Consider the following 115,343-nt stretch of genomic DNA (forward strand, 5'->3'; position numbering starts at 1 on the left):
GCAGCCCGTTTATCCTTCAACCGAAACACTGGCTAATAAAGGAATTTCAAACCGTACCATTAACAAACTAATGGAGCAGTTGTTTCTGGAAACTCAGGCTTTATTTACCGAAACTTTTCCAACTTATTTAATCGAAGAATTAAGACTTATTTCTAAAAGAGCCGCTTTATTCAATATTCATTTTCCGAAAAGCACTGATGCTTTGGCGAAAGCACAATACCGACTCAAATTTGAGGAATTGTTTTTTATACAACTTCAATTAATCACTAAAAACCTTATCCGAAAGCATAAAATAAAAGGACATCCTTTTACCATGGTAGGAACGTTTTTTAATGAATTTTATCAAAATCATTTGCCGTTTAGTCTCACAAATGCTCAAAAAAGAGTAATAAAAGAGATTCGTTCCGATATGGGAAGCAATGCCCAGATGAACCGATTGCTGCAGGGAGATGTAGGGTCCGGAAAAACAATTGTAGCTTTTATGAGCATGCTTTTGGCGATAGACAATGGTTTCCAGGCGTGCTTAATGGCTCCCACAGAAATCCTTGCCAATCAGCATTTTATTGGATTATCTGAATTAGCTAAAACACTAAATATCAATATAAAACTCTTAACAGGTTCAAGTAAAACTGCAGCTCGAAAAATAATTCACGAAGAACTGGAAAACGGAAGTTTGCAAATTTTAATTGGTACACATGCGCTACTGGAAGACAAGGTGAAATTTCAGAATCTGGGACTTGCTGTAATTGACGAACAGCATCGTTTTGGCGTAGAACAGCGTTCGAAATTGTGGAAGAAAAACGAAATTCCTCCGCACGTTTTGGTGATGACCGCTACCCCTATTCCGAGAACTTTGGCTATGAGTTTGTATGGGGACTTAGACATTTCTGTAATTGACGAATTGCCTCCCGGACGAAAACCGATTCAAACGGTTCATCGATACGACAGCAATCGTTTGAAAGTATGGAAATTTCTACGTGATGAAATCGCTCTGGGAAGACAGATATATATTGTTTATCCATTGATTCAGGAATCGGAAAAAATGGATTTTAAAGATCTAATGGACGGTTACGAGAGTATTTCCCGCGATTTTCCATTACCTCAATACGCTATTTCTATTCTGCACGGTAAAATGAAACCTGCTGATAAAGATGCTGAGATGAAACGTTTTTCCGAAGGTAAAACCAATATCATGGTAGCCACCACCGTAATTGAGGTTGGTGTTAACGTTCCCAATGCCAGTGTAATGATCATTGAAAGCGCAGAACGTTTTGGCTTGTCACAACTGCATCAACTGCGTGGACGTGTGGGTCGTGGAGCCGAACAGAGTTATTGTATTCTGATGACAAGTTTCAAATTAAGTTCCGACAGTAAAACGCGAATGGAAACCATGGTTCAGACCAACGATGGTTTTGAAATAGCCGAAGTAGATCTTAAATTGCGTGGCCCGGGTGATTTGATGGGAACGCAACAAAGCGGCGTTCTGAATCTTCAAATTGCCGATATTGTTCGCGACAGGGATATCCTGGGTCTGGCCCGTAATTATGCCATGAAAATCCTAAAAGAAGACGCACCGCTGCAAAAACCGGAACACGCCATACTAAAGGCTGTTTTTATCGAACTGACTAAGAAGAAAAACATTTGGAATTATATTAGTTAAGGTTCTAAGTTGCTAAGATTCTAAGGTACTGAGATTCTAAGATTAGGATTGCTACCCATATTATAAACAAGAACACTACGGTCACCCTGAACGAAGTCGAAGGCTTATGAAAACTAAATTAAATGCAAACCTATTGCTATCATCAAAAGCCAAGTTGAAGACTTTTAGAAACTAAATTAAATACAGAACTACTACGGTCACCCTGAGCGAAGTCGAAGGCTTATGAAAACTAAATTAGATGCAAACCTATTGTTATTATCAAAAGCCAAATCGAAGACTTATGCAAATGAATAAAAAAAATATACTTCATTGTGGTAAAGACCAAGCTTTCAACAACTGATGTTTTTGGTGATTTGAATTCGTTGGGGGACAAATTCTTCTAAGTTGAATGCTTATCTTTTACAATGAAGTATATATATATTCTAATGAAATTGCTATTTTTTAGGAGCTGCTTTCTTTTCAAACAGACCACTAAAAAGTCCTTTGCTTATTTTATTCTTGTCGTCTTTTCCTGTCGCAATCAAATGATCGATATACTCCATGTACGTTTTTTTTCGTTCTTCTAAAAAGCCAATCAAATAATCTTCGGCAGCACCCATTCCGCTTACCTCTTCAATATGCAGCAGTTTTTTATACAGAGGGTCAATAAACTTCGCAATGATTTCCTCAGGTACTGATTTTCGGGTTCCAAAATAACCAACAATTTCACCATCATCATCTGCAATAATTTTAAAATCGGTTACCACCCAATAGAATCGTCCCGTTTTAGACATATTTTTGATAATGACATGGATATTCTGACTTGATTTAATACTATCCCATAGAAATTTAAAAATTACTTTCGGCATATCCGGATGACGGACAATATTATGAGCGTGACCGATTAATTCATGCTCATCATATCCCGAAACATCAATAAATGCCTCATTTGCATATAAAATGGTTCCTTTTGTATCTGTTTTACTTAATAATACTTTTGTTTTGTTCCAGTCGACTTCTCTGTCGGATGGAGTCGGGCGGGTAATTCTGTTGTCCATAAATCCTGTATTTAAAATTAATAAGCAATACCATTTTTTATCTTAGGTCCGTATTTTAAAATCATTAAATCACTGATTTAAAATACACTACAATTTGTTATCTTAATTTCTACTATCAGTAGATTTCACATGAATATCGTTTACCAGATCATCAATTCTCTTGGCACTTTCACGCATCATCTCCAAATAGTTTAATAATTTATCATTGTCTGTATGCCCTTTCGAAACGTCAATAAGTTTAAGCACAGAGCTTACCGGTAATTTCAAATCCAGTGTCGTTCTGTGAATAAAATCATTATAATCTTTTGTAGCAGTTAGTGAGCTGTACTTTGCAGAAGCCAATTTCATGTTCTCTAATTCGTATTCGTCTGAAATTTTAGAAATGTGGTTTTGACTGTGTTCTTTAAAATAGTACGCCCAGTACCCGTTCATAAAAAATACCACTGCCGCCAGAACGACGTGAACTACAAAGGTTTCTACATCAAAATTAACCTGCGAGAAATACAATTGTAATCCTTTTGGGTCGTTGAAAACCTGATTTTGCAAATACGCCAAAGCCCCATGATGCAAGACCACCAAAAGTGTCAAAGGAATCTGAAGCTTCCAGTTTTGATAGATAATTAAAATCGTGCTGGCAATAAAAACGGTAAAATGCATCTCAAATAAACCATGCATTTGATAAATATACTGTGCCATAAATATAGCTAAAACAATAGCTAGCACATACTGGTAAAAATTAGATTTCTTAAAGAAAAACTTTGCTGAATAGTACAACAGCAAATTTAAAACACCTACTCCTACTCCGATCTCAAACGTATCATATTTAAAAGCTAAAGCAATTCCAAACAGAAAATAAATCGCTAAAACATAATTGACAATGGTGTCCGATCGTTGGGTCATCGTAGACATGAAATTGTGCAAATAATCTTGTTCATTCAAACTGGCTCTTGTTTTCATAAATTAAAATGATTTTGGTTAAGAATTTGGTTTATTTATTGCATTTTGGTAACGAACATCCGTAAGCTCTCAGAGCTAAAGCATCAAAGGAAGGAGAATGATTCTGTTTCAATAAGGAATCAATTGCCATTTGAGCATAATTACTGTCGGCATTGGTACAATACCTGGTTTTATTGTAGTTCCCGCGATAGTATAAATTCTGAGAATCATCCAGAAGAACAGCTTGCGGGGTTGAGAAAACACCGCAATTTTTAGCTATTGCCTGATCGAAATAAACTGGAATTTTAGCATCAAATTTTTTCTGAATTTCGGCTATGGTGAAAGATCTCTCTTTGTTGAGCACCACAATTTTGAAATTAATCCGGTCGCCATACTTTTTAATGAGTTCCGAAACATGAGGAATGTTAAACCGGGAACAAGGGCAATCGGGATTAAAGAAATGGATAAAAATAGGTTTCCGATCTGCTAAACAGCATTTTAAATCAATCTTACTTCCTATAGCTATCGCTTTGTAATTTTGAGGAACCGGCGTAGGCAGACTGTATTTAAATTCATTCTGCCAGAAGAGAAATGAGATAGCAACAACCAACAATGCCATCCATAAACCAACGAGTAATTTTTTTAGCATAAACAAGTAAATTTGGGGTTGAAACTTAAAAAATGTCTAAACAGTTGTTAATTACACTGTTTATTTATTTAACTATTTTAACTTTAAATCAAATAAAAAACCTACACATTTTAACGCTTAACCCTCAGATACATTATTATTCCAAAAAAAAACAGATCATTTTGTTTAAGCCTATCAATGTTACGAATAAAATCGATAAAGTGCAAATAAAATCGGACAAAATACATCGAAAAATATCTTTGTCGGATTTTTTTGATTTGCAGAACCCGTAATTCTACCCTTTTTGTGGGTAAAACCACAGGAAAGAAGTTCTTAAAAGACCTAAACTTTAATTGATTTAACTCGTTGGGTCCAATTATTCTTTAATACAGAGAATCAATATTTTTGAATAAGACGTTTCACTTATTTTGAATACAGATGCAACTATGTTTTCTTTTTATATATGGACATAAGATCTATATTTCTATGTATTAATCGACTTTTATATTATTTAAAACCAACGGGTTGATTAATTATCTTGTTTTTTTTTAATTCTGTATTAAACCTTGGCACAGAAAAAGAGTCTAATCTTAGTTTTATGTAATGTTTGTACGTACAAATGTTAAATAAAAGCTAAGCTCTCCAGATTTCACAACAAAAAGTTAAATTTGTGTGCTTACTGAAAACATACACCAAAAAAATACATTTACCTCAAGTTTATGAAAGTAAAAAACTTAGTTTACGCCCTACTGATCATTGTATTAGGAGGTTTTATTGCCTACAGAGTCGTGTCGAATAAAAAGAAAAACGACGAATCGAAAAAGTTTGGAGACAAAGACACTCCTACTACGGTAACCGGAATAGTTGTTAAAACTGCAACCTTCGACAACAACCTGTCATTATCAGGTTCTATTGAAGCCAATGAACAAATTGAGATTCGAAGTGAAGTTTCCGGAATTGTGGAAGGCATTTATTTCAATGAAGGCAGTTTTGTAAACAAAGGACAGGTACTTTTTAAAGTAAATGACATCGAACTAAAAGCGCAACTCAGACAAGCCGTGACCCGTGAAGGTCTGGCTGCCGAAAATGAGAGAAGAGCAAAATTATTGCTTCAGAAGGAAGCCATCAGTCAGGAAGAATTTGACGTTGCAAAAGCCGATCATGCCTCTGCACAGGCACAAAGTCAGCTAATCAGAGCTCAAATCGCCAAAACTTCAGTTAAAGCTCCGTTCTCAGGTAAAGTTGGTTTGCGTTCTATTTCGCCGGGAACCTACATCACTCCTACCGTTCTGGTTGCAAAACTGGTAAATACCGGTAAACTAAAAATTACATTTTCGATACCTGAAAAATATGCGGCACAAGTAAAATCCGGATCTGTTATTGATTTTAGCGTTTCAGGTTCCGATAAAGTTTATACAGCAAAAATATACGCCATCGAGCCGGAAGTCGAAGTAGCTACACGTACACTGCAAATTCGTGCTATTGCGGATAACGTGGATGGAAAGCTTTTCCCTGGAACTTTCGCTGATGTGAAACTACCTCTAAACATTGTAAAAGATGCCATTGTAGTCCCTTCAGAAGCTATAATTCCGGTACAAAGCGGTAAAAAAGTATACATTGCCAATATGGGTAAAGCCAAAGAGGTTATGGTTGACGCTACGACAAGAACAGACTCTTCTATTTTAATTCTGTCAGGATTAAAAGCCGGAGACACTCTGATTACCAGTGGCGTAATGTCGCTTAAAAATGAAGCGCCAATAAAAGTGAATGTAAAAAAATAGAAAATGTGAAATGTTAGTTGTTAGTTGTTCGTTGTAAAATGTATGACATCTAACGTGACAATTAATACGCTCCAATCTATTTTCTTTATTCTATACTCTTTTTTCTGCTTATTCAAAAAAAATCTAAAATCTAAACTCTAAAATCATAAATAACATTATGAGTTTATCAACAACCAGTATAAAAAGACCTGTTTTAACCATCGTACTGAATCTTTTAATTATTCTGTTCGGTTTCATTGGTTATACCTTTTTAGGTGTTAGGGAATTTCCTTCGATCGACCCTGCGCAGGTTTCTATCCGAACCAACTATACCGGAGCTAACTCCGACATTATAGAATCTCAGATTACAGAGCCTCTTGAAAAAGCGGTCAACGCAATCGATGGGATTCGAAACATAACTTCTTCCAGTAATCAGGGAAGCAGTAACATCACCATTGAATTTAATCTGGACAAAAATCTGGAAGAAGCAGCAAACGACGTCCGTGATAAAGTTTCTCAGGCCATCAGAAGTTTACCGCAGGATATTGATGCCCCGCCGGTAGTCTCCAAAGCAGATGCCGACAGTGATGCTATTATTTCGATGACGGTACAAAGTGACACCAGAAGTTCTTTGGAATTGAGTGATTATGCCGAAAATGTGATTTCACAACGTTTGGAAACTATTCCCGGAGTCAGTGGTGTTCAAATCTGGGGACAAAAACGTTACGCCATGCGTTTATGGATTGATCCAGTAAAACTTACCGCTTATAAATGTACCGTATCTGATGTTCGTAATGCTTTAAACTCCCAAAATGTTGAATTGCCTTCAGGAAAACTAACGGGAAACAATACCGAGTTAACTGTAAAAACGGTTGGTAACCTTTCAAAACCGGAAGAATTCAACAACATTATCATCCGTACTAATGGAGATAAAATTGTTCGTTTAAGTGATATTGGAGGAGCCGAATTAGGTCCTGAAAACATCGAAACAAAATTGAGTCAGTCCGGTTTACCTATGATTGGTCTTGCTATAGTACCAATGCCGGGAGCCAACTATCTGGACATTTCATCTGAATTTTACAAAAAGTACGAAGCCTTAAAAAAGGATCTTCCAAAAGATATCAAACTGAATATTGCACTGGACAATACGATCTTTGTTAAAAAATCAGTACTTGAAGTTGCCGAAACTTTAGGGATATCAATTATTTTGGTAATCATTATTATCTACTTGTTTTTTAGAGACTGGGCTATTGCGTTCAGACCATTAATTGATATTCCCGTTTCGTTGATTGCGACGTTTTTCATCATGTGGCTTTTCGGGTTTTCGATCAATGTATTGACTCTGCTTGCGATTGTTTTAGCCACCGGTCTGGTGGTCGACGACGGAATTGTAGTGACCGAGAATATCTTCAAGAAAGTAGAAGAAGGCATGTCGCCAATTGAAGCCGCGATTAAAGGATCTAATGAAATATTCTATGCCGTAATCTCAATTTCGGTAACCCTTGCGGCCGTATTTTTGCCGGTAATATTTTTAGAAGGATTTGTCGGCCGACTCTTTAGGGAATTTGGGGTCGTCATTGGAGCTGCCGTTTTAATCTCGGCTTTTGTATCGCTGACTTTAACACCAATGCTTAACGCTTATCTAATGAAAGGCGGAGAACAGAAAAAATCTAAATTCTACGTAAAAACCGAGCCTTTCTTTGAGAAACTTAACAGCGGTTATGCTGACTCTTTGAATCGTTTTATCGCTAAAAAATGGCTTAGTTTCCCTATTCTGATTGCTTGTTTTGGATTGATCTATTTGTTTTTCACCATACTCCCAAAAGAAACGGCGCCTTATGACGATCGTAGTTCTGTGACCATGCGTATGACTACGCCGGAAGGGTCATCTTACGAATACACCGATCGTTTTATGCAGGAAATCTCGAGATTGGTAGACGATTCTATTCCGGAGAAAAAAGTGAGTCTGGTTATCACTGCCCCGGGCTTTGGAGCTTCAGCCACTAACTCTGGTTTTATCCGACTTTCATTGGTTGAACCGGATCAGAGAAAAAGATCTCAGAAAGATATTGCAGATCAATTGACCAAAATGACCAAACGATATCCTGATGCTAAAACTTCTGTAATTCAACAGCCAACCATTGCCGTAAACCGTCGTGGAGGATTACCGATTCAGTACATCATTCAGGCTCCGAATTTTGAGAAACTAAGAGAAAAAATTCCGGTTTTTATGGAAGAAGTCGGCAAAAGTGACGTTTTCTCAGTTACCGATGTGAATTTAAAATTCAACAAACCTGAAATCAACGTAAGTATTGACCGTGAAAAAGCAGAAAGTTTAGGAATTTCGATCCTTGACATTGCACAAACGTTACAACTTTCTTTAAGCGGGCAGCGTTTTGGATATTTCATTAAAAACGGAAAACAATATCAGGTAATTGGTCAGTTTGATCAAAAAGACCGTTCGAAACCGCTGGATCTGACTTCGATGTTTGTGAAAAATAAAAGCGGAGAATTGATTCAGATGGACAACGTGGTTAAAATTGAAGAACAAAGTAATCCGCCTCAATTGTACCACAACAACCGTTATATGTCGGCAACAGTTTCTGCAGGTTTGGCACCGGGAAAAAGTATCAGCGACGGTATTCAGGAAATGGACAGAATCAAAGCAAAAGTACTTAACGATACTTTCACCACTGATTTAAGTGGAGAATCGAGAGACTTTGTTGAAAGTAGTTCAAATACTTCTTTCGCCTTTGGATTAGCCCTATTACTGATCTTTTTAATTCTTGCTGCACAGTTCGAGAGTTTTATCGATCCGCTTATCATCATCTTAACCGTACCAATGGCGGTTGCCGGAGCCTTATTTTCATTATGGCTTTTCAATCAGACCTGGAATATCTTTAGCCAAATTGGGACGGTAATGCTTATTGGATTGGTGACAAAAAACGGTATTTTGATTGTGGAATTTGCCAATCAGCTGCGCGAACAGGGTAAACCAAAACTGGAAGCTATCTTAGAAGCCTCAGAAGCACGTTTGCGTCCAATTTTAATGACAAGTTTGGCGATTGCTTTAGGAGCTTTGCCAATTGCAATGTCACTTGGTGCTGCCTCTACGAGTAGAATTGGTATGGGGGTTGTAATTGTTGGAGGAACCATCTTTTCGTTAGCCTTAACCCTATTTGTGATTCCTGCTATTTATTTAATGTGGTCTAAAGCAAGAAAACATTATCCTGAATTTGATCATATCGATGAATATGAAAGAAACACAAAATAATTGATATAAAATCTGAAATCCTATAGAAGCTGCGAATCTCTTCTGAAAAAGTGGAATCGCAGCTAACCCTTCATCACATGAAAGCTAAAATAATAGTAACAAGTCTCGTTTTATTGTTGTTCTGTACAACAAAAATCAGTGCGCAGGAAGTCTTAACCATTGAAGACGCCATGAAGATTGCCTTAGAGAATAATTTCGAAATTAAGATTGCTAAAAACAGCCTTAAAATAAGCGAAACCAATGTAACAGTTGGAAATGCCGGAATGTTGCCAAGGGCCACAGCTTCGGTAACCGACAATAACAGTGTTACCAACTCGTCACAAACACGTCAGGACGGAACTACAACCTCTTTAAGAAATGCTAAAAATAACAGTTTAGCCTACGGTGTTAGCTTGGGATGGACCGTTTTTGACGGAATGAAAATGTTTGCCAAACTGGATCAGCTTAAAGAATTGCAAAAACTGGGTGATTCTGAAATGAAAAGAGTGATATTGGTCAAAATTGGACAGGTCAACAGCGCTTACTTTGATTTGGTACAGCAACAGCAGCAACTGTCTGCATTAGATACTACAATTGTAATTTCGAAACAAAGATTAACGCTGGCACAAAACCGTTTCAGCATTGGAAAAGCATCAAAACTGGAAGTTTTAAACGCTCAGGTTGATTTAAATTCAGATCAGGTTGCTTTGCTGAGACAAAAAGAATCCTATGCTAATGCTAAAATCTTACTCAACCAATATTTGGCACGTGATCCTAAAATAAACTTCACCGTAACTAATGTAGTAGCTGTAGATAATAAACTCGTTTTAGTCGATTTAATAGAATTGGCTCACAAACAAAATCCGGCTTTAGAATCTCAGATTATCAACAAACGTATTGCCGAACTTCAGCTTAAACAAGTAAAAGCAGACCGTTATCCGGTAGTAAACCTGACTTCGGGGTACAACTTTAACGAAAGCCAGTCCAGTCTTGGATTTACAAGTCAGAACTCTTCTAAAGGTTTTAACTATGGTTTTAATGCCACTTTAAACGTTTTTGACGGGTTCAATCAACATCGAAATGAAAAGGTAGCAAAACTGCAGATCGAAAACTCACAAATTGCGATTGAGCAGCAAAACATGATCCTGGATACTCAGTTAAGCACCGCTTTTCAAACGTATTTAACCAATTTAGAATTGATTGGATTAGAAGAAGACAACGTAACGATTGCCAAACAAAATTTAGATATTACTTTAGATAAATTCAGAATTGGAACTATCACAACGCTGGATTTCAGAACAGCTCAATTAAACTATGTAAATGCTAAAGTACGCTACAGCAACTCACAGTTTCAGGCAAAATTATCTGAGATTGCTTTGAAAGAATTGGCCGGGAATATCAATTTTTAAAGTAAATTTGTTTCAAAACAAGTCCAAATGATCTCATACAACACCAAAGATTGGTTCACTTTTATTTTTCATTTTCACAAATCGGATACGGTTAGAAAACTGCTTCCGATCATGATTGCAATCGGAATTTACTCTTCAATTGTTGGATATTTGGAAGTCTCGTATTTTAAAATTGGTAAAAACGACTATATCCACAACATCCCGATCATGCACGGGATGTTGGGATTTGTAATCTCATTATTACTGGTTTTCAGAACCAATACAGCCTACGATCGTTGGTGGGAAGGCCGAAAACTTTGGGGAGGTCTTGTTAATAACAGTCGGAATCTGGCCATTAAACTTTCGGCTATGCTGAAAGAAGAAAATGATAAAAAATTCTTCAGAAAATTTATTCCTGCCTACGCTTCCGTATTGCACAAACACCTGCACGATTCTGACACCGGTAAACAACTTTTTGAAGATGTAGATTTAGAAATTGATCATCACAAACACAAACCAAATCAGGTTAAAAGGATAATTTTTCAAAAAATAAACGACCTGTACGAGGATAAAAAAATCAGCGGAGAACAGCTTATTATTTTAAACGAAGAGTTACAATCATTTACAGACATCTGTGGTGCCTGCGAGCGAATCAAAAACACCCCTATTCCCTACTCTTACAGTGCTTTTATCAAAAAATTTATCTTTTTTTATACGATGACACTTCCTTTTGGTTATTCAGTAAGCCTTGGGTATTATGTAGCTCCGGTGGTGGTTTTTATCTTTTATGTACTGGCAAGTTTAGAGCTTATTGCCGAAGAAATCGAAGACCCGTTTGGCGATGATGAAAATGATCTGCCAACAAAAAAGATCTCCGAAAACATTAAAAAACACATTGAAGAATTAATTTAAATAAACGATATAAGTATTTGATAATTAAAGCAATGATTTTTTTTAAAGACATTAAAACTTAAAAAAATAGTTTTTATCTACTGAAAGAACATATAAAAGAAATACAATTATCGCCCATATGCTATGCGATTTACTCCAAGGGAAACGCCTTATTTGAAGATGTAAAATTATGTTTCTATGTGTTGAAAAGAGACTTATATATTCTAAAATTTCTCTCTGAAAGAACAGCCCGAAAAAAGCAAATAAATTGTTTCTTACTACAATGTGCAATTCTTATATTTGTAACCTCATACAAGAATAAAAAAGCAAAATGAAAATATCTTACAATTGGTTAAAACAATTTATTAAAACGGACTGGCCGTCTGATCAAACTTCAGAGCTACTAACAGATTTAGGGCTTGAAGTAGAAGTTGTCGAAAAATACCAGTCGATCAAAGGCGGTTTACAAGGTGTTGTTGTGGGACATGTATTGACCTGCGAAAAACATCCTGATGCCGACAGATTAAAAGTTACCACTGTAAATATTGGTTTAGAAGCTCCTATTCAAATTGTTTGCGGAGCTGCTAACGTTGCTGCGGGACAAAAAGTACCTGTTGCTACAATTGGAACGGTTTTATACGATAAAGAAGGTGCTGAATTCACCATTAAAAAAGGAAAGATTCGTGGAATAGAAAGTCACGGAATGATTTGTGCCGAAGATGAATTAGGTCTGGGAACAAGTCATGACGGAATTATGGTTCTGGCCGAAGGATTAGTTCCGGGAACTCCTGCTGCGGAAGTTTTTAAAGTGGTGAATGACGAAGTTTTCGAAATTGGATTGACTCCAAATCGTGCAGATGCTATGAGTCACCTGGGTACTGCCCGTGATTTAAGAGCCGGAATGCTACAGCGTGGTGTAAACATCGAATTAATTACACCATCAGTGAGCAATTTCAGAGTAGACATGCGTACTTTAAAAATTGACGTTACGGTTGAAGAGCCTCTTTTGGCACCAAGATACTGCGGAGTAACTATTTCCGGAATTACAGTTAAAGAATCTCCAGCCTGGTTGCAAGATCGTCTTAAAGCAATCGGACTGACTCCTAAAAATAATATTGTCGATGTTACTAATTATGTTTTACACGAATTAGGACAGCCATTACACGCTTTTGACGCAGCGAAAATCAATGGAAAGGTAATTGTAAAAACACTTCCTGAGGGTACTAAATTTGTGACTTTAGATGATGTAGAAAGAACCTTACACAAAGAAGATTTGATGATTTGTGATGAAAAAGGACCACTTTGTATTGCTGGTGTTTTTGGAGGTAAAAAATCCGGAGTTTCAGAAGGAACTACGACTATATTCTTAGAAAGTGCTTATTTCGATGCTGTAAGCGTGCGTAAAACCGCTAAAAGACACGGATTGAATACGGATGCTTCTTTTAGATTTGAAAGAGGAATTGATCCAACCATTACAGAATATGCTTTAAAACGCGCGGCACTTTTAATTCAGGAAGTAGCCGGAGGTAAAATCACTTCTGATGTTATAGAGGTTTATCCTAAGAAAGTAGAAGATTTTTCTGTTTTGTTGAATTTCAGCCACGTTTCAAAAATTATCGGACAAGAGATTCCAAAAGATACCATCAAAAAAATTCTTGTTTCTTTAGATATAAAAGTAAACAGCGTTTCAGATTCAGGTTTAGGTTTAACAATCCCTGCTTACCGTGTAGACGTACAGCGTGAAATTGATGTGATCGAAGAAATTCTGAGAGTTTACGGATACAACAACATTAATTTTTCTAAAAAATTCAATGCAACCGTTGCTAATTCTCCAAGAACAGAAGACTATAAAGTTCAAAATGTAATTGCCTCTCAACTGAACTCGCAAGGGTTTCACGAAATGATGGCCAATTCATTAACCACTGCTGCATATGCAAAATTATCTACTGCTTTAAAAGAGGAGCACAATGTTACGATGCTGAATCCTTTAAGCAGTGATTTATCAACAATGCGTCAGTCTTTACTGTTTTCAGGTTTAGAAGCTATTTCGTATAATATCAACAGAAAGAATTCAGATTTAAAATTATTTGAATTTGGTAAAACGTATCATAAATATCTTAACGGATATGAGGAGCACAAACACCTTACGTTGTTAATTTCAGGAAACAGAAACAAAGAAAGCTGGACCAATCCTCAAAAAGCAACTGATTTCTTCTTATTAAAAGGATATGTAAGAGGCGTATTATCACGTTTAGGAATTGATAAAATTACCAATGCTCCGGTACAATCGGATGTTTTCGCAGAAGGAACGGCAATTTGCTACAATAGCGAGACTTTAGTAGAAATAGGAGTTGTTAAAAAATCAATATTGAAACATTTCGGAATCAAACAAGATGTTTACTTTGCTGATTTCAACTGGGATTTGATTCTAAAAATCATTACCGGAAAAATTAAATATACCGAAATTCCAAAATATCCTGAAGTTCGAAGAGATTTGGCTTTACTGATTGATAAAAGTACCACTTACGAAAGTATTTTTAACCTTGCGAGACAAACAGAGAAGTCACTTTTAAAAGACATTAACCTGTTTGATGTTTATGAAGGAAACAAACTTCCGGAAGGCAAAAAATCGTATGCTTTGAGTTTTACCATTCAGGACAATACTAAAACGCTTACAGATGCTCAAATTGACAAAATCATGTCGAAACTACAGCAGACTTTCGAAACTGAACTTGGAGCAACCTTGAGATAGTTTTAAAAAGAAATAAATTTCAAATGTTTAAATTCCAAATTCCAATTATTATGTTGGAATTTGGAATTTTATTTTTTGTTACATCTTAGTGAATCAATTGGCGAACGTACCTTATTACTAATACGTCAAAGCAGAGAAAATAGGATAGCGGCTAATTTTCTCTCTTCCGTTCAAAAAACTAAGCTCCATTAGAAAATTGCATTGTACGATCTCCCCTCCTAGTCGTTCTACCAATTCACAAACGGCTTTTGCGGTTCCTCCCGTCGCCAAAACATCATCGTGAATCAAAACCCTGTCTCCTTTCTTTATGGCGTCTGTGTGCATCTCTAAACTGTCTGTGCCATATTCGAGTTCGTACGAAGCCGAAATCGTGTCGTATGGCAGCTTATTTGGCTTTCTTACCGGAACAAAGCCTGCGTTTAATTCCTGAGCCAGTAATATCCCAAAGAAAAAGCCCCGACTTTCAGCTCCTACCACTTTATCGATTTTTTGCCCTTTTAGAGATTCCGCCAGAATAAAAACAGTTTCTTTTCTCGCAATTGGGTCATTTAGCAACGGAGTGATGTCTTTAAACAAAATTTCTTTTTTCGGAAATCCTTGAATATCACGTATATATTTTTTAATCTGCATTTTTTTTTATTTTTATATTATTTCATGCTTGCATATCTCACATTTATGCCTATCTTTGCACCCGCAATAAGCAATCAACAAAGCTACTGAAAAATAGCCAGATTGAAAAGCAAAATGGCCTCGTGGCGCAACTGAATAGCGCATCTGATTACGGCTCAGAAGGTTACTGGTTTGAATCCAGTCGAGGTCACTAATAAAGGCAAAGGATAAAAAAATCTTTTGTCTTTTTTTTTCTCTTTAATTCCTTATTGAAGAAATAGACATATGCTTATCTTTGCACCCGCAATAAGCAATCAACAAAGCTACTGAAAAATAGCCCAATTGAAAGAACAAAAAGGCCTCGTGGCGCAACTGAATAGCGCATCTGATTACGGCTCAGAAGGTTACTGGTTTGAATCCAGTCGAGGTCACAAAAATCCCATTTCTTACGAAATGGGATTTTTTTATGCTTTTTTTCTAATTCCTTAAACTAACAAATTAGAGCCTTTTCTTTATAATAAATCTTACAAATTAGTTTGTGTATCCAAAATACTGTTGTATTTTCGTTCATAACTGTATTTCGATATTCTTCTTCTTCCTACAAGAAATAAAGTGAACATAATGTATTTACAAAATGCTATAGCTATATCATTCTTTTAGTAATGACATTGGATAGCAAATAAATAAGCCCCCAATATAATAGAAGCACCCAATAATTAAGCGACACCTACTAAACATGCTATTAACCGATAACCATTTAACCATTGTAGTGGGGATAGACATCCATTTTACTACACTACCCCCTTTTAACCCTTTTCATCCTTATATAGGCATTGTCATCGATCCATTTGATTATATTCCGTTTTTAGGTGCCACGGTGCATGTAAATGGATTTAAACGTGGAAACTCAGACACCAGTGGTATCATAATACCTCTGATGCACATTCCTCTTTTTACACCGCCCTGGCTTATGACACCAATCATAGGCCATGAAAGCATGAACTTTTTTGCTTCTAAAACTGTATTCTCAGACGGTACCCGAATGAGCCCCAAAGGACATATGCTAATGACCTGTAATGATATTGGGATTCCGCTCTCGATGTCTTTAGGGAAAACCAAAATAGGCAAGAAAATGCTGCCGTTTGCCCCAACTCTTTTTGCCCCGACCTCCTTTTCATTGCCTATTCCTACCGGAAAACCCGTAATGGTTGGCGGCCCCTATCCTCCCGATTGGGGTGGGGTTCTTACAGGATTATTAGCTAGTATTGGCTTTAGTACTCTGATGAAAAAAGTTAGAGGTCTTGTCAAAAAGATTAACCTTAAGGGATCAAAAGGTCCTAATGGGCTTAAAGATGGACTCCGAAAATGTGTTAATGACCCCGTAAATGTGATCAATGGCGTGGTGATTTATGAAGGCAGTGATTTTGATTTGACCAGTCCGATTCCTCTAAATTGGAAACGCAGCTGGTATTCAGATTCCCAATATGTAGGATGGCTGGGTCATGGTGTACATTGCGTATATGACAGAGCCGTAGAATTATACCCCGAGGACGATGCCTTAGGACTTCGTATGGACGACGGAAGGCTTGTTGCTTTTCCTATCCTACTGCCTGAAGAAGGGTTTTACTTACGTGAAGAAAAAACTACCCTCAAAAGAACTCAGGATGGTTATCAGGCTTACGATCATCAAAGTAAGCTCTTTTATGAGTTTACTCTGTTTGATGGTAAAAAATACCAACTTACCAAAATTAGTAATGCTAACGAACTTAGTATTGTTTTCGAATTTACAGCAAACCGTCTGAAAAAAATCATCGATGCTGCAGGCAGAGAAATCAAAGTAAGCACTAAGGATGGATTTATTCAAAAGCTGGAGCTTGCCGGACCGGAAGAGGACGAACTTTTGGTAGCCTACGAGTACGATAAACAAGGTAACATAAGTGCTATTATTGATGCACTGCAAAAACCGACAGCCATTGAATATGAAAATCATTTAATGGTTAAAAAAACCGACCGTAACGGACAAGCTTTTTATTGGGAATATGACACCCAAAACCGCTGTATACATACCTGGGGTGATGGCGGCTGGCAGGAAGGCTGGATGGAATACCACCCCGAGGAAGGTTATAATCTGATAACAGACTCCAACCAGGCTGTAACCACCTATTATTACGAGTCAAGCCAGCTCATCACACAAGTAAAAGACCCAATGGGTAACAGTACCTTTTACGATTATACCGAATTTATGGAACTCTATCGCGAGATTGATCCGGAAGGACGCATTCTTGGCTTTAATTACAATGACAGAGGAAACAAAATCAGCACGGTTTACCCGGATGGGACAGAAGAAATCATGATTTACGATGAGGAGAATCGTCCATCAATTGCCATAGATCCTGAAGGGAATAAAACGGTCTATCTGTATAAAGAAGATAGAGAAGATCAGCTCAAAACGATTATTGCTCCCGATAAAACCACTACTCACTTTAGTTATCACGATAATGGACTATTGGCGACAGTGGCCAAAAACAACAACAAACTCGAACTGATTTATGACGATCAATACAATTTGATAGAATGGCGTGAGAACAACCAAAAACTAAAATCATGGGAGTATGACCATCGCGGACGCGTACAGGCGATCTACACCCCAATGCAAATGGCCGATTATTTTAGCTACGATGCATTGGACCGCGTAAGACAAATTGTAGAGAAAGACAGCAATGTCATACAGTTTACCTACAACAATTACGATGAAGTCATAGCGCTAAAAGACAATAAAAACAAGATTAAGTTTAGTTATACTCCACTGGGAAGCCTTGCTACACGCGAGCAAAATGGCGTGAAAGTTCGTTTTGATTACGACAAGATGGAACAGTTGCAAGCCATCAAAAACGAAGACAACGAAGTCTACTATTTTAGCCGCAACAAAGCCGGACAAATAATCAAAGAAACTGCTTTTGACGGTATGGTCAAAAAATACCAGCGTAATCTTGCAGGTGAAGTCACCAGAATAGACCATGGCAACGGCAGATTTACCGAATACGAACAAGATGCACTGGGACGCATCACCAGAGCCGACTATCACGACGGTACCTGGGAAACCTACAGCTACAACAAAAACGGACTTTTAACAGAGGCTGTAAATCAAAATGTAAGTGTCCTTCTGGAACGTGATGAAATGGGGCGTATCGTAAAAGAAACCCAGAAACAACAGCTCGATAACACCAAAAATGCCATTACCCTTACCTCTACTTACAATAAACTGGGACAGCGTATTGCTATAAATAGTTCATTGGGAGCAGAGATCAGTACGTATTACGACTCAAAAGGACAATTGGAACGCATCGAGGCTCAAAGCAACGAACTCAAAGAACAGCACCAGAAGTGGCAAACCACCCTGAAACGCGACGAACTGGGAAGAGAAATAGAACGCTTTACCACAGGTGGACTCCACATTAAAACCAGTTACAACAACAGCGGAAAACAAAAAGAACAGGAAGTATTTGCCAATGGCAAACGCAGCGGATCACGCTTTTACAACTGGGATACCAACCAGCAATTGCGCAGTGCTGTAAATCAAATGACTTCCAATATCGCCTACTTTGATTATGATGACTTTGGTAATTTGGCCAAAGCCGATTATAATGGTAAAGAACAGCTGTACAAAACCCCGGATGCAGTAGGAAATCTTTACAAAACTCCGGATCGCAGCGATCGTAAGTATGGTAAAGGTGGAAAATTATTGAAAGACGAAAAGTATCATTATAAATACGACGAACTGGGTAATCTGATACACAAAAGTACCAGAAACATCAACGAAGAACTAAAATTCGAAGAACCAACCAACTGGATCGATAAACTGGCAGGCAACAAAACCGAAGAAATCAGATTACAGCAAGAACATGAGCAATGGCAGGACGGAGATACCACCTATAACTGGCTGGCGAATGGTATGCTCGAGAGCATTACCAACCCTGATGGGAAGAAAGTACATTTTGAGTACGATGCCCTGGGTCGACGCACCGCAAAAATTGCAAACCAAATAATAAATCGCTATGTTTGGGATGGAAACGTTCTTATTCACGAATGGAAATACGATTTAAAAGATCGTCCTAAATTAGTTGCTACCGAGGATGACTTGGTTTACGACAAGCCAGAACCAATTAACAATTTAGTTACTTGGGTGTATGAAGGAGGTTCTTTTGTACCTAGTGCTAAGATTGTTGGAGAAGAAAAATTCTCCATTATCAATGACTATATTGGCAGGCCCGTACAAGCTTATACTAAAAAAGGTAAGTTAGTCTGGGAAACGGATTATGACATTTACGGAGATCTCCGTAATCTAAAAGGCGATCGAGATTTTGTCCCTTTTAGGCAGTTGGGGCAATACGAAGATGTAGAGACAGGACTTTATTATAATAGGTTTAGGTATTATAATCCTGAAACTGGAGGATATATTAGCCAAGATCCGATTGGATTACATGGAAACAACCCAAACTTTTATGCTTATGTAGAAGATAGTAATGCAACATTTGATTTTTTTGGGCTTGACGTAATTACAATTATAAGGCAGGATGTAAATATTGGCAGCGGAAATCATTATAGATTGATATATACTGATTCAAAAGGAGTGCAGCAAATGACACATTTGACTATGGGTCGAAATGATATCATCGAAATCAAAACTGGGGTGAGTAAAATATCTCTTGATGATATCGATGCAGCCGACAAAAAAACAATAGAAGTAACTCGTAATTTAAATGATGCAATATCGAAATCAGCACAAAAATTTAATGGTAAAAAATATAAACTCAATCAATTTGATTGTTTTAGATATATTGAATCAATCATAGGGAAAGCAAACCCTGACATTTCAATAAAAGGAAGTACTAATTTGGATAGATTTAAGAGTCTAGGATGTAAATAATGAAAGCATTTATAAAAAAAATAGAGAATGAATTTGATATTAAAATGATCAAATCTGATGAAGCAATTGATTTCGAAAATACTTATACAATTGACAAAGATGGTAACATAACAACTTTACGTTTACAAGAAATCCCAATTAATAGTCTCGATTTTTTATTACCAATATCTGATAATTTAGAAGACTTATTTTTACAAGATTGTGAAATCAATAATATTAAAAGTATAAGTGTTTTTAAACAGCTTAAAAAATTAGATTTAAGCATTAATCCCTTGTCAAATTTTGAAGGTATTGAAAATTTAATAAACCTACAGGAACTGAACTTATCAGCTACTGATGTGAATTCTGATTCAAAATTTGAAAACATCCAAGATCTTCAAAACTTATGCTCTTTAAGTTTAGATTATACTAAAGTAAAATCTATTCGGGGATTAGAGCACGCAGAAAATCTGAGGAAGTTAAATCTGAGAAACACAAAAATCAAAGGTTTTGAAGATATTGAAGAACTAGAAAATATTAACCACATAGATCTTTCTTCTTGTTTTGATTTAGATTTCAATAGATTAGCATTAGACAGAATGAAAAATTTAGAAAAATTAAATTTGAGTTCTTGTATTGTAAAGTCATTTGAGGGGTTAAAAAAAATGACTAATTTAAAACAGCTTTTGTTACATAATGCAAGCGAAATAGAAAAAATAAAGCATTTAGATTATTTGGAAAATTTAAGAGTCTTGGATTTAAGCGAAACTGAGATCTCAAAAATAGAAGGATTAGAAGGATTGATTAGCCTCACAATGTTGAATCTTGCTTCTAATAAAATATCAGAGATAGAGGGAATTAAAAATCTGAAAAATCTAGAATATATTGATTTACGCAATAATAAGTTTTCTGCTATCAAGGAAGATAATTTTATTGGAATTGAAAAAGAATGTGTTGTAGATATTGGTTTTAATGATGTTACAGACTACAATATAATAACAAGAAAAAATATAAAAATTGTTTATAATCATGAAGGTGCCGGGCTAGATTTAGAACCTCTGTCTTTTGCTTTTGGTGACATAGAAAATATTGAAAAATATTGCAGAGAACTCAAAAAAGAGTATTTAAATCGTATTAAAGAATTTGGTCTTTGCAGTTCTCTTAGCATAAGCGATTTCAACAAAAGAATGATCTAGTTCCCCGCTCTGCGAAGTCTACCACACAAGCGCTGCGCAAACGTCTCTGACTTTGCGCCAACTTGCAAACGTCTAATTTCTAGACAAAAAAGAATCAAAATAATGTTAAGAAATAAATATAAAAAGTCGGGAGACTTTTATGAACTTTAATAATTCAATAAGCATAAAAAAAGCGCAAAGTCAGAGACGTTTGCGCACCTTTTCAGTTGAGCACTTCGGAAAGCTGGGGTGCTTTGATGAATTGCATTATTGCAATTTTACACACATCCAGGTTGCTTTAATGATCTCTTTATCTCCTACATAAGCAATTCCGGACTGCTTAATTATCTTTTCACTTAAACGAATATTTTGTATTACAAATTTAATATCATCTGTAAACTTTGCAGTTGCAAAAAATTCAGCATCTTCAATACTGACAAGTCCAAAAATTCCATTTGTAATTCCTAAAAGTTTAACTCCTGCACCGCCACATTGCGCCATTGATTCTATCAATATTGTTCCAGGTATATACTCAGACATAGGAACACTTCCTTTTAACCAAAGATCTCTTTCGTCAAATGTCTTAATACCAACAATGGTTTCATTTGAAAATGACACTATTTTATCTACAAATAAAAAAGGATTCCTATGCGGAATTAAACTTTCAATTTCTTTTAACATGTTGCTTTTTTTTTAACGGTTTAATACTTTATTTTGTTTTTTCTTCACTAAGATATCGTAAAACATTTCATTAGCTCTACCACAAATTATGACACAATTTAGAACGTTTTTGATAAAGTAAAAGTATAGATTAACAAATTATTATGTAAAAAGCCCGACTATTGTAAACGGATAGCAGTAATAAAATAGGAATGCAAATCTATTTTAGGATTTAAGTGTAGGTAGGTAACCTTTTTTCAGTACGAGACAACATTGATCGCACAAGCGAGACGCTCACGCCAGCGAAGGGATTTTTCTACGCCCTATTCTTATTTTTAAAATTTGAATAAGGACTATTCCGCTACAGCATCAGGCTGATTCACATTCCTTGATTTTCTCAATGCCTCTTTCTTTCATTAGCGCTACGGCATCGAGCATTTTGATTAAATAAATATAGGGTATTGTGAGATCAGAGTACGGATCTTGCGCATTGGGAGACGTTGAAAGCTCCAGAATCAAACACAGAAACGATTCAAATTCTTCAGGTGTTTTTTCATCAAATGCTTTTTGAAATACGATAAAAGGATCCTCGTATTCTTCCTTTGTCAGCGAAGAAAGATGAAATACCGTTTCATTGTGCAAAGACGCCATAACTTGCCATTTTTTGCTTTTCTCCTGCAGGCAGTAACACAATTTGAGAAAATTGTTCATAGCCGTATAAAAAACAAAAGCATTCGAGGGATTGTTCGCTTCATAAACCTCACTCTTATAACTGTAAACTACCGCTTTGGTTAAATTTTGTTTGTAATAATCCAGATCTGCATAGGCAAAAAAAGCACCAATGGCTTTAATTGGATTTCCCGACACCTCCCCTGTCCAAGAGCTGGTTTCGAAAGATATTGTATTCTTGTTCATGCTAAAGTGATTTAAAATTCACCAACGAATTTCTGCTCTTTAAAAAGGATAATCTATTCGAATAGCGGATATTATACCTGAATAAAAATTGGTATAATATCTGACAAAACAGCTGTTTTATGCGATATTTTTTTATCTTTGAAATTCAAGGATTTTTAACCCAAATGGGATTATCTTTGAACTTTTAGAAAATTGATATTCGCTATGGAACAGAAAATACATCAGGGAAGAAACGTAAAACGTTTTAGAGAAATGCTTAACATCAAACAGGAAGCATTGGCTTATGATCTGGGTGAAGACTGGAACCAAAAGAAAATTTCGATGCTCGAGCAAAAAGATGTCATTGAAGACAAACTGCTGAAACAAATCTCAGCCGTATTAAAAATTCCGGTGGAAGCGTTTCAGAATTTTGATGAAGAGCAGGCGATAAATATTATTTCGAATACTTTTCATGATACACAAGGTTTGATAAACTACAGCCCAACTTTCAATAATGATCCAATTGACAAGATAATTCGACTTCATGAAGAAAAAATTGCGTTGTACGAGCGTATGTTGAAAGAGAAAGATCAGATGATGGCGAGGCTTGAGAAATTAAATAATAAATGATTATTTATAACGATATACTTCAAAAAAAGAGACTTTCGAGTCTCTTTTTTTGTTTTGAAAGTAATGCGGGTTAATTTATTCCTTTTCATCTTTAGTTATAATTGTATTGGAATAAAATTCTTTTTACTATTAGTATTTTTCAATTAACCAAATAGCTATACTTGCTCTACAATCGTTAAAATTTTGTTGTTTATAAAAATTATTAAACCAATTTCTGTCTATTTTCTCACCTCTATTTTTGGCATTTTTAGAATCAATTAACCAGTACTTCGGTATTGATTTAACCGCTTTATTTCCATTGAACTGGAATGATTGTGAATCTTTTTTATGAAGCCATTTTTTAAATGAATAGTTTTTATATAAAGGTTGACCATCTTGTGTATAAATACTTTGCAAAAAAGTATAAAATTCTATTCCTGTCATTTTATTATTTTTTTTAATTACCAATTTCCAAATTCTACTTGATTTTCATATACATCTAAAGTGCCTGAATATACTTCATTGCCATCTTCATATTTATCAAAAATATATAACAAATAATCCTTCTGGGGTCTTATTTCTTCTCTAAAATATGGATTATTAGTAAATTTTTGTGGTAGTTTTTTAGTTGCCCTAACAATACATCTTTTACCTAAGCAAACAACTTTTTGATTGATTTCGTATTTGTATTCCATAATTACCAGTTTTTAAATTCTATGTTTCTTGCTTAATTATTTTTTGATTTATCAATGCTAACGACCGTAAATAAAATAGTTTTTGGGTTAAATTAAGTACATTTTTCGGATTTGACAACCTCACTAATGTGAAAACGGCTTTTACCAAAATTCATTACAATAGCTTTTATAATCAATTATCTTTTAATCTCAAAACTTGGAAATTCAAAAAAAACATTTCCCAGCTTCGCAAAGGATACCACCTGCTCTGCAAAGTGTGCCTCACAAACCCTACCCCCGCTCTGCAAAGTATATCTCATAAGCGCTGCGCAAATGTCTCTGACTTTGCGCCAACTTGCAAACGTCTAGTTTAAAACACATAAACCGTAAAGTCTCAGACTTTAAAACTAAATTTATTAGATACAATTTCTAGAGAAGAAAAAATCAAAGCAATATTAAAAAATAACGGTAAAAAGTCGGGAAATATTTTTACCCTTTATATACAATCTTTTAAGCATGAAGAGATTACTAAGTCAACTTTTGATTTTACTTCATTCGGCAATTTATCAACTGGATTGTTAGGATCATTATAAAACCACACTGCACTATCATTCCAAGCTAACCCTGTAGTCTTCTTAAAATCAATCCCTAAATTTTCAAGAAGCGATAAATTTTCATCTTCGATTGTTTGGAGTTTTGCTCTTATACATTCAATCACCTTTGCTCTACGTTCTCCATAAATTAATCTGTTCATTTCCATCTCATTTATTTTAAGTTTTACATTTAGGACTAACTATCTCACTATAGAGACATCGTTTTTATAAAGATAATAATTCTGGTCAATTTATTAATCGTAATAAAAAAGTGTTCATAATGTTTTTTTTCGCTCCGCAAAGTATACCCACGCTCTGCAAAGTATACCTCACAGGCGCTGCGCAAATGTCTCTGACTTTGCTCCAACTTACAAATGTCTAGTTTAAAACACATGAACCGTAAAGTCTCAGGCTTTAAAACCAATTACCCCCCTGCTCTGCAAAGTGTGCCTCGCAAGCGCTGCGCAAATGTCTCTGACTTTGCGCCAACTTGTAAACGTCTAATTAAAAATGCATAAACCGTAAAGTCTCAGACTTTAAAACTAAATTTCTTAGATGTAATTTCTGAAAAAGAAAGAATCAAAAAAATATTAAGAAATAAACATAAAAAGTCGGGAGACTTTTACGAACTTTAATAATTCAATAAGCGTAAAAAAAAAAGCGCAAAGTCAGAGACATTTGCGCAGCTTTTCAGTTGAACACTTCGGAAAGCTGGGCCTTTTTTATATAAAAAATCAGTGAACTTTTGATAGAATTTTTTCCAATAACTTTTCTCAAAGGTCAATTCCCGTTTATCCAGTTTTGACGCGTCGCAGATACGGAGTTCAAATTTAGTTTCATTTGAAAACTGAATTAAATTCTGCAAAACATATTTGTAATTGTCTATAGAATCCGATTTTATTCTTTCACCATTCTTCTTGAGTCGCTTCCCGGTTTCCGTTTCTTTTATGAACTGCTTGAATAAGGGAATAATGGGGTTTGTTTTCTTCATCTTTTGTTTTTTACTGGAAATATAATTTTGGGCGAAAGTAGGGTAGAAAGAAGTATAAATGAAAAAACTACAACTTTTTTAGGGTTGTAGTTTTTCTTATTCGCTTTTGATAAAAAAAGAATAGTAAGAACTTAATTTTCGGATAATTTCCTTTTTTCCTCAACGCTCTTTATAACTCATCGTTGCGGGTGCGAAGTCAGAGACGTTCGCACAGCATACACGACAAATTTGCTCTTTAATTAACAACTCTTCGTAGAGCGGGTACTAACTGTCCGAAGGGTTCATATTTATTAGATCTTCCCTCCAAGACTCATCTCCCCTCTCTAACTTTCTATAAATTTCTGTATCAAAAATCATACTTGTTCCTAAAGTTTTAACGATTAAATTAAAATCATTATTGAACTTGTTAATTATTTCGAAATTCTCATAATTACCATTTATGATATGTAACAATTTTTGAAATATTATTTGTACGTACTGCTTTATATAGCTTTCTTCTTCTACAGAACTATATTCATAGTATAAATTAGAAGTATCTTTTCTTTGTGATCGCAGCGCTAAAATCTTGCTCCAATTTCATGCCTTCGCCTTCACAAGCCATTAAAGTTCCAAAAGGAGAATCGGTCTTAATTTGATTTTTTGCAGAAAGCTTTGTATACTTTACATTGAAGATATTACATCCGTTGTTACCGTTTATTGTTCCGGTTTCATCATTAATGGTAATAAATGCTTTCCCGTTAGTCATCTTTTTTCCGTTTAACTGGGTCAAGATCATTTTGGTATTATAAATTCCTTTTTCGGCATTTACAGGAGTTTTCGAAACAATGCTTTTCAGTTTGTACTGGTATGCAGAAGCATCGGCAGGAATAGGCTCTTGTCTTTTTGTTCTCGTTACCAAGATCTCATATCGATTTCCTTTTTCAAAATTAAAACCTTCAATATGATCGTAAAATAGCTGCCATTCTTTGTCTTTGTCATACTTTACCTGCAGACATTCCATAGGGCCAACACCCATACAGGACACTTTACTTTCTTTTACAAACATTTTTAAACTTTCCTGACCATATGTAATTGTTGATAATAATACCGCTACAAAAACATAAATACATTTAAATCTTTTCATTATTTTAATTTTTTAGAATACCGATTAAGCATTCAGATTATTCAATGATTTCCTTTCAAGCACGAACTGTGCCACTTTAAAATATAGAATGTTTTTAACATTTTTTTATCATCCCTCCTGCTCTGTGAAGTACCCAGCAAGCCATTGGATCATATTTTCGACTTTGCGTTCTCCATTCAATTTTGCGTCAGTATTGCTTTTACTAAGTTAAGAAAAAGAATTGAATACCAGAATCTCTTGCAAAACCGGTTTGATATAACTGGTATTTAGCTCTTCAACAGGATCTGATTTACTGAATACTTTTAACGATTTCTGGTCCTTAAACCGGGCTGCTTCTGCACGGGTAAATCCTTTTGCTATATCTGTCACGTTTTCTCCAAAAGAAATATCTATAAGTCCTGAAACCGCACTGTGCTTTTTCAGCATTTCACTTTTAAAGTTTTGTTCCTGCTCCAATGATGCCTCCGATTTGAATTTGAATAACACCACATTTACCGCTTTTGGATTGTTCGATTTACACTGGTTTTGCCCTGGCTCTGCGCAAATGGCCAGACCTAAAAATAAATACTTCATCTTTAATTCGCTTTTTCTGCCAAATCCCAGATGTAACCAAACGGGTCCTGAATTCTTGCTTTTAAATCTCCCCAAAACTGCATTTCCGGCTCAGCAATAATTTTAGCCTCTTTATCTTTTCTAATTTCGGCAACCAATGTTTTTACATCGTCTACATACAAGTAAAAAATAAAAGGAGGTACTTGTCCTGAAGTAATTGGAGCTACTGCCTGAAAATCCCAATGTTCTTTATTGAGTACAAAATTGTTTCCGCGATAGCGAATTCTTGCAAACAATAGTTCTCCATTGTTTTGATCTTCCAACTCAGAAATGGAAACCATTTCCATTACTCCGGTATAAAAATCTATTGCTCTGGCTACGTCCGGTACGCTTAGAGTGGCGGTTAACCAGTTTAATCCGGGATGTGGATGAGTACGATGTTCTACATTCTTAAACCAATTTAATTTATCTTTTTGCATGTCTTAATTATTTAGTACTGCAAAGATCGCAAGCAAAAAGATTGTATTTTTTGATGTAGGTCAAAATCGTCAGCGTTTGCGTATTCTACTTAAGGTTTCCTGTGTTACACGCAAAAAAGAAGCAATATGCCCCAGATTAATACGCTCTACTAAACTAGGCTGTTGTTCCATAAGTGATTGATAACGCTCTGTAGCGCTTTCGGTATGCAACGAAGTAATTCTATCCTCTAGAATAACACACAGTTCTTCGGCTATTTTTCTGCCGATACGATTTAACTCCGGGTACTGTTCGTATAAAATCTCTAAATCATCTACTGCAATGGCATATACTTCTGAATCTTCTAAAAATTGTATGTACTCTGGTGAAGGTTTATTGGCATACATAGGCATTATGGCCCCAAAAATTTGGTTTTCTTCTCCAAACCATACGTTTATTTCTTTTTCATTCCGATTAATATAAGCTCTGAAAACACCTTTCTTTACCACAAAATAACTTGTTAGTAGCTGTCCCTGCTTCAAAAAATGCTCGTTTTTTTTCTTTATAAATATTTTGGTTTTTTGCTCAATAGCCGTTTCGGCGATTGAACTCAGCGTTCCATATTTCTTAAATTGTTGAATTAATGGATTTATACTGTTCATAGCTGTTGGAAAATGCATGCATATAATTCTGAAATACATGCAACGCTTAATTTTAAGGTTTTATAAACTCAAATTTATCAAATTAAAATTTGCTATTGCTTGATCGTATGAAAAACATCCCGCTTTACAGACTGTTCCTCAAATGTCTCCTACTTTGTACCGCTCCAAAGTCAACTCATAACTTTAAATCGTAAGCGGCTACTTACTCCATAATCGTTCTCTCAAGACTACTTCTTCCTGCTGTAGTACCAGTAGTTTTATGGTATATTGCTCTTGTATCAGTACACTGTTTTTCTTCAGGATATCTTGGGCGGTTCTTTTAATAATAGGTAAAAGTTCTTTCTGCCAGGTATAGGTTTGTTGTTCTCTGGCGATTAAGGTGTCAGCAATTTTCATCGCATTTTCCGCCGATTGGTACTTTTTCCTGCATCTCTCGAGTTGGTTCAGGGCAAGCTGCTGTTTGTTTAGGTTGATGATGATCTCCTTTTCTAAATATTTAGTTATTTGTGCCTGCTCCTCCTTTATCGCTTCATCATCCGGGGCTTCATTATCCGGTTCCTTTAAAATAGTAAGCATCTCGCTCAATTTAAGCAGTGCGGTTGGTGGCAGACCTCGTCTTCCTGTCAGGAACAACGCCCATTGAACGCGCTTTACCTCCAGCAACATTGCCATTTCTTCCTGTGGTATTCCTAATAACGCTCCAATATTTTCCTCTTTTTCCATCACTCCTGCTTTTGGTTGTTCGATAATTTATTTGATGAACAAATTTAATTTATTTTTTAATTTGTTTCAAAAGCTGTAACAAATTTTTATTTTTTACTTTTTTGTTACAACTTTTGAAACAAAATATTTTTTTTATTCATTTTGTTACAGCAAAATAAAACCTCCTTCGCAGCCAAATATCATTTCTTATTTTGTAAACATTTAAATCGATAAAATAAAAAAACGGACCAAGATTACTCCTGTTCCGTTTTAATTCAATCTAGTTCAACAAAGATTGGTGATCTACATTGTCGAAATTAGCTTGCGATTTACTTCACCTATTCGCTATCGCTCGGGTTTCCCTTCGGCCGAAATGACAAACTGGAGAGCGTAAATTCTAGGCTATAGTATATTTCTTTTCTGTAACCGTATTGGTGGTTTCAGTGGTTACACTGTCTACAAATCGCCATTCGGCTTCAGAACCGGATGCTGTAAATTTAAGATAGGTGTATCCACGTTTGTACAAATTGGCATACTCTAAATCATCTATCAGAACTGTAAAGGCTTGTGCCAGTTCTATCGCTTTTGTAGGGTCTGAGGTAATTCCGAAATACGATTCTAATCCCGGCGATGAAACCGAACTGCATGCTATCTCGGTTCCTATTCGTTTCCCCTGCATATCTGTAAGTTTACCCATCCATGCATTGTGAGTATCTCCGGCCAAAACCACTACATTTTTACCCGAAAGCATCGCATACAACTGTTCTCTTTCGGCAAAATAGCCGTCCCAGGCATCCAGATTATAAGGTAAAGTTGTGGTAACTCTCGCAATTTCCTGAGCCGTTAAGGTAGGATCACCTTGTTTATGTCTCATTTTAATCACCACAAGTTGGGAGATTGTTGCCGTAAGCGCCTTCATAGTCGCCGGTGTTGCACTTCCTAATTTAGAGACTTCTCCTAAAATTTGGTTCAAAAGCATCAATAACTCTGCAGGAATCAGCATTTTGGTCATCAGGATTTGCTGGCCTAAAACTTTCCATTTAGCGGTATCTGCATTGATCTGCGATCCCAGCCATGCCATTTGTTCGCTTCCAATTAGTTTTCTGTTGGTACTTAACAGATCGGTTTTGAATTTTGTCTGGTCAAAATTTCCGCTATTATCGATATAATCACCATAACTCAGCTGCTTATCTCTCGCAATCACTCTGGTATCCATCATGTAAAGGGACAGAATAGTACCGAAATTGAAGCTTCTGTAAATTCTAAAATCTTTTCCTGTCTTAAGCGGAATGTACTCACTATAAGCCTGGAAAGCAGCCATTTTTCTCACCTGAAAATCTCCTTCGGAAGGCTGATGGTTCTCGGCACCGGATTTATAGGTATCGTTGGCAAATTCATGGTCGTCCCAAACGCATATAAATGGTTTTTTCTGATGCAGCAACTGAAGATTTTTATCTCCTCTATATTGTCTGTATCGTTCTCTGTAATCGCTAAGACTTGTAATCTCTCTGGTGGGTTTATGTTCTCTGCCCAGCGGGTTGGTAAAAGGATTTGTCCCGTACTGTCCCGGCGCGTATTCGTAAATATAATCTCCAAGATGCACCACTACATCGGCATCTGAAGACGCAATCGCTCCGTACACATTGAAAAGTCCGGCCGGAAAATTAGAACAGGAAACAACAGCCATTTTTACGTCATTTACACTGTCTGTTTTAGAGGGTAATGTGCGAGTTTCTCCCGTAACTGTAACTTGTTTGGTTTTGGCATTATAAAATCTATAATAATATTTTGTATTCGATGGAATATTCTGAACATCTACCGCTATTGTAAAATCATTTGTAGAAGATGCTGCTGCCTGCCCTTTTCTGGTTATTTCAGTAAACGAGGCATTCTTACTTATTTCCCAATTAATTTCGGCATCGGAGCCTGCTGAATATCTTGTCCAAATAATCACTCCGGTTTCAGTAGGGTCAAAACTGGCTACTCCTGTTTCAAACCCTTCGTTTTTCATTCCATCCGGAGCACCATCATGGTCTGGTTTATCATCGTTACTGCAGCTTTCAATCAATGGGGCGATGAAAACTCCTCCGGCAACCAATAAAGAATTTCTAAGAAACCTTCTTCTGCCTAAATCCTTGTTCTTTTCCATAAAAAAATTTTTATGTCAAAAAAACGATTTAATCTTAAGGCCAAAGTTATGGCATATTTAAAATTGTCTTACATTACTATTAAGAATTCATTTACTAAAATAAATTAAGAAGTAATATTGTATAGTTATTATTTAAGTAGCGAAGTCAAAGACATTTGCATAGCTTTCCAATTGAACTCTTCGGAGATTCGAAAACTCAATTTGCCGCGAATACTAGCAATTATCAACCACTTTTACTCATAAATTAATTTTTCTAAGTACTCGTCCATTTTACTTTTCCATTCTATATCTTGGTTTTCTTCCGAAATTTCAAACATTTTTAGAATCCCGTCGATCTCATTTTTTTTTCTTTTGAAATATTCAGTGGCAATTTCTATTTCGCTAAAGAATTCTGTGTGAACCATTAATCCATAAATTCCGAATGTAATAGCAAATGGAATATTTCCGGCGTTGGCTTCAATCGTTATTCTAGAACCATTTATATGTTCCTGATCATTTAAAATCTTACCTCCTTCAGAACCTTTCTTTCCAATTGAATTTCCGTTGTTGTATCTGACCCAATTTTCGGTTAATTCAATTTCGACATTTATAAATACTTCCGGTGTTGATTTTCTAAATATTCTTTTGATAAATTCTTTCACTTTAATTTTTTAAATATCTTTAAAAGTTACTTTTCCAAAATTTATTTTTTCCATCTCATACATAAAAGGCATATGCGAGCCGGCTGTCCATTCTCCATTTTTAAAAATAAAAGATAAATGTCTTCTCATAGAGTTTTCGGGAGCAAAAACTTGAAGATTATCCCCTTCACCAGGTTGATAATCGAAATCAAAACAGTTATTAGTATTAAGTACCATAAGCATTCTCTCGTTTGTCAAATCTTCGGTTAAAACTTCCTCCGGCCTGTACCCCATTCCGTCCATTGTCGTTTTACTGTAGCCCATGCATTTTTCTAACGTCCAGGTAAAGTCGACACGTCTTTTCTTTCTGTTTTTTCGGGAATTCTTGTGGTGAATAATGGTATCCATTCCATTTGGAACACAGGTACAAAGTTTAATTTCTTTTCCGTTTACGCACATATATTTTGAGACTAGAAATGGTTATTCAAATGCAATTATTTCCTTTAACAAATCAACAACAATCGGTACTCCCCATCGTTTTCTATTGGAGCTCTGTGAATACATGGTAATACTTGTTGTTTGGGATGGTCTACAGCCAGACGCCAAAGATGCCCTAAGCCTAAATTGATAGGTGCTGCATTGGGATGTAACTGATAATGCAAATCGAAATAATTTTCTTCTAGAAAACTTTCGAATTCTTCCGGCGGTCCATCGTACAGCTCTTGTAACTTTGCACGGATTTCCGGAATTAGAATTTTTTGTTCTGCCTGCGAATTAGAAACAATATCACTTGCTGCTCCGTGGTAGGTACATAAAAAAGTATCGGTCGTAATGGGCGAACGATCTACATGAAACGAATACACATCTGTAGAGATGAAATCAAATTCGTCATCACGTTCGTAACACTTTAGTAAATTAAGTGAGGGCGAAGCTCCAAAATCAGTTAATAATTGTAAATCGTTTAAGATAACTTCTCTGGCTATACTCCCCTTTTCGCTGAGTTCGAGTGCGATTAGATCTTCGGGATAAACTACTGTGATATTTTCTTCTAAAGATAATTTAGCTACAATTTCGTTAAAATCGCCGTCCAAATTTCTGTACCAGCACTGTGCGTTCCTTTCTCCTTTGAAATGAGTCTGTACCAGTTCAGAGAAAGTAGCGACTACTCCAATTTGATTGTTGTTCAAAAATGTGTTACTCATCTATTGCAAAATACTCTATTTAAACCCATAGAAACATAGTTTTGTTACCGCGCTAAGGCATTTCAATTGCACAAATAAACATAGCAAACCCTATGCTTTTTAACTAAGTGAAACGTCTTTCGAGAAGTCAGAGTCTATGTTTCTATGTGTTTAAAAATTATTATACTCAACGGATAATAGCAGACTAATCTGTAAAAGTTGCTTATTTTTTTGTTTTATAAACTTTGTAAAATATAAAAAGAATACCCAGCCAAATAGGAATTAATTCTACGGATAACTTCATATCGGTCATCCACATGATGGTTAAAATTCCCAACAAAAATACCAAACAGATATAATTACTTACCGGATAAAATATCGATGGAAACATCGTTTTAGTGCTTTCCTGCTCTTTTGTACGTCGAAATCTTAGATGTGTATACGAAATCATTCCCCAGTTGATAATTAAAGAAGACACCACTAAAGACATTAAAATGCTAAAAGCTTCTTCTGGAATTACTTTATTGATTAAAATACAGATCGCTGCAAAACAGGAAGAAATTAGTATCGCATTAATAGGCACTGATTTATTGTTTAACTTCTTTAAAAACTTAGGTGCATTACCCTGATCTGCTAAACCATATAACATACGTGAGTTACTGTATACACTACTATTGTATACTGATAAAGCTGCGGTTAAAACAATTAAATTAAGCACGTTGGCGATCAGGCGGGTAAAGTATATTTTAGTACCAAACAACTCAAACTCCATTCCGTTTAAATTTTGAAAAACCATTACAAACGGACTACTGTCTGTCGTTATTTGTCGCCAGGGAGACAAAGCAAATAAAATAACCAATGCTCCTACATAAAAGATAAGGATTCTATAGATCACCTGATTGGTTGCTTTTGGAATGTTTTTCTCCGGATTTTCTGCTTCAGCAGCGGTAATTCCAATTAGTTCTAAACCTCCAAAAGAGAACATAATCAGTGCCATTGCAGATAACAAGCCCTGAAAACTACCCGATGCCGTTTTTTCAAAGAACCCTTTTGGAAAAAAACCTCCATCGTTGTATAAATTATGAATGGTAGCTTGCTCTCCTCCTGTACCACTTATCAGCAGGTAAGTACCAAAAAGGATCATGGCAATAATGGCAACTACTTTTATGATTGAAAACCAAAATTCGGTTTCTCCGTACACTTTTACCGAAGCGAAATTTAAAGCATTTATAACGAGGAAGAAAAACAAACTGGATGCCCACAGCGGAATTTCGGGCCACCAAAACTGTACATAAACCCCAATGGCTGTAAGTTCGGCCATACTCACCAGAATGTATAAAATCCAATAGTTCCAACCAGATGCAAAACCCGCAAAAGAGCCACAATATTTATAAGCAAAGTGACTAAAGCTTCCTGAAACAGGCTCTTCGACAACCATTTCGCCCAATTGTCTCATAATAAAAAAGGCAATGATACCGGCAACTGCATAACCCAGAATAACAGATGGTCCTGCTAATACAGCTGCTGGGCCAATACCAAGAAAAAGACCGGTTCCTATTGATCCTCCTAAAGCAATTAATTGAATGTGACGGTTGGTCAGCCCACGTTTAAGCTGATTCTCTTCTACGACTTCCTGATTATTTTTCACAAATTAGATTTTTAAATGAGTTGACAGCGAAGATAAGTTAAAAAAGGAATCGTACAAAGTATGTTCTGCACTAAAACTTTTATGAGATCGACCTACGTTTGAGAGCTTTCTGAAAGCATGCCAATGACAACCCCGAATTCTAATTTTTAATGCAAAAATTAAAAAGAAAAACGGCATTGAATTTTGTTTCAATGCCGTTTTTAAAATTTATTTAAAAGAAATTCTCAGGTTATTTTCCAAAAATATATCGAATTGAAAATTGAGCCTGCCAAACATCAAATGCTGATGCATTTTTCTGGAATGTATCTTTAATTAAATATCGGTTTCCATCAGGATCTGTTTGCGTAGCCAGGGTATAAACCGGAACATTTCCTGCGGTTGTAGAAGAGTAAGCCAATACATTAGGATTAGTAGCTCTTTGTGTCACTCCCCAGTTTTTGTTGATCATGTTTGTAAAATTCAGAATGTCTGCTCTAAATTGGAAAGAGTTCTTTTTACCTGCGATTTTGATATAAACGTCTTGCGAAATAGACAAATCTAATCGGTGCAACATTGGCAGGATAGCAGCATTTCTTTCTGCATACTGACCTCTTCTAGTACGAAGATATTTGTCCTGATCAATGTAGGCATCAAATGCCGTTCTTTGTTCTGCCTCTGTATAAGTTCTGGTTGTTGTAACGCCATTTACAGTACTTGATACTGCCAAAGGAGCAAAACTAAGTTGAGATGCACTGTTTGGTACGTATAACAGATCGTTTCCGTTTACTCTGTCTCCATTCATATCACCACTATAAGCATAAGTAAATGGATTCGCTGTTTCTCCGATATACCCCAGATTGATGGAAGTAGCACCGCCCAAACCTTTTCCGTATTCAATTCTGTATCCCAGAACACCAACTAAACGGTGTGGTGTGTTATTATTGGATAAGGATACGTCTAAATCATTATTTCCGTTTACAGACCTGGCACTTGTCCATGATCCTGAAGCAATAGATCCCGGAGAAATTAAATCGGCAGCTTGAGAATGTGTGTAGGCGAAAGATCCCCAAAGTCCTTTCTGGTATGGGTACTCTAGTTTGAAGGTAGTAGAATAAAAATATCCTTTATCAGAATTGGTTAAAACAATCCCATTTGAAACATTATCATTTATTCTCGTTCCGTTATCATTTCTTGAATATCTTGGACGGTTATCTGCTCCTGTAAAAGTTCCGACTGGTGCGTCAAAATTTGCATTATAATAATTGATTGCATTGATATTTTTTTGGATTACTCCTTCAATCGTCCCTACAAATCCAAATGGAAGTTTTTGGTCGACTGCCATCGTAGTTTTCCATACTTGCGGATATTTGAACTTTTTATCTGTAAAGGCTAAATCAAAAGTGGAAGGAAGCGTTGGAGTTGACGGGGTAAAATATTGTGCAGGTCTTGGTGTAAAACCATAACCTCCAGTGGCTAAAGCTGCACCACTTGCATCGATAAAACCTGTAAGCACACCATTATTTCCAATTTGGTTTGACAAATATACGGCAGGAGCTCTTCCGGTAAATACTCCTGAACCTCCTCTTACTATGGTTGAAGCGTCTCCATTAAAATCTAAATTGAAACCTACTCTTGGTTCAAATAAATATTGTGCATCGGGCATTTCTCCTGTATTGAATTTTTCTCCGTTTGCAAAAGTCATCGCCGTTACTGTTGGATTCTCTAATGCAGTGTCGGCAAACCATACTCTGGACGCTCTAAGTCCTACTGACAATTTGAATCTCTCACTTAGTTTAATTTCGTCCTGAGCATATAAATCCAGTTTGTTTGTTTTCAGGACCTGTAAAGGTTCAACTGCACCCGGTAAAGCGGAGTATCTGTATTGAAAACGTGCAGGTGAAGTAGCCGTTGCGGTGGAAGGTGCTCCTCCATTTGCTGCTGATTGATCTGCTGCTGCGTAAAAATCTGCTAAAGAGTTGAATATATAAACACCATTTGATCCGGAAAAGAATAAATTGCTTGATTTGAAGTATTCAAAATTAGCTCCTAAAACAATTGAATGTTTACCAATAGTTTTGGTTAAGTTGTCTGTAAAATGCAGCGTTGAATAGCTAAGTTTGTTTCCTTGCGTAAATGGATCTAAACCTACAGATATATAATTTGCTGTACCCTTCTTGATATCAATTGTAGGGAACAATCCTCCTCCCTGAAGCCCTCTGTCTTCGATTTGTTTATCGTAACCAGCGATAAAATTGTTGTACCATGAATTGCCTAATTTACTGTTCAATTCCAATACAATAGATCTGGTATTGTCTAAGATTGTATAACCACTGTTCTTGAATGACATTGCTAAGGTACTTGTTCTTCTGTTTCCAAAACCTAATGAGTTAGAATTTGAAGTTAGCTCGTCTGACGATGAATCATGATGTACATAACGTGCCGTAAGCTTATGATTATCATTAATATTCCAGTCTATTCTCGCTAAGAATTTTTTAGATGTTTTGGTAGCATCATAGTTTTCCCACGGACCTGTTTCATAACCAAACTTATCTCTCATATAATTAGAAAGAGTCTGCATTTCCTGATAAGTCGGTTCTGATATCTGAGCCCCACCTTGTGGTGATCCTGTTGAAGTCCATGTTGTTGCCGGACTTGTATTTTCGATGGTTTCGAAGTTACCAAAGAAAAATAATTTGTCTTTAATAATGGGTGCTCCAATACGTGCTCCCCATATTTTTTCATCAAATTTTCCGGGTTTGATAGTCACATCTTTTCCGGGATGTGTTCCAATAAAACTGGATTTATTGCTTCTGAAAGAGTTATAAACCGATCCTTCGATTTCGTTTGTTCCACTTCTGGTTACAGCGTTAATTCCGGACCCAAGAAATCCCGACTGACGAATATCGTAAGGGGCAATATTAACCTGTAGCTGCTCTATAGCATCAAGTGAAATAGCTGTCGATCCTGTTCTTCCTCCCGCCTGAGATTCACTCCCAAGACCAAAACCATTATTAAATACAGATCCGTCAATAGTAAAATTATTCAATCTTGAATCCTGACCGCCAAAAGTACCATTAGCACCGGCGTTTGCATTGTATTTAGTGATAGAGTTTACAGAACGTGCTCCTAGTACGGGAACTGCTACAATTTCTCTGTTTGTAAATTGCTGTGACGCTCCTGTTTTTCCTTTGTTAAAATTTCCATTGGATTTTGTTGTCACTACGACTTCCTGTAAAGCGTTTGCTTCTTCGTCGATTTTAACGTTTACGGTTAGATTGTTTCCTAAACCAACATTAATATCTGTGATTTCAGTTGTTTTGTAACCTATGTAAGTTACCTTTAAAGTATATGGGCCTCCCGGTCTCAAACCCTGTGCTGCATATCCGCCATCAAACCCCGTTGTCGAATAGTATTTAGTTCCGGTAGGTTTGTGAATTATTTCCACAATAGCTCCCGGAAGGGGCTCTCCTTTGTTTGATCTAATCGTTCCAGACATTGCCGAACTTGTAACTTGAGCATGACCATAGGCCGATAGAAGAATAATCAAAATAAAAATAACTTTTCTCATTGTATTGTTCAATATTTAAGTTTTTAGGAGACAAAACTACAGCACCTAAAAGCAATAATATTAAAGTAATGTTAAATATACCGCGACTATGATTATTATACAGTTTCCCAGTTTTCTTCAAAGTAAAGAACTTGACGTTTATTCGTCCTAAGCTATGTTTAACGTGTTGAAAGGCATTTCTTTTATGCATAGGAATGCTGCCTTTTTAAGGTTAAAAAAGGCATTTCATAAATTACATTGCACACTGTGACGGATGTGGATGAAATATAAAATAATCTATTTCCCGATTACATTCTGCAATATCTCTCTTATTGTTTTTAAGGTCTCTGTAGAAGTTTCGCGAATAATTATTTTATTTTTCTTCTCTTTAATACGTTCCGTGAATAAATTATCCTCGGTATTAATATCAACTATTGTTCCTCCGTACTTCAAGGTAGTTTCTGCAATAGCCATCGGCAGATTTGTCGCTCCGGATGTTCCAACAATAAAGAGAATACCAGAATTCTTGGCAATTTTTAAGGAACTGTATTTTTTGTTTGTTTTTTCGTCGTAATACTCATCAAACCACAAAATATTGGGTCTCATCCAACTGCCGCATTGTTTGCATTTAAGCAATTCTATATCTTCTTTTGTCAAATCCTCGTCTATATCTTTTCCTTTGACTTCTATAGGCAATTTTTCTATTTCCTTACAGCCGTTCGAACATTTAATTTCTCTGGTTTTCCCATGTATTTCATAGATTCTTTCTGTACCGGCACGTCTGTGCAGGTTGTCTATATTTTGTGTTATCAAATGGAATCTGTCTTGCAGGAGGTTTTCAATTTTTACTATTTCATGGTGACTCTCATTGGTCTGAGCGTTTTCAAACATCTTTTTTCTAAACAGTGAATACTGCCAAACCTCTTCAGGATTTTCCTTGAAGTATTTAAAAGTTCCAAACTCTTCCGGTTTATGAAATTGAGTTCCTTTTACCCATATCCCGTCTGCTCCTCTATAAGTTGGTATTCCACTTTCGGCAGAAATTCCTGCACCTGTTAAAAATGTAAATCCATTTCTATTGCTTTTATGATAAACCTGACTTATGATTTCAGTAAGTTGTTCTTTCATTTTTTAATTCTTTCAATACTTATTTTATACTTATTTTACTTTCAAGTAATTATCAATTCTGTTGTCGCAATCTGTTTTTAAGTAAAACTAGCGAATTCCAAACACTTTAGAAAAAACTTAAAGTAACCGTTTTTAAATATTAGAAATCTATCAGAAAAGATTTTTTAACTTGTAAATTAAATTGACAAAATAAATTTTATCTTTCCTGTAAACTAAAACTTAAAATTAATTGAATACCATTAAGAGCAAACTGACTTTAATTCTTTTGTCTTTTGTCATTTTTTATTCTTGTAAGAAAGAGGATAAGAGTTCTGATAAAAGTAGTAACCTAAAGAATCTACAAACTGATATTAAGGACAATACTATTAAAGGAAGGAAAACCACAACTCTATTTTCCTTTAATACTACTGAGAATACGGAGATAGTAAAAATATCCGGGAGTGAAGTTAGCGAAGATGACAACTTTTTACTAGTTGGAGATAAAAACATACTGCTAGTTACAAAGTATAAAAAAAATAAGCCACAACAATTAATTCAAAGTGACACTTTATTAATAAGTGATTATAATCATGTTACTATAGACAGACAACTATTTTTAAGGAAAAAAATAAATAATGCAGATTATTTTCTATTTGCCTTAATGGAGTCTCCTTTGGGTAATGGAGATCATAGCTTATATTTGAGTTTTATAATGTTAAACTTAAATACTCTTAAGTATTATACCTTAAAATATGAAGGCGAACCTACTCTAAGATCTGATAATGCGGTTGATGGAAATTTTTTAGAAAATACAGAATTAGATCACAACACCGCGATCAAAAATGAACTATATCGCTTCGCAAATAAGAGTAAATGGATTTATAGTCCATCAGAAGAAGAAAAGGATATTAACTTTTATAAGAATTTTGAACAAAAATGGTACGAAGACAATTATACTGAAGATGGAAAATCATCTTATCCAGCTGTTGTGAAAAGTACTTATTATTCGGAGGATCTATTTCAATTTAACGGAAGAGGAAATGATGATGGAGCCATTGAAAATGCAGATTTTAAAATTGTTCCCTACTTTCGTCATAACCTCATTGGATATGATAAGAATAAAAGATTATACTTCCCAATTAAGGTCGAATCATGCGCTCACGGATGTGCTAAAACTATAGAATTTCTGTCTGAACATGAAATAGAAGTATCATACGAAATGAATGTACAACAGCCTGATACTATAGATCTGAATAAAATAATATTTACCAATAGGCCCTAGCTTTTTTTGAAGAAGTTACAAACCTATCCTAAATTTCCATTTCATTCCCCATTAACGGAACGGTACATTTAAAGTGGTACTGCTTCTGGATTTTAACACGCAATTCATCGGCAGGCAGGTTTTCACCGTGTACAAGAAAAACGCATTTCGGAGTGTTTTCGAGAGCAGAAAGCCAGTTTAACAGGTCTTTTTGATCTCCATGTGCGGAGAGCCCTTCAATCTGAAAGATTTTTGCTCTTACGGAATAATAGTTCCCATATATTTTGATTTCTTTGGCGCCTTCAAGCAATTTTCGTCCCCGGGTACCTTCTGCCTGATATCCCACAAAAATCACTGTAGTTTTTTCGAGACTTATATAATGTTCAAAATACGACAATACTCTTCCTCCTGTTGCCATACCACTAGCGGCGAGAACCACTTTAGGTTGAGGATTTTCTATAATCCGCATGGTTTCTTCGTACTTTGAAACTATCGTGAACATTTTAGACATTTCGTGGCAATCCTCGACGGAAAGTTTATGCCATTGCAGATTTTCTAAGAATACATGCAGTGCATTAGCCCCCATTGGAGTATCTAGTATATAGGGAACGTCCGGAATTCTTCCTTCTTTTTTGAGCTTCCACAATAAAAACATCACCGATTGTACCCGCTCGACAGCAAAACCGGGTATGATTACCGTCTCTTTTTTTGCTATGGCTGTATTTATAAGTGTTTCCAGTTCTTTCTTTACGTCCAACTCTGCATGTAGTTTGTTTCCGTAGGTACTTTCCAGAAAAATATAATCGGCCTTTACGGGTTTGGTTGGTGGAAACATCAATACATCATCATCACGTCCGATATCACCCGAAAATACTAACGTTTTACCTTCGGCATTTACTGTAATACTGCACGCTCCGATAATATGTCCCGCATTTTCAAAAACGGCAGTACTATCCTCTGCAATCTCTACTGTTGTATTTGGTGCTATTATTTTAAAAAACGGAGTAACAGCTTCTGCCTGTTCTACGGTATAAAGCGGTTCTGCCTGTTCATGTTTAGAGTATTCTTCTTTGTTGGCTCTTTCGGCTTCTTCTTCCTGAATTTTGGCACTGTCTAAAAGCACTAGTCTGGCTATAGCTTTGGTTGGCGCGGTACAGTATATTTTACCTTTAAAACCCTGTGCTACTAATCGAGGCAGCCAGCCGCAATGATCCAGATGACCGTGCGTAAGAAGCACAAAATCTATTGTGGAAGGTAAAACAGGTAACGGATCCCAGTTGAGTTCTCTCAATGCTTTTATACCCTGAAAAAGTCCGCAATCAATTAATATCCTGCTGTTTTCTGTTTCTATGAGTGTTTTTGAACCTGTAACGGTTCCTGCACCTCCTATAAATTTTACTTTCATCTTAGATAAGTTTACAGATTTGTGAAGCTTCGTGTACTATATTCTTGATTCGGTTTGGACTCAGCCCAATTTTTTTTAGTCCTTCCTGATCGTCAAGAAGGTCTTTTACCAGTATCTGATCGAGAAAAAGCAATTTTTCTTTTTCGACCATTGATAGTGTTGTCAGGCAGGTAATAGGATAAAGCGCTCCCCTATCAATTTTATTTTTAAGATTTTTATCTGGCGGATAATCCCAGCTTAAAAGAGAAATTCCGCTACAGTTGGCAAAATCCTGCGCGTCTTTGGTAAAACGATTGTTGGTTACTATGATACAGGATGTGAAAGTTTCATTATTAGAAAAAATAATATGTCGTTTTTCTCTTAAATCATTAAAACGAGAAAGAATATACATGGGGACTTTTACATCTGAAGCCCCATCTTTGCTTCCGTGAAACTTGCATTCTATCATCGTTATCGCATCGTCTTTCATGATAGCAACGTCTACTTCATGCGAGACGCATTTACCCTGTAGCGTTAGATTTATTTTGGATTTAAACCCTTCTGCGGCATATAATCTTGCAATGAATTTCTCAAAATAGAAACCCGCAGGACCGAGCATCTGCAAAGCCTGTCTGATATTGTAACGGGCAGCATATCCATTTGCGGTTTTCTTTAAAATTGCAAATGCCATCTTATAGATTTCTTTGGTGGTAATACCATCATACATCTGCTTTTCGATCTGAACCATAGATTCTGTTATAACATCGGGAGCTGCTCCTGATTTTTTAAGGGAAAGCTTCAGTTTTTCTTTGTCGAAAGGAACTTTGTATCCTGAGTGCTTCGTGATTTTCATAACAGGTAATGAGTTTTAAGAACTGTTTTATTTGACTACAAAAGAACAGTAAGCAGTTAGCTGTGATTCAATTCTAACTTTTTGTATTGGCTTCTACCGCCAGTTTCCGGGGCAGGAAACCTCTATTTTGAGCATTATTTATTCATAATTCTTACGAAATACAGCTCTTGAAGATTTGGTCTTTTTAAACTAAACAACCCTTATTACTCACGTTTTTTCTGTTTATAAAATTCAACAAAAATCCTATAAAAAGTTGATTTACTAAACGATATAAAAAGTTGTTATAGTAACAAATTTCGGGAAATATTTTTGATAATCGGCATTTTCGCTCTGATTTTTAAATCGTGAGCAAACGTCATAAAAATATTTTTTATCAACAATTATTTTTATCCAGTCTAAATTAAGTTACATTTGCAACGATTAACCGCCTTTTTGTTATATAGCTTATTTAGCTAACAGATATTTAATACAATGACTTCTTTTAATAGCCTTATTACATTCCTGCTAAAAAGGATTGTATCCGTTCTGTTTTTATTATTCTCTCTTTTTTCTAACCTTAGTTTTTCTCAAAACATTGCTAAAATTACTCTTCAGATTACCGTTTACGATGCTGAAAGTAAAATTCCTTTGAAAGGTGTATTACTTTCTGCAGAAGGAATTAGCAAATACGAAGCGCATTCAGACGATTTGGGTAGCATAATTTTAAACTCCATTCAAAGTGGCCGTTACATACTTAAACTTTCACATTTAGGCTACGAAACGATCGAGCAAAATCTCGAGTTTAAAACGGGACAAAGTCTTTCTTTCGGATTAGTTTCGTCAAGTGTACAGTTAAACGAAGTAGTCATAACGGCTGTAGAATCTCGTGGTATGACCAGTACCTCTGTTATTGATAAAAAAGCCATGCAGCATTTACAGCCTTCAAGTTTCACCGATTTGCTGGAGTTACTTCCTGGCGGACGCTCAAAAGATCCTGTATTTAATGCTTCGAATCATATTAAATTAAGAGAGGTTGGAACAGCTGATTCTAATTATGATGTTTCTTCACTTGGAACTTCTTTTGTAATTGACGGGATTCCAATAAATACCGATGCAAATCTACAGTATACCACTGGACCCAATATGTCTATCACACCGGGTTCAGGATATGCCAATACACGCCGCAATACAACTTCTAAAGGAGTAGATATGCGCTCTATTTCGACAGATCAGATTGAAAGAGTCGAAATTGTGAGGGGGATTCCTTCCGTTGAATATGGTGATTTAACGAGCGGACTTATTAAAATTCAGCGAAAAAAAGGGCGTACCAATTGGGAATCCCGTTTTAAGGCTGATGAGTTTAGCAAATTGTATTATTTAGGAAAAGGTTTTGAATCTGAAGAAAAAAGATTGATTCTGAATGTAGGAATTGATTATTTAAATGCAAAATCAGATCCGCGCAACAGTTTTGAAAACTACAAAAGAATTACATCCTCTATACGGGCACAAAAAATTTGGGAAAATGATTCGCATCAGCTTCAATGGGATTCGAGTTTAGATTATAGCGGTTCTATAGACAATGAAAGAGCAGATCCGGATGTGGGTTATACCAAAATTGACCGATATGCTTCAAGCTATAATCGGTTTTCATGGGCAAACTCTTTTGATTTAAAGTTTAAAATGGCACCGTTTTTAAAAGCAATTCATTCGTCGGCAGCAATAAATCAGCAATTCGATAAAATTGAGCAAACCAAATGGGTTCAGGTCTCAAGTGCAACAGCTATTCCTAATACTACCGAACAAGGTGAATCTGACGGAATTTTTCTAACGCCACAGTACATTTCTAATCTTACTGTGGATGGAAAGCCTTTTGATGCCTTTTTTAAAACAATGGGAGATTTCGAAATTCATTTATTTGGAATAACACACGCTTTAAAAGCGGGTTCGGAATGGACATACTCAAAAAATAACGGAAAAGGACAGGTTTACGATACTACTCATCCCCCATCTCCTGAAATGTCTACACGTCCCAGATCTTATAAAGACATTCCGGCGAGTACTGATCTTTCTTTTTTTGTCGAAGATGCTCTATCCATTCCAATTGGTAAACACCAATTAAATCTCACAGGAGGTCTTCGGGCGATGTCGTTGTTGAATGTGCCATCGGCTTATAGCATTTCGGGAAAATACTATTTTGACCCCCGAATTAATACGCAATGGGTGTTTCCATCTTTTAAAATGGGGAAACATTTCCTAAAAACAGAACTTACGGCCGGTTTCGGACAGTATACCAAATTTCCAACACTGGCTCAGCTTTACCCGGATTTTATCTATAATGATCTGGTACAATTGAACTATTATCATAATACACCGGAGTACCGAAGAATTAATTTAATGACTTATAAAACATCTGCTGTAAATTACAATCTAACACCGGCTATAAATAAAAAATGGGAGGTCCGAGCGGATTTCTCTTATGACAATAATCGTTTTTCGGTTACTTTTTTCAATGAACGTATGGATTCCGGATTTAGAAATAATTCTCAATATCAGGCGCTATCGTATAAAAAGTATGACAACAATTCTATTGATCCTTTAACCTTAACCTCACAACCAGATTTAGCCGATATACGTTTTGTTAGAGACACACTATTAACGTCATACAACATCACTAATAACGGAAGTAAGCTGCTCAAAAGCGGGGTTGAATTTCAATTTTCCTCCAAACGTTTTACAGCAATTAATACCCGATTTACTCTAAATGGAGCCTGGTTTAAGACCACTTATACCAATAGCAGTCCGGTTTATAAAAGAGGACAGAAAGATATTATCATTGATGGGAAGAGGCTTCCTTATTTAGGACTGTATCAGTTTGATGATGGTTCTGAAAAACAGCAGTTCAATACCAATTTGATTGTAGATACCTACGTTCCTCCTCTTGGCTTAGAATTCTCGGGATCGTTTCAGTTTTTATGGTTTAGAAGTGATCAGTCGCTTCCTATGAACGGAACACCAATTGCTTATATTGATCCTTCTGGAAAACAGCATCCTTATCTCGAAAAAGACCTATCAAATCCTATTCTGCAATGGCTTGATATTAAATACAATGATGCTCTTTTTCAAAAAAAATCAATCCCGATGTCGATGAATATGAATCTGAAAGTATCTAAAGATTTTTACAAAAGATTTAGAATTTCCATGTTCGTTAACCGACTCTTCAGTTACTATCAAAACTATGAAATTAATGGTCAGAAGATCGAGCGACGCGGTCTTACTTCACCTTATTTCGGGATGGAATTAAACTTGAATTTTTAACTTTTAATATTAAATAAATACCCAATTATGAAAATCAGATTACTACCCATTTATCTAACAATAGCCATAATGGCACTATTACCATCCTGTTCTAAAGATGATGATAACAGCAATAAAGAAACGGCTTTAACTTTAACGCTTGTAAATCCGGAAGATCTAAGCAGTGTTATCTTTTCTGATGTTTCCGTTTCTTTTAAAGAGCGTAATACCGGTAAAGTAACCCAAAGTAAAGCTTTAAATAACAATATCTCTGTCTCTTTAGATGAAGGTTCTTACGAAATATCTATTGACGGAAAAATCAACTATACAATAGACGGTAACATTATCGAAGCTTCGGTAAGCAGCTATAAAGAAGCGGTCGTGATTACTGGAGGAAGTGCCTCCGTTTCTTTAAATCTTTTCCTCAAAACAACACAATCTGATTTTGTGATTGAAGAGGTATTTTTTACAGGAACCAAAACACCACAGGGAAAACAATATTCAGGTGACAAATACTTTAAGATTCATAATAATACGGATAAAGTATTGTATGCAGATGGATTAATGATCGCACAATCGGAATTCATGACAACTGACAAACAAGACTATACCCCGAATATCATGGCGCAGTCGTTTGCGGTATCTGCTGTTGCAATTGTTCCCGGTAACGGAACTACTTATCCAATCGCTCCGGGTGAGTTTTTTGTTATTGCCGAAGATGCAATCGATCATAAAGAATACAATTCAGCTTCGTTGGATTTAAGAAAAGCTACTTTTGAATTCTATACGGAAGACGCTGATGATGTTGATAATCCTTCTGTTCCGAATATGGAAAGTTTATTCTCTTCTATGGTAATTCATAACAGAGGTTTTAAAAGTTTTGTTATCGCTCGTATGCCCATAAACAAAACAAAATATCTAACGGATTATACCTATAACTACGAATACAATCTGGTATTTGGCGGAGAAAGTTATCCAATGGGCGAAAACGTGTATTCGATTCCAAATTCATGGATTGTAGACGCTGTTAATTTAAGTGTTGAATCTGAATTTAAATGGATTGTTACTGCTCCATCGCTGGACAAAGGCTGGACTTATTGCGGAAAAGTAGATTCAGATGCAACACGTTATGGGAAAAGTGTTCGTCGTAAAACGCTGTCCACTACTTCAAACGGCAAAAAAATACTAAAAGACACTAATAATTCAACATTAGATTTTTCCCCTGAGGTTAAACCTTCTTTAATGAATTAATGAATTTAATCATGAGTTTTCGTTCCCTATTTCTATTTATTATTTTGAGTTGCAGTTTGCTGCAGGCACAGGACAGTACTTCTGTGCTCCTTCGCATTCATGAAGACTTGTCTCCCGAGAATACTTTTGCCCGAAGATTTTATACCAATCCTGCAAATCAGCATTATGCCCGCCGTTATTCTTTATCAGAATTGAGCGCGGGTTATAGCTCGGCAGCGCAGCAAACCAATATTCAACAGTTGGGAAATGGAATTCGTCAATTTCTTATTAAGGCACAATCGTATTATAAGATTAACTCTGAAAATACTGTTTTTGGAAACGCTCATTACAAGAATGGTAAACGTAAAAATGTGCGTTGGAACGAAAGCTCAGATTATCAAATAATCTACCCTTATGTAACGGCAGATTCTATAGGGGGTGATCTTTCGTATGAAGAGTACTCCTTTAGTGGCGGTTATGCTAAAGTTTTGAATAAAATAACTTTGGGTATAAGTGCTGATTACAGGGCATTAATGGAATATCGGGATATTGACCCAAGACCTAAAAATACGGTTTCAGATCTTAATGTTTCTACCGGTATTTCCTTAAACATTAGCGATCATTATGTATTAGGTTCGGCTTTAAATCTGCAAAAATATACACAATCTAATAATCTAAAATTCTTTAGCGAATTAGGGGCTCCCGCGGTTTATCATATGGTAGGGCTTGGCGTTTACAATAAATTACTGACCGGAAATAAACTAAGTTCGTATTATGACGGAAGAGGCTATGGCGCCAATGTGCAGTTTTTTTCAAAAGACCGAAATGGCTTTGGTTTACTACTGGGATACCATCAATTTGGTTATGAAAAAATCATGACCGAATTCCAAAACCTTGTCGCGTCTACAATTTTAGAGAATCAGTATGAAGGAGAGGTTTCTTATTTCAAAAAATTAAAAGAGAAGTTTTGGGGTGCAAAAATTGGACTTTTTTACACAGACCGAACTGGAAAAGAAAATATATTTGACAACCAAAGTACTACATCTTACATCAAAATAGCCAAGCATACCAAATACACCAATCAGGCTACATCTGTTGTGTTTTCAGGATTGTACTACGTTCCAAATCCTGAATTATCATGGTCGATTGCGCCGAGCTTTACCTTAAAAAATACTGCGGAAAAATATCTCGATCCTCTTCGGACTATTGACCTACAGCAAGGTATCGGCCGATTGGATTTTGCCATTTCAAAACTTTTATCTACATCCTTAATTAATGTTTCGGCTTCACTCGAACACAACTGGATTTTAAGTTCCGAAATGGAATTAAGCGATCGCAAAGCCAATTTAATTTTTAATATGCTCAATTATAACTTTACTTTTTTGTCCTCTCCATACACTAAAATAAATCTCGCTGCAAGATGGGATTACAAGTACCAACCTGATCTTAACTTTTTCGTTAAGACAAGTCTGGATTACTACAGTTTTCCTCAAAAACAAAACAACACTTTTTTTCAAATGTCAATAGGTTTGACATTTTAATTTAAATTATAACATCACTATCCGCTTATAATGAAGTCCCTTTTATTAAAAACCTCTTTTTCTATTTTTTTCATAGGCATAATTTATGTATTGTTAAGTTTCAGTGCTGCATTTGGTGAGAAACTTGCAAATTCAAATTGGCGTGAAATCTATAGTAAACCAACCAGTCAATGGCCAAAACCTACTATTGATGACGGTGTGCAATGGCAGGAATTCGAAGCTCTTGCGATCGATACGAGTTACTACAATACCATGGAAAATCCTAAAGTAATTTTAGGACAGCTGCTTTTTTTCGATCCCAAACTTTCGGGGTCTAATCAGGTATCCTGCAGCAGTTGCCATGATCCGGAACTGGCTTGGGGAGATGCGCGTGAAGTATCTTTAGGGAATGATCATTTGCAAGGAAAAAGAAATACGCCTTCGTTATATAACATCGGAGCTCGAAAATCATTCTTTTGGGACGGACGAGCTGCTACTTTAGAAGAGCAAGCTCAAGGGCCCATTACAGCGCATCATGAAATGAATATGGAACCTAAAAATCTGGCTAAAAAATTGAGAAAAATTAAAGGTTATCCTGTTTTATTCCAAAATGCATATGGAGATTCTGAGATTACTTATGAAAAAATCCTGCAGTCACTGGCCGTATTCCAAAAAACAATTTTAAGCAAACGAAGCCGTTTTGATGCCTTTATGGATGGCGATTACACGCAATTATCAGATCAGGAAATCTATGGTCTGCACCTTTTTCGAACCAAAGCAAGATGTATGAATTGTCACTCCGGAAAATACCTGACCGATGAGTCATTCCATAATATTGGGCTTACTTATTACAAAAGGGAATATGAAGATTTAGGACTTTATACGGTTACTAAAAAAGCAGATGATGTTGGAAAATTCCGAACTCCTTCTCTTCGTGATGTAATGTATACAGGCCCGTGGATGCACAATGGCTTATTTGATAATATCACCGGAATTGTGAATATGTATAACAGCGGCATGCACATGATTGATCCTAATGAAACCGAAAAAATAGCAGATCCACTATTTCCTAAAACGGATGTTTTAATGCAGCCGTTAAATCTAAATGATGACGAGATTGTGGCTTTGGTTTCCTTTATTAAAACGTTATCCGGAAGACAGTATAAGATGGAAAGACCACAAATACCAAGATAACTTTGGTCTTTAAATGAATAATACTTCAGAGAAAATTTCCTCTGAAGTATTATCTGTTATAATTGATTACGGACTCGTTTAAGCCGTTTGCTTTCTCCTTTTTAAATTAAGGTTTACTTTGCGTCAAACCATAGTTTTGTAGTCAGCAAATCTTTTCCCTGAGCAGATACAGCTGTCTGATAGCTGGCTCCATTCAGTGACTGCTCTGTTCCCGGATAAAAGAAACGTGAAGGAATCTGTCCGTTTAGAACCGTAGCCGGACCTGCTTTCAATACCGGGTAGTCCAATCTTCTCCATTCTGCAAAAGCATCAAGACCCTGCCCGAAAAATGCGATCCATTTTTGTGTACCAATCGATTTAGCATAATTCGCTGCATCATACTTTACCGCTGCCTGATTAAGATAATTTGAAATTGTAGTGGCATCAGTAATTCCAAACTGATTGAACGATGCTGTAATGGCATTTTTATACAACTGCTCTGCATCTCCGGCAATATAACCGCGAGCCACCGCTTCTGAAAGATTAAACAATACTTCGGAATAAGAAACAATTACGGCTGGTGATGACGAGGTTAAAAAATAAGCCCCCGGCTTTGATGTTTTAGCAAATCCCTGGCTGTTGGCATCACTGTTTGATAATCCGTTAGCACCTCCTACATATTTTCCAACGCTTGCATCTGTTGGCAACTGGGCATAAACCGGCAAACGCGGATCGGAGAATTCATTTAACTTATCCACCAATGTTTTCGAAATACGAAAATCATCACGGGTTTCAAACCAGGCCGAAGCAGGATTTTGCTGAGGCGAACTCGTGAAAGTAAACTTAAAAGTTTCATTGTTGTTGCTAATTACTCCCGCAGCATCAGTAGTTGCATCGATCGCCGCTTGTTTGGCTAAGGCAGGTTCTCTATCAGAAATTCTCAATGCGATACGCAAACGTAGTGAGTTTACCAATTTTTTCCATTTCGAGATATCGCCTTTATAAGCCAAATCTCCCGTTACGCTTCCACTGGTTGGATTTAGTAAAGACTGCGCTTGTTTTAAATCTTCCAATAAACCGGTATACACTTCTTTTTGCGTATTGTATGCCGGAGTTACTTTTAGGCCTGCTTCTTTATACGGAATGCTCCCGTAAGCATCTGTAAGCAATAAAAATGCCCATGAACGTAAGGTTAACGCAATTCCTTTGTAATTTGGATTTGCCTGCTGATCCGGAAATTTCAGAATCGTGTTTAAATCTGTAATCAAAGTGGCGTATCCCGTATTCCACAATGTAGTGAAAGAAGTGTTCGATACGTCATATCTGTCCGGTTCTGTATATTGAACTTTAGCCCAATGCTGTACAAATAGTAACGATGCATTAAAATTATTGTCGGCTCCCCAGTACAAATCGGCTCCCTGCTTTAACGTACCTGTCAATAGATAAGGCGCTAAAGGTGTTTCGGTTGCATTTGGATTTTTATTAATATCATCCAAAGTGTCACTACAAGAGGTAAGTGCTACCGCAAATAGTGTTATATAAGCTATTTTTTTTAGCATGATTTCGCGTTTTTAAAATTTAAGATTAACATTCAGACTGAAATTTCTGGTAGTTGGTAAAGACAAACTCTCCAATCCCTGAGCATTTCCAGTATTGAAAGCGGTTTCAGGATCAATGTTTGGCGCATCTTTGTAAATAAACAAAAGGTTTCGGCCTACAGCAGTAATACTTGCTCCTTCTAGTCCCAGTCTTCTGGCAAATTTCTTATTGAAATTGTATCCCAGTTTTATTTCTCTCAGTTTTACAAAAGTCGAACTGTAAATATAGGCTTCACTAATATTGTAAGATGCTTTATGAAACTCCTGCGCACTAATCACCTGAGTATTTGGGGTTCCATCGGCGTAAACTCCGTTAAATAGAACTCCATCATCATACACCGTTACTCCATTTGGTGCTCCACCACTCGTTACCAATGTTTTTGGATTGGCTGTACTGTTACCAGGGTAGTAGTAATTTAAACCTCCGTTTGCTGCATCACGACCAGCAAGTGTCTCTGCCAGTACTCCAGTATAAGTACCTGTTCTGTTGGTTCCCGAAAAAATATCTCCCCCCACACTGGCATCAATAAGGAATGAAAATTCAAGATTTTTATAACTCAAAGTGTTGGTTACACCTGCTAAAAAGTCCGGAGTATAATGTCCTAATACTCTTTTTTGAGGATCGGCTTTCGGTAATCCGTTAGCTCCAACTACTATATTTCCGTTTGCATCACGTTGATACGCTGTACCATAAAGTGCTCCATAAGCCTGTCCTACCGACGCCAGTACATCAACACCTCCTGATGTACCAATAGTATAGTTCTGGATTTGTTTGTCATAATCCAAAATCTTTACTTCACTAATGTTTTTTGAATAGTTAACTCCTACATTCCATTTAAAATTCTCGGTTTGAATCGGAGTTCCGTCTAACTGAACTTCAATACCACGATTGTTTATTTTACCCGCGTTGATTAATTGCGAATTATAACCACTTGAAGCCGTAGTTTTTATTTCTAAAATTTGGTCAAAACTGTTCGTATTGTAGTAAGCTACATCTAAGTGCAGTCTGTTTTTCCAGAACGAAGATTCTATACCCAATTCCGTAGAACGAGTGGTTTCCGGTTTCAGGTTCTCATTCAGTTTTTTCTTCGCTGAGGTTTGAATAGGGTTTCCGTCAAATGCAGTTTGAAAATCGTAAACCGTAGACAATTGATACGGATCTGCATCGTTTCCTACTTCAGACCAGCCTCCACGAAGTTTTAAGAAATCAAGTGTATTACTTTTCAGATTGAAAGCATCAGAAACTACAAAACTACCATTGAAGGAAGGGTAAAAATAAGAACGGTTGCTGCTTGGTAATGTAGACGACCAGTCATTACGGGCAGTTACGTTTAAATAAGCATAGTTTTTATATCCAAACTGTGCTGAAGCGTATGCACTGTATACTCGCAATCTTGATAATGAATTTGATGAAGTTAACGGATCTCTTGAATTCGTTAAGGTATACAAATCCGGTACGGCAAGACGTGGTGCTTTCTGATAATTATTAGCATCACTGTGGTTACGAATATTGAATCCGGCAAGAGCATCCACACTAAAGTCTTCGGTTAGTTTTTTGGTATACGTAAAAATCCCTTCTGTATTTCTTTCGTTTACCGTGTAAGCATCTTCTGCATAGGATCCAAAAGGAGTTCCGTTTGTACCGTATTTAATGGTGTACTTTCTGCGATCGTTATAATAATCAACTCCGGTACGGAATTTAAAATTAAGCCCGTCGATAATTTTGGCATCCAAATGAATATCTCCTATTATACGGTTGCGCTGTTGGCTAGTGGTGTTATAATACGCATTCCAATAGGGATTGCTGTAATAGCTGTTGTTCCAGTTTACCTCTCTGTTGTTCTGAAGCTGATCGATATCTACCTGGCGTCCGAACCAAAGGAACTGCAACATCACACCAGCGGCACGGTTACCTTGCGGACCACCAGGAAGTGCGGGTGCATCAGTCACAATATAGTTAGCCGTTACCCCTACTTTTATGTTTTTCGAAATTTGGTAATTTGTATTAACCGTAAAGTTTGTTTTATTTGTTTCACTGTTAGGTACTGTACCCAATTGTTTTTGATTGTTTATTCCTAAACGAAAATCTGATTTTTCATCCGATTTAGCTATGGATACGCTATTATCGTAGGTAATACCAGTGTTGAAAAAGTCTTTTACATTATTCGGATGTGCTACGAAAGGTACCGCAACACCATTAGAATAGAACTGTGGAATAAGACGACCGTCTAATTTAGGTCCCCAGCTTTCATCCACTCCATCATTGATTCCGCCACCTTTACCGTCTACATAACTGAACTTTCCGTTTGATCCTTGTCCGTATGAATTTTGAAATTTAGGTAAAGTAGCCACCTGAGAAATTGTGATTCCGGAATTAACGCTTATCCCCAACCCTTTTTGACTTTTTCCAGATTTTGTTGTGATAAGCACAACTCCATGTGCGGCACGTGATCCGTAAAGAGCGGCAGCATTAGGACCTTTTAATACACTTAGGGATTCAATATCCTGTGGATTTAAATCGGCAATAGCATTTTTAAAATCACGAGTGGTACCTCCGGTACTTCCTAGTTGTGAGTTGTCTACAGGAACTCCATCGACCACAAAAAGCGGCTGATTATTTCCGGAAATAGACGTTTCACCACGAATGATGATACGCGAAGATCCCATATCACCCTGCGAATTGGTAATACGAACACCGGCAAGTTTACCGCTAAGGCTGTTTAGAAAATTGGTTTCTTTTGTGTCTGACAATTCCTTGCCCTTAACTGCCTGTGTGGTATATCCCAGAGATTTTTTTTCTTTTGTAATACCAAGTGCCGTAACCACTACTTCTGACAATGCATTCTGTTCCTGAGTAAGAGTAACCACAACTGAATTTTCATTGGCTGTAACTTCCGCTTTTTTATAGCCCAAATAACTTACAATTAGGGTATAAGGAATTTTTTGCCCGGTTTGAAAGTAAAATTTACCGTCCATATCCGTTACAACCCCATGAGTAGTTCCTTTAATGTTTATCGAAGCTCCAATAACGGGCTCCTTTGTAACAGCATCGATTACAGTTCCTTCGAGTTTCGACTGGATTAAGGGTTTAACTTCCTGTGCTTTAATACCTGCGGAAATTAACAAAATACATAATCCTATATATCTGTTTAATTTTTTTTTCATTACTTTGTTTTAGTTTAATACATAAGGTGCCCCGAAGTCGGATTTTATCCGCTCGTGCTTTCCTTATAGAGATGTACAATTTCTTTAAGCTTCGCCATTTCTGTTCCCGCAGAAATGGTTCTTTTTTTTAACAGCTATGCATTCGTTTCTTCATTTTTTATTATTTTGGATTACTATTTTTTTAATGTATTTATGTAAGATTTCAATCTCAAAAAAGGACTTCATCTCACTGAAATTATCGCGTTAGATTAAAAATCACTTTATTGTCTGACTACTTTTAAGGGAAACTTATCTCCTATTAATTCTTACTAGTTAAAAACAGCAGTTACTATTCTTCTCTTTAATCTTCACTAATCTGATAAATTTATACTCTACCAATTTGATAGAACAAAAGTAAGTTAAAATAACGAAAGCCAAAATTTTAACTCTTTTTTTTATATAAAAAATGTTAAATAAATCAGCCTTTTAACGATAAACAACTTAAAATAAAACAGTTAACAAACAACCGTTCTTCCACTTCTGTGTAGGATTTTTTCTAAAGTGATTCTGTAAAGTGCATTCTATTTTATACTTTCTTAAAAAATTACTTCTAGTACTTTTACTTAATGTGCTTCAAAATAAGGATCAGTGAAGTAAAAGATGTAGTATATAAACGTTACATTTAATAAACCGGACAGTTTTTTAAAACCTGTCCGGTTTGATATAAAGAAATAAAAAAATGAGACCACCTTTTTGCTTAGGCGTCTCATTAGAAGTTATTAGCTGTTAGAAGTCAATTTATAGCTTTATTCGATTGGGTATAATCATCAAGAATTAATTATACCCAACAGATAAAGATTTTTTTTCTTGGCACGAGTAACAGAGCATCCATTGATGTCCGAACTTATCCGTAAGATTCCCGAACAAAGCTCCATAAAAAGTCCTTTCTAACGGATGGGTAGCCTGACCGTCTTTAGATAAGTCAGCATAAACCTTTCGTGTTTCTTCTTCACTGTCAAACGTGAGCATCATCGAGAAGGCATTTCCTTTTGTCAGGTTTTCGGGAGCCATATCCGATCCCATAATGGTAAGAGTATCGCTTTTAAGGGTGGCGTGCAAAATACATTTTTTCATTTTCTCCGGCAGCTCTTCCCCTATTGGTGAATCGGCTATGGTTTGCAGTTCGAGTTCACCGCCAAGACAAGCTTTGTAGAACAACATCGCGTCTCTGCAATTACCGTTAAATGTTAAATAAGAATTAAGCTGTGCCATTTTAATAGGGTTATTGTTGTGGGATTTTCGCCAGATCCATATACAGAACTTCCCAAAGGTGTCCGTCTAAATCTTCAAAACTGCGTTGCTGCATAAAACCATAGTCTTTCGGCTCTGCAGTTTCTTTACCTCCTGCTTTTAAGGCACTATTGATCATTTCATTCACTTCGTCTACACTTTCTACTGACAAGGAATTAATTACCGAAGCTTTCTCGAAAGCATTACCGATTTCTTTATTGATAAACTCACTGAATTTATTATGAGTCAACAACATCACATAAATTTCTTCGGTTAGAACCATACAGGCTGCTGTAGCATCTGTAAATTGAGGATTGTTTGTAAATCCGATTGCTGTGTAAAAAGACATTGCTTTTTGTAAATCTGCTACCGGCAGATTGATGAAAATTTTTGTCGCCATTTTGTGTGATTTTTTAATTGTTAATTGATAGTACAAAGATGGAGCAGAAATCACAGAATCCACCTACACAAAAACGACAACAAAAAGGGCATTTACGACAAACTATCTTTATCTTTGAAATTGCATTGAAATCAATTGTTGTATCGCTATGATCCCGGTAAAGTGTTGCATTCAACAGTCAACCAAGTAAAATCAAGGGCTCAGCAACAGTCAGTCAATTGTAAATCGTTTGCCTAATTTGATCTAACCTATAAAAAACCATGATAAAAAAAGTAAGCATTCTTGTTCCTGAAAGTTCGGTTCTGCAGGCAATTGCAGATCCGCAATACTTATTTTCGGCTGTAAATCAATTTATGACCGCCTCCGGTAAAAAATTATTGTTTGATGTACAATTAGTAGGTTTAGAGAAAGAAGTAAAACTTAATAACGGATTGTATTCCGTTAATACGTCTCAGCTCACAAAAGATATTACCGCCACTGATTTGATTGTAATTCCTGCCTTATTTGGAGACATGAAAGCTGCGATTGCTCAAAATCAAGGACTATTACCCTGGATCAGCGAACAATATCATAAGGGTGCCGAGATCGCATCATTATGTGTTGGAGCGTTTTTGTTAGCTTCCACTGGTTTGTTAAACGGCAAAAAATGCTCTACCCATTGGGGATTTCAAAATGAGTTTAGAGAAATGTTTCCCGAAGTAGAAGTCATAGACGGAAGCATTATTACGGAAGAACATCGTCTTTATTCCAGCGGTGGAGCACATTCGTACTGGAACTTATTGCTTCATCTGGTCGAAAAATATACCGACAGAGAGACGGCTATACTTGCCTCCAAATACTTTGCCATCGATATCGACAGAGACAGTCAGGCTTCTTTTGCAATGTTTCAAGGGCAAAAGAATCATAACGACGATGCCATTAAACAGGTTCAGAATTTTATTGAAGATAACATTCAGGAAAAAATCACCATTGATGAATTGGCCGAAATGGTATTGCTGGGAAGAAGAAGTTTTGAGAGACGATTTAAAACCGCAACCAACAATTCAGTTTTAGAATACATCAATCGGGTGAAAATTGAGTACGCCAAAAAAAGTTTCGAGACCAGCCGTAAAAATATCAATGAGGTAATGTATGATGTAGGTTATACCGATACAAAAGCATTTCGAACCATTTTTAAAAAAGTAACAGGATTAAATCCGTTGGAATATCGTAATAAGTATAATAAAATGGCGGTGAGCTGATTACTTCTACTTGTTGCCAATCACTTAGTTTAACACCTAGAAACATCGTTTTTTGCTCTAAAAAAAGATGTTTCACTTACTTTGAGGTTCGCAATAGTTATTTGCGAAAAATAGCTATGAGGAAAATCTTAAAATAGCCTCTAAAAAAGTAACGGTCGTAAATTAAAAAATCACTATTTTTAACCAACCATCAACCTTTTTCTATGACCGATAAATCACAACTTCGAAGTTCTATTTTCAGACACCTTGACGGTCTGGCTGTTGCTCCGGTTGCAATTGCGCTACAAAATCATAAAGTTTTAGAGTATATCCTAAATCAAAAGCAAGTACAACTATCGCAGTTAGCTACTACTTTTAAAGCAAATGAAGGTTATCTGAATGTTGGTTTGAGAATTCTGGCCTCTCAGGGCTTTTTAGAATATGAAGTAGATAATCGAACACAGGAAATAACCATCATCACAAACGAAAAAACAGAAATCGCTTTTTCGCTGTTTCATCTCTATCAGGATGTTGTTGATTTACTCCAATTCTCCGGGCAGTTTCATCCACGACTTTTTGACGACGTACCCTTTGAAAAACTCAATCTTATTTTTGAAAAATATAAAAAAGGATATGGAATATCACCTTCTGATGATCCTTTGAAAAGAAGTCTTCAGGAACAGGTTTTAAAACACGTCGAAGGGCATTTGATTGGTCCCACCATTGTACGTCTGGCCATGAAAGGAATGTTTCACAAATACTTTATGGAGACTTCTTTCCAACCCGAAGAATTTCATAAATCTCCGGAAAACTTTAAAAAAATACTGGACTTTTTTGTACATCTTGGATGGTTCTTAGAAAAAAATGGCAATTATCAGTTTACCGAAACCGGTTTGTTTTACGCTAAAAGAGCCAGTGCTTACGGTGTTACAGTTTCTTATTTGCCCACCTTTGCCAAAATCGAAGAATTGATTTTTGGTGATCCGTCCGTTTTAAGAATGATAGCCGATGGCGAAAATGAAATTCACGTAGATCGCGAAATGAATGTATGGGGAAGCGGTGGTGCTCACGATACTTATTTTAAAGTGGTGGACGAAATTATTGTCAGCCTGTTTAATTTACCAATCGAACAGCAACCTAAAGGAATACTTGATATGGGTTGCGGTAATGGTGCTTTTTTACAGCATATTTTCGAAGTTATCGACAGGCAGACTTTACGTGGAAAAATGCTCGACGACTACCCTTTGTTTTTAGTTGGTGCCGACTATAATCAGGCAGCCTTAAAAGTTACCAGAGCCAATCTAATTAAAGCCGACATTTGGGCAAAAGTAATTTGGGGAGATATCGGAAACCCTCAACTGCTTTCGGAGGATCTGAAAGAAAACTACAATATAGATCTTAAAGATCTACTTAATGTAAGGACTTTTTTAGATCACAATCGAATTTGGAAAGATCCCCAACACATTAACAAAGATAGAATCAGTACGTCTACCGGAGCATTTGCTTACAGAGGAAAAAGAATCAGTAACAATCTTGTCGAGGATAATCTTTTGGAACATTTACAAAAATGGTCGCCTTATGTGCGTAAATTTGGCTTACTGTTGATTGAATTGCATACCATCAATCCCAAACTTGCAGCCGCTAATATCGGAAAAACTCCCGCAACGGCTTATGATGCTACTCACGGTTTCTCGGACCAGTATATTGTGGAAATTGACGTTTTTAATAAAGTCGCTGCAGAAGCCGGATTATTTCCGGACCAATCGATTTTTAAACGATTCCCGGATGCCGATATCGCTACAGTAAGTATCAATTTATTGAAGGGGAATTAAAAACTAAAACTCAAAATTATTATTGTTTTTAACTTTTTGAGTATAATTCATTTTAACACATAGGAACTTAGATTCAACATCTGTAAAAAAGCATTTCACCTCATTTAAATACACCTAATATCAGGTGGAAGAAATGTATTTTCTTTTTTCTCTTTTAGATTAAAATCTATGTTTCTATGTGATAAATCATTTTTTATCGATTAAACGCAACCCGATATTTAATTTTTTTTTTAGTCGTTTAACATAATTACCCCCTCAGCCTTAGAATTCTTAGTTACACCAATAGTTGTAGTCTGAAAAATTACTGCTCTTTACCTTTATTCCTTCACCTAAAAGAGTCTCTTCAATAACAAAATATCTGTCTAATTGAAGTCCTTCAGATTATTGAACTCTTTGTACTTCTTAAAAATTAGATAAACTACTACAAAACAGGTATTTATACGTAATTTAAATCTGCTTAGTTATTGTAATTTTATTCTTATTAATCAGATTCAACTCTACCCTACAGCATCCTCTACAAGCCTTTTGCAATTTATTTTGTTCGAACATTATATTGAAAAAGTACTACTGTAATTCTCTCTTCACGCCTCAATTTTTACGATAATCCAATCCCTTTTTTTGAATTATTTCAAACTGACCTATCGATATGAATTACAAATCCATATACCAACAATTATCTATTTATTAACCCCTTAAACCACAAACAATGAACTTAAAAGAAAAACTTAACGAAATTGGCCAAAAGCCGGACATGATTTTAATTATTACTGATGAGCAGCGCGCTACTCAACATTTCCCACCGGGATGGGAGGAAGAAAATCTTCCCACACTGACTTTTCTAAAAAAGAATGGTTTTAGTTTCGACCGTGCATTTTGCAACACCTGCATGTGCTCCCCTAGCCGTTCGACCTTATTTACAGGCTTGTATCCTGCGAAACATGGCGTAAGTCAAACGCTAACCGAAGGTGGTCTATTGTCGCCTCAGGAGCCTACACTTAGCAATGCATTGCCTAATATTATGAATACTCTTTGGGCTGATGGATATGATGTGCAATACCGAGGAAAATGGCACATGAGTAAAGGTGTTGCTCCTAATGGAACTAAAACAAACTACGAAGATTTAACGGCTGCCGATATTTCACTCTTTGGGGCTATGGGCTGGATTTCTCCCGATGCCGGTGAAGATGTGAACCCGCTTAATTTTGGGGGTGGCTATGCCAATCACGACGCCAGATACACTGCCGAGGCTATCCAATATCTAAAAGAAGTGAGAGCACAAAGAGCTGCTGGAAATCATAAACCTTATTGTTTGATTCTTTCACTCGTAAATCCTCATGATGTACTGGCTTATCCCAATACAGCAGGTACATCAGGATACCATCCGGACAGCTGGCTGACCAGAGAAATAGGACTTCCTGCTACTGTAAACGAAAATTTACTGGAAAATAAAAAACCTATGGCTCAGGAACAAATCCTGATTAATATGGCTTTAACTCTTGGAGCGATCAATAGTACCGAAGATAAACTGAATTATATTAATTTTTATGGCTATTTGTTAAGTCTTGCCGACAAACAGTTTGGCTACCTGATTGACGAATTGTACAGAGAAGATGAACACGGCAAAAAACTAGCCGATTCAGCCTTAGTTACAATGACATCCGATCATGGAGAAATGGGACTCGCTCACGGCGGATTACGTCAGAAAACTTTTGTCGCTTACGAAGAAGCTTTAAGAGTTCCGCTTGTTATATCTAATCCGATATTATTTAAAGATCATCCTGTCAAACACTCTATGGCTTTAGCAACCTTAGCAGATATTTTTCCAACTTTTATTGATATGGCCAACGTATCTAATCCGCCAACGGGACTTGCTGGTACCAGTTTACTGCCAATAATGCAGGACAACACTCCTGTTCAGCACAGTATTTTGTTTACTTACGATGATGTCAAAGCAGGTTCTAACAGTACCTGGACGATCGTAAGAGCTGCGAATCGCATTCGATGTATCAGAACCGAAAAATGGAAATTTGACTACTATTTTGATGCCGCTACGGCCTACTTCAAACAGTATGAGCTGTATGATTTAGTTAATGATCCGTTGGAAATCACCAATCTTGCCTACGATCCGGCTTATAGTGAAATCAGACACGAATTAGAAGAACAACTGCATCAGCTGGAAGTAGAGAAACTTTGGGTAAATGCACCAAAAGATATTTATAGTACAACAACATTTAACTAAAAACAGCTGCAGGACACAGTTCCAAAAAAGTATAAAACAATAACCCGTTGGGTGAAATTGAACAAAATTTAATTTTTCCCAACGGGTTAAAACAACAATCAAAAAAGAAAAATTATGTCAGAAAATATAAATCTGGAAGTCAATACGGCAAAGTATACGGATTTCAATTATCCTAATGGCGGAGAAACCAGCATACAAGGCGTAAGAGGCGTAACAGGATCTGAAAATGTATACATTTCAGGCAGTTTAATAGGCCTTAATGATATCGTTCAGGGCTTAATCTATGAAGGGCCGCTTAATGGAAGCGGCAATCAGGGCAAATGGAACATTGTAAATTTTCCAAGTACACCAACAGCAACGGTTATCAATACCTCTTGTTACGGCCCTAATAACGGACATCAAGGCAAAGTACAAATAGTAGGCTCCTACAAAATATCTGCCTCTTCCGGTAAAGCTCCAAGCGGAAATCTTGGTTTTTATTACGAAGGTCCGGCGGATGGTTCAGGAACCTGGATTCAGGTGTCACCAAATGGCGGTAATACCAATAATGTATTTGTTCATAGTATAATGGGCGGAATCGCTGTTGGAAATTATGATGTAGAGAATGACAAGAATGGATATGCATTTCTGTATGATGTTGTCACTAAAGAATACATTGATTTTAAAGTTCCTGATTCCTTAACGACTACTTTGTACGGTATCTGGCACAATGGCGGTGATCATTACACTATGGCAGGCGGTTATTCAAGTGCTAAATTAGGGGAAATAAGTCAGGCTTTCCTGGTGGATTATAATTCCAAAACAAAGCAAACGAGTAATTTAAAATCGTTTAGTTATAAGAATGAAACGATTTTGTCTGTAGTTACACATTTTGAAGGTATCACTGCATCCAAAGACAATGGCTATCATATGCCGTCTGACTGGATTAGTGTTAACGGAAAAGATATGGGAGCTTCCTTTGTTGCTGTAAACCGAAATTCAGATGGCACATTTGGAGAAGCCAACTGGATAGATATTGATTTTCCGAATGCAGATAGTACAAGTGCTAATACTGCTTATCAAAATAGTATTTTAGGCGTTTATACGGTCAAAAATGATTCGGGTACCGTAACAGTCTCTTCGTATGTTGCAAAAGTTCATCCTTGAAAATAGAGCAATAATCATCTAAGTTGGAAATTTTAACGCAAAGCACGCTAAGAATTTTAGCTGTATTACGCTTAGAAAGGCAAAGTTCGCAAAGCTATACTTAGACAAAGCTTTGCGGACTTTATGTTTTTTATATAAAACCTACGCATAAAAAAAACTTAGCGTACTTTGCGTTTAAAAGCCAAAGTCTGCAAAGCTTTTCTTTTATAAAAAAAGAAATCGCCTCAAGATTTATATTGAGACGACTTCCTTCAATTTCATACACTCATTAAAGTAATAAGTGTTTCACTCGAAAAATATTAGTTTTTAATTATTTTTCTGGTAACTACTTTTCCATTTTCAGAGATAAACTGAACGATGTAAATTCCCGGAAGTTGTTTGGAGATGTTTACACTAAATTCTTTTTGTTTATTTGTTTTCTCTTCAAAAACAACCGTATTGAAAATGCTTGTTATTTTTAATGTTCCCTGCTCCTCACTATTTACGGCTATTTTAAATATACCGTTTGTCGGATTCGGATAGATAGCAACAGTACGAGATTCAGGAGCTTCAACAAGTGACGTGGCTCCGGCTTTAGTATTCGGTTTAGCTTTTACCAGTGCAAAACGCTCTCCTCCTTCAAGTTCTCCGCTTTTAGCATCTTCCTGAACAAGGTCTAAGGTAATTTGCTCTTCAACAGGAAAATCTTTTGCCACTTTGAAATCAAATGTGATTCCGAAAGTTTCATCGATATCAATAGGCAGGTTTGCTATAGATGCTTCTCTGGAAGTAATAAGGATTTTATTTTTATCTAAAATCTGTACTCCTTTTAAACTTCCATTGGCCTGTGCTCTTTCAAATAGTTTTGGATCCAGTGTAGCTTCAACTGTACCGCCCAAATCAAAGAAATTATTCTTCAACTGTTCGTTAAATCCTCTGTCTATAAATCTCACGTTGATATTTTTAGATCTGATTCCTCTGATGAATACTGCAGTTGGAGGAACAAAATCTGTCGTATTCAGGTTGTAAACACTTAAATTTTTCCAGGCAATATTGTTGTTGTTTTTGGTGTTTACACCTATACCCACATTAGTTTGTTCATTAAACATTGGATCTTCTGATGATTCTATTCTTGCCGCTAAACAAAAATGGTGTACATCGTAAGTGAAATCAGCAGGATTTGGCGGATACCAAGGAATCACTACTGTAGCATTTCCACCTGCAGCAATTGCCGGAATAGCTACTTCTCCGATATAATCACCATGCAATACAGTCCCTACATAAAAATTAACAAAGTTGGTAGGCCATGTTAATCCTGAAGAAGCTTTTGCAAAATACAATTTCACTTTTCCGGAAGCACTAGGAACTGTTCCTTTATTAGTTACTTTAACATACACTCCGTTTGGAGAGCTTAATTTAAACTCAGGATTTTCATGTGTAGTTCCTCCGTCAATGGTTTGTCTTACCCAGATATCATCACTGATCCACATAGGTCCAGAATCCGGATTAGGTTGTAATCCCACATCAAACGGTCTGTCTTTGATGTAAAGATCCGGTACGGTAATTCCGGTTACCACCGTTGAAAAATTCTGACTTCCGTTGACCAAACTTCCTTTATGGGTTACCGTGATAGTATAAGTTCCCGCTGCTCCAACAATTCTGATGCGCTCAAAAGGGTCTCTCGTATTGTCACCCAATCCGTTTGTTGTTGCAGTAAGCAATCGATATGGGAAATTAGTTCCTGCTCCATTAGTTACGCGAATGTCTAAATCGTTTATCAATTTTGCTGTACCAATATTTGGTGTACTTCCTGAATAAGCAACACCGGCAGGATCTGTCCATGAAATAGAAGCAATTAACGGATTAACTCCGTCTGAAGTTACCGACAATGTATAAGTACCACCATTCGCCAGTGTACTTTCCTGAACAATAGATGCTGTTCCGTTTTTTGTAATGGTTTCCGCAGCAAATTTTGCATTCAATAAACCCCATCCAAAAATTGCATCAGGTCCAACAGCTCCCGCATCGTCGGCTGTATGCAATGCTAATCCTTTTAGAGTAGCAGCACGCATAAAGTTTCCGGTCAGATTTTTATAATGCTGCTGTAGCAAAAGTAGTGTTCCGGTTACGTTTGGAGCTGCCATTGAAGTTCCGCTGGCATTACCATAACTGCTATTGGTTAATGGTGTTACCGGATTTGTAAGTGTGGCTGTCGAATAAACAGAGGCTCCATTTCCGGCAAGATCCGGTTTGATTCTCAAATCATCTGTAGGTCCTTGACTGCTGGATCCGCTAATGGTAACACTTGTTAAAGCTCCTGTTGAACTTATCACAGCGTCATTAGCATTAGCAATCACCAGATTGTTTTTAGAGGTCGAAAATCCTGTAAGTTTATCATAAGCAGTAAAACCTCCTAACGGACTTGTATTTGCAGTGTTATCTCCGCCATCATTTCCGGCTGATTTCACCTGCAGGTAGTAAGGAGCATTAAACATCAGATTGTCCCAGTCTCTGGCAGTAGTTTGATAAGCACCAAACTGCCACGGAGCGATCAGAACTGTTCCAGCAGAATTTCTTGTAGCCCATCCGTAAGAATGATTGGAGATCAACATTCCGTTTGCCGCTGCTGTAGTGGCTTCAGACAAATCGTTAGTCCATTCGTTCGTTCTGGCATTTCCCTGAAAGGCCATTCCTTTGGATGCCGCTACAGTACCTGCCGCAACAATAGTACCTGTTACGTGATTGGCGTGTTGACTGTTGTTACTTCCGGCAACAATAGTAGTAACCCCATCGTTAATTGACACTCTTCCGCCAAACTCATTGTGAGTAGGAAGTGTAGCGCCGCCATCCCAAACATAAGCCGTCATGTTTTGTCCGTTAAGGTTCAGTCCTAAACCACCACCGGAATTCAAGTAATTTGCCCGTGTGGATTTTGCGGCATTTACATTTTCAGTAGCAAAATAGATAGGCGTTTTGCCGTCGGCACTTACATCTACTAATTCGCTTGTGGTTCCATTTTTATTACTAAATGAAGTGCGCCAGCCATTAGTTTTCGCAAGATTACTGATTCTTTGTTTCTTCTGGTCCGCCTCGGTTTGGTATCTCTGACTCAGAGACTGAAGTTCAGATACGTTACTTCCGGACCTAATTTTTGCAATATCATTCTGGGTTTGTGCGTAAGTGGCTCCACAGACACACAGCAACATAATTTTGTATAAATTTTTCATATAATTTGATTTAAGGGGTGAATCATTCTTTATATCTCAAAAATCTTTACAACTAAAAAGGGGGACTTCTGGTTTCCATAATTTGAATGGTTTAAAGGTTAAATAATTGGTAGAATATTGTAAGATTTAACGTTGCAGTAAGCGTATTTACGAAAGTGCTATTTACCTACAAACTTACTATAGTTTGTAAGATTTTATTTCAAAGATAACAAAACTCGTTAAACTAAACCAAGCATAAAAGAGTATAAATACCTGATTTTAAATTCATTAATAAAAAACAACCTCTTAAATAGAAAGCTTTCTAAATCCAAGCACAATTGTAAGAATTACAGTTCTGAAGTATTGATTTCAGATCGTCTCTTTGCTCTTGCCCTTTCAGGGCAATATTCCTGCTTAACTTAGATCATAGTGCGTTGCACCATACTTGTGCTTTTGGGCTTTCAGCCTTTATTACCCACAAAAAAAACCTCCAGAATCAATTGATTCTGGAGGTTGAAAATTTATCTTACTATTCTAATTAAACAGAGCGAATAATTACAGGCTTTCCGGAATAGTATTTACTCTCTAAATAGCTATTAATATTATTCTTTGCCATTTGATCCCATAGCGAGTTCCCATTTTGAAGCTTAGCATTCGAAGCATAATTTCTAAATCCCTGCACCGCCACTTGTTCCAGACTGTCTTTCTCCGTCATAAAATAATCGGTTCCAAACAATATTTGATTGCCATAGGATTTATCCACCTCTCTAAAAAATACTTTATAAAGCTCACTGTTTTCTTTTAAGAGACATTCTGCTACATCATACGATATATCTGTATAAACATTCGGATGCTGAGTCATCAGGTTTTGTATCTGACTGAACCAGTTTTTTCTTAACACTCCATAAGGATTGATTTGATTACTATCTTTATTGTTTCCTTCGGAAGCTTGTATCTGATTGACACCACCAAAGTGCGCAAAGCATATCTTAAGATCTTTAATTGAATTCAACATAGACTCATACGAATGTGGCTCAAGAAAATAAGAGCAGCTACTTCTACAGCTTTTTCGGTCATTTCCATTAAAGAGATTTCCGAACAAACCTCCTTTCTCCTCAATAAATTTCGGTACTGCATTCGGTGCTCCATGTATATTTCCAGTATACGGGTCAATGGGATTTAGATTACGTTTAATATAATCTTTATCATAATTATAAATTCCACCCAAATAATAAGTGTGTGTCATTATTGGAACACCATTGTCGGCAGCCCATTCCATGGTCTTCCTAAGTTTTGCGTCAAAAGCATAATGTCCGGTACTTGGATACATTTTTAATCCCTGAAACGGATATACAGACGTTCCGCCCACTTCGATTTTAGTTTCGAAATAACGCTCTACCGTTTTCTGAATTTCGTCTCCGCTGCTTTTCCATCTTGGGTCAAGTCCGAAAAAAGGCAAAATATTCGTGGGGTATTTTCTTTTGATATCAATCACTTCTTCTATTTGTCCCTCGAAACCGCTAACGGATCTGCCAACACCTAAATACTCTAAGTTTTGACATAGGGTAATAAACTGAAATGTTTCGTTAGGGTATCGGGACATTAAATCCTCAAAAATATCGGTCTGATATTTACTTTTACCGATTTGAAGGAAGGTAGCATATCTTTTGGCCATTCCTTTATTACTGCTCGCCAACTGTCTGATCAGCCAGGCACCAAGGTTGGTATTCGTAAAATTATCAACTCCTTTTGCCAAAAATGGTGGCATATACAATTCCAGGAAGTTTTTTGGCGCATTATTCATGGTGAATATATGCGTATGAGCATTTTTGTAATTATTTTCCATAATCTATACTTCTTTAATTACTGTTTGCGCTGTAGTCGTTGCTTTTTTCAGAATATCAAACCAAAACGGAGCTCCTAAACTTGCCGCAAAGGCCGAGATAATAATCCCCAATATTTTAAGCAAAATACAAGAGAAGGTGAAACAATCTTTTTCTGAACTGCTTTTCACATCGGCACATTGCGCTTTTTTCCACCCAATAGGTAAATCTAAGTTGGTTTTTAAACTATCTATTTGTTTGGATAAACCCTTAATATCCTTTTTGGTTGAATTCAGGGCTGCCGTATCAGTTGCTGCACCTTGTCCCGGTGTACCATATTTTGCGCTGAGTACTTCTAATTGCATCTTGTTCTTCGTATAATAATCAATCATGGCGGTTCTTGCCGTTGGATTAGTATCATAATACTTGAACAAAACGATACTGTCAATATTAATGATACAGCTCACCAGAAGCCCGATAATAAACAAGCGTTTTCTGGAGAGTTTTTTATACCATACACTGGTTCGGTCACTAAACTGATCAAACCAAATGGTGACTTCTTTAATCAATTCTTCATAAAGGACCTTTTCTGCCACCTCATTTACCGAGCCGGAAGCTCTAATTTTGGCTTTGTTCATGGCGTTTTTCAGCATCAGAATCAAATCGCTTTGTCCTAAATAAGTAATAGCAAATTCAAAATTATTCAGCAGGTCATTGCTGTACTTCTTCTCATGATTTACCTCATCATCCTGAAGCAATATTTTAGCTGCCTGAGCATTAGCAACCGTATCCACCAGTACTTCCGCGAGAGTTTTGGAAGTAATTTCGGTTGGCGGCGCTTTTTCCGATTTCGTCAATAATCTGATATTGCTGTTGTTGTACATTAACAATCCCCAATTGATCTGATTGGAAAAATCAAATAGCTTTTCAATAATTTTACTTCTGAAAAACCGACCTCTTTCACTTTTTATCTGTACCGTTAGTTCAAGAATCATACTGCACAATAAGGCAAATAATGCCCAGCTTATGATCAGTGAAATAGCGACCTGAACAATAGTGGAGGAAAAAAAACTGATGTCCATTATCTCTGAATTTTAAGTTTTGCTTACTCTTTAAAGGATTTTTAGCATACTCCTTATTGGATGACCTTGGAAAGTAAAAATTCAGCTCTTAACTATGAAAATAGCTAAAAAACTTAGTCGCTTACAATCCATTTATTAGCCCGTAAACTCCCAACAAGTATAAGCAAAAAAGCACAATTATTAATAAGTAAATACACCTGTTTTAGTATGTCTGATGTCATAATTTAAAATCCGATATCTTTATTTTGTTCTTTAACGGAGCATGACTATAAAATGTAATATGTGAGATCTAAGATGCAAGATGTGAGATGTGAGATGCAGACCGCAAACTATAAACTATAAACTATAAACCATAAACTAAAGATAAAAACACGTATTTTTACTTTTAGCAGACCGCTCTAAATACCTTACTTTTGAAAGTATTGATTTATAAATGATAAAACCTACCGAAATGACAGACTTACTAACTGTTCTTGAAAAGTTATGGAAACGCACTTTACAGCCGGACGGTTCAACCGTTCAGACTGATGACGAAACCTGGAATGCAGAAATTAAGGCTTTGTTCCAATTGGGTATTGGTATGGAAGACACTTTACAGTATTTGTATTTTGAAAAACCTGATTTTGATACTTTTAAAATATGGATCAGTAACAGAAAACGAAATATTAATTATGAATCTGAAGGTATTACCACTGATGTTCTCTCACAGGAAGATCTGGAATTCTGGAATGAAAACGGTTATGTGGTTCTAAAAAATGCTATTTCGGAGAAAGATTGTGAAGATACACAACGTGCCATCTGGGATTTTCTGCAAATGGATCCTTTTAAAGAAGAAACCTGGTACGAAAGACACGAAGATCAAAAAGGCCTAATGCTTAATTTTTCAGATCATGAGACTTTAAACCGAAACCGATTTTCGACCAAAATTAAAAGAGCTTACGAACAGCTTTACAAAACTGACCAGCTTTACAAAACTATCGATAAAGTAAGTTTCAACCCGCCGGAAACCAGAGATTTTACCTTCTTGGGGAGTCCGCTTCATTGGGACATGAGTTTAAGACAGCCCATTCAGTTTGAAATACAGGGACTACTCTACCTCACCGATTGCGGACCTGAAGATGGTGCTTTTCATTGTGTTCCCGGATTTCATAACCAAATAGACGATTGGTTAAACAACCTTGATCCGAATGTCAATCCCAGAGAAGAAGCAATAAAAACATTGAAGTCGGAGCCGGTGCTCGGAAAAGCCGGCGATTTTATCATCTGGAACAGTGCATTACCTCATTGTGCCACACCTAATAAAGGTCAGAACCCACGAATGGTGCAGTATCTTACCTATTTACCAAACGATCACAATATTGCAGGAGAATGGATATAGACGTTTTCTCCTAATGGCAACCTCGCTAATCTCATTTCATTTCGAAATGAGATTTTTTTTAAACTCTATTGTCAACAGAACAGCTCAGCTGTCACAACATTCAAAATCCAAAACAGATAGTATTTAAAATTTTCAAAAGCTATTTTCAATTGTTTTAAGACGATTTTGTAAGAACCGGCACTAAAATAACCCAAAAAAGTGACTGTATTTTACGCTTTTTCAGCTCTTTCAATTTGTTAAATTTTTCTTAAATACAGAACTTAACTTACTTATTCGTTAAATATCTAAAAGACTAATAAACAATTAGCTAAAACCTTTTATCTGAAGTTTAAATTCACATTGATAATCTTTTACCTACTTAATTTCCATCCATTCTGTAAAAAAAATACTATTACTACATTATTAATTATTATTTTTACACAGTCTAAATAAGAATAGTGACACAATAATACTCTTATTCCTTTAGACAATGGATAACACACAGAATGAAAAACAAAAATACCAACACTCCTGTCCAAAAAACAATATTTACTTGTTTGCTTGTTTTGTATATAAGTTTTGTTCAGGCTCAAAACAGTTCCGCTTTTAGCGGTTTTGTCTATCATGCCGGAAATCCGCTTCCAAAGGTTCTCGTAACACTGGAGTCTTCAGGCAAGTCAGTACTATCAGATCGTACGGGATACTTTTCATTTAACGGTGTATCCAATGGAACCTACAACATCAGAATCACCACCATGGGATTTAAAGATTACATCCGACAGATTGTTTTGAATGGCTCCGCTATGAAGCCACTGCACATTAATATGGAGCCAGGTATTGATCTGAATGAAGTAAGCGTAAAAGGTCGTTCCAAAAAGAGTAATCCCGAAAGCCTTGTCAATGCTCAGTATAGTGCGATGCCCGTAACCATAATTGATCGTAAAACCATAGAACTAATGGGCAGCCGAAGACTTGATGAGGTCTTAAAAGAGCAGACGGGAATCGCAATTGTCAACAATATTAGTGGTGGAGCACGATCTGTAGGCGTTCAAATGCAGGGCTTTGGCAGCGAATATATTATGGTACTTATTGACGGTCAGCCTATGGTTGGACGCAACAATGGTAATTTCGATCTTTCGAGAATCAGTGTGTCTAATATAGAACGTATTGAGATCATAAAAGGAGCATCTTCCAGTCTTTACGGCAGTGAAGCGTTGGGCGGTACCATTAATATTATTACCCGACACGGCGTAATTGATCCGCAGCTACAAACTTCTGTAAGTTATGGTTCATTGAACATTCTGGATGCCACTGTAGAAGGTGAAACCCCATTCGCACAAAATAAAGGAACCGCCAATATAGCGGCAAATTATTATCGAACCGACGGTTTTAATACCAATTCAAAATACATTAAAGGCACCACTTCTCCACCCTACGACAATTATAGCTTACAGGGAAGATCACGCTATCAAATCGGTGCTGAGAGTTATTTAAATCTAAGCGGTCGTTACGGTCTGCGACGTTCTTTTATGCAAAAGGATTTTGGTCTTGGACACATTTCCGGAGATCATCAGGACGAGCAGGATCTTAACCTTTCACTTTCGTTCGATCACCGTTTCAATAGTAACTTAAGAAGCATTACGCGATACTACCTCACTCATTATACTGCCGATATGAGTGTGGCCTGGCAGCAAAGCAATAATGCTGTTAGTCAGGATGTTTTTAAACAGACACTTCATCGCGTAGAACAGCAATTCTCCTACAGCAATAACAATTCGTACCAGCTTGTGGGCGGCATTGGCGGAAGTCAGGAGAATATGAACGATAAATCGCTGAATGGTGTCAATTCTCTACAGACTTTTTTCTCTTATGTTCAGGGCGAATGGTCTCCTGTTCAGAAAGTAAAAGCTGTGGGCGGACTCCGTTACGATCACACTAATAATTTTGGAGGAAGACTCAATCCCAGTTTTGGATTACAATACTTCATTACGCCTAAACTGACTTTTAAAACAGGTATTGGAACAGGATTTAAAGCTCCTGATTTTAAAACCAATTATTTGGTGTTCTTTAATCCTAACGGAAATTACCTGGTTATTGGTAATGCGGTTCTCGCTCCTACACTACAGCAGTTAAAAGAGGACGGTCAGATTAGCGAAATCAGGCAATATGTGCTCAATCAAACTGCAGGAAATCTTCAGGCCGAAAAGAGTACTTCGTACAATGCAGGATTAGTTTTGGAACCTTCCAAAAAGTTTAAAATAGAAGGAAATCTTTTTTATCATAAAATAACCAATCAAATTAATAGCATTCAGGTCGCTACAGGAACCAATAATCAAATTATTTATACGTATCAAAACCTCCCTAAAGCTGTTAACAAAGGATTTGAAATTGCTTTAAAACTCAGTCCGATAAAGAATCTGGAAATAAGCGCCGGTTATCAATATTTAATTGCTAAAGATCTTAGTATCAAAGACAGTATCAGTGCAGGTAAATGGCCTTATAGCCAAAACATACATGATCCTGCAACCGGAAATTCGTATAAACCCCGTCCGTCTGATTACTGGGGTATTGAAAATCGTTCCCGCCACATGGCCAATACTTCTATTTTCTATCGCTATAATCCATGGAAACTTAATGCAAACATCAGGGTTAATTTTAGAGGCAAGTATCCTTTCGGAGATCGAAACGGCAATCAATTCATTGACCAATACGACATTTTTGTGAAGAATTATTGGCTTACTAATGCCAGTATAGAAAAACAACTGTTAAAAGACCATCTCAGTATTCGATTTACAGCTGATAATATTTTCAACTACACCGATCCGCTAATGCCCGGACAGCCCGGAAGAATATTGCTTGCCGGCATAAGCTATCGTTTTTTTAAAGATCAATAAAACTATAATTTACCTTAAATATTTCATCATGATAACAAATCATATATTCAAAAAATGGCCTTTAGTACTACTTATTATAGGTATGAATTTTATTTCCTGCAGCAGTACTGACGAAAATCCTACAGCCACTCTGACAGATGGTAAAAGCACCATAGTTTCAGATCTTGCCGGAGATACCGGAGCTGCTATGAGCAGTGACACAAAGGGCAAGGAAAAAAGAGGGTTTCATACTTTTCTTTTTCGCTTTAGCGATCAGAAACAAATCTGGCTGCATACAAAAGCAGATTCTTTACAATTCATGAAAACAAACGACTGGGACATTGCTTTTACAGGGCCTTACAATAGTGAAGTTTTTATAAACAATACAAAATACCAATACAATCCCGGTTATGGTGGTCCGGCAAAAAACACAGCGGTAGTGTTATTGAAAGAAGCTTATAAAAATGTCAATCAGGCGCCTTCAGATACTGATTTTAACAACAGTGAAGTTACTAAAATTGGATGGTCTTCCTCTGAAAGCTCTGCGGGTTGGTTTTATTACAGCTTAAGCAGTCATATCATGCAGGCTATTCCGGATCGTACTTATGTGCTGCGTCTGCCTAATGGAAAATATGCAAAGCTACAACTCATAAATGCTTACAAAGGCAATCCCCCTGCTGTAACTGATTTAAACTGGCCTGCTCCCTATTTTACTTTCAAATACTTTGTACAGCAGGACGGAAGTAAAAATTTAAGTACCAATTAATTGAATAACATGACAAAAATCAAAACCCTAACCCAAAAAATGCCCGGAATCCTACTGGTCGTTTTTCTTCTAACCGTTTTGTTTACGGCCTGCTCAGCAGACGAAAATAAGGCAACCGATCCGAAAACCGAAATTCCTTCAACAGGTTTATTCTATAAAGTAATACAGGTAAAAAACTATCAAGGGAGTACTTCTGATGCAAATCCTACTGCTCCTTCAGCAACACTTTACTACAGTCTTGAAGAAAACAAAGCTGTAGAGGGATCTTATAAAAAAACCCGAAAATGGGATCTGGCTTTTGGCGGGCTTTACGCGAGCTTTTTATCCGGAAACAATGGCAGCAACTCACAAAACAACGGTTCACTTGCGGGAGGTATAGGTGGAATCACGATTGTAGCCAAACCTTTTAATGAAGTTATTGATATTCCTGCAGACAGTCAGTTTAAAACCGGAATTGACCTTATTGGTACTGATGATGCAGGCTCATTTGGAAACGGAACAGGATGGTACTTGTATGATTTTGGAGGTGAAGTGGTATCGGATGGAAAGAATCCGCAGAAAGCACACGTGGCCTATGCACTTGGAGAATCACTTAAAATTGCAAACGGTACTGTAATTCCGGCCAGAACGATTATCCTGAAAACCGCTAACGGTAATTACGCAAAAATCAAAATGATATCTGTTTATAAAGATGTATACAGCCCTAAGGATTGGTTTAAAGACACTCCGCACATGTATTACACTTTTGAATATGTAATGGTACCGGCGGGAAGTACCAAATTTGAAATCCGATAACCAATTTAATTCACATGAATAGTAAAATTACCCCATTAAAAACAAACTTATTCGCTTCAGCTTTTACCCTACTTACTCTGTTAACGGGATGCAGCAGTGAGGAAGAAAGATGGACAGATGTAAAAGAAGCACCCATTACAGAAATAGTTACCGGTCTGGATGCTAAAAGAATTATATCTTTTCGTGTAACCAATCCTGGCACCACTCAGGCCATTCATAGTGCTGTAAACAATCTGAAGAAGACCATTACAGTTTACCTGCCTTCTTATTATGAGTATCAATATCTTGAAGCTGCCATATCATTACCGGCAAATACCACTATTTCTCCTGCCGCAAAAGAACTGATACCTGTTTTTAGCAAAACTCCGGTAACCTATACCACAAAAGCGGCAGATGGAACAACCGCGGTTTACACGGTGAACGTTGTTATACAACAGCCTAAATTAGTCGTAAATGAAGTATCAAGTCCAACTGAAACTTTCTCGATTAGTACCGATAGTCCGCTTACGGTAAAAGGGCAAAATTTCCTGCCGTCTTATGAGGTGACAAAAGTGTTTGTGGTAGATGCGCAAGGCAACAAGAAATGGCAGATGAAGCAATACAATGAAGGTCTTGATATTGGAAGTTTTTATGTCATGTATGTTTTTGCAGATGCAGCCAATACAACTATACCTCTTCAACCGGATACCGATTACTGGTTAATGATGGAAAGTTATAATCTGTCCACTACCATGAAATATCCGTTCAGGATCACCAATTAAATATAAGAAAATATAAAATGCCTGTTTACACTGCGAGGGTAATGAAAGAAGCCAATTAATCTATCAAATATAAATCATTATGAAAAAAATAATTCTATCAATTTTAGCAGTGGCTGCTATTTCATTTACATCTTGTAGTACTGACGAACAAAATGCCGAAACACAAGCGGTAGCAAAAGAACAATCGCAAGGATCAAATTTAACTAAGAAATCTGCTTTAGCTCTTTGTACAGTTACTTCTACCTCTGTTACGGTAAACAGAACTGCTGCACCATCTTCTACCTATACGAACTGGACTCCTGTTGCGGCTGCAATTGGAGGTGTTAACGTTCAATGGGAAGGTATTTACGGAGGTTCAATCCGTCCGGTAGGTAATGCCGGTAAATGGTATGTGGGTACTGTTAACTTAAATCAGACTTGTGATGACTGGGATAGCTGGAACTCTGCTATTGTAGTTAAAAACGCATCTGGTAACGTAGGTACTTCACCGGCAGATCCGTACAATGTTTTAGGATACAACGGAACTATATCCGGAGCAAATTATCGCTTAGGATACTACTCTTACAACATCCTTACACATGTTATGACTCCTGCAAAAGCTATTGTAATCTGGAGAACTAATTCTGGTACAAATTCACAATCAGTTACGAGTCCTGCATCAGCATTAGAAGCTTACCTGGTTAAGGTAACCAGCATTACTCCGGGATCTTCAAACAGTACTGTAAACTATAACTGGACTCAGGTAAAATAATTAACAACAGCGTAAAAAAGAACATGGGAGCACGAAATAGATAAAAGTAACTGCAGCAAATGCTGACCGGCGATCGACTGCAAAATACCCTATTCCCTAAATCATTCCCCCATGACCACAAACGGCTCTGTAAAATTACCGTAAGCATTGTAAAACAGGCATTTTAAAAAATAATAGCCCGCTTATTCAATAAGTAGCAAAACTAATAAATAAAATCAAGTAAAAATTACATAGACAACACAATCATGACTAAAAGAATACATAATCCTGTCTTTTTATATCAAATAGCCCTGCTTTTTATGGCATTGGCATGTGTTTCGTGCGAAACGGAGTATATCGACAAGGTAAATACTATTCCGGCCGATGTTATTAAAGTTCCGGGTTACACCCATATTGAATCTTTTACCATTAAGGATACTGAAAATAATGCGATTAGTGCAGCTCTGACTGAGGAAAATATAGTAATTACCTGGAGCAACCACATAACACTTCCTGAAACGGTTAAACCGGAAATCATTCTGGGTACCGAGGCTACTATCTCTCCGGCAACTGGTGCAGAGGTAGCTTTTAAAGACGGTACCGTTTATACCGTTACATCAAAAGCAGGTACTACAAAAAAATATACCCTAAAAATAGATTTCAGACAAAAAGAACCTCTAACATGGACTTCAACTCAGGAAGAGCCATTAGCCAAAGGTTTTATGGCAAAAATGACCAATCGTGGTACGAGCGATCCGGCGATCATCAATGATTTATGGATGAGTCTTAAAGATACCAGAGTTTACTTTGTATCTGCTGCCGATCAAAAAACAGAATACACAGCAGAAATCGTGTACTTAGGCAACGGCGAAACTGCGGCGCCTTTTCTAGAATATGGAGTGTATTACTTTCTTCCGGAAAATATGCCGTTGGGACTATATGATCTTCGTATTAAAAATGGAGCTTACACCCTTCAAAATGCCAGTGTAGAAAACAGATTTAAAATTGAGGTAACGGAACCTGACTATTTCAAAACAGAGAGATTTGGTTTTCCAACTACTAAACGTTTAGGAGAAACTCTTGAAGTGCGAGGCGGTTTATTAAATGAACTTACTGCAGTAGAAATTTACAATACCAGTAACACTGCTGTCACCTATCCTTTAGAAATTGTAAGTCTTTCTTCTTATAAAGCCATACTGAAAATTCCGGCCGGAGTTCCTGTTGGAGCATACAACAGAATGAGATTTAAAAGAGGTACCGCAACCTCAAATCTAAGTTATGCCGTAACTGTGCAATAGTTTTAAAGCTTTAATAATTGAAAATGCAAAAGCCTTTAGCTGCCCTGAGCGCTAAAGGCTTTTCTGACAATACTGTGATTTAGTTTTTTAAGACTGTCTCTTTAGATACAATGCGGCCGATTCGCTCATCGTAATTAAGGAAGCTCCCAAAATCACAATGTCTTTCAGAACCAGACGCCCTCTGCCTGACAAATAAGGAAAGCCATATTGCTCATCCGTTAAATGCGGCACCCAGCTTTCGGGTGTGGTTACTAAAAAAGATAATGTTCCTATAGTCAGTATAAAAACCAATATGCTTCCGATCAGACTTGCCAAAGGTGCCCATTGATGAATCGCTACCAGAACCCCTATTCCGATTAACAAAATTCCAAGACCATTGGCAAACCCATACGTATTATTGGAGATCTGCCATTCGTGGTTTTCGGTAACCAGCTCCCCTTCTTTATTGACAAATTCTTTGTACTCGGTGGGCTGATTGTAAAAGAAAGACATAAAGGGGCTGTTGGCTACAAAAGGTACGATTCCGTCTGCTTCGTAGGTAAAGAACTTAAGTCCGCCAATCCATAAAAAAACAATTACGATTCCGGCACGTACTGCTTTTTTTCCTAACTGATCTAAATTTGCAATTGTATTCAAAATGGTATTTTTCATTACTGTAATTTTTAAATTATTTATTTTTAAATAACACAGCAAAACTACCTTTCAAATGTTTGGCAAAGAATGGACGAAAAAGGATATTAACTAGACAAATCTGCCACAATTGAAATTCCGGTTGTTTTTCTAAAGGTTTGCGGAGAAATGTTTGTCCTTTTTTTAAAGACCCTGCTAAAATAGTATTCGTCCTGAAATTTCAAAGCAAAAGCAATTTCTTTTATGCTCATTCTAGTCAGGTGCAGGTATTTCTTAGCTTCAAGAATTTGTCGTTCCTGAATCATTTGCGTTGGAGTTTTATCGAAGCGTTTTCTGCATTGCTTGGTAAAATTATTAGAAGTCATCGCTAATAAGGACGCATAATCACTTGGTTTGTGAAGGGTCAGAAAATGTTCCTCCAAAAGTAGCCTAAACTGATCCATTTTTTCATCTTTTGGAAGTTCCTGCTTCTCGATGCTGTTCATTTTGATACTGCTCGATTTGGCTAAGAACAACTGAATATAAGCTCTCAATACAATCTCGGAAGGAGTTTCCTGCTTTAGTTCATCCGTAATCTGATCCATTAATTGTGCATATAATTGATGCTGGTCAACAGTTAATGGTATAGAAGGCTCTAAATATATATTATTAAAGAGTAAGCCATTACAAGCGACTTCATTCCTATGATATTCAATACAATAGAAGTCTCCATGAAATTGTAAAACACTATATTTAAGAGGTTTATTTTCTTTTATATAAATAGATTGTTGAGGTGTTGAGAACAAAAGAACCGGGCCTCTAAAATAAAAAGAGGCAAAATCAGCATGAAAAATTCCCTCGCCTTCACTAACGAATAAAACAGTATACTCGCTAAACTGAGCAGGTTTATTCAAAACAAAATGTTCTGATCGATCTGTTCCTAATAAAAATGTGCCCTGTTGGGAGAATACTTTATTCATTTCAATAATTTTAGTGCTTCTTTCTCTTTTTACAAAATTAAGAATGAATTCTGTTTTTATAACATCAAGCCTCTATAAAACCATCCTAAAAATGAATGGTGTCTTTCCGGAATGTTATCCTATCCTCAATTTTTAATATTTTCTTAAAATTTTAAGAATCCTTTATTTTGCAAATGCCTATATTTGGCCCATATCAAATAGAAGTTGTCTTTACAGATGACAAGCTACAATTCTTTACTGCATTCATGAAACCATTAAAGTTCATAGGTATTATTTTGCTGCTCTTACTCCCTTTTTTAAGTGGAGGAGAATCTGGTAAACATACTGCTGAACTTACGATTTGTCAGCTTCAGGAAAACTTCACCGCTTCAGAAGTACCTCAATTTTCGTCTTCCGCTTTGGTTAGTCCCAAAGATCTTGACATTCATTTCATTGTCAAAAAGAAGATCAAACACCGTGCTACAACTTCAGACAGCAGTACTTTAAAAACACCGTACTATACCAAATTAGTACCATTCAGAATTTTCAAAAATCGCTTAATTTATGGTATGGCAACTGTCTACCAGATTCAGCGTCATACCCATCTGCACCTGTACCAGTTATTCTAGGTCATAATCCGTTTCATTTTTATATTCCTCTTATGCAATGCACTTTCTGTGTTTTATTGTAAAGGGCAACTTTTGATATAAAAATATTCTATCCAAACGTTACTGCCCTCTAAAAGCAGTAGTCGTTACAATATCCCTTATTTAACATTTAAATTATTCACGACTCCCTGCAAATCAATGTTGGGGAGCACCTTCATTTATATACCCCTATTTAAAAATTCATTATGAACACTACAAAAAATCAATTCTTGTTAATTGTTTTATCTGTTTTATTTCTGAGCTCTTGTGGAGATAAAACCAAAAAAGAGACTTCGAAAATCAAAACACTGCCTGTCTACAAAGTCACCTTGCAGGACACCATCGTTTCTAACCGTTTTGTGGCTGATGTGCACGCCAAAAACAATGTAGAAATACATGTTCGCATTCCCGGATTACTGGATAAGGTTTATGTGAGCGAAGGACAAAAGGTACATAAAGGACAACTGCTCTTCAAAATCAGTGATGTCGAGCTGCAAATACAATTACTAAAAGCTCAGGCGGTATACAAAAGTACTATGGCAGACCTTAGAATTGCCACAGTCGAGCTTGAGCAGGCACAAACCCTGTTTAACAAGAAAGTAATTGCCGACAAAGAACTGGAACTTTCTAAAGCCAAATATGAAGCCGCTTCTGCCAAAGTTGCCCATGCAGTTGCCGAACGAAAAGCAATCAATCAGCAGATTAGTTTCACCACTATCAGAGCTCCATTTGACGGAACGATCGATCGTATCCCGTTCAAAGAAGGCAGTCTTGTAGAGAATGGTTCCCTACTAACAACGGTTTCTCAACTGGATGATATCTACGCTTATTTCTCGATCCCTGAAAACATCTATTTCCAAATGATGACCGACAAAAGCCTGAACAAACCCGGAGGCGACATTAAACTGGAATTACCAAATGGAGTCGTTTACAACCAAAAAGGCGAATTAAGAACTGCCGACGGTGAAATTGACCGACAAACAGGTTCTATTCAGTACAAAGCAAAATTTCATAATCCGCAAGGTTTTATCAAACACGGAACATCGGGAAAACTAATTATATCAGAACCTAAAAAGAATGTGATTTTAATTCCACAGAAAGCTGTTTTTTCGATTCAGGACAAACAGTTTGTATTTCTTGTCAACAAAGAAGGAATTGTAAAAATGACCAACATTAGTATTGGAAGTACGCTTGACGATGTGTTTATCCTCAACAAAGGATTAAAAAGCGATGACCTGATTGTACAAGAAGGAACTCAATCACTGCGGGACGGTGACAAAATTAACATCCAAAACGCAAGCTTATAGTTCCTTATTAATTAGTCTCAAAAAAATATAAAATGATAGAGTTATTTATCAAACGAAAAATACTATCGTTAATCATTTCGGTTATGATAGTACTCCTCGGTATACTGGCCTTGTTTCAGTTGCCTATAACACAATTTCCTGATATTGTTCCGCCATCTGTAACGGTAACGGCTAAATATACAGGAGCCAATGCCGAAGTTTCGGCCAATGCCGTCGCACTGCCCTTGGAACGCGCTATTAATGGTGTTCCCGGTATGACCTATATGTCAACGGTCACTTCAAACGACGGTCTGACGCTGATACAAGTCTTTTTTGAAGTCGGAACCGATCCGGATCTCGCAGCCGTAAACGTTCAAAACCGTGTGACTACTATACTCGATGAGTTGCCGGAAGAGGTAATTCGCGCCGGAGTAACGACCGAGAAAGAGGTGAACAGTATGCTGATGTATCTGAACATTACGAGTACAGATAAAACGCAGGACGAGCAATTTATCTTTAACTTCACCGATATCAACATTCTACAAGAACTGAAACGTATTGATGGTGTTGGAAGGGCTGAAATTATGGGACAAAAAGAATACTCAATGCGGGTATGGCTTGATCCTCAAAAAATGCTCTCTTATGCTATATCGGCAAATGAGGTAATTGCTTCTCTTCAAAAACAAAACATCTCTGCTGCACCCGGAAAAGTAGGTGAAGGTTCCGGACAATTGGACAATCAGCTTCAATATGTGATCAAATACGGAGGGAAATTCTACGAACCCAAACAGTATGAAGAAATTCCGATTCGTGCTAATTCAGATGGTACCATCCTAAAATTAAAAGACATCTCTAAGATCGAATTTGGATCGATGAGTTACGGAATGGTTTCTAAAACCGATGGTAAACCTTCGGCTTCTATCATGCTAAAACAACGTCCGGGTTCAAATGCTTCTGAAGTAATTGCCAGCGTAAAAGAAAAGATGGCCGAACTTCAAAAGACTTCCTTCCCTCCCGGAATGGATTACAATATTGCGTACGATGTATCGCGCTTTCTGGACGCATCGATCGATGAGGTTTTAAAAACACTTATCGAAGCCTTTATTCTGGTAGCTTTTGTGGTTTTCATTTTCCTGCAAGACTGGCGCTCTACTTTAATACCGGTTTTAGCCGTACCTGTAGCGCTTATTGGTTCGTTTGCTTTCATGTCGATGATGGGCTTTTCGATCAACCTGCTAACCTTATTTGCTTTAGTTCTATCGATCGGGATTGTGGTCGACAACGCCATTGTAGTAGTCGAAGCCGTCCATGTTAAAATTTCCGAAGAACATATGGCACCTCTGCCGGCAACAATAAGTGCCATGAAAGAAATTACAGGTGCTGTTATTGCCATAACCATAGTAATGAGTGCCGTGTTTATTCCTGTTGCCTTTCTTAGCGGTCCAGTTGGAGTTTTCTACAGACAGTTCTCTTTAACCATGGCGATTAGTATTGTAATCTCAGGAATCAACGCACTTACTTTAACTCCTGCACTCTGTGCTATTTTGCTTAAACCGCATAATCCGGACGAAAAGAAAACCTCTCTACTGAATCGTTTCTTCGACGGTTTTAATAAATGGTTTGATAATGTAACTGCAGGTTATATCAGAATACTGGCCAAATTTGCAGACCGAACTACTGTTACAGCTGGATTATTGGTTTTATTCTGTCTGCTTACCTGGGGAACCAGCAAATTTGTTCCGGGTGGTTTTATTCCTTCTGAAGATCAAGGGATGGTTTATGTAAGTGTGACTACACCTCAGGGCGCCACTGTAGAACGTACTGAAAAAGTACTGGATGAGGTTACCCGATTAGCCAAAGAAATTAAAGGTGTCGACAACGTGACCACTCTTGCCGGATACAGTATTGTAACCGAAATTGCAGGAGCTTCTTACGGAATGGGTATGATCAATTTGAAAGACTGGAACGATCGCGATATCTCAGTAAACGAATTCATCACCAAACTGGGAGAGAAAACAAAGAACATTTCTGATGCTCAGATTGAGATTTTTGCACCGCCAACGGTACCCGGTTTTGGAAATACAAGCGGGTTTGAACTTCGCTTACTCGACAAATCGGGCGGAACGATTACTAATACCGACGCCGTAACCAAAAATTTTATCAAGGAACTCAATGCTTCGCCAGAAATACAAAACTCTTTTACCAGTTTTGATGCTACTTTCCCACAGTATTTGATTCATATTGATTACGATCAGGCAGCTAAAAAAGGAGTTTCTGTAGACAATGCGATGTCGACTCTGCAAACGATGCTGGGTTCTTTTTATGCGACTAATTTTATTCGTTTCTCACAAATGTATAAAGTAATGGTTCAGGCCAGTCCTCAATTTAGGAAGAATCCCGAAAGTATTCTGGATATGTACCTTAAGAATGATGCCGGCGAAATGGTTCCGTTCTCCACCTTCATCAAACTCGAACGTGTGTACGGTCCCGAAGTTTTAACACGATACAACATGTACATGTCGGCTATGATCAACGGAGAACCTGCTGACGGATACAGCTCCGGTGAGGCAATTGCCGCTGTAGAGAAAATCGCTGCCGAAAAACTTCCGGGCAGGTTTGAACTGGAATGGTCGGGTATGACACGTGAAGAAATCCTGTCGGGGAATCAGACGATTTACATTTTTGCTTTATGCATACTGTTTGTCTATTTACTTCTTGCTGCCCAATACGAAAGTTTACTGCTTCCGTTTCCGGTACTTTTAAGTTTGCCTGTAGGGGTGTTCGGATCGTACCTCGCGCTGTTAATGGTTGGACTCGACAATAACATTTATGCCCAGGTAGCACTCGTCATGCTGATCGGGTTGCTCGCCAAAAATGCCATTCTGATTGTAGAGTTTGCGATGGCGCAGAACAAAATCGGACGGGACATTACGGAGGCTGCCATCGAAGGAGCCCGACTGCGTTTCCGACCTATTTTAATGACTTCTTTTGCTTTTATTTCAGGACTGATTCCTTTATGTATCGCCTCGGGTGCGGGAGCCGTTGGTAACCGTTCGATTGGTACGGCAGCTGCCGGAGGAATGTTCATCGGAACGGTGTTTGGACTTGTTATCATACCGGGTCTTTATATACTGTTTGCCAAATTTGAAAAAGCACTGAAAAAATAAATACAATAATGAAAAAATCACTAAATCAACATAAAGCAGTTATTGATCAAAACTATAAGTTTAAGTCATTTTCACTCTTACTGGTAGCCGGAATTCTGTTATTGACAGCTTGTTCTGCTCCAAAAGTTAATGATAATCTGGCTGCTAAAACACTGCCCAAAAATTTCGATGTTACTTCAAAAAAAGCTGCTGACAGCGGAACAACTTTTGTTCCGCTGCAAACAGCCACTTATTTTAAGGATGAAAAACTAGAACAATTATTAGACAAAGCGATGGCTCAGAATCCGGATTATTTAATCATGGAACAGCGTATTCTAATAGCTAACTCGCATCTGAAAGCAGCTAAACTGGCTTTATTGCCTTCATTGGATTTTCAGGCCGATGCTTCGGGAACTCGTTATGGAAAATACACCATGGAGGGTGTTGGAAACTTTGACACTAATTTGTCTCAAAACATATCCGACAGACAACGAATTGCAACGGGTACTACCCCAAACTTTTTTCTGGGAGGAAAAGTATCCTGGGAAGCTGATATATGGGGAAAGCTAAGCAATAGGAAGAAAGCCGCACGTGACCGATATTTTGCCTCTCAACAAGGAATGCAATTGCTGAAGACTAAATTGTTAGGCGATATTGCAGAGCTGTACTACGAATTGGTAGCCTTAGACAAACAAGCACTAATTTACAAGCGAAACCTTGATACACAACAGCATGCATTGGATATCGTTTCGGCACAGCGATCTGTCGGAAAAGCCACAGAACTTGCCGTACAGCAATTCAATGCGCAAAACAACAATATATTGGCTGAAGCAGAACAATTAAATCTTAAAATCGATCAGGCAGAAAAGGCACTACTTACGCTGCTTGGAGAATACGGCGGGAAAATTGAAAGAAACACTGATTTTTCATCGGGTTATCTTAAAGTCTTAAATCAAAAAATAAGTGTAGACTCTATCATACATAAAAGACCCGATGTATCGGAAGCTTACTTTGAATTGAGGGCTACAAATGCAGATGCTAAAGCGGCTCGCGCAGCCTTCTTTCCAACTCTAAATTTAGGTGGATACGTAGGAATGAACTCTTTTTCTTTGAGTACTTTTTTTGACAGCGGTTCGTTTGCCTGGCAATTATTAGGCGGAATCACTGCTCCGATATTCAATAAAGGACAAATCAAACAGGAGTTTTTTACTGCCAACCGAAGACAGGAAATTTCTTTTCTACAATATCAAAACACCATTACAACCGCTTATAACGAACTAAGTGCTTTACTGCACCGAACTGAAGCTTTTGAAAATGTGCTGAAATATAAATCTAAAGAGATTGAACATCTTGAAATTGCTGTAAATGTTTCCAATGATTTGTATCTGAGTGGTTACGCCAATTATCTTGAAATCATCAATGCACAAAAAAACAAATTGCAGGCCGAACTTGATTTTGTAGAGATTCAGTTGAAAAATGCAAATGCACAGATCTTACTTTACAAAGCTTTAGGAGGCGGGATGTGATAAACATTCTGTTTCAGGTTTCAACTTGAAACTTGAAACCTGAAACTTAGACTTTGGACAAGCTTTTCTAAGATAAAGAACCCCGTTTCTATACCGAAACGGGGTTCTTGTTTTTTATGCATTATTTATCGTTTACTGTAAAAGTATTATTTGTAAAACGAGATTGTATCTGTTAGGTTTTCTCTGTGTATAAAAGCTGTAATAAACTCCTGAACTTCGTTGGTACTTTCAGATCGTGTTTCAAAAGAGTTAATATGAAATTCATCATCCTGATCCAGAATGTGTATGATTTCTGTATACCCTTTAGAAATTAAACTTCCTTTAAGTTTTATAATGTTCAACTGTTGGCGACCATCTAATTCCTTGCGAACTTTTAGTTTTATAGCTTTTTCCATAATAGATGTTTTAAAATGACAAACCTTTAACCTCTACTCAAATTTAAATATTATTCTTTTGAATGCTTGTTAAAAAAATAAACATAAGCTATTATTTATCAACAAACTATAAACAATTGATTAACAAGTTGCCACAGTCCTGATTACCGGAGATAAAAAAATCGTTCGTCGAAAACTATTTCTACTACACTTTTTGTTTTTTTGAAAGTTAAACGCCTAAATTTCAATGATAAAATCTGTCTTTTTACATTTTATAATTATTTAAAAACTCGAAAACGCCCCATTACAGCCTATTTTAACGCTTTATACAAGATCTCAACCGGATGTTGTGCTTTTCTACCCGTACCATCAGCAATCTGATGCCTGCAGCTGGTACCTGAGGCAGAGATTAGAGTAGCTTCTTCTTCAGAACGAATGGTTGGAAACAAAACCAACTCGCCAATTTTCATCGACAACTCATAATGTTCTTTTTCATAGCCAAAAGACCCAGCCATACCACAGCAACCACTCGGAATGTTTAGAACCGTATAATTTTCGGGCAAAGCCAGTATTTTTTTAAGAGGCACCAATGACGATAAGGCTTTTTGAAAACAATGTCCGTGCATGCGTATACGTTCCTGCCTATCGGTAAAATTACTTGAAGAAATCCTGCCTTCCTCCAGCTCTTTTGCCAAAAATTCCTCGATCAGGAAAGCTTTTGCAGCATAGTTTTTTGCTTTCACTTTTAACTCTCCTCGACATAAATCGGGATATTCGTCCCGAAAAGTTAAGATCGCCGAGGGTTCAATTCCGATCAGAATACCATCCTGTGGAATCGCCTGCTCAAAATCTCTAATGTTTTGTTCGGCAATTTCACGGGCCTCTTTCAGCATTCCTTTCGAAAGATAGGTTCTGCCACTAATCCCAATTTTTGGAATTTCGACCTGATACCCCAAACGATTCAGTAATTGTACCGCGGTCTGCCCTATTTCGACATCATAATAATTTAAAAATTCATCATTGTACAGGTATACTTTTCCGTTACTAAAATCCCCCTTTTGACGATACGTTTTCATCCACTTGGCGAAAGTAATCTTATGCATCAAAGGCAATTTTCGTTCTGTAGCAAATCCTGTTGTTTTTTTAACCACATTCCCCAAAGCTCCTTTTGTGGATAAATTATACATCCACGGAATCGCGGCAAACCATTTGTTTATTTTGGGAGTATTCCCGATAAGTCTGGAACGAAATTTCACTCCATTTTTATCGTGATATTGTTGTAACGTTTCGGCCTTTAATTTGGCCATATCCACATTCGAAGGACATTCTGATTTACAGCCTTTACAGCTCAAACACAAATCCAAAACGGCAACAAGATTGTCATCATCAAACTTGTTAGCCTGGGTAGAGTTGGTTATCGTCTCTCTCAGCATGTTTGCTCTGGCGCGCGTGGTATGTTTTTCGTCCCGTGTGGCCATATAACTCGGACACATGGTACCACCGCTTTTCTCAGTTTTTCGGCAATCTCCGGATCCGTTACACATCTCAGCAGCACGCAAAATTCCATTGTGTTCCGAAAAATCAAAATAGGTTTCCGGCATCGGGGTATCCTGTCCGGCAGTATATCTTAAATTTGTATCCATCGGTGGTGTATTCACAATTTTACCGGGATTGAAAATACCCCAAGGATCCCAGGTTTCCTTAATCTGAACAAACAATTGATAGATTTCCTCGCCTAACATCAGCGGAATAAATTCCCCTCTAAGTCTTCCATCTCCATGTTCACCGCTTAAAGAGCCTTTGTATTTTTTAACCAAATGTGCAATGTCTGTCGCAATAGTTCTGAAAAGCACCGTCCCTTCTTCCGTTTTTAAATCAATAATCGGACGAAGATGCAATTCTCCTGTTGCCGCGTGTGCATAGTGCACACAATTTAGATTTCGTTTTTTTAAAATAGCATTAAAATCTTCTATAAAATCCGGTAAATCATTTACATCTACTGCTGTATCTTCAATTACGGCAACCGCTTTGGCATCACCGGGAATATTAGACAGCAAACCTAGTCCTGCCTTACGCAAAGCCCAAACTTTATTGGTATCCTCACCATAAACAACTGGGAAATGATACCCTAAATTTTTAGAACGAAACAAAGCTTCCATTTCTTTGGCAATGGTCTCAATTTCTTCAGGAGAATCTCTTAAAAATTCAACGGCTAAAATTGCCTGAGGATCTCCCTTTACAAAAAAACGATTCTTACTTTGTTCAATATTTTCTTTTGTACATTCCAGAATATAATGATCGATTAATTCCACACTGTCCGGTTGAAATTTTAAAGCCTCAATATTGGCTTTAAGTGATTCATTAATACTTTCAAAATGAATGCACACCAATGCAGAATAAGGTTTTAACGCGTCGACCAAATTCAATTTTATAGCAGTCGAAAAGAACAAAGTTCCTTCTGATCCTGCTATCAGCTTGCAGAAGTTGAATTGCTCTTCTGAATCTTTAAAAGGCATTGTATCAGCCAGTAAATCTAAAGCATAGCCGGTGTTTCTTCTTGGAATTGATTTTTTAGGAAAATGATCTTCAAACAAAATTTGGTTTGATGCTGACGATAGTATTTCTTTGACCTGAACATAAATGGCCTGTTCCAAAGAGCTTACTACATTAATTCCGTTGCACTTATCTTCAAATTCAGCATTGGTTAACGCGCCAAATGTGACTTCGTTACCATCGGCCAAAAAGCCTTTGATTTCAAGCACGTGTTCGCGGGTCGATCCATAAATAACGGATCTCGCACCGCAGGCATTGTTGCCCACCATTCCGCCAATCATACAGCGATTGCTCGTCGAAGTTTCAGGTCCGAAAAACAACTTATAGGGTTTCAAATGAAGGTTTAGTTCGTCACGTATAACTCCGGGCTCGACCCATGCCGTTTTAGAGGCCTCATCTACCGATATAATTCTGGTAAACTCTTGTGAAATATCTACTATGATTCCGTTCCCAACAACCTGTCCCGCCAACGATGTTCCGGCAGCACGCGGAATTACACTGCTTTTATGCTCTCTCGCAAAAGCAATGATCTTCTGAATATCTTCCTTTGTTTTTGGAATGGCAACTGCGAGCGGCATTTCTTTATAGGCACTCGCATCAGTTGCATAAAGCAAGCGCATCGTATGATCGTAGAATAATTTACCTTCTAATTGTTTTTCGAGACTTTCAAGAGGAACGGTAGCCTCAGAAAGAATAGTATGGTTATTCATTTTAATACTTTATTATATACAGCTTCCTTTATCCAAACTAAGAATAAAAGTGCTTTTTTGGACTAACTATGGATGATTATTTTCTCGCAAAGACGCGGAGTCGCAAAGAAATTCTCTAAAAACTTTGCTGCTTTGCGACTTTGCGAGATTTTCTTTTACAATTCACTTAAAGCAATATCTAATAATCGCACCATTTCATCAGCGTTTTGTTTATTGAATGTCATAGGAGGTTTTATTTTCAAAACATTGTGTAAAGGACCGTCTGTGCTTAATAAATAGCCGTGGGCTTTCATCTTTTCTACTACAATATCTATTTCGGGAACAGCAGGTTCCATGGTTGATCTGTCTTTTACCATTTCGGCACCAATAAACAGACCATGTCCGCGAACATCACTAATAATTGGATACTTCGCCATTAACTTTCTAAGACCATCCATTAAATGATTTCCCGTTTCCAGAGCATGCTGTTGCATTTCTTCTTCCTGAATCACATCCAATACGGCCAAACCAGTAGTCATCGATACGGGATTACCTCCAAAGGTGTTAAAATACTCCATTCCATTGTTGAAGGCATCGGCAATTTCTTCCGTTACAATCACCGCAGCCAGAGGATGTCCGTTACCAATTGGTTTTCCTAATACCACGATATCCGGAACTACATTTTGTAATTCGAAGCCCCAAAAGTGGTCTCCGATTCGTCCAAAGCCAACCTGAACTTCATCAGCAATACAAACTCCTCCGGCAGCTCTGACATAATCATACGCTGTTTTTAAATAATTTTCCGGTAACGGAATCTGACCTCCTACTCCCAATAAAGTTTCACAGATGAATACCGCAGGAGCATTGTTCTCTTTCTGTAAATCTTCTATAATTCTTTGTACATCGGCAGCATATTTTTCTCCCGCATTGGTATCACCATATTTATAAGGGCCGCGATACAAATCAGGATTAATCGCTTTGTGTATCCAAGGCATCTGACCAAATCCTCCTTTACTGTCAAATTTATACGGACTCATTTCCATTGCAACGGTAGAAGTTCCGTGATAAGCATGATCCAATACAATAATATCTTTTTGTTTGGTAAAATGACGGCTCATTCGAATCGCCAGATCATTGGCCTCACTCCCCGAATTCACAAAGTAACAAACGCTCAACTTTGAAGGTAAGGTTGCTGTAAGTTTTTCGGCATAAGCTGTTATAGCGTCATTTAAATATCGGGTATTGGTATTTAAAGTGGCAATCTGTTTCTGCATTTTTCGAACCACGACCGGATGACAATGTCCCACATGCGAAGGATTATTGACACAATCTACAAAGGTTCTTCCCTTATCATCGTACAAATATTGCAAAGCACCCTTTACAATTTTTAACTTATCCTGATAACCAATACTTAAATTACGTCCTATTTTCTTTTTTCGAACTTCCAATAAATCACTGTAATCGTCAGTAGTAATTACGCCTTCAAAACCGCAGGCTTTTCTAAAAGCATCCTGCGCTTTGATTGGATTAATCTGAATCAGCTTAAACAATAAATTCCATGCCGGTTTTTCGGTTATAAAATGATGTTCGTTGTTGCTGTCTAATGAGGCATTGTAAGCGGATTGTGTTACACTGATACAAAGTCTTCCGGCAATCAGATAATACAATACATCCAATTCCTGCTCGGTTAAAGCATACGATTTATGGTATCCTTCAACGATCAATGCTGCAACGGCCAGCGGATCTTCTTCGTCCAGCATGGCATACGTACAGGCTATCGCTAAATTGTTGATTAAAGCGGTATACACCATATCTCCAAAATCGATTAAACCGCTAACACGATTGTGCTGTACCAGTACATTATAATCATTGGCATCGTTATGTACATAAGCATGACGCAAGCGATGCAATTGAGGCAAGACTTCAGTATCAAACTGCAAGAGGAAATAGCCCGCAATACGCCTTTTTTCGTGATTTAGAATGTATTTTAAATTGTCCGCTGCTTCACTCGCACGACTAATGTCCCAAGTATAATTGCGATGCATGGCAGGATGTGAGAAATCCTGTAAAGCATGATCCATCTTTCCTAAAAAACTTCCCAGGTCATATTGCAATTCTTTTGTTTTAGCTTTTTCATCCACCCAAAAAACACCTTCTAAAAAGTTCAGTATTCTGATATAGTACGTTTGGGAATTACCAACAATTTTAGTCAGTTCTTCTCCATGTTTATTGATACTGAAATGCTGAAAACAATTTGAAACAGGACTCTTTTTTAGATGCTGAATGATATTGATCTGCGCTTCTAAAAAAGGAAAAGGGTGACTTTCGTTTGAAACTTTTAGAATGTACTTTTCATTCTTCTCATTTGATAAAAGAAAGTTCAGTTCATCATATCCATTTAATGCTTTTACGGTAACGGTTAATCCGTAATGTTCTTTTACTAAATCCTGAATAGTTGCTTCTGAAAAAATCATTGATACTATATTAAAATTGTTTTTTATTTTTTTGCCGCGAATTTCACAAATTAACGCGAATTATATTTTGTTTGTTTTCCCAATCTGACAAACCTTTTTTCGCCACGACCCGAGCGATAGCGGAGGGACGAAGTAATTCACGAATTACTCGATATATGTTGTTTAAAAAATTCGTGAATTCGTGGCAGACTTTTACTTTATTTCCAAATAATCGCCTGAGCCGGTTGTAAAGGATTTTGCCCTACCAAAATTTTGCTTCCTTCAGGAATTGCTAACTGTATCGGCTCATTGGTATAATTTACTCCTGTGTAAAACCCGTCTCTCCATTCTACAAAAACCCCTTTTGGCAAATCTTCGATAGCAACTTTGGAACGTTCATAAACCGATCTCACCACTTGTCTTTCCAGATCACCGTCTTTACTTTCTGCTCCTACATACGTAACCGTTCCTTTCCCCAGTTTTCTCGTAATTGCTGCTGCTTTTCCCTTATAAAACTGATCGGCATACGTTGCTAAAACTTCTGTTCCTGGTTTCGGACTTAAAACATCTGCCCAGGTATTCCATTTATAGGTATTGTTTCCGGAACTTATCGTTCCATTTACATCCGCCACAAGCATATCAAAAAAGTCAACATCAGCACCAATTAACGGAACGATTGGCGCACTCCATTTGGCCTCAAAGAAATGCCCGTTTTTATCTTTCTGACCGGTACGGCATGACAAAATCAGGTTACCACCATTTTCTACATATTTCGTCCATTTGTCTACCAATTTCTGATCGATCAGCTGATAAGCCGGTGCTACAATAAAGGGATAGGCCGAAAAATCATCTTCTTCTGTAATAAAATCCATTGGTGCGCCAGTCGATTTTACTGCTGAAGTATAGGTATTTCGATGTCTCCACGTACTCCAGAACTCCGTTTGTTTTTGGTTCTCCAAATCCCACAGATTTTCATGACTCCATAAAAATCCTGTTTTTCTTTTGGCAAGATCAGCAGGAAGTACTGCTTTCGGATTGTACTCTTTTCGAAGCAGTTTCATATCTTCGATTGACTGTACAAACTCTTTTCCTCCCGTAGTCAAGGTTACACCATCAGTACCTACGATTCCGTCATGGTACATCTCACTGCTTCCCAGTGGATGTCTGTATCGATAAGTGCAGGTGAAAGAGCAGCCTCCTCCAAAAGCTTGTGAGATCCACATATGAACAGTTCCCGGAAGCAATTGCGGATTGATACTCGCCCAGTTCACTTGTCCCGGCTGCATTTCCATAACTCCGGTAACTCCGTTAATCGATCTGTAATAATCATTGGCTTCGGATATTTTATTCGGGTGCCCCATTCTAAAATTCTGACCTCCTAATTGATTCCTGCCGCTAACCGGATACATCGTATAAGTAGCAAAATCCATCTTATCAGTTCTTCTTGGGTCTGCACCATAAACTACATTCGTATAATTGGTCGTAATCCATTGTCTTGGATCAACATATTTTCGAAGTGTTTCTGCCTGTAAATTCAAATATTCGGCTTGTGAATCTGCCGTGAATCTTTTGAAATCTAATATGGCATGCGGACTCAATTTGTCTTCAAAATAAATCTCAGCATTTGGAATGGCAATCTGTTCGAAGTTGTTATAGCGAATGCTCCAAAAACTTCCCAGCCATTCGGCATTCAATTTTTCGATTGTACCGTACTTTGCCTTTAACCATTTTTGAAATCCTTTTTGTGCAGATGGACTAAAATCATCCGGAGCTCCCGGCTCGTTATCCACTTGCCAGCCCATAATGTTTTTATTCTTTCCGTATCTTTTCCCAAGTTCAGTCACTATCTTTTCGACAAAGGCTCTGTACTTTTCATTTGAAACCGATTGATTGGCTCTGTTTCCATGCTCTCTACGGCGTCCGCTTGCATCTACCAGATAAATTTCAGGGTACTTTTCCCCCATCCATGCCGGCGGAGTTGGTGTTGGGGTGCAAAGAATCACTTTTAAACCTTCTTTTTCGGCGATTGCCAAAGCGTCATCCAGCCATTTAAAATCATACTTGCCTTCTTCCGGTTCCATATACGTCCACGCAAATTCGGCAAAATGTGTAAACTCAAATCCCAGTTTTTTGATGTTTTTTAAATCGCGTTCCCATTGCTCTCTAGGCCATTGTTCCGGATAATAATAAACACCGATCTGCATCAAATCAGGCTTTGAGAAAAAACGCTGTGGATCTTTTTTTTCTGTCGCTGTAGTTTTTTTCGTTTGAGCAAAAACAGGTACCGAATGGCAATTTGCAATAAGCAATCCTGTTGCTACTATTTTTGTGAATGATATTTTTTGGTTGAACATACTTTGTACTGTTGTTGTGTTAATCAAATTTAGATAGTTTTTCTTAACTCGCTTCACTATTTATCTTCTAAAAGCAGCATTAAATAATGAGAAGCCGACCAGCTAAAGTTGTAGGCTTCTAGTCCTTTTCCTGTAATGGGCTGATAATTTTCTCTGATAGAAGTTCCTTTGTCTAAAACTCCTTCGGCATTGTAAATTAATTTATGAGCCAGTTCGTTTGCTTCTTTCACATAGCCGTACTTTTCCAGTCCGTTTATACCAAAATAACTTTGATCAAGCCAGACCGGTCCTCTCCAATACCCATTGTCCGGTTTGAACTTTGGATGATTGGCTGCCAGTGTCGGTAAAGGAACAAAAGTGTTCAAACTCGCCGTATCAAGCATGTTTTGTTTGGCTAACTGAGCTTGCTCAGCAGTAGCAACTTCTGCCCAAACAGGCAAATATCCTTCACAACCCATTGCTTTTATCAGCGTTTTACCATCGATAGTCGTATCGTAAAACCAACCTGTAGCAGCATCCCAAAACTGATTTTGAATTTTAACTTTCAAAGCAGTACTTTCTTCCTTCCATTTTTTCGATTCTTCAGTTAGTTTTAAAACTTCTGCCATCTTCTGCAAATAATTTTTCTCGGCATATAAAAAGGAATTTAAATCTACACTTTCCTGATCTAACGAAAAGGCTTTTTCACCGTTTTTTAGAATTTTACTGTCGTCAAAACGAACGGCATTATCCATTCCGCTCTCCCATTTGGCAGCAATCACAGTCCCGTCTGTAGAACCAAATTCACACAAACCATCCTGATCGTGATCGCGTTCTTTGTACCACCAATTGTGATATAATTTTAGCTTCGGATAGAACTCTTTTATGAAATTAATGTCTTTTGATTTTTCATAAATTTTCCAGATGGCCCAGGCTGCAAGCGGTGCTTTAGTATTTCGGTAATTGTTTTCTTCCAGAAGATTATTTCTGTAAATACAATCCGGAATAAATCCGTTTGGCTCCTGATAATCAAACAAAGCACGCATCTGATCTTTTGCCAAGGCTGGATTATAATTGGCAACCGCAACGGCGTGTTTCCAGCTGTCCCAGGCCCAGAAACCATGAAACCATTCGTAATTGTAGCTTGGAAAAAGTCCACCGTGTTTCAAACCTTCAGCAGCAATTCGAGTATTGTTTTGTAAAGTCAATAACAGTTTAGCAATCAAATTAGAGTAAACGGCTTCTTTGTAAATATTTTTCTTTCTGGCAATTAATTGCACCAGTTGATTTTCTTTTTCTTTTTGTGTGTTGTTTAGTAAGGTATTGAATGCCGTTTTAGCAATGTTTTCATTTTCGGTTTTCCAGGAATACTGAGAAAAAATGAAGGTTTGAGAAACCACTATTTCCTTAGTTTCATTTGGTTTTAGAACCAGTTTCTCTGTCTGAGCTTTATAACCCTGATTTGTAATTTCAATTTCAGGAGTGCTATTCAAAAACTGAATGTACCCTGTTGCTGTACTTTTAGCCGAAACAATTTTTAAAGTTTTGTCTTCTTTTGAAAGTTTTAAATCATTTAAAAAAAGTGTTGAGTGGTAGGACGGAAAAAGGGTTACTGTTTTTCCTGATGTGTTGGTAATACTTGTTTTTTGTAAAGCCGAATGACCGGACAAATAAACCAACTGCTGTTTTATCGTTAACTTTTCATTTTTAAATGACTGTTCCAAATGACTGTTGTAGCTGTTCTGGTTCACCAGCGTATTTTTCCATTGAATGGCTTCTTTTTTGTTTTCATCCGTAAGCTCTAAAGAAACAAACGAAGGACTTAACCAGACACCATTTTGTTCTGTCATTAAAAAAGGCCCGGAAAATCCGGCCTGCACTACTGATGGTTCTAAAAATCCAAATCCAAACCAAGCCCCTTTATCTGAAAACGCCAGTGATTTTCGATCTGTCGCATTTAGGGGGTTCCCTTTATAGTTTATGCTATTTTGGGCCGCTTCTAAATTGGGATATTTCTTTTGAGACCAGCCTGATTGAACTATAAAAAAGGACGCAAGAATAAAAAGTATTTCCTTTTTTCTCATGTTATTTTGTTTTATGATGTGTTATTATGGATAAAATAATTTAGGAATGTCTTTAAATGCAAACCAAGAATGTTTTTTTGCCACTCATTTTACAGATTCACACTGATTTAATATGCAATTATCAAAAAATCTATAAAAATCTTTCTAATCTTTGGCTAATTTAATCATCTTGGCATTAGTCACTGATAGTCATCTAAAAAATCAGTAAAAACAATTACTTTATTACTTATCAGATAAAAAGAATAGCCCGAAAATTAGGCTATTCTTTTTAAAGTTATATCAATTTCATTTCTATTTTAATCCAATATTTTCATATTATATCGGTATTAAAATCAATTCATTGAATTAATTTGTTTGCAATTCCATTAATGGAATTGGGTAAAAATTGTTTTTTGCTGCATCAAAACCGCTACGTCCTACTGCATCAAGTGCTGCTTTCGTTTTTCCCCAACGACGTAAATCATAAAAACGGTAGTTTTCTAACGGGAACTCTATGATTCTTTCGTGTTCAATCTGAGCTTTAACAGCTGCTGCAGTTGTTCCGGTCATCGCTGGCATATCAGCTCTTTCACGAACTTTATTGATATACGGAATAGCTTCTCCGGTACGCCCTAACTCATTCAGTGCCTCAGCCTGCATCAACAGTACATTCGCATATCGCATCAAAGGAATGTTGATTGCCGTAAACTCCTGATTCATTTTGTCCTGAGTACTTGGAATGTATCTGCGGTATACCGGTTTGTCCTTCCCTTCAAACTTTTCATCATAAGTAGTACCTAATACCAAAGGATTATTGGCATCATTAAAATAAGGATCTTTAAAGAAAATAGTACTGTAAAAACGCGTATCATAATTTCCTGTCGTCGCAATTTTTCCTTCTTTTTTGAATTCGTTTACCAACATAGGGCTTGGCAAAATTTCGTCCCATCCGCCAAGTTCTCCCGCTGCCATCCAATAGTGAAGCGCATTACGGTAGAAAGCACCATTAGCGGTAGTTTCAGAAAATTGCAATTCAAAAATAGACTCTTTACTGTTTTTTACGGTGCCGTCAAACATAGAAACATAATCTTTAATTAACTCGTACCCCTGAACTTTATTCAATGCCGTAAGCGCTTCGTTTAAAAAAGCTTGCTTTTGAGCAGTTTCTTCATAAGCTCTGGTTAAATATGCAAATCCAAGGTAGCTGTTGGCTGCTCCGCTTGTCGCACGTCCTGTTTTATCAGAAGTTTGCTTCGCAGGAAGTATGTCTGCCACCGCTTTAAATTCTTTTGTGATAAAATCCCAGGCCTCCGGTCTTGTCGATAACGGAACATTTAAATCGCTTTCTTTGGTTACGTATTTATCTCTAACATAAATTTTATCCCAGTTCAAAAGCAATTTCATGTGGTAATAAGCACGTAAGAAACGAGCTTCCGCCTCAATTTGTTTACGGTCAGCATCTGTTATGGCAGAAGCCGGAACCTTTGGTAATTTATCAATCACCTGATTGGCATTACTGATCCCTCTGTAATTAATTTTCCAATAACTGGTAAACTGACTATTCCCGTTCGTATAAGTAAAAGTCGAAAGTTCCACCCAGTTTTGGTAGTTCAAAGCATCGCTTCCCATTTCGTTGATGTCTTCACGATAGGCTTCTACCGGCCATTTTATTTCGGCAAAAGACCATTCGTTGGTAGCGCATTCAAGCTGTCCATAAGTTGCCGCCAAAGCAGATTCGGCATCGGCTTTATTTCTCCAGAAATTCTCTGAGGTCAATTGGTCCGGAGATTGCTGCTCCAGATAATCACTACAGCTTGTTATAGTCAGCAAACCTATAGTGGAAAATAATAAAAATATCTTTTTCATGATGATGTCTTTTATAAAATAGAATTAAAATATATACTGAATACCCGACACAAACGATCTTGTAAATGGATACACAAAACGATCAATACCGGTATTAAGTACAGAACTACGCGAAAACTCAGGATCAATACCTGAATAATTGGTGATCGTAAATAAATTCTCTGCACTAACATAAATTCTAAGCTTGTCTATTTTTGCTTTGCCTAACATTTTGCTTGGTATCGTATATCCAAACTGCAATTGACGCATTCTTATAAAATTTCCACTTTCCAGAAAACGATCTGACTCACGACTGTTTCCGTTAGGATCCTGTAATACTGCTCTTGGAATATCACTACGGTTATCCGGTGTCCATGAATTTAATGTCGAAGCCAGCATATTAGTTCCTGAACTCATAGACTCATAAAAATAACGGTTTCCGTTGTATAATTTATTCCCCCAGCCGCTTCCAATCAATGCTGAAAAATCAAATCCTTTGTAGCTGGCTCCCAAAGTAAGGTTAACCTCAACTTTTGGCAATCCTGTTCCGGAGTAAGCTTTATCGTTATCGTCAATAACTCCGTCTCCGTTTATATCTTTAAAACGAATATCACCCGGCTTTGCATTTGGCTGTAATAAAACACCATTTTTATTGTGAGCATTTACCTCTTCAACCGATTGAAAAATACCATCTGTTTTGTACAAATAGAATCCACTAATTGGACTTCCTACACGTGCCTGAGTTGGAAAATGTTCGGCATTGAATTTTAATCCTTCTCCATAAATAGTTTGTCCCTCGTTTGCTAAGGCTACTACTTTATTTTTAAGAGTTGTAAAATTTAAACCTGCATTGTATTTAAATTCATCAACCTGATCACGATAATTTACTTCAAATTCAAAACCGCTGTTGCTAATCTTACCTACGTTAAGAATCGGATCATCAACTCCGGCAGATGGAGCCAGTTTTTTTGTAATTAATAAATTGTCCGTCACATTGTGATAGTAGTTCATCGAACCGCTGATTTTTCCTTTCAAAAGAGTATAATCAATACCAATGTTTTTAGAATCTGTAGTTTCCCACTGTAAATTTCTATTTTCTAATGCTAGCGCAATACTTCCCGGCCAGGGATTACTTCCAACTCCCTGTACATAACCTGAACCTAAAGAATTTCCTGTGTTAATTAAAGTATTAGCAGAATAGTATCCTAAAGCAGCTTCGTTACCCAATTGTCCCCAGCTCGCACGTAGTTTTAAAGTAGAGATAAAAATATCTTTCGGGAAAAAATCTTCCTGCTCGATTTTCCATCCTAAGGCGATAGACGGGAAAGTTCCCCAACGGCTGTCTGCACCAAACTTAGAAGAACCGTCTCTTCTAACGGTCATTTGCAATAAATAACGATCATTATAAGAATAGTTTAACCTTCCGAAGAAAGAAACACGATTGTATTGAAACTTTGAACCGTCTGCAGTATAAGTCCCTCCTCTTCCGGCTCCGATAGTTTCAAAACCAGGATCAAGAAATCCTGACGGACGGTCGATAGAAACCAGCTGTCCATTTTCTACAGTATAATCAGTTGTTTTTCCTTCAACACTTACCTGATTCCAGTTGGATGCCTGACTGTTAAAAGTATTACCCAGCATTAAACCAAAAACATGTTTTCCGAAAGTTTTATCGATAGTAATAATGTTATCTAATATCTGCTCATTCCAGGTTGTTCTCAACTCCGATTGCAAGGGATAAAGATGTACCTCTTTTGGATTAGCAATAAATGGAGGAAAATGAGCGGTTTGCTGGTTATTTTTCACACGATAAGAATAGGCCAATTTATATTTGAACCAAGGTGCAATATTAGCCGTTGCAGCAATATTAGCTGTAATATCCTGCCCTACATTATTACTTTTTCTAAAATGCTCTTCGGCAACCGGGTTCGTTCCGGCTGGCAAACCATTTTTATTGGTTAGACCATAACCGTATTGCTCATTATCGTCATAAACCGGAACTAACGGAGACATTGTATAAACTTCTTTCAACTGAAAGTTAGGCAATGCATTTTGGGTTCCGATATAAGCCATTTTTCCATCGATATCAAAAATCGATTTTTTGAAACTTACCCTTGCACTTCCTGTTTGAGAACCAAATTGATTGTCGATAATAATTCCTTTTTGCTTTACAAAGTTTCCGTATAAAGCAAATTTAAAATCACCTTGTCTTCCCTGAACTCCCAAACCGTAGTTTTGTGTAAATCCGGAACGGAAAACTTCATCCTGCCAGTCGGTATTAACATCAGATGGAGCCGTTATATAAGCCGGAAGTGCTTTTGGTGAAGTCGCATACTTATTGTACTCATCGTACATTCTTTTATGAACTGTGCGATATCCGTCAGCATCCAATAAATCTAATGTTTTCGATGGATTGGTGATACTTAAAAAAGAGCTGAAATCTATTTTTACACCTTCTTTTTGTCCATTTTTAGTGGTTACGATAATTACACCATTTGCAGCAACAGATCCGTAAATAGCAGCCGCAGCACCGTCTTTCAATACCTCCATCGATTCGATATTGGTTGGATTTATCGTATTAATATCTCCCTGAAATCCGTCAATAATATAAAGTGGTTCTGTAGCACCAAAGGTATTTACCCCACGGATTTTCACGCTCACAGAAGCTCCTGCCACACCACCGCTTTTTTGCACGTTTACCCCCGCTACTAAGCCCTGAAGTGCTTCAGAAGGACTTGTTGTCGCTCTGGTTTCTAAACTTTCTTTTTTAACAGTAGAAATAGCTCCCGTAACGTTGCTTTTCTTCTGAGAACCATAACCAATAACGACTACTTCATTCAGTTTATTGGTTTCTTCCTGCATGGTAATATTAAGTTCACCACGGTTGTTTACAGCCTCACTTTTCTCTATAAATCCCATATAGGAGAAAACGATAACCGGATTCACAAGACTTGATGAATACACCAAAGTATAATTTCCGTCAATATCTGTTGCAGCATTGTATTTAGAGTCTTTAATCGAAATACTCACACCCGGCAGCGTATTGTTCTTGTCATCAGTAACTTTTCCGGAAATGGTCTTTTGTGCTTGATTTGCTTGCGCAAAATTGATGTTTGGCAACCACAAGCATAACAATAAAGGAAGAAAATAGAACTTCCTACTGAGTAGTTTTTTCATTTTGGTAATGGTTTTGGTTAATTAAAATTTCGCTTTTTTTAGTTTTTTTTATTTGTAGGCAAGCACTTTATAAGACATTCAATTACAGAACTGCCCTATAAAGTGCGGTATTCTCTTTGATTTGACTTTTAGAAAAACGGTAGGTATCCGTTTATTTTATAAGTCAAACTTTATTCCTTGTGCCAATGGCAGACTAGTAGTATAATTAATGGTATTGGTTTGTCTGCGCATGTACACCTTCCAGGCATCGGAGCCGGATTCTCTCCCACCGCCTGTTTCTTTTTCTCCACCAAAAGCACCGCCAATTTCAGCACCGGAAGTACCGATGTTGACATTCGCAATACCGCAGTCAGAGCCTGTGACCGATAAAAATAATTCGGCCTCTCTTAAATTATTAGTCATGATTGCTGAGGATAAGCCTTGTGCTACACCATTTTGAATGGCGATCGCATTTTCGACAGTCCCCGAGTATTTTAATAAATATAAAACCGGAGCAAAAGTTTCGTGCTGTACGATTTCAAATGAGTTATCAGCCTCTGCGATAGCAGGTTTTACATAACAGCCGCTTTCGTATCCTGAACCTGAAAGCACACCACCTTCAACCAGAATTTTTCCTCCTTCGGCTACTACTTTTCGTAGTGCCTGCTGGTACATTTCAACTGCCTGAGTATCGATCAACGGACCAACATGGTTTTTTTCGTCCAACGGATTCCCGATACGCAATTGCTTGTAAGCAGCCACTATAGCATCTTTTACTTTGTCGAATATACTTTCGTGAATGATTAAACGACGTGTCGATGTACATCTTTGTCCCGCCGTTCCAACGGCACCAAAAACAGCACCGATAACCGTCATTTTAATATCAGCATCCGGAGTTACAATGATGGCATTGTTTCCTCCCAACTCCAATAATGATTTCCCTAAACGTCCTGCAACTACCTGCGCTACAATTTTTCCCATGCGGGTCGAACCTGTAGCCGAGATCAAAGGAACACGTGTGTCTTTTGTCAATAGCTCTCCAATCGTATAGTCGCCATTGATCAAACCTGAAATACCTTCCGGTAAATTATTCTCTTTGATAACCTCACTTATAATATTTTGGCACGCTATAGCACAAATAGGCGTTTTCTCTGATGGTTTCCAAACGCAAACATCTCCACAAATCCAGGCCAGAGCTGTATTCCATGCCCAAACAGCCACCGGAAAGTTAAAAGCCGAAATAATTCCAACCACTCCCAAAGAATGATATTGTTCGTACATACGATGTCCCGGACGTTCTGAATGCATCGTTAATCCGTGAAGCTGACGGGAAAGTCCAACTGCAAAATCGCAGATATCAATCATTTCCTGTACTTCACCATAACCTTCCTGCAAAGATTTTCCCATTTCGTATGAAACTAATTTTCCTAATGCCTCTTTGTGTACACGCAACTTTTCCCCAAACTGGCGAACAATTTCCCCGCGCTGTGGTGCCGGCATCAGTCTGAACTGTTTGAAAGCAGCTGTTGCAGCCTCCATCACTTTTTCATAATCTGCAGCGGTTGATGTTTTAACTTTTGCGATCAATTGTCCGTCTACCGGAGAATAACTCTCCAGAATTTCTCCTCCCGAAAAATGATTCAATCCCGTTGAAGTTCCCTCATTAACTTCTTTTATTCCCAATTGGCTTAAAGCTTCCTTTATTCCGAATTGTACTTCTGTTACTGCCATTATGACTTTTTTAAAATAGGTTGTCCAGTTTTAAACTATAAAAAACTGATTATGATAACGATAACTATACTTATTTCCTGTAATTATTTAGCCTCCTGCAGCTTTACATCTGTACTTTCAAATATTTTATCGGCAGACGATGCTACAAATCCCTGATACAATTCGCCATTCGCCATTGGATAACGGAGGGCAAACTCATAATAACAAGATGGAATTTCTAAAGCACCCTCTTCAAAATCCACTACATACAAATCAGCAAGCGTGCTCGATTGCTCTAATAATTGCTCCGGAGTTCCTTTGATTTTTCCACCGGAAGCATTCAGTTTCCATCCGCTGTTTTCCAAAAAAGTATTAAGTTCTTCTAAGGTGTTAAATCCTTTTAAAGCATTAGTACTAATCGTAAAGTGATTGGCTCGGAAACCGTAAACATACATCCAGGCCGCATACTCAGATTCTTCTAATAAAGATTTATAGATAGCCTGTGAATTCCCTTTCCATACCGATCCGCTTAAGACTAATTCAGCATCGTTAAATAAGTTCTGATCACAACTGTTCAGGATATTCTGTACTGTTTCCTGTAACTCAGAAGAACATTTTTCTAATTCCAGCTCCGAAATAAAAATTCTTGGTGCATCTTTATCGGTAGCGTGCTCATAATGTCTGGCAAAAAGTTTTTTACTCTCAAAATTATATTCTCCTTTTGCTTCATAACCAACATTCAGGAAAGGTTTTTCTAAAACCTCAATATTTACACGTTTATCATTAAAAGTACGAATCGCTATATGGTCATTTTTTATCTCTTCTCCTCTTTCTTCCAGTAATTCATGTATTCTTCTTGCAGATGGGGTAATATTGGCATATTGCTCCCATAATTTCATAAGTAATTGATTTTTATCCATTTCCGTTTTGTTAAAATAGTGTGATTATCACACAAATTTATATATAAAAGTGTTATTATAACACCTTACTTTTACGTTTATTTAAAATTCGACATTTCATAGCCTTTTTTTTGTAATTTTGACACTTATAAAATCATTTTTAACTTAAGAATTGTCAAAATAATAGAAATCTCTAAACTACGCCCAACCATGCCAAGTATCAAGAAGAATGAAAATACTGACTATTTAGACCGCGAAATCATACATAAACTAAGTGAAAATGGAAGAATCTCTTTTTCAGATCTTGCCAAGGAACTAAACATATCCAATTCATTGGTACATTTAAGAGTTAGAAAATTACAGGAATCGGGAATTATTACCGGTTTTTCGGTAAAATTAAATCCTAAAGAAATTGGTTTTGAAACCACTACTTATACAGGAATTGTGACTAAAGAAGCACGATTTTCCTATTCTATTGCCGAAAAATTAAAAGAAATTCCGGAAGTCGTAGAATGCCATTGGGTTTCGGGAAAGTATGCCTTATTTATTAAAATTGTGGCAGTTAATAATGAAGAGCTTCGCAAAATTTTATACGAGCAAATTCATCAAATTGAAGGTGTAGGAAGCACCGATTCGTTTTTCTCTTTTGGATCGGCATTTGAAAAAAACCTGCCGGTATAACCATTTATTCTAGCAACAAAAGGTTTAAAGTTAGCCGGGTTTACATTAGAAAAGCTGTTTTCTAAAACTTAATTTGAGAAAACAGCATGTGTTCTAAAAATACTTATTTGCATTTTTCAATCAAATCCTCGGAAGGATTTCTTCCAAAAACTTTAAAATATTTCTTTGAAAAATAATCTACTCTGGTGAAATTAAGATCATAGGCCAACCGAACAATAGAATCATAGGATCCGCTACACAATAATTGATGCGCCAAAATAATTTTTTCTTTTTTAAAGAAATCATTTGGTGTTACACCTTCAATTTCTTTAAAGAGTCTTTTGTATTTACTAGTCGACATATTGGCAACTTTTGACAACTCTGCAATTCCGGGGAATTTATTTTTTAAATTATGCAGTAAATATTTTTTAGAAATCTCCATGCCGGTCAGGTCTGTTTTTTTTATCCTGCACGAAGGTAAAACAGTATCTGAATACCGTTGAATAAAGTTTCCCAGTAATTTTAAAGCGACTCCTTTGAGATAGAAACTGGAAAATTGATTTAAAACATCCTTATTCTTTATCGAATCGATCAGTATTCTGCTATTGCTGTCAATAAGATCGTGAAAACAAAGTTCTTTGCTTTCAAATTTATCGTTTAGTTTATGAACATACATAGGACGAAGTAATTTCTGATCCACGATTAAACGCATTGTAAATATCCTCTTTCCGGCGGCATGTTCATAAATATTTTCTATGCTATTCTTCCAAACAAAGAGTCCTAAATTCGTTAAAGAACCAATTTTATAACTGATATCACGAATCTGAATCCAGTTGAACTCTTCGCTAAGATCGAAATTTATGATATACAAATCATCATGATTTGCATGCTGTTTAATTCTTAAAGGTGCTGTTAATTGATAAGACTTGCTTTCTGAGTACAAATATAGAACGGTGTTACGAGATTCGAATGCCGGTTTCAATAAGTGCGTCACCTGTGGAATAATTGATAACTTTTACTGTAAATGTGGAATATAATCTATACCTACAAAACTAAATTACTGATTATCAAAACAATTAATCCTGTGTTGACTGAAATAAATAGAAGCAAACTCATTAATTATACAACAACAAATTTGACCGCAGAGTTACACGGTTTCGCAAATTTTACGGCAAAAAAAGAGGGGATTATCCCCTCTCTCAAAAAATGGTTAAATGTTAAAAAATTAAATTGGTTAGTTAGTTTACTTGTTAAATCTTCTTTTAAAATCTATAATTAAAACCCCGCCGTAACAATTCCTTTGTACCCAAAACCTAATTCTGCGAATGCTCCAAATGCTTTTCCTCTCTTAGATCTGTCGGATTAACCTAAAAGCAAATCAAAGGGTATTATCTTTATAAGAGCCTCCAACTTTATCTTTTACAGACAATGCAATAAGCACTTCACCTCCGGGACCATAAAAATCTAATAAAAAAGTTTTAATATAACGATATTGTCCACTACTGTTCTCATATAATAATTGCTTTTCTTATTATTTAGAATTTTTACATTAAATTTAAATACTTTCCGTATCTATTAAACGAAAGCTTTAAAAATAATTTTATTCTTACAAATGTAGATTAATAGTAGTACTAAACGTGATTTTTTTTAAAGAATTTAGCTACATATGCAATAAGTGGATATGTTTAGGTTATATGTGATACAAAAAAAGAACATATTAAAGACTTATGAGTAAAATGCAAAACCCTAAAAACCCATTATACATAAACGCATAATGGGTTTTTAGGGAACTGACAGAAATCTTCGGCGGTTCTAGCCGAATAAAGCCATTCCGTTTTGCATTCTGTCTACTAAACCTATGCAAAGTATAAATGAAAATAATGCCGTTATTACTGCAATAAAAGCAAATACAAGTAACAATTTTCGAACAGAAGACCTGATAAAATGTTGCTGCTCTTCTTGTAAAGCATACCGCCAAATATTTCTAAAGTTTTTATAAATCACAATGCCAACAAGCCCCATAATCGCAAAAATAACAGCTGTCACTATAGTCAGTACATGAAAGAATAACTGATTGTCATGAAGAAAAACATCACTTAGTGTAACGAAACTAAGTACAAATAGCGCTGTTATAGCAATACTGATTGAAACTCTGAAGAATTTGAACATTTTACTCTTTAAATTAGATTTAGTATAGTACTCTTATTGCTTAAAACGATAAATAAAATATGGAGGTTTCCCCTGATCGTTCGCACCTGTAAAAGCTGGCGAACTATTGAGTTGATTTACTGAAATGTACATCCAGCCGTCGGGTCCTTTATAAACATTATCCGGCCATTGCAATTTTTGAGTGTCCTGTACAATAGTAGTCAATTTACCCGCAGTATCCAACTTTGTTATGGCGTGTTCTTGCAGATTTGTAAAATAATGATTTCCGGCTTCATCTGTCAAAGCACCATCGCTAAAAGGTTTGCTGCCTACTTTTTTTATTGCCTTACTAATTTCGGCATCACTTTTACCTTCTCTGAATAGTTTGGCTGGCACGCTATACCATGAAGTTCCATTCATTGCTCCAAAAAATATCGTTTCCCTGTCATTTGAAAGTGTAATTGGGTCAATGGCTACACGAGCCGGTTTTCCACCAAAATAAGTTACTTTACCATCAATAATCATGTCTTTATCTTCTGCCTGTAAAGAAATATGTCCGCTAAATCGGCGTGTTTTTTTTGTTTTCAGATTCAAAACAATAATACCCGGATTGGCAATATCGGCTAAGTAAGCAAAACCATTTTTTTCATCAATGGCAACATCTTGCGTAAATGTACCTTTAGGCGCAATAGTTTGAGGCAATTCAATTTTTTGAACTACTTTATTCTTACTGATATCAAAGGCCCAAAGTCTGGATTTACCTAATTCGAGTCCCATATCGGTAACCCATAACTGATTGTTTTTATCAAAGATTAAACCCAACATCGCATCAAATTTTGCGTCGGTTGCTTTTGCATCATATTTCTGATAAGCTTCAGATGGGTAAGGAATCGCTTTTCCGTTTACAATTTCTACCAATTGCATCTTCTGACTTCCCAATGGATGAATGGTTGCAAAAACACGACCCTCGGCTGATACAGCAACGTCACCTGGACGAATGTCCATTGCAGCAACTACTTCGAGAGGTTCGGTTGTTTTTTTGGCATTCGCAAAATAACTGGCGGTACCTTCAATCCAATCTTTACGTGGGGGAGCAAAAAAATCAATGTCTAATGTTCCGTCTTCCAAACATTCAAACTGATGCGGAATATTCCCCGGAATAATCAACACCTCTCCGGCACTAACAATGTACTCTTTACCTTGCATGGTTACTTTTACACTTCCCTTTGTAATATAAGTCGTTTGCTCATTTGGATGTTGATGGACTGGCACTTTAGCACCTTTATCCATCTTAAACAACGCCAGCATCCCCTGCTCTCCATACACATATTTACGCTGTAATTTATCTCCTAGTTGTTCCCATCCCAAATTATCAAATTTTAGATGTTGGATTTCTTTCGTCTGCTGCGCAGTCATAGCAGCAGTGAGCAAAATCATAATAGAAATTGCTAATTTTAATTTTGTCATGTTTTTCGAATTTTAAAATTTAATAAGTGGCTTTTTTAGTAAGCACTTTTAACATTGTTTTGTTTTGTCCACGGTTTGTCGAAGACTCTGTTCTGCTGTGGCAAAATAACCTCACAACCCGGTTTTTGATCAAGACTTACTTTTATGGTTGCTGCAGTCAATTTACCGGACATTACGTGTCCGCCATAAGTACGGTCTGTTCGAAATAGTTATCTTACACAAACAAAGATATCCTTTAAAAAACTAAGAAAAATTGTACCTTACAGCTTTTTTCCTGTACAATTTTGTCATCATCTCTAAAAATTAATCCTATTCCTGATAAATTGCAATACCATTTTACACCAAAACACAGATGTGATCTCAAAACATGATAGAACTAATTACTCTAACGGATAATATAATGCTGATTTCCGATAATAAACTAACATACAGATCTTCAGAAAGCAATGATATTTGCTATTCCTTACTCTTAAAACTATGATAAAATTAATTCCTTCAAGATTCCGAATATATTGCTATTCGGCAAGTTGTTTTTTAGTGTTCACCGGGTGCAAAACCATTGACCAGGATGTTATTCAGCATAACTTTATCGTCGGAGAAAGAAACAAAGGCGATTTGTTCTACAATAATTTACTGGATGTCTCCATCGAAATACCGAAAGGTGTTGTTTATGACGATCTGTCTAAGATTAAAAAAAGTGCCCTGCAAAAACGAATTGGGAATTTCAAAGATGTTACTGCTTCTCATTTATTCCTAAGCTACAAAACAGACCAAAACTTAGAGACTTTCTATTTCTTTGAAAAGATTGAAAAGCCAAGCGATACCATTGTTCATGAAAAACTGCTGCAAAATGACAGTATCAATGGAATTATTGTTTACGAAAAACTAAAGGGATCAAAAAGAATTGTTGCCCTTACGCGAATGTCAGCCAACACCAATCATTTGGAAAAGGCGACCGAAAGTATGAGGAAGGTTCATTTGGACAGTACCTCTTTGAATAAACTGTCGTATATGCATCTCTTTAATTATTATACCACTGAACCACATAAAAATTACCTGCAGGGAAGAGAAAAAATTAAAAAGGCTCCTATAAAAGATCCAAAAAAAATAATGCTCAAAGACCCTTTGTACTTAACAATCAATTCTTATATAGGTGATAATAAAGAATACGATGCATTGATTAAGGGCTATGAAAGCGATAAAAATGATTTTAACCGCACCGTTTTAAACTCGCTGTCCCAAAATGAAGTGAAAAAAGAGGAAGCTGTAATTGCGGCAATTGGGGATCTCGCTAACGACAATCAGATGATTATACTCAATGAAGATCATTTTTATCCCAAGCATCGGTTGTTTGCCATGAATCTTCTGGATGTCTTGAAACAAAAAGGGTTTACTGTAATTTCGATGGAAACCTTTACACCAAATTATAGTACTAATACTGCGCCTGTTCCAAATGCCAAAAATGGGTTTTATATCAAAGATCCCTATTTTGGTCACTTTGTAAGGAAAGCCAATGCTATGGGATTTACTCTTGTGGGGCATGAAAATTCAGATCAGAAAATAGATCGGGAAATAGGGCAAGCCAGAAATGTCATGAAAATATTAGAGAAAGATCCAAAGGCTAAAATTTTTATTTATGTGGGACATGGTCATCTGGAAGAAGAAGGCAAAAAACGTCTTATGGCCAATTATTTAAAAGAATACTCAAACATAGATCCCGTTACCATCAATCAGGAGACTGTTATGATGAAGATAAAAGAAAAATTAGTTCTGCTTCCAAAATCGGTATTCGCCAAAGATACTTTAATGAAATCAAGTGCTGATTACTTTTTAATCAACAACCTTGAAGCCAACCTGCAGTCTGTTTACCCTAATCAGGTTTTTAAAAAGGTAAGTCTGAAGGACCAAAAATTTATTCCGCTTAAAAACCAAGAGCTTTTGGTTGACGTTTTCTTGTTAGACGAATACAATACAACTAAAAACGCAGATTTGTTAATTCCGATTCAATCTACTCTAATTACGCCGAAGTCTGATACAATTGAGACGAATTTGCCTGTGGGTCAATACTATATTACAGTAAAATCAGCTAATAATGATCTGTTTTTATTTAATCGTATCGAAGTCAACTAAAGATACAAATGATGTCAAAAAAAATCCCGTTTTCAATTTATGAAAACGGGATTTCTACTATGTGATTTATTTCTAATGACTCAAATTCTCTATTTCTTTCGGGTCATGTTTGTGTTTGAATAAAATCGCAAAAGCAATTGCAATTACTAAGGCATAAGCTGCAAATGACAGCCAGATGGTTTGCCAGTCTTTCATTAAAATAGGATTCGTAAATATTCCATCTGCAGAAACTGAATTACCCTGACCTTTTACAAAATCAAGCATTTTTGAATTTGTACTTTCAGTTTGTAAAAATGTCGCCAATTCAGTTGTATTAGTGAACGATTTGGTAAAAAAGCGATCAATAGCCCAACCTGAAGTTAAACTTCCTAAAACCGCTCCTATACCATTGGTCATCATCATAAACAATCCTTGTGCAGACGAACGTATTTTCGAATCGGTATTGCTTTCAACGAACAACGAACCTGAAATATTGAAAAAATCAAATGCCATTCCGTACACAATACATGACAATATGATCATCCATAAACCTCCTACAGGATCTCCAAAACCAAATAATCCGAAACGCAATACCCAGGCCAACATACTAATGAGCATTACCTGTTTGATTCCAAAACGTCTTAAGAAAAACGGAATTGCAAGAATAAATAATGTCTCAGAAACCTGAGAAATCGACATGATGATAGTCGAATATTTAATTACAAAAGAATCTGCATATTTAGGAAAATGTTTGAATTCGTCTAAAAATACGTCTCCGTAAGCATTCGTCAATTGCAAAGCGCCTCCTAAAAACATAGAGAATACGAAAAACAAGGCCATTTTATAATTTCCAAACAATTTAAAGGCTTCCAAACCTAAGGTTTCCACCAGAGAGGCATCTTCCTTAGTAAGACGCTGCGGCTTACATTTTGGCAATGTGAAGGCATAAATTCCAAGAATCAACGCACCAACTCCGGCAATGTAAAACTGATATTCTGTTGCTTTGCTTCCACTTAAATTAGTGATCCACATTGCAGCGATAAAACCAATAGTACCCCAAACACGGATAGGCGGAAAATCTTTTACAATATTTTTATTATTTAATTTAAGCGAGGTATACGAAATAGAATTACTCAAAGCAATGGTTGGCATGTAGCAGCACATTGCGATAAACATTACGTATATAAAATTATCAGGTGTGGTAACGTGTGCAATACCAAATAAAACTACTGCATAAAGAATGTGCAGGGCGCCATACAGTTTTTCTGCATTAATCCATCTGTCTGCAATAATTCCGGTTAAAGTGGGCATGAATAAAGAAGCAATTCCCATGGTTCCGAAGACCAGACCAAACTGGGTTCCTTCCCAGTTTTTAGTTCCAAACCAATAATTTCCAATTGTTATAAGCCAGGCTCCCCAAACAAAAAATTGAAGAAAGCTCATTATAATCAACCTGTTTTTAATTCCCATACGATGAAATTGTCTTTAAAATAAATGAAGCGGTAAAACTACCATTAAAAATGATATCTACAAAAAATTAAATTGTTTTAACAACATCTGTTACTAATTCCAGCACTGCTGTAAACTGTTCTTCTCTGTTTAAATAAGAATTATCTATTTCTATCGCATCATCGGCAATAATTAAAGGAGAATCTTCACGATGTGTATCGATATAGTCTCTCTCGACTACATTTTTCAGGACGTCTTCATAAGAAACGTTATCTCCTTTTTGCTGTAATTCATCAAAACGTCTCTGTGCACGGGTTTCGGCACTGGCTGTCATGAATATTTTAAGTTCAGCATTTGGAAACACTACAGTACCAATGTCTCTTCCGTCCATTACAATACCTTTATTTTTCCCCATTTCCTGCTGTTGTTCCACTAATTTGGAACGTACTTCAGAAACTTCTGCTACTTTACTAACAAAACTGGAAACTTCAATGGTTCTGATTTGTTTCTCTACATTTTCTCCATTAAGATACATCTCGGCAAAACCAAGATCGGCATTAAATTTAAACTCTAACTGAATGTTCGGTAAAGCCGTAATAAGGGCTGCTTTATCAAAAAAATCGGCTGCAATAAGCTGGTTTTGCATGGCAAAGTAGGCAACGGCACGGTACATTGCTCCGGTATCTACATAAACATATTCTAACTCTTTTGCTAATTGTTTTGCCAAAGTGCTCTTTCCTGTAGAGGAGAATCCATCAATTGCAATGGTAATTTTTTTCAATTTTTTTATTTTTTAAATTTAAACTTATTTACTGCTCCCATCCGCTTTTAATAGTAAATACTCATCACAATATCGGATCCGGAATTGTCAATTATTTTTGCCACTCTTTCAAAATACTTTTTATTCACCATTGGGCATCCATAACTGTTGCAAATATATCCATTTTGCTCTTTATACGGAACATCAAAATAATAATGAAAAACAATATTACGATCAAATGCATTAGAATTTGTGGGATCTAATCCGTATAATTTATAGGCTTTACCAAACTTTCCGTTATAATGCTCACCAACAGCATACTTCCCCAATGAAGTGCTGAGTGAATTAGGGACATTACTAAATTTTAACTTCCCTTTTATTTCAGTTTCAGACCCCAAACCATGGGCTACTAAACCTTTATCAATGATTTTATTATTTTTTAGATCGTATATAAAAAAGCGATTCTTGCCCGAAGGAATTTTCATATCGATAAAGAAAGCATATCTGTCATTATATTTTGAGTCACTTTTTATAATTTCCTTGATTTCATTGATCTCTTTTTTATCAATTGTACTTGTTACTGCTAAGGGAACTATAGTGTCTTTCCTGCTGATCTTATACCCAATAAAGAAAAGCAATACAATAAGAAAAATAAAAAGGATTTTCTTCATACTATAATATTGGACAATGTGGAAATATAAAATGGAATAAAATCAGGACAAAAAAAATGCTGTTGAAGGAAAAACAACAGCAGTATATGATTTAAGTATCTTTAAACTATCTTCCAGGTTTGCTAATAATAAACATCCAGAATGATATTTGACTTAGAACAATCTATATATTTTTCGAGTCTTTTAAAGAACTGTTCATTAACCATCGGGCAGCCATGGCTGTTGCTGATGTAATAATCTTGTTCTTCATAAGGAACTGCAGAATAATAATGCAACACTATGGCTCTTTTTAAAGCATTATTATTGGTTTCATCCAGACCGTTTAATTTATAGGCTTTTCCGAAGATTCCTTTATAACATTTCTGAATCACATATCGGCCTAAAGCAGTGCAATTGGAATTAGGAGTATTACTGAAACGCAAACTTCCTTTTACACCCGTTTCTGATCCTGAGCCGTGTGCTACAAGCCCCTGATCGATAATTTTACTGTTCACCAGATCGTAAACAAAAAAACGATTTTTGCCTGACGGTATGCTCATGTCAACGAAAAAAGCAATTTTGGTATTGTATTTAGAATCAATACTCATCATGTTTTTTATTTCGTTTACTCTAAGATTCATACGCTCTACTTCCAGAGTGGAAATAGCGGTTTCTTTTTTATAATAGTGTTTTGTACCCGTAAAAACACCTACTGTTAAAAACAAAAACAAACTAAGTATTTTCATATCATTACTGAAAATTTAAAATTAAACCAAAAAGACTTGTATTTGCTGCTAAAGTATATCTGGAATATGAATAATTAAATTTTAACCTGTTCATTTTTAATCCAAATCCTACTGACACCCCTGAAAAATTACGCTGTTCATTCACCCGTAATTCTTCTCCCCTTCTAAAATTATATCCTAAACGCAAATTAAATGCTTTTTTTGGAAAAAGTTCTACTCCTAAAACAACATGCCTTAAAGCGTTGTTTAAAAATGAAACCTTTTCTTTGTTTGTTGATCCATCTATGCCGGTTCCTCCACGAACGGGATTCGAAAAAGAGATGTTCCACTGTTGCAAATTTTCTAATGTAAGATGCCAGCGAAGGGGCACATGCTCTAATTCCTGAGAAACTCCAGCCACAATTTCAAATGGTAAATTTTCTTTTATACCCGAGTACGTTGTAAACTGTGTACCTATATTACGGATTACCAGACCCAAATTTACGTCATTTTTTTCAATTACATACAAAAAACCTAAATCAATTGCTCCTCCTATCGAATTATAACTTTCTAACGTTGAAGTTATTAGCTTAGCACTTGCTCCGATATGCAAATCAGTATAAGGAACATTATAAGCATAACCCAATGAAAGTGCGCCTTCACTCCCGGTAAAATTAGAAGTAGCCTGACCATTTTCATCATAACCTTCGAATGAACCATAATTAACATAACTCACTCCTGCATAAAATGTCTGCACATGTCTGTCGTAAGTATAAGCATAAGAAGCAGTTCCATAAGAAGCTTCTCCATAGTAACTCCCATAATTCAGAGCAAGACGATTGTCCATATCTTCATTTAAAGCTGCAGGGTTAGACATCACCTGATTGACATCCTCGTCATAAATCGTGATTGTTTCTCCACCTAAAGCTGCCTGTCTCGGAGAGGTCGTTAAATTCAAGAACTGATAGGTGTGACGCCCTCCTATTTGCCCATAACTAACAGAGCAAATTGTTACTAATAAAAATAAAACAAACTGTTTTAACATTCTTTTGGGGCGATCATATAGAGGGATAACGCAAGTGCGAAGATAAAATTATATCAATTATAAAAATAAAATACGATAAAATAAATTCCAATAGTAAAAATCCAAATTCCAAAACTGTTGCCTTAGATTAAATTTCAATAAAAAAAATTCCAAATTCCGAAACTGAGTTCTCAGATTGGAATTTGGAATTTAGATCTTGGTATTTAAAGTCTATACTTTAAATTATTTCAGCGTTTTCGCGTTTTTAACGTTCTGATCAGTCAAGGCCAAAGCCAGAACTTCACTCATTTCTTTCACATAATGAAAAGTAAGTCCTTCTAAATATTCGGCTTTAATTTCATCAATGTCACTTTTGTTTTCATGACACAAAATGATTTCTTTAATATTGGCTCTTTTTGCTGCCAGGATTTTTTCTTTAATTCCGCCCACCGGTAAAACTTTACCACGAAGCGTAATTTCACCTGTCATTGCTAAACTTTTCTTTACTTTCTTTTGTGTAAGTAATGAAACTAAAGACGTTAACATGGCTATTCCGGCACTTGGACCGTCTTTTGGTGTTGCGCCTTCCGGTACGTGTAAATGGATATTGTACTTTTGAAACAATTCAACATTCAAGCCTAATTTTTTAGCATTGGCTTTGATGTACTCTAAAGCAATTGTAGCCGATTCTTTCATTACATTACCAAGGTTTCCGGTAATGGTCAAAG

At 36.7% G+C, this 115,343-nt stretch carries 81 protein-coding genes and 2 tRNA genes (2 of these 83 only partly in view); 33 read left to right on the forward strand and 50 right to left on the reverse strand.

Annotated elements, in window-relative coordinates:
• Window positions 1-1,660, forward strand: partial view of an ATP-dependent DNA helicase RecG gene (gene recG, locus BHE19_RS17070; RefSeq protein WP_070908113.1) — the 3' portion only. It extends 449 nt beyond the left edge of the window; the window shows 1,660 of its 2,109 coding nt (coding positions 450-2,109); its start codon lies beyond the left edge, outside the window; it ends in the stop codon at window positions 1,658-1,660.
• A 434-nt stretch (window positions 1,661-2,094) separates the two neighbouring features.
• Here the strand turns inward: recG and BHE19_RS17075 are convergent, their stop codons facing one another.
• The 3 genes from BHE19_RS17075 to BHE19_RS17085 form a co-directional block, all read right to left on the reverse strand.
• Entirely contained in the window at window positions 2,095-2,697 is a 603-nt protein-coding gene (locus BHE19_RS17075; RefSeq protein WP_017498789.1) for a PAS domain-containing protein, read from the reverse strand.
• Between the two features lie 102 nt (window positions 2,698-2,799).
• Complete coding sequence (locus BHE19_RS17080) at window positions 2,800-3,654, reverse strand: histidine kinase (RefSeq protein ID WP_017498790.1); 855 nt, start codon at window positions 3,652-3,654, stop codon at window positions 2,800-2,802.
• Between the two features lie 31 nt (window positions 3,655-3,685).
• Window positions 3,686-4,282 carry a TlpA family protein disulfide reductase gene (locus tag BHE19_RS17085; protein ID WP_070908114.1) on the reverse strand — a complete coding sequence of 199 codons (597 nt, stop codon included), beginning with the start codon at window positions 4,280-4,282 and terminating at the stop codon, window positions 3,686-3,688.
• A 698-nt stretch (window positions 4,283-4,980) separates the two neighbouring features.
• Between BHE19_RS17085 and BHE19_RS17095 the strand changes: the two genes are divergently transcribed.
• The 5 genes from BHE19_RS17095 to pheT all read left to right on the forward strand — a co-directional run bounded on the left by BHE19_RS17095 (window position 4,981) and on the right by pheT (window position 14,305).
• Complete coding sequence (locus tag BHE19_RS17095; protein WP_017498792.1) at window positions 4,981-6,042, forward strand: efflux RND transporter periplasmic adaptor subunit; 1,062 nt, start codon at window positions 4,981-4,983, stop codon at window positions 6,040-6,042.
• A gap of 157 nt (window positions 6,043-6,199) precedes the next feature.
• On the forward strand, window positions 6,200-9,295 hold the full coding sequence (locus tag BHE19_RS17100) for an efflux RND transporter permease subunit (RefSeq protein WP_070908116.1): 3,096 nt from the start codon (window positions 6,200-6,202) through the stop codon (window positions 9,293-9,295).
• Window positions 9,296-9,372: 77 nt separating this feature from the next.
• On the forward strand, window positions 9,373-10,683 hold the full coding sequence (locus BHE19_RS17105; RefSeq protein WP_070908117.1) for a TolC family protein: 1,311 nt from the start codon (window positions 9,373-9,375) through the stop codon (window positions 10,681-10,683).
• 27 nt (window positions 10,684-10,710) lie between these two features.
• Window positions 10,711-11,574 (forward strand): bestrophin family protein, encoded by an 864-nt coding sequence (locus BHE19_RS17110; protein ID WP_017498795.1) that lies wholly within the window; start codon window positions 10,711-10,713, stop codon window positions 11,572-11,574.
• Window positions 11,575-11,884: 310 nt separating this feature from the next.
• Window positions 11,885-14,305 carry a phenylalanine--tRNA ligase subunit beta gene (gene pheT, locus BHE19_RS17115; protein ID WP_070908118.1) on the forward strand — a complete coding sequence of 807 codons (2,421 nt, stop codon included), beginning with the start codon at window positions 11,885-11,887 and terminating at the stop codon, window positions 14,303-14,305.
• Between the two features lie 117 nt (window positions 14,306-14,422).
• On the opposite strand, the gene BHE19_RS17120 is transcribed toward pheT, so the two are convergent.
• Window positions 14,423-14,935, reverse strand: coding sequence for an adenine phosphoribosyltransferase (locus tag BHE19_RS17120; RefSeq protein WP_070908119.1), 513 nt, complete (start codon window positions 14,933-14,935; stop codon window positions 14,423-14,425).
• 116 nt (window positions 14,936-15,051) lie between these two features.
• On the opposite strand from BHE19_RS17120, the gene BHE19_RS17125 reads away from it, so the two are divergent.
• The 4 genes from BHE19_RS17125 (at window position 15,052) to BHE19_RS17140 (ending at window position 21,016) form a co-directional block, all read left to right on the forward strand.
• Window positions 15,052-15,125, forward strand: a tRNA-Arg gene (locus BHE19_RS17125).
• Between the two features lie 146 nt (window positions 15,126-15,271).
• Window positions 15,272-15,345: transfer RNA gene (locus BHE19_RS17130), tRNA-Arg, on the forward strand.
• A 305-nt stretch (window positions 15,346-15,650) separates the two neighbouring features.
• Window positions 15,651-19,841 carry a DUF6531 domain-containing protein gene (locus BHE19_RS17135; RefSeq protein ID WP_233431388.1) on the forward strand — a complete coding sequence of 1,397 codons (4,191 nt, stop codon included), beginning with the start codon at window positions 15,651-15,653 and terminating at the stop codon, window positions 19,839-19,841.
• Complete coding sequence (locus BHE19_RS17140; RefSeq protein WP_070908120.1) at window positions 19,841-21,016, forward strand: leucine-rich repeat domain-containing protein; 1,176 nt, start codon at window positions 19,841-19,843, stop codon at window positions 21,014-21,016. Before BHE19_RS17135 ends, BHE19_RS17140 begins: the two co-directional genes overlap by 1 nt.
• 246 nt (window positions 21,017-21,262) lie before the next feature.
• Here BHE19_RS17140 and BHE19_RS17145 read toward each other — a convergent pair whose 3' ends face one another.
• Window positions 21,263-21,676 carry a 3-hydroxyacyl-ACP dehydratase FabZ family protein gene (locus BHE19_RS17145; RefSeq protein WP_070908121.1) on the reverse strand — a complete coding sequence of 138 codons (414 nt, stop codon included), beginning with the start codon at window positions 21,674-21,676 and terminating at the stop codon, window positions 21,263-21,265.
• A gap of 348 nt (window positions 21,677-22,024) precedes the next feature.
• Window positions 22,025-22,570 carry a hypothetical protein gene (locus BHE19_RS17150; protein WP_070908122.1) on the reverse strand — a complete coding sequence of 182 codons (546 nt, stop codon included), beginning with the start codon at window positions 22,568-22,570 and terminating at the stop codon, window positions 22,025-22,027.
• A 204-nt stretch (window positions 22,571-22,774) separates the two neighbouring features.
• On the opposite strand from BHE19_RS17150, the gene BHE19_RS17155 reads away from it, so the two are divergent.
• Window positions 22,775-23,179 (forward strand): helix-turn-helix domain-containing protein, encoded by a 405-nt coding sequence (locus BHE19_RS17155; RefSeq protein WP_070908123.1) that lies wholly within the window; start codon window positions 22,775-22,777, stop codon window positions 23,177-23,179.
• A gap of 129 nt (window positions 23,180-23,308) precedes the next feature.
• Here BHE19_RS17155 and BHE19_RS17160 read toward each other — a convergent pair whose 3' ends face one another.
• The 15 genes from BHE19_RS17160 to BHE19_RS17235 all read right to left on the reverse strand — a co-directional run bounded on the left by BHE19_RS17160 (window position 23,309) and on the right by BHE19_RS17235 (window position 39,163).
• Entirely contained in the window at window positions 23,309-23,602 is a 294-nt protein-coding gene (locus BHE19_RS17160) for a hypothetical protein (RefSeq protein WP_123923437.1), read from the reverse strand.
• Between the two features lie 17 nt (window positions 23,603-23,619).
• Window positions 23,620-23,853, reverse strand: a complete 234-nt coding sequence (locus BHE19_RS17165) for a hypothetical protein (RefSeq protein ID WP_070908125.1) — start codon at window positions 23,851-23,853, stop codon at window positions 23,620-23,622.
• A 475-nt stretch (window positions 23,854-24,328) separates the two neighbouring features.
• Entirely contained in the window at window positions 24,329-24,592 is a 264-nt protein-coding gene (locus BHE19_RS17170) for a hypothetical protein (protein WP_070908126.1), read from the reverse strand.
• Between the two features lie 1,350 nt (window positions 24,593-25,942).
• Window positions 25,943-26,539: a DUF4377 domain-containing protein gene (locus BHE19_RS17180; RefSeq protein ID WP_233431389.1), complete on the reverse strand. Its 597-nt coding sequence runs from the start codon at window positions 26,537-26,539 to the stop codon at window positions 25,943-25,945.
• A gap of 207 nt (window positions 26,540-26,746) precedes the next feature.
• The gene (locus tag BHE19_RS17185) at window positions 26,747-27,112 is read right to left on the reverse strand and encodes a Dabb family protein (protein ID WP_070908128.1); all 366 of its coding nucleotides are present in this window, start codon (window positions 27,110-27,112) and stop codon (window positions 26,747-26,749) included.
• 2 nt (window positions 27,113-27,114) lie between these two features.
• On the reverse strand, window positions 27,115-27,570 hold the full coding sequence (locus tag BHE19_RS17190; protein ID WP_070908129.1) for a VOC family protein: 456 nt from the start codon (window positions 27,568-27,570) through the stop codon (window positions 27,115-27,117).
• 69 nt (window positions 27,571-27,639) lie between these two features.
• Window positions 27,640-28,248 (reverse strand): Crp/Fnr family transcriptional regulator, encoded by a 609-nt coding sequence (locus BHE19_RS17195; protein ID WP_083342574.1) that lies wholly within the window; start codon window positions 28,246-28,248, stop codon window positions 27,640-27,642.
• A gap of 159 nt (window positions 28,249-28,407) precedes the next feature.
• Window positions 28,408-28,932, reverse strand: coding sequence for a hypothetical protein (locus BHE19_RS17200; RefSeq protein WP_070908130.1), 525 nt, complete (start codon window positions 28,930-28,932; stop codon window positions 28,408-28,410).
• Window positions 28,933-29,308: 376 nt separating this feature from the next.
• Entirely contained in the window at window positions 29,309-31,060 is a 1,752-nt protein-coding gene (locus BHE19_RS17205) for an alkaline phosphatase D family protein (RefSeq protein WP_070908131.1), read from the reverse strand.
• Between the two features lie 233 nt (window positions 31,061-31,293).
• Complete coding sequence (locus BHE19_RS17210) at window positions 31,294-31,701, reverse strand: hypothetical protein (protein ID WP_083342575.1); 408 nt, start codon at window positions 31,699-31,701, stop codon at window positions 31,294-31,296.
• Window positions 31,702-31,710: 9 nt separating this feature from the next.
• Window positions 31,711-32,139, reverse strand: a complete 429-nt coding sequence (locus BHE19_RS17215) for a hypothetical protein (protein WP_070908132.1) — start codon at window positions 32,137-32,139, stop codon at window positions 31,711-31,713.
• Window positions 32,140-32,183: 44 nt separating this feature from the next.
• Entirely contained in the window at window positions 32,184-32,882 is a 699-nt protein-coding gene (locus tag BHE19_RS17220; protein ID WP_070908133.1) for a DUF1826 domain-containing protein, read from the reverse strand.
• Between the two features lie 202 nt (window positions 32,883-33,084).
• Window positions 33,085-34,509 (reverse strand): amino acid permease, encoded by a 1,425-nt coding sequence (locus BHE19_RS17225; RefSeq protein ID WP_070908134.1) that lies wholly within the window; start codon window positions 34,507-34,509, stop codon window positions 33,085-33,087.
• 229 nt (window positions 34,510-34,738) lie between these two features.
• A complete protein-coding gene (locus BHE19_RS17230; RefSeq protein ID WP_070908135.1) occupies window positions 34,739-38,056 on the reverse strand; it encodes a TonB-dependent receptor in 3,318 nt (1,105 codons plus the stop codon).
• Window positions 38,057-38,332: 276 nt separating this feature from the next.
• Entirely contained in the window at window positions 38,333-39,163 is an 831-nt protein-coding gene (locus BHE19_RS17235) for an SIR2 family NAD-dependent protein deacylase (RefSeq protein ID WP_070908136.1), read from the reverse strand.
• A gap of 229 nt (window positions 39,164-39,392) precedes the next feature.
• Between BHE19_RS17235 and BHE19_RS17240 the strand changes: the two genes are divergently transcribed.
• The gene (locus BHE19_RS17240) at window positions 39,393-40,424 is read left to right on the forward strand and encodes a hypothetical protein (protein WP_070908137.1); all 1,032 of its coding nucleotides are present in this window, start codon (window positions 39,393-39,395) and stop codon (window positions 40,422-40,424) included.
• A 28-nt stretch (window positions 40,425-40,452) separates the two neighbouring features.
• On the opposite strand, the gene BHE19_RS17245 is transcribed toward BHE19_RS17240, so the two are convergent.
• Window positions 40,453-41,808 (reverse strand): MBL fold metallo-hydrolase, encoded by a 1,356-nt coding sequence (locus BHE19_RS17245; RefSeq protein ID WP_070908138.1) that lies wholly within the window; start codon window positions 41,806-41,808, stop codon window positions 40,453-40,455.
• A gap of 1 nt (window position 41,809) precedes the next feature.
• Window positions 41,810-42,640 (reverse strand): restriction endonuclease, encoded by an 831-nt coding sequence (locus BHE19_RS17250; RefSeq protein WP_070908139.1) that lies wholly within the window; start codon window positions 42,638-42,640, stop codon window positions 41,810-41,812.
• Between the two features lie 471 nt (window positions 42,641-43,111).
• Between BHE19_RS17250 and BHE19_RS17255 the strand changes: the two genes are divergently transcribed.
• Genes BHE19_RS17255 through BHE19_RS17270 form a run of 4 tightly spaced genes read left to right on the forward strand, consistent with a single transcriptional unit; the run spans window position 43,112 to window position 49,857 of the window.
• The gene (locus BHE19_RS17255) at window positions 43,112-45,934 is read left to right on the forward strand and encodes a TonB-dependent receptor (protein WP_070908140.1); all 2,823 of its coding nucleotides are present in this window, start codon (window positions 43,112-43,114) and stop codon (window positions 45,932-45,934) included.
• A 27-nt stretch (window positions 45,935-45,961) separates the two neighbouring features.
• A complete protein-coding gene (locus tag BHE19_RS17260; RefSeq protein ID WP_070908141.1) occupies window positions 45,962-47,164 on the forward strand; it encodes a DUF4876 domain-containing protein in 1,203 nt (400 codons plus the stop codon).
• 11 nt (window positions 47,165-47,175) lie between these two features.
• Window positions 47,176-48,684, forward strand: coding sequence for a DUF6850 family outer membrane beta-barrel protein (locus BHE19_RS17265; RefSeq protein WP_123923439.1), 1,509 nt, complete (start codon window positions 47,176-47,178; stop codon window positions 48,682-48,684).
• A 30-nt stretch (window positions 48,685-48,714) separates the two neighbouring features.
• On the forward strand, window positions 48,715-49,857 hold the full coding sequence (locus BHE19_RS17270) for a cytochrome-c peroxidase (RefSeq protein ID WP_070908143.1): 1,143 nt from the start codon (window positions 48,715-48,717) through the stop codon (window positions 49,855-49,857).
• 113 nt (window positions 49,858-49,970) lie between these two features.
• Here the strand turns inward: BHE19_RS17270 and BHE19_RS17275 are convergent, their stop codons facing one another.
• From BHE19_RS17275 to BHE19_RS17290, 4 genes are all read right to left on the reverse strand, one after another.
• Window positions 49,971-51,395 (reverse strand): SusD/RagB family nutrient-binding outer membrane lipoprotein, encoded by a 1,425-nt coding sequence (locus BHE19_RS17275; RefSeq protein ID WP_017497190.1) that lies wholly within the window; start codon window positions 51,393-51,395, stop codon window positions 49,971-49,973.
• Window positions 51,396-51,407: 12 nt separating this feature from the next.
• Window positions 51,408-54,599: a SusC/RagA family TonB-linked outer membrane protein gene (locus tag BHE19_RS17280; protein WP_070908144.1), complete on the reverse strand. Its 3,192-nt coding sequence runs from the start codon at window positions 54,597-54,599 to the stop codon at window positions 51,408-51,410.
• Window positions 54,600-55,412: 813 nt separating this feature from the next.
• On the reverse strand, window positions 55,413-55,850 hold the full coding sequence (locus tag BHE19_RS17285; protein WP_070908145.1) for a VOC family protein: 438 nt from the start codon (window positions 55,848-55,850) through the stop codon (window positions 55,413-55,415).
• A gap of 10 nt (window positions 55,851-55,860) precedes the next feature.
• Complete coding sequence (locus BHE19_RS17290; protein ID WP_070908146.1) at window positions 55,861-56,268, reverse strand: VOC family protein; 408 nt, start codon at window positions 56,266-56,268, stop codon at window positions 55,861-55,863.
• Window positions 56,269-56,528: 260 nt separating this feature from the next.
• Between BHE19_RS17290 and BHE19_RS17295 the strand changes: the two genes are divergently transcribed.
• The 4 genes from BHE19_RS17295 to BHE19_RS17310 all read left to right on the forward strand — a co-directional run bounded on the left by BHE19_RS17295 (window position 56,529) and on the right by BHE19_RS17310 (window position 62,705).
• Window positions 56,529-57,509, forward strand: coding sequence for a GlxA family transcriptional regulator (locus BHE19_RS17295; RefSeq protein ID WP_017497185.1), 981 nt, complete (start codon window positions 56,529-56,531; stop codon window positions 57,507-57,509).
• Window positions 57,510-57,712: 203 nt separating this feature from the next.
• Entirely contained in the window at window positions 57,713-59,320 is a 1,608-nt protein-coding gene (locus tag BHE19_RS17300; protein ID WP_070908147.1) for a class I SAM-dependent methyltransferase, read from the forward strand.
• Window positions 59,321-60,026: 706 nt separating this feature from the next.
• Window positions 60,027-61,559: a sulfatase-like hydrolase/transferase gene (locus tag BHE19_RS17305; RefSeq protein WP_070908148.1), complete on the forward strand. Its 1,533-nt coding sequence runs from the start codon at window positions 60,027-60,029 to the stop codon at window positions 61,557-61,559.
• A gap of 114 nt (window positions 61,560-61,673) precedes the next feature.
• Entirely contained in the window at window positions 61,674-62,705 is a 1,032-nt protein-coding gene (locus BHE19_RS17310; protein ID WP_070908149.1) for a hypothetical protein, read from the forward strand.
• Between the two features lie 299 nt (window positions 62,706-63,004).
• Here BHE19_RS17310 and BHE19_RS17315 read toward each other — a convergent pair whose 3' ends face one another.
• The 3 genes from BHE19_RS17315 to BHE19_RS17325 all read right to left on the reverse strand — a co-directional run bounded on the left by BHE19_RS17315 (window position 63,005) and on the right by BHE19_RS17325 (window position 68,795).
• The gene (locus tag BHE19_RS17315) at window positions 63,005-65,911 is read right to left on the reverse strand and encodes a S8 family serine peptidase (protein WP_070908150.1); all 2,907 of its coding nucleotides are present in this window, start codon (window positions 65,909-65,911) and stop codon (window positions 63,005-63,007) included.
• Window positions 65,912-66,428: 517 nt separating this feature from the next.
• The gene (locus BHE19_RS17320; protein WP_070908151.1) at window positions 66,429-67,736 is read right to left on the reverse strand and encodes an amidohydrolase family protein; all 1,308 of its coding nucleotides are present in this window, start codon (window positions 67,734-67,736) and stop codon (window positions 66,429-66,431) included.
• Between the two features lie 3 nt (window positions 67,737-67,739).
• Window positions 67,740-68,795 carry a hypothetical protein gene (locus BHE19_RS17325; protein ID WP_070908152.1) on the reverse strand — a complete coding sequence of 352 codons (1,056 nt, stop codon included), beginning with the start codon at window positions 68,793-68,795 and terminating at the stop codon, window positions 67,740-67,742.
• Between the two features lie 451 nt (window positions 68,796-69,246).
• Here BHE19_RS17325 and BHE19_RS17330 point away from each other — a divergent pair, with 451 nt between their 5' ends.
• The 7 genes from BHE19_RS17330 (at window position 69,247) to BHE19_RS17360 (ending at window position 77,375) form a co-directional block, all read left to right on the forward strand.
• On the forward strand, window positions 69,247-70,173 hold the full coding sequence (locus BHE19_RS17330) for a phytanoyl-CoA dioxygenase family protein (protein WP_233431390.1): 927 nt from the start codon (window positions 69,247-69,249) through the stop codon (window positions 70,171-70,173).
• A 485-nt stretch (window positions 70,174-70,658) separates the two neighbouring features.
• On the forward strand, window positions 70,659-73,046 hold the full coding sequence (locus BHE19_RS17335) for a TonB-dependent receptor (RefSeq protein ID WP_083342576.1): 2,388 nt from the start codon (window positions 70,659-70,661) through the stop codon (window positions 73,044-73,046).
• A 28-nt stretch (window positions 73,047-73,074) separates the two neighbouring features.
• Window positions 73,075-73,791 carry an HmuY family protein gene (locus tag BHE19_RS17340; RefSeq protein ID WP_070908154.1) on the forward strand — a complete coding sequence of 239 codons (717 nt, stop codon included), beginning with the start codon at window positions 73,075-73,077 and terminating at the stop codon, window positions 73,789-73,791.
• A 9-nt stretch (window positions 73,792-73,800) separates the two neighbouring features.
• Entirely contained in the window at window positions 73,801-74,586 is a 786-nt protein-coding gene (locus BHE19_RS17345) for an HmuY family protein (RefSeq protein ID WP_083342577.1), read from the forward strand.
• A gap of 14 nt (window positions 74,587-74,600) precedes the next feature.
• Window positions 74,601-75,347 (forward strand): DUF5018 domain-containing protein, encoded by a 747-nt coding sequence (locus BHE19_RS17350; protein ID WP_070908155.1) that lies wholly within the window; start codon window positions 74,601-74,603, stop codon window positions 75,345-75,347.
• Between the two features lie 79 nt (window positions 75,348-75,426).
• The gene (locus BHE19_RS17355; protein ID WP_070908156.1) at window positions 75,427-76,098 is read left to right on the forward strand and encodes a hypothetical protein; all 672 of its coding nucleotides are present in this window, start codon (window positions 75,427-75,429) and stop codon (window positions 76,096-76,098) included.
• 245 nt (window positions 76,099-76,343) lie between these two features.
• The gene (locus tag BHE19_RS17360; RefSeq protein WP_123923441.1) at window positions 76,344-77,375 is read left to right on the forward strand and encodes a hypothetical protein; all 1,032 of its coding nucleotides are present in this window, start codon (window positions 76,344-76,346) and stop codon (window positions 77,373-77,375) included.
• A gap of 87 nt (window positions 77,376-77,462) precedes the next feature.
• Here BHE19_RS17360 and BHE19_RS17365 read toward each other — a convergent pair whose 3' ends face one another.
• Together BHE19_RS17365 and BHE19_RS17370 are read right to left on the reverse strand one after the other, a co-directional pair.
• Complete coding sequence (locus tag BHE19_RS17365; RefSeq protein ID WP_070908205.1) at window positions 77,463-78,026, reverse strand: DUF417 family protein; 564 nt, start codon at window positions 78,024-78,026, stop codon at window positions 77,463-77,465.
• An 86-nt stretch (window positions 78,027-78,112) separates the two neighbouring features.
• A complete protein-coding gene (locus BHE19_RS17370; RefSeq protein ID WP_070908158.1) occupies window positions 78,113-78,964 on the reverse strand; it encodes a helix-turn-helix domain-containing protein in 852 nt (283 codons plus the stop codon).
• Between the two features lie 245 nt (window positions 78,965-79,209).
• On the opposite strand from BHE19_RS17370, the gene BHE19_RS17375 reads away from it, so the two are divergent.
• From BHE19_RS17375 to BHE19_RS17390, 4 genes are all read left to right on the forward strand, one after another.
• Complete coding sequence (locus BHE19_RS17375; RefSeq protein ID WP_070908159.1) at window positions 79,210-79,572, forward strand: hypothetical protein; 363 nt, start codon at window positions 79,210-79,212, stop codon at window positions 79,570-79,572.
• Between the two features lie 224 nt (window positions 79,573-79,796).
• Entirely contained in the window at window positions 79,797-80,897 is a 1,101-nt protein-coding gene (locus tag BHE19_RS17380) for an efflux RND transporter periplasmic adaptor subunit (RefSeq protein ID WP_070908160.1), read from the forward strand.
• Window positions 80,898-80,929: 32 nt separating this feature from the next.
• Entirely contained in the window at window positions 80,930-84,043 is a 3,114-nt protein-coding gene (locus tag BHE19_RS17385) for an efflux RND transporter permease subunit (protein WP_070908161.1), read from the forward strand.
• 8 nt (window positions 84,044-84,051) lie between these two features.
• On the forward strand, window positions 84,052-85,548 hold the full coding sequence (locus tag BHE19_RS17390) for a TolC family protein (protein ID WP_083342578.1): 1,497 nt from the start codon (window positions 84,052-84,054) through the stop codon (window positions 85,546-85,548).
• Between the two features lie 146 nt (window positions 85,549-85,694).
• On the opposite strand, the gene BHE19_RS17395 is transcribed toward BHE19_RS17390, so the two are convergent.
• From BHE19_RS17395 to BHE19_RS17435, 9 genes are all read right to left on the reverse strand, one after another.
• Entirely contained in the window at window positions 85,695-85,943 is a 249-nt protein-coding gene (locus BHE19_RS17395) for a hypothetical protein (protein WP_017497164.1), read from the reverse strand.
• A gap of 290 nt (window positions 85,944-86,233) precedes the next feature.
• Entirely contained in the window at window positions 86,234-89,185 is a 2,952-nt protein-coding gene (locus tag BHE19_RS17400; RefSeq protein ID WP_070908162.1) for an FAD-binding and (Fe-S)-binding domain-containing protein, read from the reverse strand.
• Between the two features lie 155 nt (window positions 89,186-89,340).
• A complete protein-coding gene (locus tag BHE19_RS17405; protein ID WP_070908163.1) occupies window positions 89,341-91,638 on the reverse strand; it encodes an aminotransferase class III-fold pyridoxal phosphate-dependent enzyme in 2,298 nt (765 codons plus the stop codon).
• A 197-nt stretch (window positions 91,639-91,835) separates the two neighbouring features.
• A complete protein-coding gene (locus BHE19_RS17410; RefSeq protein ID WP_070908164.1) occupies window positions 91,836-93,971 on the reverse strand; it encodes a beta-galactosidase in 2,136 nt (711 codons plus the stop codon).
• Window positions 93,972-94,027: 56 nt separating this feature from the next.
• Window positions 94,028-96,034, reverse strand: coding sequence for an MGH1-like glycoside hydrolase domain-containing protein (locus BHE19_RS17415; RefSeq protein ID WP_070908165.1), 2,007 nt, complete (start codon window positions 96,032-96,034; stop codon window positions 94,028-94,030).
• A gap of 345 nt (window positions 96,035-96,379) precedes the next feature.
• Window positions 96,380-97,879, reverse strand: coding sequence for a RagB/SusD family nutrient uptake outer membrane protein (locus BHE19_RS17420; RefSeq protein WP_070908166.1), 1,500 nt, complete (start codon window positions 97,877-97,879; stop codon window positions 96,380-96,382).
• A 24-nt stretch (window positions 97,880-97,903) separates the two neighbouring features.
• Window positions 97,904-101,035 carry a SusC/RagA family TonB-linked outer membrane protein gene (locus BHE19_RS17425; RefSeq protein ID WP_070908167.1) on the reverse strand — a complete coding sequence of 1,044 codons (3,132 nt, stop codon included), beginning with the start codon at window positions 101,033-101,035 and terminating at the stop codon, window positions 97,904-97,906.
• 156 nt (window positions 101,036-101,191) lie between these two features.
• The gene (gene amaB, locus BHE19_RS17430) at window positions 101,192-102,745 is read right to left on the reverse strand and encodes an L-piperidine-6-carboxylate dehydrogenase (RefSeq protein ID WP_070908168.1); all 1,554 of its coding nucleotides are present in this window, start codon (window positions 102,743-102,745) and stop codon (window positions 101,192-101,194) included.
• 83 nt (window positions 102,746-102,828) lie between these two features.
• Complete coding sequence (locus BHE19_RS17435; protein WP_233431391.1) at window positions 102,829-103,623, reverse strand: DUF1338 domain-containing protein; 795 nt, start codon at window positions 103,621-103,623, stop codon at window positions 102,829-102,831.
• A 210-nt stretch (window positions 103,624-103,833) separates the two neighbouring features.
• Between BHE19_RS17435 and BHE19_RS17440 the strand changes: the two genes are divergently transcribed.
• A complete protein-coding gene (locus tag BHE19_RS17440) occupies window positions 103,834-104,304 on the forward strand; it encodes an Lrp/AsnC family transcriptional regulator (RefSeq protein ID WP_017497155.1) in 471 nt (156 codons plus the stop codon).
• Between the two features lie 103 nt (window positions 104,305-104,407).
• On the opposite strand, the gene BHE19_RS17445 is transcribed toward BHE19_RS17440, so the two are convergent.
• The 3 genes from BHE19_RS17445 to BHE19_RS17460 form a co-directional block, all read right to left on the reverse strand.
• Window positions 104,408-105,277: a helix-turn-helix domain-containing protein gene (locus tag BHE19_RS17445; protein WP_070908170.1), complete on the reverse strand. Its 870-nt coding sequence runs from the start codon at window positions 105,275-105,277 to the stop codon at window positions 104,408-104,410.
• Window positions 105,278-106,095: 818 nt separating this feature from the next.
• A complete protein-coding gene (locus tag BHE19_RS17455; protein ID WP_070908172.1) occupies window positions 106,096-106,452 on the reverse strand; it encodes a hypothetical protein in 357 nt (118 codons plus the stop codon).
• Between the two features lie 33 nt (window positions 106,453-106,485).
• Entirely contained in the window at window positions 106,486-107,898 is a 1,413-nt protein-coding gene (locus tag BHE19_RS17460; RefSeq protein WP_083342580.1) for an L-dopachrome tautomerase-related protein, read from the reverse strand.
• 477 nt (window positions 107,899-108,375) lie between these two features.
• Here BHE19_RS17460 and BHE19_RS17465 point away from each other — a divergent pair, with 477 nt between their 5' ends.
• Window positions 108,376-110,028 (forward strand): hypothetical protein, encoded by a 1,653-nt coding sequence (locus BHE19_RS17465; protein WP_070908173.1) that lies wholly within the window; start codon window positions 108,376-108,378, stop codon window positions 110,026-110,028.
• Window positions 110,029-110,100: 72 nt separating this feature from the next.
• Here the strand turns inward: BHE19_RS17465 and BHE19_RS17470 are convergent, their stop codons facing one another.
• The 6 genes from BHE19_RS17470 to lon form a co-directional block, all read right to left on the reverse strand.
• A complete protein-coding gene (locus BHE19_RS17470) occupies window positions 110,101-111,477 on the reverse strand; it encodes a nucleoside permease (RefSeq protein ID WP_070908174.1) in 1,377 nt (458 codons plus the stop codon).
• A gap of 67 nt (window positions 111,478-111,544) precedes the next feature.
• A complete protein-coding gene (cmk, locus tag BHE19_RS17475) occupies window positions 111,545-112,237 on the reverse strand; it encodes a (d)CMP kinase (protein WP_070908175.1) in 693 nt (230 codons plus the stop codon).
• Window positions 112,238-112,284: 47 nt separating this feature from the next.
• On the reverse strand, window positions 112,285-112,887 hold the full coding sequence (locus BHE19_RS17480; protein ID WP_070908176.1) for a murein L,D-transpeptidase catalytic domain-containing protein: 603 nt from the start codon (window positions 112,885-112,887) through the stop codon (window positions 112,285-112,287).
• Between the two features lie 122 nt (window positions 112,888-113,009).
• Window positions 113,010-113,612 (reverse strand): murein L,D-transpeptidase catalytic domain-containing protein, encoded by a 603-nt coding sequence (locus BHE19_RS17485; protein ID WP_070908177.1) that lies wholly within the window; start codon window positions 113,610-113,612, stop codon window positions 113,010-113,012.
• Window positions 113,613-113,616: 4 nt separating this feature from the next.
• Complete coding sequence (porQ, locus tag BHE19_RS17490) at window positions 113,617-114,636, reverse strand: type IX secretion system protein PorQ (protein ID WP_017498485.1); 1,020 nt, start codon at window positions 114,634-114,636, stop codon at window positions 113,617-113,619.
• Between the two features lie 222 nt (window positions 114,637-114,858).
• Window positions 114,859-115,343 carry the 3' portion of an endopeptidase La gene (gene lon / locus BHE19_RS17495; RefSeq protein ID WP_070908178.1) on the reverse strand. 1,969 nt of this gene lie beyond the right edge of the window, so 485 of the gene's 2,454 nt are visible here — the last part of the coding sequence; its start codon lies beyond the right edge, outside the window; its stop codon occupies window positions 114,859-114,861.

The organism is Flavobacterium tructae (genome assembly GCF_001853485.1).
GTDB lineage: Bacteria > Bacteroidota > Bacteroidia > Flavobacteriales > Flavobacteriaceae > Flavobacterium > Flavobacterium tructae.

What these genes read in the sequence shown, in the direction of transcription:
- BHE19_RS17075 (WP_017498789.1), bottom strand. Translation starts at nt 2,697, where the DNA reads ATGGACAACAGAATTACCCGCCCGACTCCATCCGACAGAGAAGTCGAC.
- BHE19_RS17080 (WP_017498790.1), bottom strand. Translation starts at nt 3,654, where the DNA reads ATGAAAACAAGAGCCAGTTTGAATGAACAAGATTATTTGCACAATTTC.
- BHE19_RS17085 (WP_070908114.1), bottom strand. Translation starts at nt 4,282, where the DNA reads ATGCTAAAAAAATTACTCGTTGGTTTATGGATGGCATTGTTGGTTGTT.
- BHE19_RS17095 (WP_017498792.1), top strand. Translation starts at nt 4,981, where the DNA reads ATGAAAGTAAAAAACTTAGTTTACGCCCTACTGATCATTGTATTAGGA.
- BHE19_RS17100 (WP_070908116.1), top strand. Translation starts at nt 6,200, where the DNA reads ATGAGTTTATCAACAACCAGTATAAAAAGACCTGTTTTAACCATCGTA.
- BHE19_RS17105 (WP_070908117.1), top strand. Translation starts at nt 9,373, where the DNA reads ATGAAAGCTAAAATAATAGTAACAAGTCTCGTTTTATTGTTGTTCTGT.
- BHE19_RS17110 (WP_017498795.1), top strand. Translation starts at nt 10,711, where the DNA reads ATGATCTCATACAACACCAAAGATTGGTTCACTTTTATTTTTCATTTT.
- pheT (WP_070908118.1), top strand. Translation starts at nt 11,885, where the DNA reads ATGAAAATATCTTACAATTGGTTAAAACAATTTATTAAAACGGACTGG.
- BHE19_RS17120 (WP_070908119.1), bottom strand. Translation starts at nt 14,935, where the DNA reads ATGCAGATTAAAAAATATATACGTGATATTCAAGGATTTCCGAAAAAA.
- BHE19_RS17135 (WP_233431388.1), top strand. Translation starts at nt 15,651, where the DNA reads ATGCTATTAACCGATAACCATTTAACCATTGTAGTGGGGATAGACATC.
- BHE19_RS17140 (WP_070908120.1), top strand. Translation starts at nt 19,841, where the DNA reads ATGAAAGCATTTATAAAAAAAATAGAGAATGAATTTGATATTAAAATG.
- BHE19_RS17145 (WP_070908121.1), bottom strand. Translation starts at nt 21,676, where the DNA reads ATGTTAAAAGAAATTGAAAGTTTAATTCCGCATAGGAATCCTTTTTTA.
- BHE19_RS17150 (WP_070908122.1), bottom strand. Translation starts at nt 22,570, where the DNA reads ATGAACAAGAATACAATATCTTTCGAAACCAGCTCTTGGACAGGGGAG.
- BHE19_RS17155 (WP_070908123.1), top strand. Translation starts at nt 22,775, where the DNA reads ATGGAACAGAAAATACATCAGGGAAGAAACGTAAAACGTTTTAGAGAA.
- BHE19_RS17160 (WP_123923437.1), bottom strand. Translation starts at nt 23,602, where the DNA reads ATGACAGGAATAGAATTTTATACTTTTTTGCAAAGTATTTATACACAA.
- BHE19_RS17165 (WP_070908125.1), bottom strand. Translation starts at nt 23,853, where the DNA reads ATGGAATACAAATACGAAATCAATCAAAAAGTTGTTTGCTTAGGTAAA.
- BHE19_RS17170 (WP_070908126.1), bottom strand. Translation starts at nt 24,592, where the DNA reads ATGGAAATGAACAGATTAATTTATGGAGAACGTAGAGCAAAGGTGATT.
- BHE19_RS17180 (WP_233431389.1), bottom strand. Translation starts at nt 26,539, where the DNA reads ATGAAAAGATTTAAATGTATTTATGTTTTTGTAGCGGTATTATTATCA.
- BHE19_RS17185 (WP_070908128.1), bottom strand. Translation starts at nt 27,112, where the DNA reads ATGAAGTATTTATTTTTAGGTCTGGCCATTTGCGCAGAGCCAGGGCAA.
- BHE19_RS17190 (WP_070908129.1), bottom strand. Translation starts at nt 27,570, where the DNA reads ATGCAAAAAGATAAATTAAATTGGTTTAAGAATGTAGAACATCGTACT.
- BHE19_RS17195 (WP_083342574.1), bottom strand. Translation starts at nt 28,248, where the DNA reads ATGTATTTCAGAATTATATGCATGCATTTTCCAACAGCTATGAACAGT.
- BHE19_RS17200 (WP_070908130.1), bottom strand. Translation starts at nt 28,932, where the DNA reads ATGGAAAAAGAGGAAAATATTGGAGCGTTATTAGGAATACCACAGGAA.
- BHE19_RS17205 (WP_070908131.1), bottom strand. Translation starts at nt 31,060, where the DNA reads ATGGAAAAGAACAAGGATTTAGGCAGAAGAAGGTTTCTTAGAAATTCT.
- BHE19_RS17215 (WP_070908132.1), bottom strand. Translation starts at nt 32,139, where the DNA reads ATGTGCGTAAACGGAAAAGAAATTAAACTTTGTACCTGTGTTCCAAAT.
- BHE19_RS17220 (WP_070908133.1), bottom strand. Translation starts at nt 32,882, where the DNA reads ATGAGTAACACATTTTTGAACAACAATCAAATTGGAGTAGTCGCTACT.
- BHE19_RS17230 (WP_070908135.1), bottom strand. Translation starts at nt 38,056, where the DNA reads ATGAGAAAAGTTATTTTTATTTTGATTATTCTTCTATCGGCCTATGGT.
- BHE19_RS17235 (WP_070908136.1), bottom strand. Translation starts at nt 39,163, where the DNA reads ATGAAAGAACAACTTACTGAAATCATAAGTCAGGTTTATCATAAAAGC.
- BHE19_RS17245 (WP_070908138.1), bottom strand. Translation starts at nt 41,808, where the DNA reads ATGAAAGTAAAATTTATAGGAGGTGCAGGAACCGTTACAGGTTCAAAA.
- BHE19_RS17250 (WP_070908139.1), bottom strand. Translation starts at nt 42,640, where the DNA reads ATGAAAATCACGAAGCACTCAGGATACAAAGTTCCTTTCGACAAAGAA.
- BHE19_RS17255 (WP_070908140.1), top strand. Translation starts at nt 43,112, where the DNA reads ATGACTTCTTTTAATAGCCTTATTACATTCCTGCTAAAAAGGATTGTA.
- BHE19_RS17260 (WP_070908141.1), top strand. Translation starts at nt 45,962, where the DNA reads ATGAAAATCAGATTACTACCCATTTATCTAACAATAGCCATAATGGCA.
- BHE19_RS17265 (WP_123923439.1), top strand. Translation starts at nt 47,176, where the DNA reads ATGAGTTTTCGTTCCCTATTTCTATTTATTATTTTGAGTTGCAGTTTG.
- BHE19_RS17270 (WP_070908143.1), top strand. Translation starts at nt 48,715, where the DNA reads ATGAAGTCCCTTTTATTAAAAACCTCTTTTTCTATTTTTTTCATAGGC.
- BHE19_RS17275 (WP_017497190.1), bottom strand. Translation starts at nt 51,395, where the DNA reads ATGCTAAAAAAAATAGCTTATATAACACTATTTGCGGTAGCACTTACC.
- BHE19_RS17280 (WP_070908144.1), bottom strand. Translation starts at nt 54,599, where the DNA reads ATGAAAAAAAAATTAAACAGATATATAGGATTATGTATTTTGTTAATT.
- BHE19_RS17285 (WP_070908145.1), bottom strand. Translation starts at nt 55,850, where the DNA reads ATGGCACAGCTTAATTCTTATTTAACATTTAACGGTAATTGCAGAGAC.
- BHE19_RS17290 (WP_070908146.1), bottom strand. Translation starts at nt 56,268, where the DNA reads ATGGCGACAAAAATTTTCATCAATCTGCCGGTAGCAGATTTACAAAAA.
- BHE19_RS17295 (WP_017497185.1), top strand. Translation starts at nt 56,529, where the DNA reads ATGATAAAAAAAGTAAGCATTCTTGTTCCTGAAAGTTCGGTTCTGCAG.
- BHE19_RS17300 (WP_070908147.1), top strand. Translation starts at nt 57,713, where the DNA reads ATGACCGATAAATCACAACTTCGAAGTTCTATTTTCAGACACCTTGAC.
- BHE19_RS17305 (WP_070908148.1), top strand. Translation starts at nt 60,027, where the DNA reads ATGAACTTAAAAGAAAAACTTAACGAAATTGGCCAAAAGCCGGACATG.
- BHE19_RS17310 (WP_070908149.1), top strand. Translation starts at nt 61,674, where the DNA reads ATGTCAGAAAATATAAATCTGGAAGTCAATACGGCAAAGTATACGGAT.
- BHE19_RS17315 (WP_070908150.1), bottom strand. Translation starts at nt 65,911, where the DNA reads ATGAAAAATTTATACAAAATTATGTTGCTGTGTGTCTGTGGAGCCACT.
- BHE19_RS17320 (WP_070908151.1), bottom strand. Translation starts at nt 67,736, where the DNA reads ATGGAAAATAATTACAAAAATGCTCATACGCATATATTCACCATGAAT.
- BHE19_RS17325 (WP_070908152.1), bottom strand. Translation starts at nt 68,795, where the DNA reads ATGGACATCAGTTTTTTTTCCTCCACTATTGTTCAGGTCGCTATTTCA.
- BHE19_RS17330 (WP_233431390.1), top strand. Translation starts at nt 69,247, where the DNA reads ATGACAGACTTACTAACTGTTCTTGAAAAGTTATGGAAACGCACTTTA.
- BHE19_RS17335 (WP_083342576.1), top strand. Translation starts at nt 70,659, where the DNA reads ATGAAAAACAAAAATACCAACACTCCTGTCCAAAAAACAATATTTACT.
- BHE19_RS17340 (WP_070908154.1), top strand. Translation starts at nt 73,075, where the DNA reads ATGATAACAAATCATATATTCAAAAAATGGCCTTTAGTACTACTTATT.
- BHE19_RS17345 (WP_083342577.1), top strand. Translation starts at nt 73,801, where the DNA reads ATGACAAAAATCAAAACCCTAACCCAAAAAATGCCCGGAATCCTACTG.
- BHE19_RS17350 (WP_070908155.1), top strand. Translation starts at nt 74,601, where the DNA reads ATGAATAGTAAAATTACCCCATTAAAAACAAACTTATTCGCTTCAGCT.
- BHE19_RS17355 (WP_070908156.1), top strand. Translation starts at nt 75,427, where the DNA reads ATGAAAAAAATAATTCTATCAATTTTAGCAGTGGCTGCTATTTCATTT.
- BHE19_RS17360 (WP_123923441.1), top strand. Translation starts at nt 76,344, where the DNA reads ATGACTAAAAGAATACATAATCCTGTCTTTTTATATCAAATAGCCCTG.
- BHE19_RS17365 (WP_070908205.1), bottom strand. Translation starts at nt 78,026, where the DNA reads ATGAAAAATACCATTTTGAATACAATTGCAAATTTAGATCAGTTAGGA.
- BHE19_RS17370 (WP_070908158.1), bottom strand. Translation starts at nt 78,964, where the DNA reads ATGAATAAAGTATTCTCCCAACAGGGCACATTTTTATTAGGAACAGAT.
- BHE19_RS17375 (WP_070908159.1), top strand. Translation starts at nt 79,210, where the DNA reads ATGAAACCATTAAAGTTCATAGGTATTATTTTGCTGCTCTTACTCCCT.
- BHE19_RS17380 (WP_070908160.1), top strand. Translation starts at nt 79,797, where the DNA reads ATGAACACTACAAAAAATCAATTCTTGTTAATTGTTTTATCTGTTTTA.
- BHE19_RS17385 (WP_070908161.1), top strand. Translation starts at nt 80,930, where the DNA reads ATGATAGAGTTATTTATCAAACGAAAAATACTATCGTTAATCATTTCG.
- BHE19_RS17390 (WP_083342578.1), top strand. Translation starts at nt 84,052, where the DNA reads ATGAAAAAATCACTAAATCAACATAAAGCAGTTATTGATCAAAACTAT.
- BHE19_RS17395 (WP_017497164.1), bottom strand. Translation starts at nt 85,943, where the DNA reads ATGGAAAAAGCTATAAAACTAAAAGTTCGCAAGGAATTAGATGGTCGC.
- BHE19_RS17400 (WP_070908162.1), bottom strand. Translation starts at nt 89,185, where the DNA reads ATGAATAACCATACTATTCTTTCTGAGGCTACCGTTCCTCTTGAAAGT.
- BHE19_RS17405 (WP_070908163.1), bottom strand. Translation starts at nt 91,638, where the DNA reads ATGATTTTTTCAGAAGCAACTATTCAGGATTTAGTAAAAGAACATTAC.
- BHE19_RS17410 (WP_070908164.1), bottom strand. Translation starts at nt 93,971, where the DNA reads ATGTTCAACCAAAAAATATCATTCACAAAAATAGTAGCAACAGGATTG.
- BHE19_RS17415 (WP_070908165.1), bottom strand. Translation starts at nt 96,034, where the DNA reads ATGAGAAAAAAGGAAATACTTTTTATTCTTGCGTCCTTTTTTATAGTT.
- BHE19_RS17420 (WP_070908166.1), bottom strand. Translation starts at nt 97,879, where the DNA reads ATGAAAAAGATATTTTTATTATTTTCCACTATAGGTTTGCTGACTATA.
- BHE19_RS17425 (WP_070908167.1), bottom strand. Translation starts at nt 101,035, where the DNA reads ATGAAAAAACTACTCAGTAGGAAGTTCTATTTTCTTCCTTTATTGTTA.
- amaB (WP_070908168.1), bottom strand. Translation starts at nt 102,745, where the DNA reads ATGGCAGTAACAGAAGTACAATTCGGAATAAAGGAAGCTTTAAGCCAA.
- BHE19_RS17435 (WP_233431391.1), bottom strand. Translation starts at nt 103,623, where the DNA reads ATGAAATTATGGGAGCAATATGCCAATATTACCCCATCTGCAAGAAGA.
- BHE19_RS17440 (WP_017497155.1), top strand. Translation starts at nt 103,834, where the DNA reads ATGCCAAGTATCAAGAAGAATGAAAATACTGACTATTTAGACCGCGAA.
- BHE19_RS17455 (WP_070908172.1), bottom strand. Translation starts at nt 106,452, where the DNA reads ATGTTCAAATTCTTCAGAGTTTCAATCAGTATTGCTATAACAGCGCTA.
- BHE19_RS17460 (WP_083342580.1), bottom strand. Translation starts at nt 107,898, where the DNA reads ATGACAAAATTAAAATTAGCAATTTCTATTATGATTTTGCTCACTGCT.
- BHE19_RS17465 (WP_070908173.1), top strand. Translation starts at nt 108,376, where the DNA reads ATGATAAAATTAATTCCTTCAAGATTCCGAATATATTGCTATTCGGCA.
- BHE19_RS17470 (WP_070908174.1), bottom strand. Translation starts at nt 111,477, where the DNA reads ATGGGAATTAAAAACAGGTTGATTATAATGAGCTTTCTTCAATTTTTT.
- BHE19_RS17480 (WP_070908176.1), bottom strand. Translation starts at nt 112,887, where the DNA reads ATGAAGAAAATCCTTTTTATTTTTCTTATTGTATTGCTTTTCTTTATT.
- BHE19_RS17485 (WP_070908177.1), bottom strand. Translation starts at nt 113,612, where the DNA reads ATGAAAATACTTAGTTTGTTTTTGTTTTTAACAGTAGGTGTTTTTACG.
- porQ (WP_017498485.1), bottom strand. Translation starts at nt 114,636, where the DNA reads ATGTTAAAACAGTTTGTTTTATTTTTATTAGTAACAATTTGCTCTGTT.